Source organism: Paraburkholderia sp. UCT31 (genome assembly GCF_014397655.1).
Taxonomy (GTDB): domain Bacteria; phylum Pseudomonadota; class Gammaproteobacteria; order Burkholderiales; family Burkholderiaceae; genus Paraburkholderia; species Paraburkholderia tuberum.
Genome location: NZ_VZQP01000014.1, coordinates 57,254 through 164,926 on the forward strand (window position 1 = coordinate 57,254; position 107,673 = coordinate 164,926).

A 107,673-nucleotide genomic window follows, 5' to 3' on the forward strand; every position below is an offset into this window, starting at 1 on the left:
GTGATGCCGATCGCGCGCAAGTGGAACGGCGATATGTTCGAGTGCCTCGACGAAGAGGAAAGGGCCGCGTTCGGCGCGGCGCTCGACAAGGTGATCCGTGCCATGAACGCGCGGGAGTGATAGCGCGCGGCGAACCGGCCGTGTTTGAAAAGCGCCGTTTCACGGCATTGTGCGGCGCGTGTCAAAATTGAGCCTCGGTCAACGCGCCTTCACCCTCTTTTTCATCCAGGGACGTTTCAGTGGACATCAACAAACAGGTCGCGGCACTCACCGCGTCGGAACTCCAGACCGCCGGCGCGAGCCAGGCGACCGCGATCGCGGTCAGCGTCGTGCTGCGGCATCTTCGTTCGCCGGAACTGGCGAAACTGCTGTCGTCGGCATTTGAAAATCATCAGGCGGTGATGCTGCAAACGCCGTGGCCGGACCAGATGCTGCAGGCGTTCGAGTCGACGCGCCGTTTCCTCGAAGGCGCCGTGCAAGCGGAATTGCCGGGCTCGCAGGAAGCGCCGGGAACGCCGGGTGCCTGAGTCGCGCGGTCGCGATGAAAGGCAGCGGAGCAACACTGAGGCCTTTCAGAAGACCGCGCAAAAAAGAAAAAACCCCGTCGGTCCAAAGACTTGACGGGGTTTTTCTCGACTACCAATAAGTGGTGCGAGGGAGGGGACTCGAACCCCTACACCCTTGCGGGCGTCAGGACCTAAACCTGGTGCGTCTACCAATTTCGCCACCCTCGCAGCCGGGTACGCCGCAATGCGTCGCGCCCGATTGTCCTGTGCACTCCCAAGCGCGCTGAACACGTGCCCGAAAGCGTAAGCGCGAGATTCTAACCGATTGATTCGCGCTTGTCTGCACCCGGCGGTATCTGCGCGCGCGACGCCGATGCTACAATTTTCGGCTCGTCGAGACGGGCGCCGCGACGGACGTCGGCGCCCTTCTCGCCAGTCCTTCCCCACACTTTCATCCCGTGAATTTCGACGACTATTGCCAGCAGAAAGCGGCGCCCCCAGGATCGAGCACCTACTATGCGCTTCGCCAGGCGCACGCCGCCAGTCAGCCGCTGTTGACGGCGCTCTTCGCATTGCGTCGCGAGTTCGAGGAAACGGTCAAGGAGACGAGCGATCCGGCGGTCGGCCGCACGAAGCTCGCGTGGTGGCAGAAAGAAATTGCCGCGCTGGCCGCGGGCTCGCCGTCGCATCCGGTGTCCAAGGCACTCGCGGCCTATCTGCCCGACGCGCAGGCCGAATATCGGGCTCTGCAGGAACTGCTCGCGGGCTTCGAGATGGATCTCGACCAGGCACGCTATCTCGACTATCCGAACCTGCGCCGCTATGTGCATGGTGTCGGCGGCAATTTTGCGTCGCTGGTGTCGCGCGCGGCTGCAACCGGATCGGCCGACGATGCCGCGCATGCGTCGGCGTGGGCCGCTCCGCTCGGCGAGGCGCTGATGCTCGCGCAGTTCGTCGCCGAAACCGGCAACGATGCCCGGCACGGCCGCATCTACGTTCCGATCGACGAGATGCAACGCTACAACGTCACCGCCGCCGATCTGATCAACCGCAAATACACCGACGCTTTCACCGAGCTGATGCGGTTCGAAACGAATCGCGCGCGGGACGCGGTGCAGACCGCGCTCGCCGCGGTGCCCGCCAGCGCGCGGCGCGCGCAGCGCACGCTGCTCGCGCTCGCGGCGCTCGCGTTGGCGTTGCTCGATGAAATCGAGCGCGACGGTTATCACGTGCTGCATCAACGCATCGCGTTGACGCCGATCCGCAAGCTATGGATCGCGTGGCGCGCGAAGTAGCCTGACAGCCGGGCGCGTCGATTCGCGCCCAGCGCCCAGCGCTCACGCCCGCAGCAACGGCAGCGGCTCGAACCGCTGCTGCAGAGTCGCAGGCGCGTCCAACCCCCACCAGGGCCCGAGCACCGTCGCATAAAGCTGGCGAAAATCCACGCCGACCGGCAGGTTGCCATTCCCCTCGAGCCGCGCAAGCATCGGCGGCACGCCAAACAAACCGCCCTGCACGCGACCGCCCGTGACGAAGTCCGGCGCCACCGTGGGGTGATCGGTGCCGTTGCTCTGGTTCTCGCGCGGACGGCGCCCGAATTCCGCGTACGTCATCACGAGCGTATCGTTCCACCGGCCCTATTCAGCGTGTCCCAAGCGGCCAGCACCTGCATTGCCGGTTTGATCGAACTGCCGAACGCGCCGCCCGGAAACGCGGTCTTCAACTGAGGCTGCCCTTGCGTCGCACGCAGACGACCGGCCGGTTTCACGATGTCGTTTTCGACGTCGAGAATAGGCGCGAGCGCGGGACTGCGCTCGTGCAAGGACACTGGCGTCGCGAGTCGAGAGGCCCTGACGAACTGCGCGGGATTGACCAGCGCGATCGCGCGCGCGCCGTTTGCGAGCGGCCCCATTTCGGCGCTGCCGATCACGACGCCGTCGGCCGCGAAACCGATGGGCACCGGCCTCATCGCGAACGCGCGCGTGAGCCAGCCGTCGCGCAGATATTGGTCGGAGCGTGACGCGGTATCCCAGATCTCGATCGAACGGAAATGCGACCGGTTCGGCTGCGCATAGCTGACGCCCTGCACGATCGCGAGCTGCCGGCTGCGCCAGAGCGGCCTCAGCGGCTCCAACGCGGGATGCAGCGCGGTGCGCTCGTCGAGCTGGATCATCTGTTCGCGTTTGATGCCGATGTTTTTGCGCAGCACGAGGTACGCAGGATCGGCGAACGGGATCACGGTGTTCAAACCGTCGTTGCCGCCTTTCAGCGTCGAACTGTTGATCCCGGACGCGCCGCCCGGCCATCCTTTGACGTTCGGCGGATAGAACAGGTTCTCGCCGAGCGCGCGTATCTGCGCGGTGAACGGCGCCGTGTCGTCGTAGCCGACAGCGAATGCGCGCAGCGCGCCGATCACGAACTCGACCGGCGACTTCACCAGCACCCCGCGATTGCCATCGCTCCAGAACGCATCGCTGAGAAAAGAGCGCGCGTAGCGTCACCTCGATGTCATAACCGCTCGCGCGAAACTGCATGGCGATCGGCTCGACGCGTGCCGGGTCCGGCGTGTCGGAGATGTGACGCTGATCCGGCGTCCATGCGTTGTGCTCGGCGCGCGTTGGGATCGGCTCGAATACAGTCGGGAGGTCGCGATATCGCTTCGCGGCGCGCGCTCGTGAGTGCAACGGGATTTTTCACGCGGCAATGCGCGCGCTGGGATTAACGCTTGTACAACTCGCGCACGGCGTCTTCGATGTGCTGCCGCAACAGCCGACGCTCTTCGGGCGTCATATGCCCGTCGCGGCGACGTTGATCGAGATCGGGGGGAACCGCGGTGCGCAGCATCGCGTCAGAGGCAGGGCGATCGATGCTCGGGTTGTGGCGGCTGGTTCTGCCATTACCCGAGCGGGGCGCATGCTCGCTCGCCGCTCTATCCGCGGACGGCTGCGCATGAGCGAGCGTCGGGCCCAGTGTGCCTGCCAGCGTACCGGCAACCGCCAGTACAATCACGCTCAGGCGCACGTTTGGCCAAACCCCTCCCTTCATGTTGTTCCCTTCGTGGCGCGGCAACCGGCTACCTCAGATGCGTATACAAACCCCGGTAACAGCCGGGTGCGAGAGTTTTGTCGAGTGAAGTATCCACCGAACAGCCGCATTCAGTAAAGCAGTCTAAACGCGCATACTTTACGTCGCGCCACACCGCGGGTAAATTTTGTAACCGACTGTAACCCCGGAAATGGTGTAACCGCGCACCACTTTCTAATCGCGCTAAGATGCCGACCATGGAAACCAAAAACCCTTCGAAAATCCTCGTCGTCGACGACGATCCACGCCTGCGCGATCTTCTGCGCCGCTACCTCGGTGAACAAGGCTTCAACGTCTACGTCGCCGAAAATGCGCCGTCAATGAACAAGCTCTGGGTGCGCGAGCGCTTCGATCTGCTGGTGCTCGATCTGATGCTGCCCGGTGAGGACGGCCTGTCGATCTGCCGGCGACTGCGCGGCAGCAACGACCGCACGCCGATCATCATGCTGACGGCCAAGGGTGAGGATGTCGATCGCATCGTCGGCCTCGAGATGGGTGCCGACGACTATCTGCCCAAGCCGTTCAATCCGCGCGAACTGGTCGCGCGCATTCACGCGGTCCTGCGTCGCCAGTCGCCGTCCGAATTGCCGGGTGCTCCGTCCGAGACCACCGAGGTCTTCGAGTTCGGCGAGTTCGCGCTGAATCTCGCCACCCGCACGCTGACCAAGGCCGGCCAGGAAATTCCGCTCACCACCGGTGAGTTCTCGGTGCTGAAGGTATTCGCGCGTCATCCGCGTCAGCCGCTGTCGCGCGAAAAGCTGATGGAACTCGCACGCGGGCGCGAATACGAGGTCTTCGACCGCAGCCTCGACGTGCAGATCTCGCGTCTGCGCAAGCTGATCGAGCCGGATCCGGGCAGCCCGCGCTTCATTCAGACCGTGTGGGGCCTCGGCTACGTCTTCATCCCCGACGGTGCAGCCTGAGTTTGTGCTCCGTTTTCGTTTCTGTGTCACATAAGAAGGGCCCATGCGGATCGACCGGCGCCTCCTGACGCTCGCGTTCGGCGGCCTTTTCTGGCGGACCTTTCTGCTGATCGCGCTGTTGATCGCAGTCAGTCTCGCCGCGTGGTTCCAGAGCTTTCGCGTGATCGAGCGTGAGCCGCGCGCGCAGCGCGTGGCTCTGCAACTCGTCGCGATCGTCAAGCTCACGCGCACCGCACTCCTCTATTCCGATCCCGACCTGCGGCGCGCGCTGCTGCAGGATCTGGAGAGCAACGAAGGGGTGCGCGTGTACCCGCGCGAAGCCACCGACAAATACAAACTCCAGCCCGACGAATCGTTGAATCGCCTGATCGAGCACGACATCCGCGGCCGTCTCGGCGACGACACCATAATCGCGCAGAGCGTCAACGATATCAACGGCGTATGGATCAGCTTCAAGATCGACGACGACGATTACTGGGTCGCGCTCGACCGGGATCAGCTCGACAACGCCACCGGCCTGCAATGGGCCGGCTGGGGCGTGTTCGCGCTCGCGCTGTCGCTGTTCGGCGCGGCATTCATCACGAGTCTGGTGAACCGGCCGTTCGCGCGTCTGGCGATGGCCGCGCGCCGGGTCGGCTCGGGGCAATCGCCCGAGCCGCTGCCCGAGCGCGGCATGGGTGTGGCCGCCGAAACCAATCGAAGCTTCAACCAGATGGTGCGCGACCTCGAACAGCTCGAGGCGGACCGCGCGCTGATGCTCGCGGGCATCTCGCACGATCTGCGCACGCCGCTCGCACGGCTGCGGCTCGAGACCGAAATGAGCCCGTCCGATCAGGCCACCAAGGACGCGATGGTCGACGACATCGAGCAAATGGACATGATCATCGGCCGCTTCCTCGACTACGCGCGTCCCGTTCAGCGTGTGCCGGAACCGGTGGACCTCTCGGTGATCGCGAGCGAACTCGCCGCACGCATGCAAAGCGAGGACAGCATGCGGCTGATCACGCGGCTCGCTCCGTCGGCGGTGATCGAGGCCGATGAAACCGACATGCGTCGCGTGGTCGGCAATCTGCTCGAGAACGCGCGCAAATATGGCCTCAGCGACGGCGACGGTGTGCCGCACGTAATTCTCGAAACGCGCGTGTCGCACTCGCGCGTCGAACTCTCGGTGGTCGACGAAGGCCCCGGCATTCCCGAAGACCAGCTCGCGCTCGTCACGCGGCCGTTCTATCGTGTGAATTCGGCGCGCACCCAGGCCAACGGCACGGGCCTCGGCATGGCGATCGTGCAGCGGCTCGTCGCCCGTTATCGCGGCGCGCTGCGGCTGCGCAACCGCTCGCCCGGACCAGGGCTTGAAGTGACGATCGAGTTTCCGCTCGCGAGAAGCGCGTGAGCCGACGACGCGCGGCACCGCGCGCCGTCGCCATTCGAAACACGCCGCTTGTTGCGACTTCCGAAGGAGCCTTTGCATGAAAACCGTTGGCGATAAACTCGAAGCGTTCACCGTCATTGCCGCCAAGCCGGGCTTCAACCATCACGAAGAACACGGCGTCTCGGCGTTCGAATACATCACCGATCAGTCGTTTCGAGGCAAATGGAAAATCATTTACTTCTATCCGAAGGATTTTTCGTTGGTCTGCCCGACGGAAATCGTCGAATTCAGCAAGCTCGTCAAGGAGTTCGAGGACCGCGAGGCCGTGCTGCTCGGCGGCAGCGTCGACAATGAATACGTGAAGCTCGCGTGGCGCCGCGAGTACAAGGAGCTCGACCGGCTCAACCACTACTCGTTCGGCGACGTGAAAGGCGAACTGATCGACCAGCTCGGCGTGCGCGACAAGGAAGCGGGCGTCGCGCTGCGCGCGACCTTTATCGTCGATCCGGACAACACGATCCAGCACGTGTCGGTCAACAATCTGTACGTGGGCCGTAATCCCGAAGAAGTGCTGCGCATCCTCGACGGCCTGCAAACGGACGAGCTGTGTCCGAGCAATCGGGCGATTGGCGGCGCGACGCTGTAAGCGGCACCGCCCGTCACCCAAACAAAAATCCCGTTCAGCTCCTGACCAGCAACACCGCGGCCTGCGCCTCGATGCCCTCGCCGCGGCCGAGATAACCGAGCTTCTCGTTCGTCTTCGCCTTGACGTTCACGCGCTCGATCGGCAGACCGAGGTCCGCCGCGATATTGGCGCGCATCCCTTCGATATGCGGTGCGAGCTTCGGCGCCTGCGCGATCACGCTGCTGTCGACGTTGCCGATCGCAAAGCCGGCCGCCTTCACGCGCGCCACGCATTCGCGCAGCAGCACGCGGCTGTCGGCGCCGGCGAACTTCGCGTCGGTATCGGAGAAGTGGCGGCCGATATCGCCCAACGCGGCCGCGCCGAACAGCGCGTCGGTGATCGCGTGCAGCAGCACATCCGCGTCCGAGTGACCGAGCAACCCGCGCTCGTACGGAATCGTTACGCCGCCGATGATCAACGCGCGTCCCGGCACCAGCGCATGCACGTCGTAGCCCTGCCCAATTCTGAAATCCATGTGCGTCACGTCCTCAAGTGCTGAAGCTTTTAAAGCTTCGTTAAAGCCTTTCTAAATCTTTCCAATGTGCCCAGGCGCGGTTTCACGAACCGGCGGGGCGGCTCAGAATCGCCTCGGCCAGATCGAAATCTTCCGGATACGTGACCTTGAAGTTACGCAGGCTGCCTTGCACGAGCTTCGGCGCGTGGCCCGACCATTCGATCGCACTCGCCTCGTCGGTCAGATCGTGGCCGTCGGCCTGGGCGCGCAGGATCGCCTCGCGCAGCATGCCGATGCGGAACATCTGCGGCGTCTGCGCCTGCCACAAGCCGTCACGCGCTTCGGTATGGGCGATGCGGCCATCGGCCGACGCGCGGTCGATACGCTTCAAGGTATCGGCGACCGGCAACGCCATGATGCCGCCGACCGCATCGTCCTTGAGCGAACCGATCAGCGTGCGGATCAGCGCCGGCGTGATGCCCGGCCGGGCCGCGTCGTGCACGAGCACCCAGTCGGCGTCGTGGGCGCCGAACTCGGCGAGCGCGTGCAGACCGTTGAGCACCGACGCCTGGCGCGACGCGCCGCCCACGCGGCGCACCGCGAAGCGCAGATTGCCGAAGCGGCGGGCGTCGAAGTGCTGGTCGTCGGGCGCGATGACGACGAGCGTCTGCGTGAATTCGCTGCACGCGTCGAACGCGGCGAGCGAGTAATGCAGCATGTCGCGGCCGGCGACAGTGCGGTATTGCTTGGGCATCGCGGCACCGGAACGGCTGCCGGAGCCTGCGCACGGGATCAGGGCAAAGAGACGGGAAGTCACGAGTGCGGATGCCGCCAAATCAAAGTAAAGGACGGATTTTATAATAGGTCCTTCGCATCCACGCCCGTACACGCGTAAACTTGGCCGTCGCGTGAGCCCCGAGCCGCCCCTTTTTCTCCTCTATGCCAGACATCGCCGCATCCTCGCAGTCCTCCCCGCCCGTCGCGCTCGTCAAGGCCGGCCAGCGTTTCGCCTTCGACGGCACGCGCGGTTCGTCCGACGCGCTGCTGATCGCCCGCTACCATCTCGCGTATCGCGAGAAGATGCCGCTGCTTGCGGTGGTCTGCGAAAGCGCGGTCGACGCGCAGCGGCTGTCGCAGGAAATCGGCTTCTTCGCGCCGGACGCGCGCGTGCGCCTCCTGCCCGACTGGGAGACGCTGCCTTACGACACGTTTTCGCCGCACCAGGATCTCGTCTCCGAGCGTCTCGCAACGCTGCACGATCTCGGCGAAGGCCGCTGCGACATCCTGCTCGTGCCGGCCACGACGGCCTTGTACCGGATGCCGCCTGCATCGTTTCTGGCCGCCTACACATTCTCGTTCTCGCAAGGCGAGCGGCTCGACGAAGCGAAGCTGAAGGCGCAGCTGACGCTCGCCGGCTACGAGCACGTGAGCCAGGTGGTGCGTCCCGGCGAATATTGCGTGCGCGGCTCGCTGCTCGATCTGTTCCCGATGGGCTCGCCGCTGCCCTACCGGATCGACCTGTTCGACGACCAGGTCGACTCGATCCGCGCGTTCGACCCCGACACGCAGCGCAGCCTCTATCCGGTCAAGGACGTGCGCCTGCTGCCGGGCCGCGAATTCCCGTTCGACGAGGCCGCGCGCACGGCATTCCGCAGCCGCTGGCGCGAGACTTTCGAGGGCGATCCGAGCCGCGCGTCGATCTATAAAGACATCGGCAACGGCGTGCCGTCGGCGGGTATCGAATACTATCTGCCGCTGTTCTTCGAGGAGACGGCCACCCTCTTCCATTACCTGCCCGACGGTTCGCAACTCGCGTTCGTCGGCGATCTGGACGCGGCGATCCGGCGCTTCACCAACGACACGAAGCAGCGCTTCAATTTCCTGTCGCACGACCGCGACCGGCCGATTCTCGAACCGCAGAAGCTGTTCCTGTCGGACGAGGATTTCTTCACGTTCGCGAAACCGTTCGCACGGCTCGTGCTGCCCACCAACGGCGACGGCGCCTGGTCGATCGCGCTGCCGAACCTCGCGATCGATCGTCACGCCGACGATCCCGTCTCGGCGCTGCGCGCGTATCTGAGCACGACGCCGAACCGGGTGCTGTTCGCCGCCGAATCGGCGGGCCGCCGCGAGACGCTGCTGCAACTGCTCGCCGACAACCAGCTGAAGCCCGCCTCGGCCGACAGCTTCGCCGACTGGCTCAAGAGCGACGCGCGTTTCTCGCTCGGCGTCGCGCCGCTCGCGAACGGCTTCGCGCTGCCGGGCGACGGCATCGCGATCATCACCGAAACCGAGCTGTACGGGCCGCTCGCGCGCCGCTCGGGACGCCGCCGCCAGGAACAGGCGAGCAACGTCGATTCGATGGTGCGCGATCTGTCCGAGCTGAAGCTCGGCGACCCGGTCGTGCATTCGCAGCACGGTATCGGCCGCTACATGGGTCTCGTGACGATGGATCTCGGCGAAGGCGAAACCGAGTTCCTGCACCTCGAATACGCGGGCGACAGCAAGCTCTACGTGCCGGTCGCGCAATTGCACGTGATCTCGCGCTATAGCGGCGCCGATCCGGACAGCGCGCCGCTGCATTCGCTCGGCTCGGGCCAGTGGGAAAAGGCCAAGCGCAAGGCCGCGCAGCAGATCCGCGACACCGCCGCCGAGCTGCTCAACCTGTACGCCCGCCGTGCCGCCCGCGAGGGCCACGCGTTCGCGCTCGAACCGAAGGACTACGTGAAGTTCGCCGAGAGCTTCGGTTTCGAGGAAACGCCGGACCAGGCCGCCGCGATCGCGGCCGTGATCGGCGACATGACGAGCGGCAAGCCGATGGACCGGCTCGTATGCGGCGACGTCGGCTTCGGCAAGACCGAGGTCGCATTGCGCGCGGCGTTCATCGCGGTGATGGGCGGCAAGCAGGTCGCGCTGCTGTCGCCGACCACGCTGCTCGCCGAGCAGCACACGCAAACCTTCAGCGACCGCTTCTCCGACTGGCCGGTGCGCATCGCCGAGCTGTCGCGCTTCAAGTCGACCAAGGAAGTCAACGCGGCGATCCGGCAGATCAACGAAGGCGCGGTCGACATCGTGATCGGCACGCACAAGCTGCTATCGTCCGATGTGCAGTTCAAGCGGCTCGGACTCGTGATCATCGACGAGGAGCATCGCTTCGGCGTGCGTCAGAAGGAGGCGCTGAAAGCGCTGCGCGCGGAAGTCGACGTGCTGACGCTGACCGCGACACCGATCCCCCGTACGCTCGGCATGGCGCTCGAAGGCCTGCGCGATTTTTCGGTGATCGCAACGGCGCCGCAAAAGCGCCTCGCGATCAAGACCTTCGTGCGGCGCGAGGAAGACAGCGTGATTCGCGAAGCAATGCTGCGCGAGTTGAAGCGCGGCGGCCAGGTCTACTTCCTGCACAACGAAGTCGAGACGATCCAGAATCGCCGGCAGATGCTCGAAGAGCTGGTGCCCGAAGCGCGCATCGCGGTCGCGCATGGACAGATGCACGAGCGGGAACTGGAGCGGGTGATGCGCGACTTCGTCGCGCAACGCGCGAACGTGCTGCTGTGCACGACGATCATCGAAACCGGCATCGACGTGCCGAGCGCGAACACGATCCTGATCCACCGCTCCGACAAGTTCGGCCTCGCGCAATTGCATCAGCTGCGTGGCCGCGTCGGCCGCTCGCATCACCAGGCGTACTCGTATCTGCTCGTGCACGATCCGCAGGGGCTCACCAAGCAGGCGCAACGGCGGCTCGAAGCGATCCAGCAGATGGAGGAACTCGGCTCGGGCTTCTATCTCGCGATGCACGACCTCGAAATTCGCGGCACCGGCGAGGTGCTCGGTGACAAGCAGTCGGGCGAGATTCACGAGATCGGCTTCCAGCTTTATACCGACATGCTCAACGACGCAGTGAGGGCGCTCAGGAACGGCAAGGAGCCAGACCTCACCGCGCCGCTCGCCGCGACCACCGAGATCAACCTGCATTCGCCAGCGATCCTGCCGTCGGACTATTGCGGCGACGTGCAGGAACGTCTGTCGCTGTACAAGCGCCTCGCGAACTGCGAACACAACGATTCGATCGACGGCATCCAGGAAGAGCTGATCGACCGCTTCGGCAAGCTGCCGCCGCAGGCGCATGCGCTGGTGGAGACGCATCGACTGCGGCTCGCCGCGAAGCCGCTCGGCATTTCGAAGATCGATGCCGGTGAAGCGGTGATCGGCCTGCAGTTCATCCCCAATCCGCCCGTCGACGCGATGCGGATCATCGAGATGGTGCAGAAGCACAAGCACATCAAGCTCGCGGGTCAGGACAAGCTGCGTATCGAAACGCGCAGCCCGGATCTCGCGGTGCGCGTCGCGACCGTCAAGGAGACCCTGCGCGCGCTCGGTTCGCCGAGCCGCGGCACGGCGGCGGCGCCGGCTCGCTGAGCGCGGCACGCTGCGCGCACAGGCTCGTGAAAACTGCAGAAAACGGGGGGACGTCCCCCGTTTTTTGCATCGATGCTGCGCTGCGCCAACGCGAGCCCGGCTTTTTGGGACATCCTTACGAAACTGCAATTTGGGATATGATCGATAGACACAAAACGCTGGAGTCATGTCATGTCTCACGTCGCTGAAACAGCGCAATCGTTGCAGTCGTCCGCCTCCTCCGCGTCCCCCGCTTCTCCGATATCTCTGCCCTGGGTCACCCGTCTCGTGTCGATGGACACGGTGAGCCGCAATCCAAACCTCGGCCTGATCGAAACCGTGCGCGACGAGCTGCGCGCGGTCGGTATCGACGCGACGCTGACGCACGGTAAGGGCGGCAAATGGGCGAACCTGTTCGCGACCATTCCCGCGCACGACGGCGAAACGAACGGCGGCGTCGTGCTGTCGGGCCACACCGACGTCGTGCCGGTGGACGGCCAGCAATGGGACAGCGATCCGTTCAAGCCGGAGATTCGCGGTGACAAGCTCTATGGCCGCGGCACCTGCGACATGAAGGGCTTCATCGGCGCGGCGCTCGCGCTCGTGCCGGACATGCTGCGCACGAAGCTCGCGAAGCCGATCCACCTCGCGCTGTCGTTCGACGAGGAAGTGGGCTGCGTGGGCGCGCCGCTTCTGATCGCCGATCTGATGAAGCGCGGCGTAAAGCCGGACGGCTGCATCGTCGGTGAACCGACCAGCATGCGCCCGATCATCGCGCACAAGGGCATCAACGCGTATCAGTGCTGCGTACGCGGCCAGGCCGCGCATTCGTCGCTGACGCCGAAGGGCTTGAACGCGATCGAGTACGCGGCTCGCCTGATCTGCTACATCCGCGACATGGCCGACCAGTTCCGCGCGCAAGGCCCCTTCGACGAACTGTACGACGTGCCGTTCAGCACCGCGCAGACCAGCACGATCACGGGCGGCAACGCAATCAACACGGTGCCGGCCGAATGCCAGTTCCAGTTCGAGTTCCGCAATCTGCCGACGCTCGATCCCGAGCAGATCTTCGCGCGCATCGACAGCTACGCGCGCGAAACGCTGCTGCCGAAAATGCTGCGCGAGCACCCGTCGGCCGCGATCGAGATCACGAAGATCGCCGCGGCGCCCGGACTCGATTCGTCCGAACAGGCCGCGATCACGCAGCTCGTCCGCGCGCTGACGGCCGACCAGGACAAGCGCAAGGTCGCATACGGCACCGAGGCCGGCCTGTTTTCGAACGCGGGGATTCCGAGCATCGTCTGCGGCCCCGGCGACATCCAGCAGGCGCATAAGGCGAACGAATTCGTCGAGCTCGCGCAGCTCGTCGCGTGCGAGCGCTTCTTGCGCAAGTTCATCCACAGCATGTCGGTCGAGGCCGCTTAGCCCGTTTCGTTGCAGCGGCGCGCAGCCGCAGTGAACCTGCGCGCCGAGCCACGGGCCTCAGCGACATCGACGACTCCGGAGCGACCGCCATGTCCAGCGCCATGCCGCAGCACACGGATCACACGATCGACGGTGAGCCGATCCCCACGCTCGACGACATCGCCGCGCAGCACTTCGCATTGACGCCCTGGGTCGCGCGCACGCCGGTGTTCGACCGGCTCGACTTCTCGTCGCTGCGCGGCACCGTCGTCAATTTCAAGTTCGAGCTGCTGCAGGCGGGCGGCAGCTTCAAGGCACGCGGCGCCTTCACGAACCTGCTCGCGCTCGACGACGCGCAGAAGAGCGCGGGGGTCACCTGCGTGTCGGGCGGCAATCACGCGGTGGCGATCGCCTATGCGGCGATGCGGCTCGGCGTCAGCGCCAAGGTCGTGCTGTTCAGCGCGGCGAATCCGGCCCGCGTCGCGTTGTGCCGCGAGTACGGCGCCGACATCGTCTATGCGGAAGATCTCGCCGAAGCGTTCGAACTGGTGCGCCGCGTCGAGGCCGAGGAAGGCCGCTATTTCGTGCATCCGTTCAACGGCTATCGCACGGTGCTCGGCTCGGCGACGCTCGGCTACGAATGGGCCACGCAAACGCCCGACCTCGAAGCGGTGATCGTGCCGATCGGCGGCGGCGGACTCGCGGCCGGGGTCTCCACCGCGCTGCGGCTCGCGAATCCGAACGTGCACGTGTACGGCGTCGAACCCGAAGGCTCGGACGTGATGAGCAAGAGTTTTGCCGCCAACCATACGGTCAGAATGGGCCACATGCACAGCATCGCCGATTCGCTGATGTCGCCGCATACCGAGCAATACAGCTACGAGCTGTGCCGCCGCCATGTCGATCGGATCGTCACCGTGTCCGACGACCAGTTGCGCGAGGCGATGCTGATTCTGTTCAATCAGCTGAAGCTCGCGGTCGAGCCGGCTTGCGCGGCCGCCACGGCCGGATTGCTCGGACCGCTGCGCGAACAGTTGCAGGGCAAACGCGTGGGCGTGCTGCTGTGCGGCGCCAATATCGACCCGGTCAGTTTTGCCGCGCATCTGGAGCGCGCGCGCCATAGCGAGTCACAGTTTCCTCAATAGCGACGCGCAGCAAATGCGCTTGTTGCCTTGCGGCTAAAGCACTAGCCTATCCGCTTCAGGTTGGTATGATTCGGCTATTCACATCAGGGAGGTGTATGTATGAGCATGATCCAGGAATTTAAAGAATTTGCCCTCAAAGGCAACGTGATGGATCTGGCGGTCGGTGTGATTATCGGCGGCGCGTTTTCCACCATTGTCAATTCCGTGGTTAAAGACCTGATCATGCCGGTTGTCGGGGTCGCTACCGGCGGCCTCGATTTCTCCAACCTGTTCGTTCGCCTGGGCCATATTCCGGCCACTTACAAAGGCAACCCCGAATCATATAAAGACCTGCAGACGGGTGGCGTGGCGGTGTTCGGTTACGGTTCGTTCATTACCGCGACGATCAACTTCATCATTCTCGCGTTCATCATCTTTCTGATGGTCAAGTTCATCAACAAACTGCGCAAGGAGCCGCAAGCCGCGCCGGCGGAGCCGCCGCCGCCGCCGGAAGACGTGCTGCTGCTGCGCGAGATCCGCGATTCGCTGAACAACCAGCAGCGTTAATCGTCGAATCAAGCTCGGGTTGGACGGCCTGAGCCAGTGAAATCAAAAGGCCTGTTGCGATCGGCGTCGCAACAGGCCTTTGTGTTTTCACGCTGCCTTCAGCGCGCTGCGCTTTATCGAACCTTACTCATCCTTTCGCCGCTTCAATTGCGCGGCATTTTCGATCATCGCTTCGAGCTGGCCGAAATTGACAGGCTTCGTCAAATGCGATGTAAAGCCCGCGCTCAGACAGCGGCGCACGTCCTCGTCGGTGCCGAAGCCGGTCAGCGCGACGGCTGGCACGTCGGAATGTTCGCGAAACGCCTTGACGAAATCGAGACCGGTGCCATCGGGCAATCCGACATCGCTGACAACCAGATCGAACCTGCGCAACTGCGTCGCGGCAAGCGCATCGTCGACGCGCCCGACCACCATCACCTGATGACCCAGGCCGCGCATCAATTGGGCCATCACGTCGGCGGTGTCGGCATGGTCCTCGATCAGCAGCACGGACAGCGAACTCGCCGGCTGCACGTTGCTCGGCACGATGACCGGCGGCGCGGGGGCCGGCGCGGCGGCGATCGGCAGCGTGATCGTGAAGGTCGCGCCGCAATGCGGACCAGGACTCTGCGCGGTCACAGTGCCGCCGTGCACGTCCGTCAAAGCCTTCGTGATCGCGAGACCGAGACCCAGGCCGCCGAACTGCCGCGTCATGCTTTGGTCGCCCTGCTCGAACGCATTGAACAGCTTGCCGATCTGCTCCGGCTCGATGCCGATGCCGGTGTCTTCGACCGAGATCTGCACCTGCATGCGTTCGTCGCGTGTGCGCACATAGATATGGCCGCCGTCCGGCGTGAACTTCGCGGCATTGCGAATCAGGTTCCACAGCATCTGTTGCAGCCGCGCGCGATCGGCGAGCACGTAGTGATGCGTCGCGTGCTTCTCGACATGCACGTCCTGCTGCTTGACCTGGATTTCGCTGCGAAAGAGTTCGAGCACGCTGTCGATCACCTCGTGTACGTCGACGGTCTCCAGCGACAGCCGCAGCTTGCCGTTCGCGACGCGCGTCAGATCGAGCAGATCGTCGATCAGCCGCGCCTCCAGTTCGACGTTGCGGCGGATCATGCGCACGCTCGCACGCGCCTGCTCCGGCAGTTCCGGGATCATCTCGAGCACGCTCGCGCCCGCGAGCACCGGCGTGAGCGGTGTGCGCAATTCGTGCGACAGCATCGCGAGAAAACGGTCCTTCGCGCGATTCGCCTGTTCGGCCGCCTGGCGCGCGGCCTGCTCGGACTCGAGCAGTCGCTCGCGCTCCTCGATCGCCTCGCGCTGCGAGTGGATGTCGGTGCAGCTACCGAACCATTTGCTGACGTTGCCATCGGCATCGCGCATCGCGACCACGCGCACGTCGAACCAGCGGTACTCGCCGTCGTGGCGGCGAATCCGCAGCTCGTGCCGATAGTCGCCGCTGCGGCTCGCGACGGCCTTCAGCCAGCTTTGCCGGATCTGCTCGCGATCGTCGGGATGCACGGCGTCGAGCCACGCGAGACCCTGCGAGCCATGTTCGGGCAAGCCGGTGTAGTCGTACCACTGCTTCGACAGGAAGTCGCAATCGCCGGCCGCGTCGCAGGTCAGCACGAGATGCGGCAACGTCTCCGACAGCGTGCGGTAATGCAGCTCGCGATCGCGCAGCAGTAGCGCTTCGTCGGACGCGCGTTGCAGCCGCACCTGCGACAACACGCGCTCCACGGCCTCTGGCAGATAGTCGAGATAGTCGCCGGACTTCGGCACCACGTCGGACACGCCCGCGCGCAGCGCTTCGATCACGCGCGACTCGTCGGTGAAGCCGGTCACGAGGATCGCCGGAATGCGCACGCCCTCCGCGCGCAGACGCCGGAAGAAATCGAGCCCGGTCTCCGGTCCGCTCAGCTGATAATCGAGCACGAGCAGATCGGGGGCGCGGCTCGCGAGCCGCTCGCGGGCCGCCTCGACGCCGGCGCAAATCGTCACCCGGCAGCCGGCGCGTTCGAGCGACTTGCGCGCGAGCCGCAAGATGCCCTCGTCGTCATCGACGACGAGCACATAGGCGGCGTGCGGCGTGGACACTTCTTCGATCATGCAGGTGCTCTCCAGCTCGATACGGTGCTCATCTTGTCATGAACGGCTTTCGGACAGCTTCAGGGCGGCGCGAGCCGCTGCCCCGGCGGCAGTTTGACCACTTGCAGGAAAAAGCCGAGCCGACGCACGGCCTCGATGAACGCATCGTATTCGACCGGCTTGCAGAGATAGACGTTGCAACCGAGTTCGTAGCAGCGCGCGATTTCGCGCGGATCGTCGGTCGTGGTCAGCACGATCACGGGCACGGCGGCGGTCTCGGGGGCTTCCTTCAGACGCCGCAACACCTCGAAGCCGTCGACGCGCGGCATCTTCAGATCGAGCAGCACGACGAAATTCGCCAGATTCTCGCGCGGCGGATAGGGATGGCCGTCGGCGTCGGTCAACGGCTCAACGGCCGCGGGGCCGAAGAAGTAATCGAGCGCCTGCTGGCCGTCGCGAAAGCGCACGAAACCGTTCGAAATGCCGGCGCGGCGCAGATTCCGCTCGACGAGCGTCGCGTGGCCGTCGTCGTCTTCGATCAGAACGATGCTGACCGCTTGCGCGTGATTCATAGGCTCTCCGTGCCAACGATTCGTCATCCATGCCGCCGGGAGAATGGCAGCGGCAGTGCCCGCGCCGGCGTGCGCCGCGCTCAGAGGCGCGCCGGCTGCTCGGGCAGCACCACGAAAAAGGTCGATCCGGCGCCTTCGGCCGATTCGACCCAGACGCGCCCGCCGTGCCGCTCGACCGCGCGCCGCACCACCGCGAGGCCGATCCCCTCGCCGCTTGCAACGTCCCCGTGCAGACGCTGGAACGCGCGAAACACCTTCGACAGATACACGGCCGGAATGCCGAGCCCATTATCGCGGACGTAATAGGTGCGCATACGGACCGCGCGCGGCTCGCTTTCGTCGACGGGTTCGGGCGCGAGCGCGCCGACCTCGATGCGCCCGCGGCGCGCCGGATCGAGGAAAGTCAGCGCATTGCCGATCAGGTTGCCGAAGATCTGCTCGACCGCCGCCGGATCGCCCCATGCGGGCGGCAGCTCGCGCACCGTGACGCTCGCGGCGCGCTGGCCGATCGTGCCTTGCAGCCCATCGACGACTCGCGCCACCGCGCGCTCGACGCTGACCCGCTGCCACTGATATTCGAGCCGTCCCGCGCGCGAGATGCGCAACAGCGCGTCGATGATCGCCGCCGCGCGCGCGACCGCGGTGCGCAAATAGTGCAACGACTCGCGCACGTCGCCATCGAGGATCTGCGTCATGCGCCGTGCTTCGTTCTCCGGCAGACGAGCCTGTCCGACGAGCACGTCGAGTTCGTCGCACGACACGTGCAGTTCTTTCGAAAACCCCTGCAGATTGACGAGCGGCGAGCGCAGATCGTGCGACACGCTGTAGATGAACATCTCGTTGTCCTGCGTTTCCTGGCGCAATTCCTCATTGACGGCCGCCAGTTCGCGCGCGCGTGCTTCGAGCTCCGTCTTCAGCGCCTCCTGCCCGGCTTCCGCCTCGCGCAGACGCGCATCGGTCTGATGCAGCACCGTGTCGAGCGCGGCGATTTCGTCGCTGCCCGACAACGGCGCCGCGAGCGGCCGGCCGCTGCCGAGCCGCTCGGCGTTATCGGTCAGCACTTCGAGGCGTTGGCCGATGCCGCGCGCGAACACGAAGGCGGTGACCGCCCAGATCAACATCGAGCCGAACACCGCGGCGATCAGTGCGCGCTGCTGAAGCACGCGCCGCTCGCGGAGCGCGCTCGAGCGCTCGACGTCGAGCGCCGACGCCGCCGCGCCGAACTGGGCCAACTCGTCGCGGAACACCGCGATCTGCTCCGGCAACTCGCCGGTTTCGAGCGCGATATAGGGGCGTAGACTGCGCCCCTCGTGCAACGCCTGCGAGATCGCGACACTCTGTTCGCGATACGCGTCGATCGCGCGCCGCATGCTGCGCACGCGCTCGGCCTGGGCCGGCGTTTCGGCGACGAGCGCATCGAGCTTCGCGAGCCGGTCATTCAGGTCGACCCACACCGCATGGCGGTCGATCAGCGAGGCGCTGCCCGTCACCATCGCCGTGCGCACGCGCGCGGCCTGACGCAGCAGCGGATCGACGATGGCCGACGACTCGTAGAGGATCTGCTTGCTGTTGTCGACCCATCGCGCGGCCTGCGCGGTCCGCTCCTGGGTATCGAAGACGACCCCGAGCAGCGCGAGTTCGACCACGCTCGGTATCGCGATCAGCAGCAGACCTTTGGTGAATAGTTTCATGGTCCCGTCAGGGCATTCAGGCTGTGGTTCAGGCTGTCACTCGAACGGCGGGGCTCGCGCGCGCACCCGTCGCGCCCTGCAAGGCGGGCGCCGCGCGGCTGGACGGGCCATTATCGACGTGAATCAGTGATATTTCAACGACGCGCCAGCAAGCGCTCGACCACACAAAGATGACTTTTTTATTGGGATGGGATGTTTTTTCCGCGCCGCCTGCGTCTATGATGGAGACAAGGTGTGCTGGGATGCGAATGCGCGCGGCGAGGCGGTTCGGCATGATTCGTGCGGGAGGCGGTGGGGCGATGCGGTAGCGTCGAATCATCGTGAATCCGGCCTTGTCGTATGCTATAAAACATCGACGTGCGGCGCGCGAAAGCCGGGAGTGGTCGCATGAGGACGCAGCGATTCTTGCAATTCTTTTTCAGGCGAATTTTTATGTCCTTCCCGAAAAAGCGTAGACGCGCGAAGGTGGACGGCGACGAGTCGTTCCTCGCGGTTCTGCGGCATTTCAAGCCGTTCGGTCAACTCGACACCAAGATTGCGCGGGCTCGCGCGCAGGACGAACCGGTGCTCTATGCACACGTGCTGCCCGGACTCGACGTGCTTCTATGCAGTGTGCGCGGCGCACAGCCGCCCTACCCCGCACCAGCCGAATTGCGGCGGCGCTGCCTCGAATCCATTACCAACGCGCTGGAGCAGCCGCTCGATGGTCTCGAGAACGGCGGCTACTGGTACGAGGCCGACGGCTTCGGCTTCCTCGTGTTCGCGAGCCGTGCGCGCGGCAAGATTCTGATGGAGTTCGGCGCGACACGAATCGGTACCCGGCGCGGCGTGCGTCGCCAGGATGCGTCGGGCGATGCAACACCACGTTCGCTCAGATAGGCCAATCGGGCACCCTGAAGTTCAGGGCTGCTGACAGGTCGTTCTCTTCGCTTCATCGAAACCCTGGCTCGACGGCAACCGCGCGCAGCTCTTCACGCGGCATCATGCCGTTGATTCGGCGATCGCATCATCGACGCGCTCGCCGCGCCTCAGCTGCCCTTGTATTCGGCCGCGCTCGCCGGCGACGACGTCGCTGGCTTACGATCCACCGCGGCTGGCGACGACGCGCCGCCCGAGGACTTGTTGACGGGCGCGCCCTCGAGCGATATCGGCGCCTTCGGCTGTTGCTTGACGCCCGGCGGCGGCGCCTTCGGCATCTGCCGCACTTGCGCGAGCAATTGCGCGCACGGCAGCGGCTTGTTGTTGCTCGGCGCAAGCAGCGGGATCAGCGCCGCGAACGGATTGATCAGCCCGAGCCCGACCGCCGCGCCGCCGCGCAACGCGAGCGCGGCCGCATTGACGCCGACGTGCGGATCCTTGAAGGTGCCCTTCACGTACAGCGGCGAGCGCAGCGAAAAGACCCGGAAGCCCTTCGTATGCGGATGCACGCCCAGGTCCATCGTCTCGTCGCGCAGATTCACGTGACCGTCGATGTTGATTACCGCGTCGCCGGTGTCGAGCGCGAACACGCGCGCTTCGAGCACGCCGTCGGTCGCGACGAAATCGGCGGCCGCGCAATTGATCTTCACGTTGCTAGTGCCGAACAGCTTTTCATAGACGACGTTCGCGACGTTGAGCCCGGCCGCCTCCATCAGCAGACGACTCACGGTGCCGTCGGTCACGAGCGCCTTCAACTCGCCGTTCGAAGTCGCCGCGAGCGCCGCCGGCGAATTACCGGTCGCGGACAGCGACGCATCGCCGTTGATCTCGCCGAGCGCGTTCTGCATCGTCTTGAAGCTCGGGAACAATTGCTTCAACTTGACGTGCCGCGCCGACATCGCGAAGCGGCCCTTCAGCGGCGCCGCGCTGCCATCGAGATGAATGTCCGACGCGAGCGAGCCGCCCGCGACGCCGAACTTCAGCGGCACGAGCGACAGCACGCCGTCGGTCATCACGACGTGCGTGTACAGATCGGTGATCGGCAGGTTCGCGTTCTTGATGATGCGCCGGCCGGTGAACTTGACGTCGGCGTCGATCGCCTTCCAGCGCTCGGTGCGGAACTCCTCGACCGGCAGTGCGCGGTTGCCCGGCTGCGCGGCCGCGTCGCCTCGCCTCGCCTTGCTCGCGTTCGAATCGGCGCCGATCACCGGCGCGAGATCCGAGAACTGCAACAGATGCGACTCGAGTTCGCCCTGCAGCAGCGGACGTGGCTCGCGCGCGGTATAGGTCAACGAACCGTTCAGATCGCTGCCGCCGACCCGGCCTGTAAAGTTTTCATACGTGAACACGTTGCCGCTCGATTTGAACTGACCGATCAGACGACCCTCGGTCGCGTACGGCGGGGTCTCGGGCAAGGTCACGCCGGTCAGCGAATACAGGCGCGCCATGCTGTTGCCCTGCAGCCAGAGACGCAGATCGAGCGCCCCGAGATGCGCCGGATCGGTGAGCGTGCCGACGAAGGCGATATGCAGATCGCCGGCCTTGACATCGGCCTGCACCGGGAACGGCCGGTTCGCGTCTTGCAGCGCGAGCACGCCGCCGAGCTTGCCGTTGCCCGACACCGGCGTGCGGTTGTAGGTGCCCTTGACGGTCCAGCCGATCGCATAAAGCGGCGTCGCGCGCCTGGCGCCAGGTGCGCTGCCGCTCGCCCCCGAGACAGCCGCGGCCGGGCTGGCGCTCCCGCTGGTGGTTTCGGCCGGGGCGGCGGCGCCGCTCGTCGCGAGCGCGCCGGAAACCGCGGCCACGCCCGACGTTGCGGACGCGCCCGATGCGCCCGACGCCTGCGCCGCCGCTTCATAAGCCGCCGCTGCGGAAGCCGCCTTCACCTCCGAGGCCGCCTGTGCCTCGGCCTGCGCGGCGAGTTGGCGCGCGCCCGCCCGGCCGACGGCCTGAGCCGACGCGCTGCGCGAGGCCGCTTCCTGCTGCTTCAGCGCGTCGCCGATCGGGATCGGCTGCCCGAGCGTATCGACGACCATCTGCACCTCGACCTTCTTCTGCTGATCCGACAGCGCGATGTTGCCCTTCGCGAACGCGATATCGTGCAGATCGAGCTTCCACTCTGTGGGTCCGCTCGACGACGGCAGCTTGAAGGTCCAGTTATTGCGCCCGTCGACAAGACGTTCCAGATCGACCGACGGATTCACGAGGTTGATCGCCGGAATCACGATGTCGTGCGCGAGCAGCGGCAGCACCTCGACCTCGAAGTCGATTTCGTCGAGCGTCGCGAACTGCGGCTGTTTGGTCCAGTCGGGATTGCCGATCGCGATGTTGGCCGCCGAAAAGCGCGGCCAGGGCACCCAGCCGCGCCAGCCGGTCTCGCCGACCGCATGACGCCAGCCCACCTTCAGGTCGCCGTTGATCGCAAACGGCCGGCCGATCGCCTGGCTGACCTTGTCGTCGATGTAAGGCCGCGCGCGGTTCCAGTCGAAGCTCAGGATGAAGATGACGAGCGCGACAATCAGGATCACGAGCGCCGCCAGCAGCCATGCAAAGATTTTTCCGACCCGTCGTCCGGTGCCGCTCGACCCTGCCATTGAAAAGCTCCGCGTATTGTTCTACGTTGTGCACCGTGCAGCAGTTATCGTACCTGGCGCGCGAGCATGAATCGCCGCGTCGGTCGTGCGCTGTTGCGCCTCGTCGTTTTATCATGGCGCACGCTTTGCCGACAGCCCCACCGGCGCACCCTCCCCACGACGTTCCAACCATGACCGATGTTCCCTTCGTCCTCGCCGACGGCATCGTGCGGCGCGATGCGCAACGCGGCCAGACGCTGTTGCAGCCGACCACCTTCGCCCTGCGCGCCGGCGAGCGCGTCGCGATTACCGGACCGTCCGGCTCCGGCAAGAGCGTGTTTCTGCGCGCGCTCGCGCTGCTCGATCCGGTCGATGCGGGGCGCATCCTGTGGCATGGCGCGCCGCTCGAGCGTGCGCGGATTCCGCGCTACCGGCGCGCAATCGCGTATATCCGGCAGCGGCCCGCGCTGATCGACGGCAGCGTCGAAGACAATCTGCGCTATCCGTTTGAGCTGCGGGCATATCGCGACGCGCGCTTCGATCGCACGCGCGCGGCCAGGCTCGCGATGCAGGCCGGCCGCGGCGAGGACTTTCTCGGCAAGCGCGCAAGCGAATTATCGGGTGGCGAAGCGCAGATCGCCGCGCTGATCCGCGTGCTGCAACTCGCGCCCGAAGTGCTGTTGCTCGACGAGCCGACCGCATCGCTCGACCCGGCGTCGTCGCGCGCGATCGAAGCGCTCGTGCAGGCGTGGTTCGATGCCGCGCCGGGCGCTCACGCATCGATGTGGGTGTCGCACGATGTCGAGCAGGCGGCACGCATGAGCGAACGGCATCTGACGATGCGCGCCGGCGTACTGGCCGAACACACTTCCGTGCGGCGCGATGCGGACCAACGCGCTCCCGCGGACCAGCGTCGGGAGCCCCGCCAATGAGCCTGCAGAATCTGAGCTTATGGGACGTCGCGATCGCGACGCTGCTGATCGTCGTGAATGGCGCGGTGTCGGTCGCGCTGAAGCTCGATCTCGAGCGCAAGCTCGCATGGGCGGCGGTGCGCACCGTGGTCCAGTTGCTCGCGATCGGCTATGTGCTCGGCTGGGTGTTCAGTTTCGCTCGCTGGTACGTGGTGCTGCCGCTGATGATCGTGATGACGCTGATCGCCGGTTTCGCCGGCGCGCAGCGCGGCAGCCATACCTATGCCGGACAACGCGCCGACAGCGTGCTGTCGATCTGGGTCAGCTCGTGGCTCATGGCCGCGGTGGGACTGTTCGTCGTGATCCGCATCCATCCGTGGTACGCGCCGCAATATGCGATTCCGATTCTCGGCATGATCCTCGGCAACACGCTGACCGGTGTATCGCTCGGCATCGAGCGGATGACCGAGGAGCTGACCGCGCGGCGCGACCGCGTCGACATGGCGCTCGCGCTCGGCGCGACACGCTGGGAGGCCGCCCAGGCGCCGGCGCGCCAGGCGGTGCGCGCGGGCATGATGCCGACGTTGAACCAGATGGCGGTGGTCGGCGTCGTCAGTTTGCCAGGCATGATGACCGGTCAGGTGCTGGCCGGGCAGTCGCCATTGCAGGCGGTGCGCTATCAGATCGTCATCATGTTTCTGATCGCGGCGGCGGCGGCGCTGGGGACCGTGGGCGCGGTGCTGCTCACGTACAGGCGGCTCTTTTCGGCCGAGCATCAGTTCTTGCCGGCGCGGCTCGGCGAGCGTGAGGCACGCAAAGGATGACGCACAAGGATGACGCGCTAGCGCGTGCTACGGTCGCGCACGCGGCCATCACGCCGCACGCTCGAACCTTCAACGCTTCGCGGTGACGGCGATCTCCGTGCCGTCGGTCAGCGTCAGCGTTTTCGTCGTGCCGTTGACCGGCATCGTGAAACGCACGATCTGACTCACGCGCATATCGTTCGGACACTTCAGCGTCTTGCCGCCGCTCGTCACGGTTTTCACGCCATGCGGCGTCTGCGCCTGGAAGCTCAGCTGGACGGCCGCGGTGCCGTCGCTTGCCACCACCGGCGCGAAGCGGATCTGCGTCTGGCGGATCATCGCGCCATTCTCGTCGACCGGCAGCGACGCATAGTCCGGGCATGCGTCCGTCGCGGCCACCGGACCGCCGGGCGGCACGGTCTTCCACGTGAAGTCGTCCGATTCGCCCGAGCGGATCGTGCGGGTCTCCTGGGAATTGCCGAACTGTTTCGACGTGACGCGAACGGTGTAGCGGATCGGACCGTCGAGCGGGGCCTTGTTGGTCACCGTGATCGGCGTGGCTGCGCGAGCAGCCGGCACGAGCGCGCAGGCGAGAGAAGCGACAACGGAAACGGCGGAGAGTTTGAAGCTGAAGCTCATACTGTCACCTCCTTGTTGTGCCGCTGCGCGCTCGCGTCGACGCGACTGCCTGTGCGCTGTTCACGCACTGCCGAGGGCCGGCCGGTTCATACCGGCTGGCCTCGCCGCAAAACACGCAACCGTTTTGGCATGCTGCGTCGTCAGTCTAACGCCAAGCGCGCTGCCGCGCGTGTCGTGTCGGCCCGGGTGTTAACCCGCTTGCGGCGACGCGCTTTCTGCGCGTCGATTTCATCTCAGAAGCCGGTCAGCACCAGCTTGCCGATCGCGCGTCCTGCTTCGAGCAACCCATGCGCGCGACGCAGATTCTCCGCGTTGATGCGGCCGAGGTCCTGGCCGAGCGTCGTGCGCAACGTGCCGGCATCGACGAGCCGCGCGACCTCGGTCAGCAGCTTGTGCTGCTCGGTCATGTCGGTCGTGCCGAACATCGAGCGGGTGAACATGAACTCCCAGTGAAACGCGGCGCTCTTCGCCTTCAGCAATTCGACGGGCACGGCGGCGCTGTTCTCGACGATCGTGCAGACGCCGCCTTGCGGCTTGATCAGTTGCGCGGCGGCCGGGAAATTACGGTCGGTGTCGTTGAAGATCAGCACGTAGTCGACCTGCTCGATGCCGATCTCCTTCATCTGCGCGGGCACATCGCCGAAATGATCGACGACGTGATCCGCGCCGAGCTCCCGTGCCCATTTCGCCGATTCGGGCCGCGACGCGGTCGCGATCACCTGCAGCTTGCCGAGCTGCTTCGCGAGCTGGATGCCGATCGAGCCGACCCCGCCCGCGCCGCCGAAAATCAGCACCGTCCGGCCTGCGTCGGCGCCCTGCGGCGATACGCCGAGGCGATCGAACAATGCTTCCCACGCAGTGATCGCGGTCAGTGGCAGCGCGGCCGCGTGCGTGAAATCGAGCGACGCCGGCTTGTGCCCGACGATCCGTTCGTCCACCAGATGAAACTCGCTGTTGGCCCCCGGCCGCGTAATGCTGCCCGCATAGAACACCGGATCGCCGACCTTGAACAGCGTGACCTCGGGCCCGGCCGCGACGACGGTGCCTGCCGCATCCCAGCCGAGCACGCGCGGCGTCTTCTCGAGCGTGTCTTTCGGCGCGCGCACCTTGGTGTCGACCGGGTTCACGGAAATGGCTTCGACCTTGACCAGCAGATCGCGGCCGGTCGCTTCGGGTTGCGCGATCTCGACGTCGACGAGCGCTTCGGCGTGATCGATGGGCAGATAACGGTAGAGTCCGACGGCTTTCATGGCTGCTCCTTGTGGGTTCGGTTGATGTGCACGCATGACTCGTATCGTAGGATGGTTCTTATTCTGATAAAACAGCCATAATCACTGAATCATTTTTTGGTTTTTCAGAATAATGGACGATTCAAGCCCGGCCGGCCGGTCCGTGCCCAGCGAACGCGAACGGCTCGATCTGCTCGACGTCGCGTTGTTCGTGCGTGCCGCGCTGCTCGCCAACGTGTCGGCGGCCGGGCGCGAGTTCGGTTTGTCGGCGGCGGTCGCGAGCGCGCGGATCGCACAACTCGAAAAGATCCTCGGCGCGCGTTTGTTGCATCGGACCACGCGCCGCATCAGCCTCACCCAGGACGGTGAAGTGTTCATGACGCGCGCCGAGGCGCTGCTCGACGCGGCTGCCGCCGCGCGCGCATCGGTCGGCCGCGCGCAGGCCGAGCCGCAGGGACGGCTGCGCGTGTCGATGCCGTCGTCGTTCGGGCGTCAGCATGTGTCGCCGGTGATCAGCGAGTTTCTGCGCCGCTATCCGGGGGTCAGCGTCGATCTGCGCCTGACCGATCAGGTGGTCGATCTGGTCGACGCGGGAATCGATGTCGCGATTCGCGTCGGCGTGCTGAAGGATTCGTCGCTGGTCGCGCGGCGGCTCGCGGTCAACCGCCGCGTGCTGTGCGCGGCCCCCGCCTATCTGGCCGCGCGCGGCACGCCGCATCATCCGTCGGATCTCGCGCGGCACGAGTGCATCATCCTGTCGGCGCAGCGCGACTGGCGCTTCGTGACGCCCGCCGGTCCCCTCGACGTGCGCGTGAGCGGCCGCCTCGTCACCGACAACGGCGAGGTGATTCGCGACGCGCTGCTCGCGGGCTTCGGCATCGCGCTGAAATCGACATGGGACGTGGCGCCCTATCTGCGCAGCGGCAAACTCGTCAGCGTGCTCGACAGCTATCCTCTCGCGGACGACGTCGCGATCTGGGCCGTGTACCCAAGCCGCGCGTTCCTGCCGCCGAAGACGCTCGCCTTCATCGACTTCGTCGCCGCGCATTTTGGCGATCCGCCGTACTGGGATCGCGAGCCGGTTGGCCTGGCGGGCGCGTAGGCGGCGCGATGCCCGCTACGCCGCGTCAGCGCTTGCCGCCCTTTGCGCCGCCCTGCTTGCGATCCGAGTTCACATCGGCATGCGCGTCGTTCTGCGTGCGTTGCTGATACTCGCCGCCGCCGCGGCGGTCGGTATCCTGCTGCCCATGCTCGATGTCGTCATGCGCCTGCTTGCCGACATGGCGCGGCTCGTCCTCGTGCTGCGACTCGGGATGCTGGTCGGCTTCATGCGGCAGCGGCGCCGCGGCTTCCTGCAGCGACTTCGGATCCTTGTTCGCGTGCGGGTCGGCTTGCGGGTCGCCATCGGTCGATTGCGGCAGGGTCTTCATTGCATTGCTCCTTCGCGAAGCGCGTTCGCGCGCCAAGTACGCACGGCGAATTCGCGGGTTGGATTCAGCCACCCGGACGAGCGCTCATCACGCGACGCCCAGACGCTTTTTCATCGCCGCGGTGATGCGCTGACGCGTCTTTGCGTAGTCGGCCCACGGGTCGTTTCTGAGGCCGTCCACACGCTCGCGGACATTGCGGATGCCCCATTGATCGCCGCTCGTCGTGCTCTCCAGTTCGTCCCACGCGAGCGGCACCGACACCCCGAGCCCCGGCCGCGCGCGCGCCGAGAATGCGGCCACCGTGCTCGAGCCACGGTTGTTGCGCAGATAGTCGATGAAAATCTTTTTCTTGCGATTCTGCGCGCCCATCTTGGCGCTGAAGTACTGCGGCAGCGTCGTCGCCATGTGCTGCGCGACCGCCTGCGAGAAATCCTTCACTTCGTCCCAGCCGGCCTGCTTCGCGAGCGGCACGACCACGTGCAAGCCCTTGCCGCCGCTCGTCTTGCAGAACGACTTCAGGCCCAGTTCGTCGAGCAGCGAGCGGGTCAGTTGCGCGGCCTCGACCATGCGTTCCCAGCCGAGCGACGGGTCCGGGTCGAGATCGAACACCATGCGATCGGGCTTTTCGATATTCGACGCGACCGCATTCCACGTATGAAACTCGACGGTGCCCATCTGCGCGGCGCCGACCAGCGCGGCAAGCGTGTCGATCGTGATCAGCGGAGGATGGCCCGGATCGAGTCCCTCGTGCTGCGTGACGTGCGGAATCGACAGCTTCTGGCTGTGCTTCTGGAAGAACAGCTCACCGCCGATATCCTCGGGCGCGCGCACCAGCGCGACGGGCCGCTCGCGCAGATGCGGCAGCATCCATTCGGCGATTGATTCGTAGTACTGCACCAGTTCGAGTTTGCTTGCGCCGCTGCTCTTGTCGATCACACGATCGGGATGCGAGATGCGCACGCCGGCGATTTCGCTCTGTGCACGCGAGCGTGTTGCCGTGGTTCGGGCGGGCGCGCTTTCCTTGGCGGCGGGCCTGGCGGCACTGGCGGTCTTGCTGGTTGCGCGCTTTTTCGGCGCGCCTGTTTGCGGCGTATCGGCGGTGGCGGTTTCGGTTTGCTGTTGCACGTCGACTCCTTGTCGGGCGGTTTCCCTGACGATCTGGCGCGCCGGCTTGTCGTCGCGCAGGCTGACGAACGACGCCTGGCGCACGATGCCGTCGCTCGTCCATTCGGCGAAGTTGCATTCGGCAACGAGCACCGGCTCGACCCAATGCACGGGCGTGCGGCTGCGCTCGCGCGGTGTGCTCGCGAACGGCATGCGCTTGCTCGCGTGCGCGTCGAGCGCCTGTTTGACCGAGCGCAGCAGCGCGGCGTCGAAGCCGGTGCCGACGCGGCCCGCGTACTGCAGCCGGCCATCGGCGTCGTAGACGCCGAGCAGCAGCGCGCCGAACGCCGCGCGGCTGCCGCCCGGCTCCGAATAGCCGCCGATCACGAACTCCTGGCGGCGCCGGCACTTCAGCTTGATCCACGACGGCGAGCGGCCCGACACATAGCTGCTGTCGCGCCGCTTGCCGATGATGCCTTCGAGCGCCATGTCGCACGCGCTCTTGAGCAACTCGTCGGCGCTGAACGCGAAGTCGTTCGAAAAGCGCAGCACGCGATCGTCGACGCCTTCGAGCAGCGCCCGCAAAATCGCGCGGCGCTGTTCGAGCGGCACGTCGCGCAGGTCGTAGCCGTTCAGAAACGGCAGATCGAACAGATAGATCACGATGTCCTGCGGGCGATGCGCATCGAACGCGTTTTGCAGCAACTGGAAGTTCGGCACGTCGCGTTCATCGAGTACGACCGCTTCGCCGTCGAGCCACGCGCTTTGCACATCGAGTGCCGCGAGCGCCTCGATCTGCTTGCTGAACTTTGCGGTCCAATCGTTGCCGTTGCGCGTGAAAACGCTGACGGCACCGCCCTTCGCTTTCGAGGCGTGGTCGATGCGCGCGAGCACGCGGTAGCCGTCGAACTTGATTTCGTAGAGCCAGTCATTGCCTGGCGGCGCGCTGTCGACGAGCGTCGCCAGCTCCGGCTTCAGGCTCGCGGGCAAGGCCGCTGCGACCGCGCCTTCGATCGATGGCGATGCGGCGAGTTCGCGTAGCGACTGCGCGCTGCGCGTCGCGACGATGTCGGGGCGTTTGGGATCGGCTGCGCGGCGCGAGGATGCGGATTTCGCCGGCTTGCCCGCGCTCGTGGCCTTGCCGTCGCGCGAGGTTTTCGTCTGCGCTTTCGATTGCTTCGTTTTCCTGCCTTTCGAAGCTCTGTCGGCCAGCACGCTGCCCGGCAGCTTCTTCAGCACGTCGTAGTCGCTTTCGTCGCGCGCTTCCTCGTCGCGCTCCTTGATCAGCAGCCATTGCTCCTTGTCGCCGCTGCCGCGCATGTGGCTCCGTACGAGCGTCCAGCCGCCATGCAGCTTCTCGCCGTGCAAATGAAACTTGAGCTTGCCGGCCGCGTACGACCGCGCGGCTTCGGCCGCGCCGCCCGCCGGCTCCCACGTGCCGCGATCCCACACGATCACGGTACCCGCGCCGTAGTTGCCGGGCGGAATCTCGCCCTCGAAGGTACCGTATTCGACCGGATGGTCCTCGACGTGCACCGCGAGCCGCTTGACCGACGGGTCGAGGCTCGGCCCCTTCGGAACCGCCCACGACAGCAGCGCGCCGTTCAGTTCGAGCCGGAAGTCGTAGTGCAGACGCCGCGCGTCGTGCTCCTGGATCACGTAGGAGAGCGTATCGGGCGCGGCACGCGTCGCGCGCTTGCCGGTCTTGCTCGCGGCGCGCTCGCGGGTCGTCGCGCCGGCCGGCTCCGGCGTGTCCTCGAAGCGGCGCTTGCGATGATAGTGGTCGAGCCGGTCGTTCATGGCGATGACTCCGGTGCGTTTGGTGCCATAGACGGCTCGGCCGCGCGCTCAGGCCGCCGCGCGCCGTTTGCGGGACGTTGCGGTGGTTTTCGACGTCGCGCGCCCGCTGCCGCCGCTACCGCTGCGACTGCGCGCCGTGCTTGCCGGGCGCGGCTTTTTGCGCGCGGGCGCTGCCGCCTCTTCATCGGACTCGGCCTCGCTATCGCTCTGATCCTCGTCCTCGTCGGCGGCGCGCTTGCGGCCTGTGGCGGCCTGCTTGCCCTTGCCGCGGCCAAGACTGCGGCGCAGCAGATCGGACAGGTCGAGAATGTCGGCGGACTTGCGCGACTCGTGCGGCGTTTCGACCTCGACGACCTCCTCGGTCTTGCCCGCCTGGATCTTGCGCTCGACGAGCGCCATGATGTCGTCGCGAAACGTATCGTGATACTGCATCGGGTCCCACGGCTCGCTCATGTCGTCGATCAGCTTTTTCGCCATGTCGAGTTCTTTCGCCGACACGCCGGCGGCCTTCATGCCTTCGGGCGGCACGTTGAATTCGTCGAAATTGCGCACCTCGTCGGCCCAGCGCAGTGTGTTCAGCGCGAGCATCGGACCGAGCGGAATCAGCGCCGCCAGATGCTGCTTGTTGTGCAGCACGACACTCGCGACGCCGATTTTGCCCGACGCCGTCATCGCCTCGCGCAATAGCGCATAGACCTTTTCACCCTTGCGGTCGGGCGTCAGGAAATACGGCGTATCGAGATAGAGAAACGAGATGTCGGGGGCGTCGACGAACGCGAGGATGTCGACCGTCTGCGTCGACTCGGGGTTCGCCGAGCGGATTTCGTCGTCCGACAGCACGACGTAGTGATCCTTCTCGTACTCGAAGCCGCGCACGATGTTGTCGCGGGTCACGTCCTTGCCGGTCCGCTTGTTGATCTGCTTGTAGCCGATCGGATCGATCGTGCGCTTGTCGAGCAGATTGAAGCCGACCTTCTCCGACTGCGTCGCCGGATAAAGCTGCACCGGTACGTGGACGAGCCCGAAACTGATTGCGCCCTTCCAGATCATGTGTGCCATCGCGCGCTCCCCTGTCCCATGGCCCTGAGATATCAGGCGAAGCAGCAAGCGTGCCCGCGTTTCGGCGCGCTCGACACTGCTGCCGCGCGTAAAGCAGGAGCGGTTCGGCCCGGCGGCGTGCTGTCATGGGGTTGTAAGTCTTGCGACGAGGCGGCAAAACCTACGGTTTTCCTGGTGCGCGCGGTCTACGCGGCGCCCGCATCAAGGCTCGAGCAGGACCGGTACCGACGCAAACCCGCGAAACCGCACGCGACCGCCCCGCGTCGGCTCACCATCGACGCGATACGCCGGGAAGCGCTGCACGAAGCGCCCGATCGCAATCCGCGCTTCCAGCCGCGCCAGCGACAGACCCGCGCACTGATGAATCCCGAACCCGAACGCGAGATGCCGGTTCGGGTCGCGGCGGATATCGAAGCGGTCCGGCTCGGCAAACTGCTCGGGATCGCGATTGGCCGCGCCGATGCACAGCGTGACCGGTGTGCCGCGCGCGAGCGCGACGCCGCCGATCTCGGTATCGACGGTGGCCATGCGATTGCCGAGCTGGTTCGAACTCTCGAAGCGCAAGCACTCCTCGACCGCGGTGCCGATCAACTCCCGCTCGCGCAGCAGCGCGGCACGCTCGTCAGGCCACTCGCTCAGCGTGACGAGCCCGTTGCCGATCAGGTTGGTGGTCGTTTCGTGCCCGGCGTTCAGGATGAAAATGCAGTTCTGCAGCAGTTCGGCTTCAGATAGCTGCTCGTCCGGCCCCTCTCCCTGGATCAGCCGCGTCAGCACGTCGTGCTGCGGATCGCCCGGCTCGCGGCGGCGTCGTGCGACGAGGCCGCGCAGATAGTCGACGAATTCGCTGACCGCGCGATTGCCGCGCTCGAACTGCGCGTCGGTCAGCGACGGCTCGAGCGCGCCCAGTATCGCGAGCGACCAGTCGCGCAGCGGCGCGCGTTCATCGTGCGGCACGTCGAGCAGATTGCCGATGACCTCGACCGGAATCGCCGCCGCGAATTCGCCGATCAGATCGATACACCCGCGCTGCGCGGCCGCATCGAGCAGGCCGTCGACGAGCCGGATCAGGGCGGGCTCCATCGCCGCGATCGCGCGCGCGGTCAGCGCGCCGGCGATCAGCTTGCGCACCCGCGTATGGCGCGGTGGATCGTTGAACACGAGACTCGTGGTGTGATGCGCGTAGAGGAGAGAGTCGCCGTATTTCGGGCGGAACTCGACGGTCTTGTCGGAGCTGAAGGTCTTGGGGTCGCGGTAGACCGCCTGCACGTCGCGAAAGCGCGTCAGGAACAGCGAGCCGTCGGGCATGCGCCGGATTGGCTCATAGCTGCGCAGTGCGTGATAGACCGGATAGGGATCGGCGTAGAACGCCGGGCTCAGATGACGCAGATCGAAGTCGCGGGCAAGGGAGGATGCCTCGCCGGCGGTTGCCGGGGTCATGCGTTGTCTCCGTGGGGCGTCTTGTTGCGCCCGTGTGGGGTGGTGGGTTCGTGTGACCGTATTCGTTCGGCCTGTTCCGTTACGGCGATGCGCCGATCGCCGGCTTCAGCCAACGCGACGACTGCATCACATGATTCGATGCGCCAGTATGAACCGCACGTTGCCGGAGCGCACGGCAAGCCCGGCATAGCCGCCTGCGACGGGCCAACGCACAGAACCGATACAATAGCGGGATTTTCCGCGCGCCACGCGCCTCTTTCTTCCCGCGTCACCGGTCGTCCATGAACCTCGTCATTCAAAGCGTCGCCCCCCTTTCCGCCGACCACCACAAAACGCTCGTCGCGCTCGCACGCGGCTCGCACGCCGCCGTGATCGACGAGCACGCGATTCGCATCGCCGACGCGAACCTCGCGCAACGCGCCGACGTCGAAGCGTATTGCTATGCGCATCGACTCGACTACGCGTTTGTCGAAACCGGCCGCCAGTTGAGCGACTTCGGCCTCGTCGCGATGGACATGGATTCGACGCTGATCACGATCGAGTGCATCGACGAAATCGCCGATTTCTGCGGGCTCAAAGCCGAAGTCGCGGCGATCACCGAGGCTGCGATGCGCGGTGAGATCAAGGACTTCAACGAGAGCCTGATTCGTCGGGTCGCGCTGCTGAAAGGGCTCGACGCCAGCGCGCTCGAGCGCGTGTACGAGGAGCGGCTGCGGTTGTCGCCGGGCGCCGAACGCATGCTGGCCGGCGCGAAACAGGCGGGCCTGAAAACGCTGCTCGTGTCGGGCGGCTTCACGTTCTTCACCGCGAAGCTGAAGACGCGCCTTGGGCTCGATTTCACGCGCGCGAACACGCTTGAAATCATCGACGGCAAGCTGACCGGCAATGTGATGGGCGAGATCGTCAATGCCGACGTGAAAGCGCGCTCGTTGCGCGAAACCTGCGCGACGCTCGGCATCGAACCGTCGCGTGCAATTGCGATGGGCGACGGCTCGAACGACCTGAAAATGATGGCCGAAGCGGGACTCTCCGTTGCATTCCGGGCGAAGCCGGTGGTGCGGGAAGCAGCCAGCGTGTCGTTCAATTTCGTTGGACTGGACGGTTTGCTGCGGTTGGTTTGAGGCTGGCGCTCGAGGGATTCGTTATCGCTCGCGTCGGCACAACGACCGACGCGCTAGCGAGCCGCGCGAACCGTTGCGTTATCTGTTGAAAATGGCCGGCAGGAACAGCGCGAACATGCCGATGGAAATCAGGATGCTGAAGATCAACACGCCCTTCATGATGCGATCGTGATTTTTGCCTATTTCCAATGACAGGATAAATTGTTTCATAAGCTCCTCCACAAGACAGAACAAGTATAAGAGCTGCACTATCCAATAAAACTAATTGAGGTAAATGTGCAGGGCCGCGGATAGAAGCGCCGCCAGGCAGGTCATGAAAATTGACGTGCCTATCGCCCCACGTGATAGCGCGCCAACCACGGACTCGGTCTGCCGGTGATCGATAACAGTGCCGAAGCCGTCCCGCCGCACCTTGAGTAAGCACGCCATCACGGCTATGGAACAGGCGAACGCCAACCCGCAGAACCCAACGATCCCCAACGCAAGCATCGACGTCTCCCCGCTGCCCTGCTCCAAGGCCATCACCGCCTCATAAATCGCGGCGGCGCAAAGTCCGATCGCACACCAGAACAGTTGCCCGTCCTCGACCGACGCCGCAATCATCGTCCTGGCAACGCGCCAGCCATACGCGGGCGCGACGAGCGCGAGCGTAAAGATCGGCCCGGCAATCGGCACCGCAAGGTTCAGCAACAGCCAGAAGAAAAGATTCATCCAAGCCCCTCCCCCGAGCGCCGCAACGTTATCCGGCAGGCACACGATCGTAGCGTCGCGAAGCGGCATCGAACATTCGGCCGAACGGTCGGGTCTGCCTGATACTCAGGGCAACAAAAAAGCCCGCCGGGAACACATCCCGGCGGGCTTCTCGAACAACGTGTCGAACAGGGCTAACGCGCGTTAAGCCAGTTTGGCCAGGCTCTGCTCGATATCCGCACGCAGGTCCGCCTCGTCTTCCAGACCGATATAGAAGCGCACCAACGTGCCGCGACGCGGCCACTGCGCCGCAGTGCGCATCGACGCGATGTCGTACGGCATCGCGAGGCTGTGCGCGCCGCCCCAGCTCCAGCCGAGCGAAAACAGTTCGAGCGACTCGCAAAACGTGTCGATCCGCGCCGCGCTGTACCGTTCGTCGAACACCACCGAGAACAGTCCGCCCGCGCCGCTGAAATCGCGCTTGTACACTTCGTGCCCCGGACAGTCACCGAGCGCCGGATGCAACACCGCGACGATTTCCGGCCGGCTCTTCAACCACGTCGCGAGCGACAGCGCCACGCGATCGTGCTGCGCGAAACGCAACTGCATGCTCGGCAGGCTGCGCAGGATCAGCGAGCAGTCGTCCGAGGACACGCCGATGCCCATGCGCATGCGCGCCGCCTTCAGCTTCACATGCACGTCGCGGTCGACCGTGATCGTCGCGCCCATCAGCACGTCGCCGCCGCCCGACTGGTATTTGGTCAGCGCCTGCACCGAGATGTCGACGCCGTGGTCGAACGGCCGGAACGCGAGGCCCGCGGACCACGTATTGTCGATCGCGGTGACGACCTTGCGCGCGCGCGCCGCCGCCGTGATGGCCGGTACGTCGGGCACTTCCATCGTCACCGAGCCGGGCGCCTCGATCCAGATCAGGCGCGTGTTCGGCTGGATCAGACTGGCGATGCCCGCGCCGATCAGCGGATCGTAGTAGCGCGCCGTGATACCGAAATCGCGCGCGAGCCAGTCGCCGTGGTCGCGGTTCGGCGAGTACACGTTATCGGGAATCAGCACGTCGTCGCCGGCCTTCACGAGGCCGAAGTAGACGTTCGAGATCGACGACAGCCCCGACGGCTGCAGCAGCGCATGATTGCCGCCCTCGATCGCGGCGAGGCGCTGAGCGAGCGCGATCTGCGTCGGCGTCGCATGCAGGCCGTAGCGCCATTGCGCGTCGTTTTTCCAGTCGAGCGCGCGCATCGCGGCGAGGTCGGGAAACACCACCGTCGACGCGCGCGTGACGGGCGTCGAGAACGATTCGAAGCCCGGCGTGATCTGGTCCTCGGCACGCACGATGCGGGTCTGCAGGCCATGTTTGAATGTGGATTCAGTCATGTGAAGCTCGGTGAAAAACATCGTGAAGCGAGCCTGAAGCAACGGCCGCGCTGCGCGATTCCGGATGCCCGGCGCGCGCGCGCATCAGTAGCCCGTTTGCAGGTTGCTGACGCCGCCCACTGGGTGCCCGCCGGTAGCGGGTGCCGGCGCGGGAACCGCCGCTGCGCCGTTGGCCGCGGCCGGTTGCGGTGAGGGGGCTGCAGGCCTCGTCGCCGCACCGCCGGCCGAACCGGCTGCCGCCAGCGGCTTCAGGTTGAATTCCTGAGGGTTCGAATCGTCGACGTTCATGCGGTCGCCTTCGAGCGAGCCGTCCGCCGCGAACTTGCCGACCCAGTTGCCGGTGATATGCGTGCCGTCGTTCGATTCCTCGACTTCGAGCGTATCGCCGTCGCGATCGCCGGCGATCAGAATCACCTCGCCGCTATCGGTGTACTGATACTCGCCGTGCACGCCAGATGGATCGTCGGTCTTGGGCCCGAGCCGCAGCACGATCGGCCGCGCGCCGAGCGTGCCCACGTAGCGCGGAAACTTCGCGAACTCGGGGCTCGGTTTCAGCGGCAGCTGGATCGGCGGCGGCGCGGCCAGTGCCTTGACCGCATCGCTTTCCGCCCACGCCTGCGACGGCATCCACAGCACCGTGCCCGTGCACAACAGCGCGGCGGCACTCACCACCACGCCGGCGCGCCGGCGCAACGTGCGGGTTGCCGAACCCTTCGTCACTTTCGCTTCCTGCATCCCGTCGATCCTTGTTGCTGGTTCCTGCTTGCTACCTATGTCGCGCCGGCCTGCCGTGCGCGCTCACAGACGCTCGAAAACCGCCGCGATCCCCTGCCCGCCGCCGATGCACATTGTGACGAGCGCATAGCGCCCGCCGATGCGCTGCAGCTCGTACAGCGCCTTCACGGTGATCAGCGCGCCGGTCGCGCCGATCGGATGGCCGAGCGAAATGCCCGAGCCGTTCGGATTGACCTTGGCCGGATCGAAGCCGAGCTCCTTGCTGACCGCGCAGGCCTGCGCGGCGAATGCCTCGTTGGCCTCGATCACGTCGAGATCGGCGACCGTGAGACCCGCCCGCTCGAGCGCCTTGCGGCTCGCCGGCACCGGCCCGATGCCCATATACGCCGGATCGACGCCCGCATGCGCGTACGACACGAGCCGCGCCAACGGTTTCACGCCGCGCCGCTCGGCGACGCTACGCTCCATCAGTACGACGGCCGCGGCCGCGTCATTGATGCCCGACGCGTTGCCCGCCGTCACCGTGCCGTTTTCCTTCGCGAACACCGGCTTCAACTTCGCGAAGTCGTCCGCCGTTGCGTTCAGCCTCGCGTGCTCGTCCGTGTCGAACACGACGTCGCCCTTCTTCGACGCAATCGTGATCGGCAGAATCTGTTCCTTGAAGTAGCCGCTCGTGATCGCGTGGGCCGCGCGACGATGCGACTCGAGCGCGAGCGCGTCCTGCGCGTCGCGCGAGATCTCGTACTTGCGCGCGACGTTCTCGGCGGTCACGCCCATGTGGATCGACTGGAAAGGATCGTTGAGCGCGCCGACCATCATGTCGACCAGACGCGCGTCGCCCATGCGCTGTCCGAAGCGCGCGGCCGGCATCGAGTAAGGCGCGCGGCTCATGTTTTCAGCGCCGCCGCCGATCGCGATATCGGCATCGCCGAGCAGCACGCTCTGCGCGGCCGAAACGATGGCCTGCAAGCCCGAGCCGCACAGCCGGTTCACGGTCAGCGCGGGCGTATGCTGCGCGACCCCGCCGTTGATCGCCGCGACGCGCGCGAGATACATGTCTTTCGGCTCGGTGTGCACGACGTTGCCGAACACGACGTGTCCGACTTCGTCGCCCGACACGCTCGCGCGCTCGAGCGCTTCGCGCACCACGCGCGCGCCGAGATCGGTCGGCGCGAAATCCTTCAGGCTGCCGCCGAACGTGCCGATTGCCGTGCGCACACCACTTACCACCACTACGTCCCGTTGCATCGCTTGTCCCTCCTGTTGTCTCTCCAGTCTGCCTGGATGATTGCACCAGCGCGGGCCATGCTGCGCCGCGCGCGGCTTACGTAAAACCTAGTTCGCCAGCCGCCGCTCGACGGTCTCGCGCGACGGAATCGGCGCGACCGCGCCATAACCTTGCGTGGACAGCGCGGCGGCAACGTTCGCGTAGCGCGCGGCGGCAAATGGATCGTCGCCCGCGACGATGCGCGCGATGAAGGCGCCGCCGAAACAGTCGCCGGCGCCGGTTGCATCGACCGCGTCGACGACATGGCCCGGCACGACGCGCCGCTCGTTCGGCGTCGCGATATACGAGCCGTCCTTGCCGAGCTTCAGCGCGACCACGCCCGGCCCATGCGACAGCAGAAAATCGACGATCTCGTCACGGCCGGTCAGCCCCGTCAGTTCGGTCACATCGTCCCAGCTCGGCAGGCAGATGTCAGTCTGGCGGATCGCCTCGAGCATCACCGCGCGCGCCCGCGCCAGCGGCCACAGCTTAAGACGCAGATTGGTGTCGAAGCTCACGCGCGCGCCATTCGCGCGCGCATGCGCGATCGCTTCGAGCGCGGCGTCGCAGGCGCTGACGCTGATCGCGAGACTGATGCCGGACAGATGGACGACCTTCGCCGCCGCGAGCGCATCGCGCGGCAGATCGGCGGGTGCATAGCGGCTCGCCGCCGAGCCCGCGCGCAGATAGTCGAACGCGTGGCCGTTGGGGCCGTGAGACACGAAATAGACGCCGGTCGACGCTTGCGCATCGATGCGCACGAACGACGTGTCGACCTGCTCGCGCTGCCACAGATCGACCAGCAGGCGTCCGAAATGATCGGCGCCGACCGCCGACACGAAGCCGGTCCTCGCACCCTGGCGCGCGGCCGCGATGCAGAAGTTCGAGGTGTCGCCGCCGAAGCCTTGCAGGTAGTTCGGTTGATCCTTCGCCGACTGGTTGAATTCGATCATCGCCTCGCCGAGCGCGAGGATGTCCGGTGTGTGAGCTTCAGGCTGTGCGGCCGCGCTGTGCGTCATCGCCTAGACCTCGCCCCACAAATCGTGGCCGTCCGCGCCGGTGATCTTCACCGATACGAAATCGCCGACCTTGTAGCGCTTCGACGCCTTGGCGGACGGCGCGATATAGACGACGCCGTCGATCTCCGGCGCATCCGCCGCGGTGCGGCCGATGCCGCCGTCCGCGTTGATTTCGTCGACGAGCACCTTCAGCGTCTTGCCGACCTTCCTCGCGATGCGCTTGGCCGACACCTGTTCGGCCACTTCCATGAAGCGCGCGCGACGTTCCTCACGCACTTCATCGGGCAGCGCGCCGTCGAGTTCATTCGCGCTCGCGCCTTCGACCGGCGAATACGCGAAACAGCCGACGCGATCGAGTTCCGCCTCGCGGATGAAATCGAGCAGCGTCTCGAACTGCTCTTCGGTCTCGCCCGGAAAACCGGCGATGAACGTGCTGCGGATCGTCAGATCGGGGCAGATCTCGCGCCAGGCCTTGACGCGCTCCATCACCTTCCCGGCGTTGGCCGGGCGCTTCATGCGCTTCAGCACTTCCGGATGCGCGTGCTGGAACGGCACGTCGAGATACGGCAGCACGTGGCCCTTGTACGGACCCTCGGCCATCATCGGAATCACTTCGTCGACGCTCGGATACGGATACACGTAATGCAGGCGCACCCACGCACCATACTGCGCGGCGAGTTCGCCGAGCGCGGCGACCAGATCCGTCATGCGCGTCTTGATCGGCTTGCCGTTCCAGAAACCGGTGCGGTATTTGACGTCGACGCCATATGCGCTCGTGTCCTGCGAGATCACGAGCAGTTCCTTCACGCCGGACTTGAACAGGTTCTCCGCTTCGAGCATCACTTCCGCGACCGGGCGCGACACCAGATCGCCGCGCATCGACGGGATGATGCAGAACGTGCAGCGGTGATTGCAGCCTTCGGAAATCTTCAGGTACGCGTAGTGGCGCGGCGTGAGCTTGACGCCCGCGGCGGGCACCAGATCGACGAACGGATCGTGCGGCTTCGGCAGATGGCTGTGCACCGCCTGCATCACCTCGCCGAGCGCGTGCGGGCCGGTCACCGCGAGCACCTTCGGATGCACTTCCTCGATCAGCCCCGAGCCGCTCGCACTCTTCTTCGCACCGAGGCAACCGGTGACGATCACCTTGCCGTTTTCGTTGAGCGCTTCGCCGATCGCGTCGAGGCTTTCCTGCACGGCTTCGTCGATGAAGCCGCAGGTGTTGACGACCACGAGGTCCGCGCCGTCATAGGTGCCGGAGATTTCGTAGCCTTCGGCGCGCAACTGGGTGATGATCTGCTCGGAATCGACGAGGGCCTTGGGGCAGCCGAGAGAGACGAAGCCGACTTTCGGCGTGGCGCCCGGCACGGCCGGAGCGTTCGAGGGGGTGGAAGACATGGGGAACCGCTTGAAGACGTTAAACCCTGAATTGTAGCGGTTCGCCACCGCCACCGCTCGTAAGTCTTTGAATTCTAGTCTTCAAACGGGGATGGGTTCGGCAGGATCGGGTTGATTCAGCTCGCCATTTTCGTCGCTGGAAACGTGCTGACGCGTCGGCGCCGACGCGGCTCCGGCCGCCAGCGCCTGGCCGATTACCGTAAGAATTTCGTCAGAGTCCTGCACTCGCCGGATCGCCGCATGCAGTTCGGCGGCTTGCGGCCAGGTCCGCTGCAGGTAGCTGAGCCACTTCTTGACGCGGCCGTGCTCATGGGTCAGCGTGCCATGCGCCCGCAGCTTGTTCATGTAGCCGACGATCGAACCCAGCACCTGCTGCCATTCGTCGGCAGATGGACACGGGTCGAGGAGCCCGCGGATTCGCTGCGCGAGGAACGGATCCGACACGGCGCCGCGCCCGATCATCACGTCCGCGCAGCCGCTGACCGAGCGGCAACGCTGCCAGTCCGCCACCGTCCAGACTTCGCCGTTCGCGATGACGGGCACATCGACGGCGTCGTCGATGCGCGCGATCCACTCCCAGTGCGCAGGCGGCCGATAGCGGTCGTCGCGCGTGCGCGCATGCACGACGAGCGAGGCCGCGCCGCCGTCCGCGAGCGCCTGCGCGCATTCGATCGCCCGCGACGTGTCGGACACGCCGAGGCGCATTTTTGCCGTCACCGCGATATCGGCAGGCACCGCGGCGCGCACGGCCGAGACGATCTGGTTCAGCAACTTCGGGTTCGCGAGCAGCATCGCGCCGCCGCCGTGCTGATTGACGACTTTGGCGGGACAGCCGAAGTTCAGGTCGATACCGTAGGGCGACAGCATGGCCGCGTACGCGGCATTGCGTGCCATCCACTCGGGATCGCTGCCGAGCAGCTGGATCACCATCGGCGTGCCACTGGCGGTCACGCTCGCGTGCAGGATTTCGGGCGCCTCGCGCTCGTAGACGCGGGTTGGCAGCAGCGAGCCTGTGATGCGGATGAACTCGGATACGCAGCCGTCGAAAGCGCCCGCGCTCGTCAGCACGTCGCGCAGCACATAGTCAGCGAGCCCTTCCATCGGGGCGAGAAACAGCCGGCTCATGAGCGGTGTGGGTGAACGGCGAGTCAGAGCAGAATGATCCGCGCGGCCTTCGCAACGGAAGACGCTGACGCGATCGGGGAGACGGTTTGAAACATAGGACGGGTCCAGCGGAAGAAACGGTAACGGCGCAAGCAGCGGTGTGCCGGCAGTGGACGCAACGGACATCGAGCCGCGGCCGGAATCCGGTTCCGACGGAACAGCGTCCCCCCGCGCGGGCCGCCATTGTAGCGCGTCGGCGGCTGCACTCCCGCGAGCTCGCCGCCATTCACTCCTTCACTTCTTCTCCGTCTCCGGATTGGCCTGCGGCGTGGCCGGCGCATTGCTCGCATTGCTCGCGTTGACCGCGCCGCCCGGCGTAAACGGGAACGTGGCGAACATGGTCTTCGCCTGATTCTGCATCTGCTCCTGCATCTGCACGAACATGTTCTTCGATTGCTCGATGTAGCTGGTCATCATGCCCTGCATCATCGGCGCCTGCATGTTCATGAACTGCGACCAGACTTCGGGGTTCATCGCCTTGCCTTCATAGAGATTCTTCGACTGGTCGGCAAGCTTCGCCTGAATGTCGATGAAGGCCTGGATGTTCTTTTCCAGATACGTGCCCATCATGCCTTGCATCGCATGACCGTAGAACCGGATGATCTGCGACAGCATCGACGACGAGAACATCGGCAGGCCGCCGCTCTCTTCTTCGAGAATGATCTGCAGCAGGATCGAGCGCGTCAGGTCCTCGTTGCTTTTGGCATCGATCACCTTGAAATCTTCCTGATCGAGCACGAGTTGCTTCACATCAGTCAGCGTGATGTAGGTACTCGTCTCGGTGTCGTAGAGCCGACGATTCGGATATTTCTTGATCAGTCGTTCGGCCGTTTTCTTTGTAGTAGTAGTCATGTAACGCCTTTAAGCTCGAGTTAAGCAAACGCGGAAACGGCGTCCGGGTTGTGCAACGGGATCCATTGCGCAGCCGGGACGCCGGCGAAACCATCTGAGCCGAAGCGCGCCGCCTTCCGGTCCGGCGCGCCGATGGCTCAGCCCATATGCAAGCCGCCGTTCAGCGAAAAATCGGCGCCCGTGGCGAAGCCCGATTCTTCCGACGCAAGCCACGCGACGATCGAGCCGATTTCGCCCGGCTGACCGAGGCGGCGCACCGGAATCGTCGCGACGATCTTTTCCAGCACGTCCGGGCGAATCGCCTTGACCATGTCGGTGCCGATGTAGCCCGGCGACACGGTGTTGACCGTCACGCCCTTGGTCGCGACTTCCTGCGCGAGCGACATCGTAAAGCCGTGAATGCCGGCCTTCGCGGTCGAATAATTGGTCTGGCCGAACTGGCCCTTCTGGCCGTTCACCGACGAAATGTTGATCACCCGGCCAAAGCCCCGCTCGACCATGCCGTCGATCACCTGCTTGGTGACGTTGAACAGGCTGGTCAGATTGGTGTCGATCACCGCCGTCCAGTCTTCGTGCGTCATCTTGCGGAACACGACGTCGCGCGTGATGCCGGCATTGTTGACCAGCACGTCGATCTCGCCGACTTCGGCCTTGACCTTGTCGAATGCGTCCTTGGTCGATTGCCAGTCACCGACGTTACCCTCGGAGGCGACGAAGTCGTAGCCGAGTACCTTCTGCTCGTCGAGCCACTTCGCACGGCGCGGCGAATTCGGGCCGCAGCCGGCGATCACCCTGAAGCCTTCCTTGTGCAGACGCTGGCAGATGCTGGTGCCGATGCCGCCCATGCCGCCCGTTACGTACGCAATTCGCTGTGTCATAAACCACACTCCGTTATCGTTGTCGAGGCGCCTGCCGGCGGCCTCGTGCCTCGCCTGATGCTGGTTCGCGTTGCCGCCGGGCGACCGTCTGGCAACGCGCACTGCCGACACGAGTCACCTGTTGCAACGCGCCGCACCGCCAGTTGACGTGCGGCGCAGCCAGATGCCTGTGCCGGCGAAGACCGCGCGCTACCGGTCGCGAGTGCGCGCGGCGTACCCAGCGTACTTTAAACGCGCTCGACCGCGAGCGCGACACCCATGCCGCCGCCGATACACAGCGACGCCAGACCCTTCTTCGCATCGCGCTTCTGCATTTCGTGCAGCAGCGTGACGAGAATCCGGCAACCGGACGCGCCGATCGGGTGGCCGATCGCGATCGCGCCGCCGTTCACGTTGATCTTCGACGTGTCCCAGCCCATCTGCTTGTGCACGGCGAGCGCCTGCGCGGCAAACGCTTCGTTGATTTCCATCAGGTCGAGGTCGGCCGGCGTCCAGCCCGCGCGCTCGAGGCAACGGCGCGAAGACGGTACCGGGCCCATGCCCATCACCTTCGGATCGACACCCGCGTTCGCGTATGCCTTGATGCGCGCGAGCGGTGTGAGGCCGAGCGCTTCCGCTTTTTTCAGCGACATCACGAGCACCGCGGCTGCGCCGTCGTTCAGACCCGATGCGTTGGCCGCCGTGACCGTGCCTTCCTTCGAGAACGCCGGCTTCAGGCTCGCGAGTGATTCGGCCGTCACGCCATGACGCACGAATTCGTCGGTGGTGAAGCGCAGCGGCTCGCCCTTGCGTTGCGGAATCTCGACCGGCACGATTTCGTCGTTGAAGCGCCCCGACTTCTGCGCGGCTTCCGCCTTGTTCTGCGACAGCGCCGCGAACGCGTCCTGCTGTTCGCGCGTGATGCCGTGCTCCTGCGCGACGTTCTCGGCCGTCACGCCCATGTGGTACTGGTTGTAGACGTCCCACAGGCCGTCGACGATCATCGAGTCGATCAGCTTCGCATCGCCCATGCGGAAACCGTCGCGCGAACCCGGCAGCACGTGCGGCGCGGCGCTCATGTTTTCCTGGCCGCCTGCCACGACGATGTCCGCGTCACCGGCGATGATCGCGTTGGCCGCGAGCATCACGGCCTTCAGACCTGAGCCGCAGACCTTGTTGATCGTCATGCCCGGCACGGCCGCCGGCAAACCCGCCTTGATCAGCGCCTGACGCGCGGGGTTCTGACCGGAGCCCGCCGTCAGCACCTGGCCCAGAATAACTTCGCTCACCTGTTCCGGCTTCACGCCTGCCCGTTCGAGCACGGCGCGCACCGCGACCGCGCCGAGTTCAGGTGCGGCAATCTTCGCCAGCGACCCACCAAACTTGCCCACTGCAGTACGAGCGGCCGATACGATCACAACATCAGTCATTTCCATATCCTCCGGGCATCCCGGCCAACTGCGCCACAGCCCGTTACGTTAAAAATTGCGTTGCAACTTGCGTTGCTCTCACGCCTTCATCAACCAGACGCTCATTCACCTGCCAAACACCTATGCACCGGCCGACTGCGCACTATGCCGACGTCGACAGCAATGCCGTCCGCGCGCGTCGAGCCTGTGCGTGAACCTACTCCCGTTGCCGCACGTAGCGGCCCGGCGCCGGCTCGATGACCGGGAATTCGTCGGAGCCCAAATTGGCGCGCGGCTTCACTTTCTTGCCGCCGTACTGATCGAGCCAGTCGGTCCATTCCGGCCACCAGCTGCCGGGCACTTCGGTCGCCGCGTCGAACCATTCGTCCGCGCGTTCGGGCAGCGTGTTCGCGTCGGTATCGAGCTTCCAGAAGCTGCGCTTCTTCTTCGCGGGCGGATTGATCACGCCGGCGATATGGCCCGACGCGCCGAGCACGAACTTTAGCGGCCCGGTGAGCAGCGGCGCCGACGCATATGCGGTTTGCCACGGCACGATATGATCTTCGCGCGAACCGTAGATGAAGGTCGGCACGTCGATCTTCGACAGATCGATCGGCTCGCCGCAGGTGGTCAGCGCACCGGGCTCGCGCAGCTTGTTCTCGAGATACGTGTTGCGCAGATACCAGACGTACATCGGCCCAGGCAGACTGGTCGAGTCGCTGTTCCAGTACAGCAGGTCGAACGGTACCGGCGTGCGGCCCTTCAGGTAACTGTCGACGACGTAGTTCCACACGAGGTCGTTCGGGCGCAGGAACGAGAACGTGTTCGCGAACTCGACGCCGCGCATCAGTCCCGGCGGCGCGCCGTTCTTGCCGCCGATGCTCTGCTCGCGCATCTGCACGTGCGCCTCGTCGACGAACACGTCGAGCACGCCCGTGTCGGAGAAGTCGAGCATCGCGGTGAGCAGCGTCATCGACGCGGCCGGATGTTCGCCGCGCGCCGCAGCCACCGCGAGCGCGGTGGCGAGCATCGTCCCGCCGACGCAAAAGCCGAGCGTATTGATCTGCTCGCGGCCGCTGATCTTGCGCACGGTGTCGATCGAGGTGAGCACACCCTCGCCGATGTAGTCGTCCCACGTCTTGTGCGCGATGGACTGATCCGCGTTGCGCCACGAAATCAGGAACACCTGATGGCCCGAATCAAGCCCGTGCGCGACGAGCGAGTTTTCGGGCTGCAGGTCGAGAATGTAGTACTTGTTGATGCACGGCGGCACGATCAGGAGCGGCCGCTCGCGCACGGTCGCCGTGCGCGGCTTGTACTGGATCAGCTGCAGCAGATCGTTCTCGAACACGACCGAGCCTTCGGTGTTCGCGAGGTTCTCGCCGACCGCGAAACGCGATTCGTCGGTTTGGGAAATCTTGCCGCGCTGCATGTCGGTGAGCAGGTTCATCACGCCCTGGCGCAAGCTCTCGCCTTTACTGTCGAGCAGCGTTTTCTGCGCTTCGGGATTCAGCGCGAAGAAGTTGCTCGGCGAGGCCGCCGCGGTCCACTGCTGGACCGCGAAGCGAATGCGCTCGCGGGTTTTCGGCTGGGTGTCGAGCGCGTCGACCATCTGCTGCAGATAGCGCGCGTTCAGCAGATACCACGCGGCGGTGAACGCGTAGGCGGGCGCCGCGCTCCAGGCGTCCGCGCTAAAGCGCCGGTCCTTGAGCTCGGGCGCCTTGATCGCCGACGTGGTGGCCTGCTGGATCAGCTCCATCGCCTCGCGCGAATAGTCGGTCTGCAGCTTCTGCAAACGCTCGGGCGGAATCGCGGCGGTGGGAATGCTCAGCCCCGGCAACGACGGCAACGCACCGGCGGCCAGCTTGCTGAAGTCGGGCATGCCCGGAAACGCCGGTATTTGCGGGAAGCCCGCCGTTATCTGTGCGAGGTCCGGCATCTGCGGGATTGAGGGCATCTGAAATGCCGTGCTATTGGGCTGCGCGCCGAACGAACGCCAGGCGTTCATCCAGGCGTCGAGAAATTGCTGCATGCCTGCGGCTGACGATACACCGCTCGTACCGGCCTGCTGCGTCTGCTCCGTCGAGGAGTCGGTGCTGGGGGAAGCTGAGGAATGAGATGCTGCCATACCTGCTTTTGACCGGTAAGTCCTTGCGGACGGGTTGAGAGGCAGGTCCGTGCGCACGTGGCGATTGCTCGCGACTTCGTCACGCCCTGTCCCATGAACGACGAGGAGCTTAGAAGGAACATTCTTGCTCCCCATCACAAGGCATGTCAATGCTTGCTCCCGATTTTGCCGCAGTGCGATAGTTTTTTAATTATCGTTTTCCCTGTATGGCAAATCGCGCTTTAACGAATCAAATGACGCCTGCCGCGGGTAAATCCGAAAAACTCCTAGGGCGCATGGCACTTAAGCATATTTATTCGTTCGGTCGCCCACACAGCCGGCGGGCGATTCGCGCTATCGGCGGGCCTTCCGGCGGCGCAACAAAAAATGCGTGTGAAGGCCGGGGAACGGGCCGTCAGCGAGGGGTCGGCAGTGGGATTCGCGAATAACGACCCGGTGCGCATTCACGCGAAATAAAACCACGGCTCGATTTTAAAAGTATGACAAGATGCGCCCGCGCGCCACCCCGAATTAATCGGCAATTGATTGCGCCTGTTCGTCGATCCAGATCAACGCGGCCATGCGACCGGTCTCGCGATCACGGCGATACGAATAAAAACGCTCGCGCAACGTGACCGTGCACAGATCGCCGCCGCTGATGCGCTTAAGGCCGAGCCGCTGCAGGCGCAGGCGCGCCAGCGCCGGCAGATCGGCGAGATATTTGCCGGCATTCGCGGGATGCGCGACGAACGCCTGCGCGGTCGCGTCGCGTTGTGCATCGTCGGCACCGGTCATGAAGGCGTCACGCACGTCTGCGCCGACTTCGAATGCGCTGGGCCCGATCGACGGCCCGAGGTACGCATGCAGCTCGCTCGCCCGCACACCCGCCAGCGCCGCGACCCGCGCGGCGGTCTGCTCGACGATGCCCGCCGCGAGTCCGCGCCACCCGGCATGCGCGGCGCCGACCGCGCGCCCCGCTTCGTCGCACAACAGCACCGGCATGCAATCGGCGACCATGACGACGCACGCGATGCCCGCGCCATCGGTGACGCTCGCGTCGGCGCGCGCCGGCGCACCATGCTCGCGCGCGTGCGCGATCGCATCCTCGGCGCGGACGATGCCGGCGCCATGGATCTGTTCGAGCCACGCGGCCTCGCGAACACCGGCAAGCGCGACGAGCCGTGCGCGATTGCTCGCGACCGCGGCGGGATCGTCGCCGGTCTTCATGCCCAGATTCAGCCCGCCGGGCTGGTCGGCGCCGTCGCGCCAGCGGCCGAACGGCGCGTCGCTGAGGCCGCCGTCGCGGGTGGTCACGAGCGCGCGCACGCGCGGCGACACGTTCCATGCGGGTTGCACGACATCGGCAAAACCCAGCTCCGGGAGATAGGTGCTCATGCGTGATCGTCCTCGTCGTGGTCGCTGTCTTCATCGTACGCGCCGTCGTCGACCGATGCATCGTAGTCCTCATCCTCGCCATACGCATCGTCGAACTCGCCCGCGTCGTCGCGACCCAGACCGAGCGCGGCCGACAACGCCTCGATGTCGGCCGGCACCTCGGCGCGCCATTGCATCGAGCGGCCGGTCTTCGGATGAATCAGGCCGAGCCGCCACGCGTGCAGCGCCTGGCGCGCGAAGCCGTCTGGCAGCGGCGTGACCGAGCGCTTGCCGCGCGCGCGTCCGTACACGGGATCGCCGAGCAACGGATGACCGATGTGCGCGCAATGCACGCGAATCTGATGCGTGCGCCCCGTCTCCAGATCGCAGTGAATCGCCGTGACCGGCTGACGCTGCCAGATCGCCGAGGCCACGCGCCGGAAATGCGTGCGCGCCGGCTTGCCGGCCGCGCCCGTCACCACGGCCATGCGCGTGCGCTCGCGCGGATCGCGGCCGATCGGCGCGTCGATCGTGCCTTCTTCGGGCAGGTTGCCCCACACGAGCGCGAGGTAGCGGCGCTTGACCGTGCGCGCCTGCAACTGGCGCACGAGGTCGGTCTGCGCCTCGAGCGTGCGCGCGACCACCATCAGCCCCGAGGTCTCCTTGTCGAGCCGATGCACGATGCCCGCGCGCGGCAGACCCGCCGCGGACTCGCCATAGCGGTAGAGCAGCCCGTTCAGCACGGTGCCGCTCCAGTTGCCAGCCGCCGGATGCACGACCATGCCGGCCGGCTTGTTGATGACGACGAGCGTGTCGTCCTCGTAGACGATGTCGAGCGGCACGGGCTCGGGCGTGAAGGCGAGCTGCTCGGGCAGCAGATCGGGCACGAGCTCGATCGTCGCGCCAAGCGGCACCGGCTGGCGGATCTTCGCCGCCTTGCCGTCGACGCGCACCCGCTGTGCCTCGATCCAGCTTTGCAGACGGCTGCGCGAGAACTCCGGGAATACTTTGGCGAGCACCTTGTCGAGGCGCTCGCCGGCCAGTTCGTCGGGTACCACGACACTGCGCGGCGCTTCGTCGGCCGCGCGCACGGGCACGGGTGCCGCCGCGGCCGCAGAGCCTTGCGGGATGCTTGCGGCGAGCGCGTCGCTGGAGAAATCGTCGTCGAGGGAATCGACGCCCAACGCGTCGGCCGGGTCGGCGCTTACGCTATAATCTTCGTTGCTATTCCCGGCGCCTGCGGCGCCTGGAGTATTTGAGCGGGTCATTGAATCTGGGTCACCTGGACGTAAAGCTAGACTGGAAAATGCGAGCCTTGAACACCATCACTGAAGCGGCGATCAATTTGGCGGCCGTCAAGAAGGCGGCCCGGAAAGTGGCCGGATACATTGCGTGCGCCGCGGCCGTCGTCGCTGTTGCGGCTTGCCACGGCCTGCCGGAGAAGACCGACGAAACGGCAGCGTGGAACAACAACAAATTATATACGGAGGCGAACGACGCCCTGACCGGTGGTGACTGGGGCAAGTGCGCGAAGTATTTCGAACTGCTCGAGGGTCGCGACCCGTTCGGCCACTTCGCCCAGCAGGCGCAGATCAACGTCGCGTACTGCAACTGGAAAGACAACGAAAACGCCGCCGCCGACCAGGCCATCGACCGCTTCATCCAGCTGCACCCGGATCATCCGGACATCGGCTACGCGTATTACCTGAAGGGCATGATCCACTTCAACGACGACCTCGGTCTGTTCGGCCGCTTCTCGGGCCAGGATATGAGCGAGCGCGATCCGAAGTCGCTGCGCGAGTCGTATGACGCGTTCAAGGTCGTGGTGGACCGCTTCCCGAACAGCAAGTACGCGCCGGACGCCGCCCAGCGCATGCGCTACATCGTGAATGCGCTTGCATCGCACGAAGTCCACGCCGCGGACTACTACTATCGCCGCGGCGCCTATGTCGCCGCCATCAACCGTGCGCAGCTCGCATTGCGCGAGTACAAGAACGCGCCGGCCATCGAAGACGCGCTGCACATCATGATCCTGTCGTACGAGAAGCTGAACAACCAGCAACTCGCCGACGACACTCGTCGCGTGCTGGCCGGCACCTTCCCCGACAGCCCGTACGTGACCGGCCACGCACGGCCCGGCACGGCGAAGTCGTGGTGGCAGTTCTGAGCCCTCACGCGCCGACGGCACACTGACCTTCGTCTGAAAACGAAAACGCCACGACCTCGGTCGTGGCGTTTTCGTTTATGCGCGCCGCGAGACTCAATCGCGCTCGAACAGCGCAATCGATTCCACGTGCGACGTATGCGGGAACATATTGACGACGCCCGCGCCCACCAGCCGATAGCCGGCCTCATGCACGAGCAGCCCGGCATCGCGCGCGAGCGTGGCCGGCGCGCACGACACATAGACGATGCGCGTCGGCAGCGGCCCGTTGCCGCTCTGCGCGATCTCCGCGAGCGCCTTCGCGATCGCGAGCGCGCCTTCGCGCGGCGGATCGACGAGGAACTTGTCGAAGTGGCCGAGCGCGCGCAAGTCGTTGGCGGTGACTTCGAACAGGTTGCGGCACGCGAACGACGTATGCCCGGCGACGCCATTCAGCTCCGCATTCGCGAGCGCGCGCTGGGTCAGCACTTCGCTACCCTCGATGCCGACCACTTCCCGCGAGATTCGCGCGAGCGGCAGCGTGAAGTTGCCGATCCCGCAGAACAGGTCGAGCACGCGGTCGGTGCGTGCCGGCGCCAGCAGGCGCAGCGCGCGGCTCACCAGCACGCGGTTGATCGCGTGATTGACCTGGGTGAAATCAGTTGGCTTGAATGGCATACGGATGCCGTATTCGGGCAGCGTGTAGTCGAGCTGCACGTCGAGAGGATAAAGCGGCGTGACCGTGTCGGGACCGCCCGGCTGGATCCAGAACTGCACCTTGTGCTCGTCCGCGAACTCGCGCAGCACCTGCTCGTCCCCGGCCGTCAGCGGTTCGAGGTTGCGCACGACGAGCGCCGTGACCGACGAGCCGACCGCGAGCTCGAGCTGCGGCATGCGGTCGTAGATAGACAGCTTGCGGACCATGAAACGCAGCGGCATCAGCATCGCCGACACATGCGGCGGCAGCACCTCGCAGGTCTTCATGTCGGCGATATAGCTGCTCTTCTTCTCGTGAAAGCCGATGCGCATGCCGCCGCGCTCCGGCAGGTAGCGCACCGCGAGCCGCGCGCGATAGCGATAACCCCAGGACGGCCCGTGAATCGGCCGGAACACCGTTTCGGGGCGCAGCTTCGCCAGATGCTGCAGGCTGTCCTCGAGCACGCGCTGCTTGACCGCCACCTGCGCGCGCATGTCGAGATGCTGCATCGAGCAGCCGCCGCAGATGTTGAAGTACGTGCATTTCGGCGTCGTGCGGATCACGCTTTCGCGGAACACCTGAACGACTTCGGCCTGCTCGAATTTCGGCTTGCTGCGATGCGTCGAATAACTGACGAGTTCACCCGGCAGCGCGCCTTCGACGAACACGACCTTGCCCGGCGTGCCGTCTTCGCTCGTGGTGCGGCCCACGCCGCGCGCTTCCATATCGAGCGAAACGATTTCGATGAGCGGTTCGTTGCCGGTAATGACGGGCGCCGGCGCCGGGGCGTGCGCCCTGGCATGCTTCGATGAGCGCCGCGGCGAGCGACGTGGGGGGGCAGTTCGGGACACCTGCGGACTTCCTGACAAACTAAGGGGGGAAAGGCGAGATTGTAGACGAAGCGCCGGGCTTGCCTGCGATGCGGTGCGCACCACACGCGGACCACACGCGGAGCGAGTGCGGATCGCGGCCCGGATTGCGGCTCCCCGGCGGAGGCTCTGCTCGCGCGCGCTTACTGCACGAACGCCGCCAGATACTCGGCCCACTGCGGCGCGCTTTCCAGCGCGAGCGCGTTCTTCACGAGGTTGATCTCGTCAGCATACTCCGACGGCGAAAAGCCGCCGCGCATCAGTTGGAAGCGGCAATACAGCAGGTACGTATTGACGACGTCGGTCTCGCAGTAATTGCGGATTTCCTCGATACGCCCTTGCTGGAACGCCTGCCACACCTGACTGCCGTCCATGCCCATCTTGCCCGGAAAGCCGCACATCTTCGCGAGCGCGTCGAGCGGCGCGTTCGCGCGCGCCTGGTACATCGCGAGCACGTCCATCAGATCGGTGTGTCGCGCGTGGTAGCGGCTGATGTAGTTGTTCCACTTGAAGTCGCGGTCGTCCTCGCCGAGATCCCAGAACCGGTAGGCGGGGATGCCGTTGACGAGCGCGCGGTAGTTGAGCACCGGCAGATCGAAACCGCCGCCGTTCCACGACACGAGTTGCGGCGTGTACTTTTCGATCACGCGATAGAACGACTGCACGAGCGTCGCCTCGCCGTCCTCGGGCGTACCGAGCGAGCGCACGCGAAAACCGTTGTTGTCACGGAACACGCAGGAAATCGCCGCGACCCGCTGGAGGTGATGCGGCAGAAAATCGCTGCCAGTTTTTTCGCGGCGTGCGGCGAACGCGTGCTCGGCGACGTCGGCGTCGCTCATCGACGCGGGCAAATCTTCAAGCCGGCGGATGCCGGCGACATCGGGAATCGTCTCGATGTCGAAAACAAGAATCGGTGTCATCAGGTCAGAGAACGGCGTCTTTGCGGACACCGTTTGAGGCAAAGAAGCGCTTCAGTCGCACCAGCGCTTCCTGTTGGATCTGGCGCACACGCTCGCGCGTGAGGCCCATTTCGTCGGCCAGCTCCTCGAGCGTGGCGGGCTCGATGTGATTCAGACCGAAGCGCCGCTCGATCACATGGCGGTGCTTGTCCGACAAACGCGCGAGCCATGCGCGTGTCAGTGTTTCGAGCTCGCGATGCTGCACTTCGGCGTCTGGCGACTGGCTCTGGTCGTCCGACAGCAGATCGAGCAGGCTGCTCGCCGGATCGAGATCGAGCGGCGCATCGAGCGAGGCGGTGTGCTCGTTCAGCGCGAGGATGTCGGTGACTTCGTCGGTGGTCTTGCCGGTCAGATAAGCGATGTCGTCGATGCTCGCGTCGCGGCGCTCGGCCGCCTCCCCCGAATTCATCGAGTTCTTTTCCAGATGGCGCTTCGCGCGCAACACCTGGTTGAGCTCACGAATCACATGGACGGGCAATCGCACCGTACGCGCCTGGTTCATGATCGCGCGCTCGATGCTCTGGCGGATCCACCACGTCGCGTAGGTCGAGAAACGGAAGCCGCGCGTCGGATCGAATTTTTCGATTGCGTGCATGAGGCCGAGGTTGCCCTCCTCGATCAGATCGAGCAGCGGCACGCCGCGATTCAGATAACCCTTGGCAATGCTGACGACCAGCCGCAGATTGCGCTCGATCATCACCTGCCGCGCTTCGAACTCGCCGGCCTTGGCAAGGCGCGAATATTTCTGCTCTTCCTCGACGGTGAGCAACGGCTTCACGCTGATGCGATTCAGATAATGCTGGATCGTGTCGGCCGTGAGCTCGGCCTGCAGCAGTGCGCGGAAATCGTCGGCGTCGGGCGGCGCCTCGCCGGTGGTTTCGCGCGCGTCAGCGCTCTCGCTGTCGTCGAGGCCGCTCTGGCGTTCGTCGAGATCGCGCTCCTCCGCGACCTCTTCTTCCACTTCCGAAGCGCCGCTTTCGTCCACTGCGGCAGACGTGACTTCGCTGATCGTCTCAGACTCGGCTTGGGGCGGGCGGCGCTTCGATTTCGGCATGGTCGTATCGCTTATTGCGGCGGCAAATACTTCAGTGGGTCGACTGGTTTACCCTGTCGGCGAACTTCGAAATGCAACATCACACGGTCGGAATCGCTATTGCCCATCTCTGCGATCTTCTGCCCCTTCGTAACCGCGTCCCCCTCTTTTACCATCAAAGCGCGGTTGTGTGCATACGCAGTGAGATAAGTTGCATCATGCTTGATGATAATGAGATTGCCGTAACCACGCAGCCCATTTCCGGCATAGACGACGCGACCATCGGCTGACGCTTTAACCGGCTCGCCCGCGGAGCCGCCGATATTGACGCCCTTGTTGGTCGAGTCGTTGAACGTGTTGAGCAGCGGACCGCGCACCGGCCATGCAAATGCTACGTTGCCTGCCGCGGCGCTGCCGATGTCGGCGCTCGCCGCAGAGGGATTGGCCGGAGGCGCAGCTACCGCACCATTCGCGGGCGTACCGTTCGTCGCGCCGCCGTAGAGCGGCGGCATCGCGGCGCCGACCACGGCCGGCGCGTTGTTGTTCAGCGGTGCGCTTTGCACCGCGCCCGTGCTGCCGATCGGCGCGGTCGACACGCCCGGCGTCATGGCCGCGGTATTCGCGCCCGGCGGCACGACGCGCAGCAGCTGGTCGACTTCGATCTGATTCGGGTTGGTCAGGTTGTTCCACGTCGAGATGTCGCGGTAATTCTGGCCGTTTTCGAGCGCAATGCGGTACAGCGTATCGCCCGGCTTCACGCGATAGTAGCCGGGCGGCGGCGGGCCGAGCGGCACCGCGGGTTGCGCCGCGCCCTGCGCGGTGGCGAGCGTGCCGCCGCCGGAGCGGTCGACGACGGGCGCCTGGTCGAGCCGGGATGCACAGGCCGTCATCAACAGGGACAAGGCGAGCACGCACACGCTGCGCTGGGTTACGGTCAGGGGGGTATTCGGGGTGGTTCTCTGCATCGCGCGCAACATACTCATCGGTGTCAAATCACTCCGGATTTTAAGGGTACAAAGAAAACGCGATCAAGCCGCGACTCGCGCCATTGCGCGGGGCCGAGGCGCTCGATCAGCGTCAGCACCTGGCTCTGTCCTTCCTGCGAGCCGACCGGCGCAACCAGACGTCCGCCGATCGCGAGCTGCTCGAGCAACGCCTGCGGCACGTCGAGCCCGGCCGCCGCGATCACGATCGCGTCGAACGGGGCCGCCGACGGCAAACCGAGCCGCCCGTCGCCGTAATGCAGCCGGATATTCGGAATGCGCAGCGGACGCAGATTCGTCTTCGCGCGCTCGGACAGCGGCTTGATGCGTTCGATCGAATAAACCTCGCGTGCGACCTGGCTCAGCACCGCCGCCTGATAGCCGCAACCGGTGCCGATTTCGAGCACCGTGTTCAGCGCGCGCCCGGCCGCCGCGAGTTCGATCATTCGCGCAACCACCGACGGCTTCGAGATAGTCTGGTGATGACCGATCGGCAGCGCGGCATCTTCGTACGCCTGGGCCGCAAGACCCGGATCGACGAACATGTGGCGCGGCACCGCCGCCATCGCGTTCAGCACACGCTGATCGCTGACGCCATTGGCTCGCACGCGTTCGACCATGCGTTCGCGAACCCGTTCCGAGGTCAGCGCCAAGGCGTTGTTCATCGCGCCGCTCATTGCACCGGCCAACGCGGCGTTCGGCGCGGGTTTCGCGCTTTGCTGCAGTTGCGACTGGAGTGGCGATGGCGTCGCGCGTGCGCTGTGGCCAGACGCATGCGTCGAGTTTTTGCCTGGCTTGACCGACGACTTTGGTGCTTGCTTGACAGGCTGCCCCGCCAATGCACCAGCCAACGAGTTCGCCGTTGTCTTTGCGACTGGCGCGGCCTGCGGCTTTGGCGGCATTGCACCGGTCGCCGCCGTTGACGTACCGAACGAAGCGCTTTGCGTCTTCGCCTGGGGAATCACCTGGGGTCGCGTCGCCGGCGTAGATTGCGCAGCAGCTGAGGTCCTCGCTTGCGCCCGTGCGGCCGCGCCGCCCTGCGTCGGTTTCGCCGACTGCTGCCGTGCGTTCAACGCCGCGCTCGCCGCGAGCGCCGCCGCGCGCATCTCACCCGGACGTCCCTCGGGCCGGCGCGGTTCGCGCACCAGGTCCTCGAGACCTAACGGAAAGCGCTTCGCGCGCTCGCCGGTCATGAACTGCCGCTCCCGGCGCGCAGCCAGTCGCGCGCCGCAGGCAGCATTTGCGTGTAGGTCAGATCGAGCTGCAGCGGCGTGATCGACACGGCGCCGTTGGCCACCGCATGGAAGTCCGTGCCTTCGCTCGCGTCGCGCGCATGGCCCGAGGCGCCGATCCAATAGATCGGTTCGCCGCGCGGATTGGTCTGGCGGATCACCGGCTGCGACGGATGACGTTTGCCGAGTCGCGTGATCTGCCAGCCGCGCAGTTCGTCATACGGCAGGTTAGGAATATTGACGTTCAGCAGCGGATGTCCCGGCAACGGCCGCGCGAGATAATGCGCGACGATTTCGGCGGCAACGCGGGCCGCGTCTTCGAGATGCGCCCAGTCCTTGTCGACGAGCGAGAACGCGATGGCCGGCACCCCGAACATGATGCCTTCGGTGGCGGCTGCGACGGTGCCGGAATACAGCGTGTCGTCGCCCATGTTCTGGCCGTTGTTGATACCCGACACGACGAGGTCCGGTGTATGGTCGAGCATGCCGGTCAGTGCGATGTGCACCGAGTCGGTCGGCGTGCCGTTCACGTAGTAGAAACCGTTCGCCGAACGCAGAACCGACAGCGGCCGCCACAGCGTCAGGGAATTCGACGCGGCGCTGCAGTTCTGTTCGGGAGCCATCACGGTGACGTTGGCGATCGGCTTCAGCGCTTCGTAAAGCGCGGCGAGGCCCGGCGCCAGATAACCGTCGTCGTTGCTGAGTAGGATTCGCATGCGCCGATTGTAACCGAGGAAAGATGGCACGCGAACGACATGGGCGGCGTGTCCGCGTGGCGTGCACAAGCGTCGTGCGAGCCAGTATTTTCCAGGTGCGCGGATGCTTGTATCGAACGCAAAGATGCTGCTTCGCACTGAACGCGCGGCCGTGCGCGCTCGTCGATGAATCGGCATCCTGTGCGTACTTCGCGCTGTGCAATGCAATACGGCTTGCGCGAGAAGCGCGCGCGACGCATCAAAAGCGCGCTGCACGTTGTAACCCGCAGCGCAATAAATCGCACGGTCGTGCGCTTTACTTTACACTCGAAAACAGTGCAAACCCTGAACGATACGGAGACACGATGCGCGCGATTCGCTGCAAGCAGTACGGGCCGCCCGAGAGCCTGGTCGTCGACAACCTGGCGCATCTCGAAGCGCCGCCTGGCCACGTCGTGATCGACGTGAAGGCCGCGGCCGTCAATTTTCCCGACGTGCTGATCATCGAGAACAAATACCAGTTCAAGCCGCCGCTGCCGTTCACGCCCGGTTCGGAAGCCGCGGGCATCGTGCGCGCGGTGGGCGAAGGCGTCACGCAGTTCAAGCCTGGTTCGCGCGTGGCCGCGTTCACCGGCTCCGGCGGTTTTGCCGAGCAGGCGCTTGCGCCCGCCGCGGCCTGCGTGCCGCTCGACGATGACGTGTCGTTCGAACTCGCGGCCGCGTTCACGCTCGCGTATGGCACCTCGCATCACGCGGTGGTCGATCGCGGCGCGCTGCAGCCGGGCGAGACGATGCTCGTGCTCGGCGCGGCCGGCGGCGTCGGGCTGGCGGCGGTCGAAATCGGCAAGGCGCTCGGCGCGCGCGTGATCGCGGCGGCATCGAGCGACGAAAAGCTCGCGACCTGCGTGAAGCACGGCGCGGACGCGACGATCAACTACAACACCGAGGATCTGCGCGAGCGCATCAAGGCGCTCACCGATGGCAAAGGTCCGGACGTGATCTACGACCCGGTCGGCGGCGTGTATGCGGAGCCGGCGTTTCGCAGCATCGGCTGGAGGGGGCGTTATCTGGTGGTCGGCTTTGCGAATGGCGAGATTCCAAGGCTGCCGCTGAACCTGATGTTGCTCAAGGGCGCAAGCGTGGTCGGCGTGTTCTGGGGCGACTTCGCAAAGCGTGAGCCGCAGCGCAATCGCGCGGCATTCGAGCAGATGACCGGCTGGATTCGTGAAGGCAAGCTCAAGCCCTACGTGTCGGCCCGCTACTCGCTCGACGACACCGGCCGCGCGCTGCGCGACATGGCCGAGCGCCGCGTGATCGGCAAGGTGGTCATCACGCCGTAGCACAACCAATAAAGCAGCATCAAAAACGGCGCGGCGGCCGACTGCGATTTCGGCCGCCGCGCCGCTTGCGATCCACGTTCACAACTTCTCGGTATCCCCGGTGCGCGGCTGCCACTTCATCAAACGCCGCTCCGCGGTCCCGACGATCGCATCGAGAATCAGCGCGAACGCGGTCAACACCAGAATCCCCGCGAACACCGTGTTGATATCGAAGGTGCCCTCGGCCTGCAGGATCAGATAGCCGACGCCGCGCGCCGAGCCCAGATACTCGCCCACCACCGAGCCGACGAACGCAAGCCCCACCGACGTATGCAGGCTCGAAAACACCCAGCTCATCGCGCTCGGCAGATAGACGAAACGCAGCAGCTGTTTGCGGTTCGCGCCGAGCATGCGTGCGTTCGCGAGCACGACCGGGCTCACTTCCTTCACGCCCTGGTAGACGTTGAAGAACACGATGAAGAACACCAGCGTGACGCCGAGTGCGACCTTCGACCAGATGCCGAGGCCGAACCACACGCCGAAGATCGGCGCGAGAATCACGCGCGGCATCGAGTTCGCGGCCTTCACGTACGGATCGAACAGCGCGCTCGCGGTCGGCGCGAGCGCGAGCCACAGGCCGACGCCGAGCCCGATCGCGGTGCCAAAGACGAACGCGAGCACGGTCTCGACGAGCGTGATCCACAGATGCAGATAGATCTCGCCGCCCGTGAACCATTCCCAGATCCGCTGCAGTACTTTCTGCGGCTCGCCAAAGAAAAACGCCGCCTTGTTCGGATCGTCGAAATAGAACGGCGGTATCAGCGTCGGGCTCGTCAGCACGTACCACAGCACGAAGCACAGCACGAGCAGCAGCCACTGCCAGATCACCAGATTCGCCCGGCTCGGGCGCAACGTCTTCCACATGACTTGGTTTGCCTTGGACGATTATTGAACACGTCTTCTTTTCGATGCGCAGGCGGGGATGCGCGGCACATTTAAACAGCGGTCAGTTGCTGCTGATAACCCTTGAGCACCTCGTCGCGCAGCACACCCCAGAGCTGCGCATGCAACTCGACGAAGCGCGGATGCGAACGGATTTCGGCGACATCGCGCGGCCGCGGCAGATCGATCCGGAACTCGCCGATCGGATGCGTCGCAGGCCCGGCCGACAGTACCACCACGCGGTCCGACATCGCGATCGCTTCGTCGAGATCGTGCGTAATGAACAGCACGGCCTTGCGCTTCGCGGCCCAGAGATCGAGCAGCTCGTTTTCCATCAGCTGCCGCGTTTGAATATCCAGCGCGGAAAACGGCTCGTCCATGAGGATGATGTCGGGGTCGAGGATCAGCGTCTGCGCCATCGCGACGCGCTTGCGCATGCCGCCCGACAGCTGATGCGGATAGCGGTCGCCGAAGCCGCCGAGACCGACACGCTTCAACCACTCTTCGGCCTTCGCGCGCGCTTCCGAGGCCGGCACGCGGTGAAACGACAGGCCGGCCATCACGTTGTCGAGCGCCGAGCGCCACGGCATCAGCGCATCTGCCTGGAACATATAGCCCGCTCGGCGATTCAGGCCGCTGAGCTTTTCGCCGAACACGCTGACGCCGCCCGTCGACGGCTGGAGCAGCCCCGCGCCGATGTTCAGCAGCGTGGACTTGCCGCAGCCGGTCGGCCCGACGACCGACACGAACTCGCCGGGCTCGATACGCAGCGTCGTGTCCTTAACTGCTGTGTAGCGCTGTGCGCGGTTGTCACGCGCGGCGAACGTGCAGGTGATGTTTTCGAGCGCCAGGGCAGCAACGGTCATCGTACGGCTCGCTTCGGGAATCGGGTTAGCGGGGAGTTGTCGCGGCGACGCTGGGGCGACGGCTGTGGACACGGCGAATCGCCCTGTCCGCGTCCCATTCGATGCGCCTGTGCGCGCGCCGCGTCGTTTAGGCCTTGACGGTCGCGAGCGCCTTCTTCACGAAGTCGTTGGTCCACGTCTTCGACAGATCGATCTGCGCGTTCTGGATCACCGGATCGAACGCTTTCAGCGTCTTCAGCGACGTCGCGGGACCGTCGGCGGGCATCAGGCCGTCGGGCGACATCGCTTCGCGCACGTGCTGCCACGCGTCGAGATAGAGCGCGCGGTCGCCGAGCAGATAGCTCTCCGGCACCGTGTTGATCAGTTCGCTGCCGCTCGCGTTCTGCAGCCACTTGAGCGCGCGCACCATCGCATTGGTCAGCGCCTGCGTGGTGTTCGGGTTCTTCGTGATGAACGACTGCGATGCGTACAGGCAGCCCGCCGGCATGTCGCCGCCGAACACGATGTGCGTATCGGTGAGCGTGCGGGTATCCGACACGACGCGCACGTCGCCGGCGCGCTCGAGGCGCGTGACGACCGGATCGAGATTGGCGATCGCGTCGATCTGCCCGGACTGCAGCGCGGCGATCGCGCCGGCACCGGCGCCCACGCCGATGAACGCGACGTCCTTCGGACTGAGCCCTGCTTTCGCGAGGACGAAGCTCGCCATGATCGCCGTCGACGAACCCGGCGCGGTCACGCCAATCTTCTTGCCCTTCAGATCGGCGATCGACTTGTAGTTCGGCATCGTCTTCTTCGACACCGCGAGCACGATCTGCGGCGCGCGGCCCTGCAGCACGAATTCGCGGAACATCTGCTTTTGCGCCTGCAACAGCAGCGTGTGTTCGAACGCGCCGGAGACCACGTCGGCGCTTCCGCCGACTGCCGCCTTCAACGCCTGCGAGCCGCCCGCGAAGTCGGAAATCTCGACTTCGAGCCCTTCGTCCCTGAAGTAGTTGCGGCGCTCGGCGATCGTCAGCGGCAGGTAGTAGAACAGGTTCTTGCCGCCGACCGCGATGGCGACCTTGGTGGTCTCGGGCTTGCCCTGCGCGAAAGCGAACGGCGTGGCCGCGAGCGAGGCGCCCGCGAGCGCCGCACCGCCGGCGAGGAAGGTTCTGCGTTGCATGGTCCGTTGTCTCCAGATTTTTTGTCGTCCGGCTTTTTGACCGCCCGTGTGCGCGTTGCGCAAGCGCTTGGCCACGGTGTGGGGCTGCCGGTCGCAAGGCGCGAATCGTGCGTCAGCGCCGCGCTTTACGCGCCTTTCTCCATGCGTTGCGCTGTGCGCATCAGACGATCTGTTGCGCCCGCAACCGCGCGATGCCGTCAGCATCATAACCTAGCGATTGCAGGACTTCATCGGTATGTTCACCCAGTTCTGGCCCCAGCCAGCGCGTCTCACCGGGCGTCGCCGACAGCTTCGGCGTAACCGTGGGCAGCGTGATTTCCTTGCCGTCCTGCCACTTGAACCGCTGGATCATCTGCCGCGCGATGAACTGCGGATCGGTGAACATATCGGCGACGCTGTAGATGCGGCCCACCGGCACGTCGGCCGCGTTCAGCACCGCGAGCGCTTCGTCGATCGTGCGCGTGGACAGCCACGCGCCGATCGCGGCGTCGATTTCCTGCGTGCGCAGCACGCGGCCATCGTTATGCGCGAGCGCCGGATCGTTGGCGAGATCGTCGCGTTCGATCGCGATCATCAGGCGCCTGAAGATCGGATCGCTATTGCCGCCGATCACGATGCTGCCGTCGCGGCACGGATACGTATTCGACGGCACGATGCCCGGCAGCGACGCGCCGGTACGCTCGCGCACCATGCCGTAGACGCCGTATTCGGGCACCACGCTTTCCATCATGTTGAAGACGGCCTCGTACAGCGCGACGTCGACGACCTGCCCCTTGCCGCCATTCATCTGCTTGTGATGCAGCGCCATCAGCGCGCCGATCACACCGTGCAGCGCGGCGATCGAATCGCCGATCGAAATGCCGATGCGCGGCGGCGGCAGATCCGGATAGCCGGTGATATGGCGCAGACCGCCCATCGACTCGGCGATCGCGCCGAAGCCGGGCCGGTCGCGATACGGGCCCGTCTGGCCGTAGCCCGACAGACGCACCATCACGAGGCCGGGGTTCTCGGCGGACAGCACGTCGTAGCCGAGCCCGAGCTTTTCGAGCAGACCGGGCCGGAAATTCTCGACGACGATATCGGCCTCTTTCGCGAGGCGCCGCACGATCTCCTTGCCCTCTTCGGCTTTCAGGTTGATCGTGACGGACTTCTTGTTGCGCGCCTGCACGGCCCACCACAGCGACGTACCGCCGACTTCCGGGTACAGCTTGCGCCATTTGCGCAGCGGGTCGCCGCCTTTGGGGTCTTCGATCTTGACGACGTCGGCGCCGAATTCGCCGAGAAAACGCGCGGCGAACGGCCCGGCGATCAGCGTGCCGAGTTCCAGCACCTTGACGCCGGCGAGCGGACCGCAAGCGTCATGCGGTGCGGCGCTCGCGCCTGATTCGGGGGTGGCGCTCATGAGTCTCCCTGGTTCTGCATCGTTGTGTACCCGGTCTGTCTGGTTTGCAACGACTTGCGACGATGCGTGCCTGGACGGATATGGCGGCGGCCAACGAAAGCCGCGTGGCTACATCGAACGACGGTCGAGCATCGCGCGCGCGATCGTGCCCGCGTCGACATACTCGAGCTCGCCGCCCACCGGCACGCCGCGCGCGAGACGCGTCACGGCAAGGCCGCGCGCCTTCAGCGTCTGTCCGAGGTAATGCGCGGTAGCCTCGCCCTCGTTGGTGAAATTGGTGGCCAGCACGACTTCCTTGACGACGCCATCCGACGCGCGCTTCACGAGCCGGTCGAAATGGATTTCCTTCGGGCCGATGCCGTCGAGCGGACTCAACCGCCCCATCAGCACGAAATAGAGGCCGCGATAGGTCATCGTCTGTTCGAGCATGATCTGGTCGGCCGGCGTTTCGACGACGCACAGCAGCGACGGATCGCGCTCCTCATCGAGGCAGACCTCGCAGATCTGCGCTTCGGTAAATGTGTTGCACTTTTCGCAGTGACGCAGATGCTCGGTCGCGAACAACAGCGAGCGCCCGAGCTTTTCGGCGCCTTCGCGATCGTGCTGCATCAGGTGATACGCCATGCGCTGCGCGGACTTCGGCCCGACACCGGGCAGCGCGCGCAGCGCTTCGACGAGCGCCGACAGGGCGGAAGGTTGTTTCATGCGGATCGGCGTCGACGTGGGAGGTGCTCGGGTGGGCGAATTGGGATGCGGGGGTGTTGCTCGAACCGGGCCGCGTTTTCACGCCGCGACGACGCTTTCACGCACGGCTGCAGGTTCGATGTTTCCAGCCTGCACGCGGCGCGCGGCGGCGAGCGTCTGCGTTCGCACCGCGGCAATCAATCGCCGCGGCGCTCACCCGCTTCAGCCCTCTCTCAATCAGAACAGGTTCAGAACGGCAGCTTGAAACCCGGCGGCAGCGGCAGGCCGGCGGTCATGCCGCCCATCTTTTCCTGCGCGGTCGCCTCGGCCTTGCGCACGGCGTCGTTGAACGCGGCGGCGACGAGATCTTCCAGCATGTCCTTGTCGTCGGCGAGCAGGCTCGGGTCGATCGACACGCGGCGCACGTCGTTCTTGCAGGTCATCGTCACCTTGACGAGACCGGCACCCGACTGCCCCTCGACTTCGATCTGCGCGAGTTGCTCCTGCATCTTCTTCATGTTTTCCTGCATCTGCTGGGCTTGCTTCATCAGCCCGGCGAGTTGGCCTTTCATCATGGACGTGCTCCTTCTAGATAGCGTGGAATCTGGCATTCCGGCGCCGCGCCGCGACGACGCCGCGAACGATGGATCAGTGGGCCGGCGACGCGCCGTTCGGGGCGGCGTCCGGGGTAATCGGGCGGATCGAGCCCGGCACGATGCTCGCGCCGAACTCGCGGATCAGCGACTGCACAAACGGATCGGCGCTGATCTCGCGCTCGGCTTCCTGCTGGCGCTGCGCGCGCAGCTTCGCGTCGTGCGCGGCGGCGGTACGGCGCGCCGGGCCGACTTCGACCTGCACGTCGACGTTCTGGCCGAGCCGCTCGACGAGCGCTGCCTTCAGTTTAGCGACCTGCGACGCTTCTGCGTATTGCGGCACCGGCACGTTGAGCTTCAGCGTGCTGCCGTCGAGCGCCATCAGTTCGCTGTTGAACGCAAGCTGATACGAGATGCCCTTCAGCGGCAGGTCGACGGCGAGCGCCGGCCAGTCGCCGGTGAAACCTAGCGGATCGAGCGGCACGGCAGGCGGCAGCGGGCGCGTATCGGCGACCGGCGCCGGCGCGGCCGCGCCGTCCATGCGGACGTCGTCGGGGCCGCGGTCGAACACCGGCACGAAGTTGTCGTCTGGCGGAATGAAGTACGCGTCGTCCGCGGCCGACAACGGCAGGTAGTCGTCGGGCGGTACGTCGTCCCATGGTGGGATCGACGGGCTGTTCTGCTCCGCATTGCTGCTCGCGCCGCTGTTTGCGTCGCGAGCGGGCGCAGCCTGCGCGGCGGTGTCCTGCGACACGCGGCGTGACGCACCGGGCGTCGGCACCGGCACGACCACACGCGGCGCGGCGGGTTTCGGTGCGGCCGGCTTCGGTGCGGCCGGCTTCGGTGTGGCGGGTGCGGCCGGCTTCGCGGACACGTCCGTGTTAGCGCGGCCACGGTCGGACGATACTTTCATGCCGGCGTTGCGCAGCACGTCGAGCGCGGCGCTGGCGCCGCCCGCGCGGCGCGGCACGGAGTCGGCTGCGGCCGCCGGTGCCGCCATTGAAGCGGGCGCCGCCAATTCCGGCCGCGCTTTCGGTTCCGGTGACGTGGCCTCTTCCGCGCGACCAGGCGCGGCAGTTGCACGCGCGCTCGGTGCGGACGAAGGTGCGATGTCGGAAACTTCGTTCGAGACCGGCGCGCTGGAGTTGGCGATCGTGGCGACGGCATTCGCGGGCGCGTCTTCCCACGGCGCCAGCGGGGGTGCCGTAATGGCAGGCGCTTCTGTCACGCGGGCGACTTCGGCGTTGGGCGATTGCGGTGCTGCTTCAGATTGCGCGGAGTCGGCTGCGGGCTTCGCGATCGGCTTTGCAGTCGGCGCGGTCGATTTCATCGCGTCGCCCTGCTCCTCGCCGGCAACGCCTACCTGAGGTCCACGAACGGGCGCAGCAGTTGCCATGGCCGTCGCGGACGACGGTGACAGCGCGCGCAGCGCGGCAACCGTCGGTGCACCCGAGCGCTGCGCACCGGCGCCGGCTCCGCCCGCACCGCTCTGCGTGCCAGCGGCTCCCGCCGCTCCGCCACCGCCGCCTGTCGGCGCCGGCTCGAACGCTAGCATGCGCAGCAGCGTCATCGTGAAGCCCGCGTATTCGTCGGGTGCGAGGCCCAGTTCGCTTCGGCCGATCGTCGCGATCTGATAGAACAGTTGCACCTGCTCGGCGCTCAACGCGTCGGCGAAACGGCGCAAGTCGGCCGCCTCCGGCCATTCGTCGAGCACCGACGAAGGCGCGAACTGCGCCCACGCGATCCGATGCAGCAGGCTCGCCAGGTCTTGCAGCGCCGTCGAGAACGACAGGCTGCGCAAGGCCATCTCGTCGGCGACCGCCAGCACCGCCGCGCCGTCGCCCTGCGCGAGCGCGTCGAGCAGGCGGATCAGATAGCTTTGGTCGAGCGCGCCGAGCATGCCGCGCACCGCGTCTTCACTGACCTGGTTCGCCGAATAGGCGATCGCCTGATCGGTCAGCGATAGCGCGTCGCGCATCGAACCGTCGGCCGCGCGCGCGAGCAGGCGCAACGCCTGCGCCTCGTGAGGCACGTTCTCTTCGCCGAGAATGCGTTCGAGATGCGACACGATATGGCCGGCCGGCATCTGCTTCAGATTGAACTGCAGACAGCGCGACAGCACGGTGACCGGAATCTTCTGCGGATCGGTGGTCGCGAGGATGAACTTGACGTGCGGCGGCGGCTCTTCGAGCGTCTTCAGCATCGCGTTGAACGCGTGGTTCGTCAGCATGTGCACTTCGTCGATCATGTAGACCTTGAAGCGCGCATCGACGGGCGCGTACACCGCGCGCTCGAGCAGCGCGGCCATTTCATCGACGCCACGATTACTCGCCGCGTCCATTTCGACGTAATCGACAAAGCGCCCTTCGTCGATCTCGCGACATGCACGGCATACGCCGCACGGCGTCGACGTCACGCCGGTCTCACAATTGAGCGCCTTCGCGAAGATGCGCGACAGCGTGGTCTTGCCGACGCCGCGCGTACCTGTAAACAAATAGGCATGGTGCAGACGGCCGCCGTCGAGCGCATGGGTGAGCGCGCGCACCACGTGCTCCTGTCCGACGAGCGAAGCGAAATCCTTCGGCCGCCATTTGCGTGCGAGAACTTGATAGGTCATCCGGAAATTGTATCAGTAACAATGGCGCGCAAAACCGATTCGGGAAGACGCGTGAAATGCGCGAAACGGCCACGACGACGCTCCATCCGAAGACGGCGAACGATCAATACAAAAGCTCGGAATGACTGAGGAGAAACTGCGCAGAAGCCGTGAAAACGGCCGCGGAGAAAAAAGCAAGGAAAGGTGACGAGCCCGACCCTCGGCACTGGTGGAAAACGGCTGTGGCTGCTTCGTTCCCGACCTGACCAGATTGACCATCCCTCCATGCGAGGAGGCCCGTCACGAAGGATTCTATCATTGCCGCGCGCATTGTGCGACTGTTGACACGAGCAAAACGCGAACGACGCTCCGCTTCGAACGGCTTCGCGCGGTTTGCGGCCGCTTTCTGCACGCCGCCAGACACCCTCCCGGCCACCGCGGCGACGCGCGCCACGCGCGGCACTTGAGTTCGCCGCGCGCGACACCATTTAGATTGCAACGCGGTCGCCGTGAGCCGCAGAAACCGGCCGACGCTGCGGCGGCGGCCTGTTAGCCCCACTGCGTTGATGAGTACTATCGCCATCGGCAACGCATAGCGAATTAAGCTACACTGCCAGTTGAAAGACCCGCATACGCGACTCTTTCCGCGCATTCCGTGAAAATCCGGCGTTTTTTCAGACGGTTCCTCTGATTTTCACAGGCATGCGCGGCGAGGCTCTGGATGCGGCAAAGCGAACGGAAGTATCCCCAGTTTTTGACGTATCGTGGCGAGCAATTCAGGCGGGCCTCGAACCGAGAGAGGTATTCATAAATGAGCGAACAAATCAAGCATATTAGCGACGCATCGTTCGAACAGGACGTCGTGAAATCCGATAAACCCGTGCTGCTCGATTTCTGGGCCGAATGGTGCGGTCCGTGCAAGATGATCGCGCCGATCCTCGACGAAGTCGCGAAGGATTACGCCGATCGCCTGCAAGTCGCGAAGATCAATGTCGACGAGCATCAGTCCACGCCGGTCAAGTTTGGCGTGCGCGGCATCCCCACATTGATCCTGTTCAAGAACGGCGCCGTTGCCGCTCAGAAGGTCGGAGCTCTGTCGAAGTCGCAACTCACCGCGTTCCTCGACGGCAACCTGTAAAGCAAGCAGTACGCCGCGGCGCTCGCGGGTCCATCGCGCGCCGCAGGCAGTTGGAGAATCGGGCGCATCGGGTGAGCAAACCGCCGCGCCCGCCGGTCAAGCGTGTTGTCAGCCGGCAACACGCTTTGCAACAAAGATGCCACGCTGCCGCACTGGCTTAAATTGGCGTGTGCTATGCTAGAATCCACAAAACGTCGAAAAGACGTGTAAGTCTTTGAGCGGTTCCGCTCACCCTCCTCCCAGATTTCATTTCGTCGCACCTTCTCCTGCGGGTTCTCCGTATGCATTTATCCGAGCTTAAGACTCTACACGTGTCCCAATTGATCGAGATGGCCAATGGCCTCGAGATCGAAAGCGCGAACCGCCTGCGCAAGCAGGAATTGATGTTCGCCATTCTAAAAAAACGAGCCAGAGCGGGCGACACGATCTTCGGCGACGGCACCCTCGAAGTGCTGCCGGACGGTTTCGGCTTCCTGCGTTCGCCGGAAACCTCCTACCTCGCCAGCACGGATGACATCTACATCAGCCCGTCGCAAATCCGCCGCTTCAACCTGCATACGGGCGACACGATCGAAGGCGAAGTGCGCACGCCGAAAGACGGCGAACGCTATTTCGCGCTGGTGAAGGTGGACAAGGTCAACGGCCAGCCGCCGGAGGCCTCGAAGCACAAGATCATGTTCGAAAACCTGACGCCGCTGCACCCGAACAAGGTGCTGCTGCTCGAACGTGAAATGCGTGGCGAAGAGAACGTGACCGGCCGCATCATCGACATGATCGCGCCGATCGGCAAGGGCCAACGCGGCCTGCTCGTCGCGTCGCCGAAGTCGGGCAAGACCGTGATGCTTCAGCACATCGCGCACGCGATCAAGCAGAACCATCCCGACGTCGTGCTGTTCGTGCTGCTGATCGACGAGCGTCCGGAGGAAGTGACGGAAATGCAGCGTTCGGTGGCCGGCGAAGTGATCGCCTCAACGTTCGACGAACCCGCCGCGCGTCACGTGCAGGTCGCCGAAATGGTGATCGAGAAGGCCAAGCGCCTCGTCGAAATGAAGAACGACGTCGTGATTCTGCTCGACTCGATCACGCGTCTCGCGCGCGCTTACAACACGGTGGTCCCGGCCTCGGGCAAGGTGCTGACGGGCGGTGTCGACGCGAACGCGCTGCAGCGCCCGAAGCGGTTCTTCGGCGCGGCGCGCAACATCGAGGAAGGCGGATCGCTGACCATCATCGGCACGGCGCTGATCGAAACCGGCAGCCGCATGGACGATGTGATCTACGAAGAGTTCAAGGGCACCGGCAACATGGAAGTGCACCTCGAGCGCCGTCTCGCCGAGAAGCGCGTCTACCCGTCAATCAACCTGAACAAGTCGGGCACGCGCCGCGAAGAGCTGCTGATCAAGCCCGAAGCGCTGCAGAAGATCTGGGTACTGCGCAAGTTCATTCACGACATGGACGAAGTCGAGTCGATGGAATTCCTGCTCGACAAGATCCGCCAGACGAAGAGCAATTCCGAGTTCTTCGACATGATGCGTCGTGGCGGCGGCAGCTAACGCGCGACGTTCGTGCTGGCCGTATTAGTCGGCAACTGCAACGCATGAAAAACCGCTCGCAACCTGCGAGCGGTTTTTTTTCGTCCGTCGTCCGCAGAGACAATGCGCCGCCTCAACATCAGCGTGAACGTACACGCGGTTTCTCGGAGGGGCCTCGGCTACCCCGTCGAGAACACCGGGCGGCTCGTCGGCGCCACGTCGCTGATTTCGGCGAGCGCGCTGTTCGTCTATCTGCGTTTTGCGAAGCTGCTGCCGCGCAAGCAGTGGATCATCGTGCCGGGCTTCGGGGTGGCCGCGTTCGCCGCCGGGTGGACGACACGCATGTCACCGGACGTCGGCGAGGTGGCGCTCGCCCTGCCGCTGCTGCTGCGCGGCCTGCTGTTGCTGTTCATCGTGCCGCCGGTCGCGAATCTGACGTGCCGCATCTTCTTGATCGAGGAGGGGTTCACGCACGGCTACCGGCTGAAAAACATCGTCCGGCAGCTGACCATCTCCTTCGCGACCACCTCGGTGATCATCGTCGAGCAGCACCGGCTCGCGCTGCATCAAAGTCGCCTCGCGGAGTCCGTGAATCCGTACAATCCGGTCTACCAGAACACGCTCGCGACGTTGGCGCGCGGCTCCGCCGCCGGTCATGCGGCGAGCGAAGCGCACGCGCTCGCGATCGCGTCGATCAGCCGGTCGATTGGGCAGCAGGCCAGTTTGCTCGCGTCGCTCGACGGTTTCTATTTTCTGATCGGCGTCGCGATATGCGGCGGCCCGTTCGCCGCGTAGCAAAAACAGATCGACTGAAGGTGGGCTCCAAGCATGCTGTCGAAACTCACGAACTGGCTGGGCGCACGGCGTCGCGAGCGCGCGCTGCGCGACTACGCGATCGACGATTCCTTGTGGCAGGCGACACTCGCCGGCCTACCCTTTCTCACGCATCTGGAAGCGCCCGATCTCGCGCGGCTGCGCGAGATGACGAGTCTCTTCCTCGCGCAGAAGGAGTTCTCGACCGCGCACGAGCTCGAGCTGACCGATGCGATGACGGTCGGCATCGCCGCGCAGGCGTGCCTGCCGGTGCTGAACCTGAGCCTCGATCTGTATCGCGGCTGGGTCGGCGTGATCGTCTATCCGGGCGAGTTCGTGATCCGCAAGACCATTGAGGACGAAGATGGCGTCGTGCACGAGATCGAACACGACGCCAGCGGCGAGGCGTGGGAAGGCGGCCCGGTGGTGCTGTCGTGGGAAGACGCGCAGATGACCGATGGCAGCGACGCATACAACGTCGTGATCCACGAGTTCGCGCACAAGATCGACATGCTCAACGGCGAAGCGGATGGCCACCCGCCGCTGATGCGCCGCTGGCACGCGCCGCTCGATGCGCAGGCATGGGCCGATGTGTTCGACCATGCATACGATCACTTCTGTGCGAAAGTCGACGCGGTGCCCGAGCGACGCTGGACGCGTTTCGAACGCGAGTCGCTGATCGATCCGTATGCGGCGGACCATCCGTCGGAATTTTTTGCCGTATGCAGCGAGGCGCTGTTCGTGCGGCCCCAAGCGTTCGAGGCGGAGTATCCGGAACTGTACCGACTGCTCGCGCGCTACTACCGGCAAGATCCAGCGCGCGTCGGTTTGACGTTCACGCCCCTTTGAGACGCCGCGAATGTGGGTGCCGCTTGCGCCGCAAGAGAATCCGCTGGCAGAAAAATCGCCAAGCGACTGATTTTCTGGCATAATCGCGGTTTTTCGACCGTAGGCAAGTGGCTCGCGCCTGAAGGCAGTCCCATTCGAGGCTGCACGCGGGTTGGCTACCGCCAGATTAAAGGAAAGACCATGAAAGAAGGCATTCACCCGAATTACCGCGAAGTCCTGTTCGTCGACATGTCGAACGACTTCAGGTTCGTGACGCGCTCGACCATCCAGACGCGCGAAACCGCGGAATTCAACGGCAAGACCTATCCGCTCGCGAAGATCGAAGTGTCGTCGGAATCGCATCCGTTCTACACCGGCCAGCAAAAGATCATGGACACGGCCGGCCGCGTCGAGAAGTTCAACAAGAAGTTCGGCGCACGTGCTTCGGGCAAGGCAGTAAAGTAATACCGCAACGGTGCCGGCTACCGGCCGGCAACGGAGCAAACAGAAAGGGCAGCGCGAGCTGCCCTTTTTTGTCGCCTGCGCTTGTGCGCCCGCTGGGTCGCACGCCGCGCTTTCGCGACACTGTGTTACAGCTTGTCCATTGACGTTGCCGGGCGTTACCGGCCGTGACGTGCATCGCACGGCACGACTACAATGCCGGATGCTCGAAACGGGCCCTCGCGCCCTGACCTGCCGGGCCGCTCCGGCTGCATCGTTTATCCAGACTCCACACACCGCATGAGACCTGTCGTTCGCCTCACCGCCTCTGCGACCAGTGCGTTGCCGCGCTGGCTGCTGCTGGCCATCTGTATCGTCTACGCCTCGTTCGGCCTGTTCGGCCGCGATCCGTGGAAGAACGAGGACGCAGCCGGCTTTGGTGTGATGTGGACGATGGCGAACGGCGGCGCGCACGATTGGCTGCTGCCGAATCTCGTCGGCAAATATCTGACCGAGGACGGCCCGCTCGGCTACTGGCTCGGCGCGAGTGCGATCCGCATCCTCGCACCGTGGGTCGACGCGAGCAACGCGTCGCGCGTGTTCACGGGCCTGATGTTCTGCGCGGGCTGTGCGTTCGTCTGGTACGCCGCGTATCTGCTCGGCCGGCGCGCCGAAGTGCAGCCATTCAAATATGCGTTCGGCGGCGAGCCGGAACCGCGCGACTATGGCCGCACGCTCGCCGATGGCGCACTGCTGATCCTGCTCGCGTGCTTCGGCCTCGCCGAGCGCGGTCACGAGACCACGCCGCAGCTCGCGCAGTTCGTCTGCATCGCGATGCTCGTGTACGGCCTCGTGCGCATGATCGACAAGCCGATTCAGGGCGCGCTGATCTGGGGTCTCGCGATCGGCCTCGTCACACTCGCGAGCAGCCCGGTGCTGGTCGGCGCGCTGCTGCTCGGCACGCTCGCGATGACGCTGATCGTACGCGAAACGCGATCGCGCTGGCTGCTGCTCGCGGGTCTGCCCGTGGCGCTCGTGCTCGCGGTGTCGTGGCCGATCATCGCGCTCACCGCGTTCCCGGACGACGCTGTCTGGTATCTGAACCAGTGGCTGCACGTGAGCCTGAGTTCGTTCGCGGGCCCGCCCGGCTCGGTCGCCGCGTATGCGCTGAAAAACCTGCCGCTTTTCACGTGGCCCGCCTGGCCACTCGCGCTGTGGTCGTGGTTCAGCTGGCAGGGACTGCGGCGCGCGCCGCACGTGGCGATTCCGCTGTCGGTGATCGGGCCGCTGTTCGTGCTCGTCGTGCTGCAAAGCCATCAGTCGAACCGACTCTACATGCTGCTGCTGCCGCCGCTCGCGGTGCTCGCCACTTTCGCGCTGCCGACGCTCAAGCGCGGCGCGATCAACGCGATCGACTGGTTCGCGCTGCTGAGCTTCACGATCCTCGGCAGCTTCGTATGGCTCGTGTATGTGGCAGGCCTGACCGGCTTTCCGCATCCGCTCGCGCGCAATCTGGCGCGACTCGCGCCCGGCTTCGTGCCGCAGTTCAAGATTCTGTCGTTCGTGTGCGCGGTCGCGGTGACCGTGTGCTGGTTCCTGCTGGTGCGCTGGCGCCTCGCGCGTCATCCGAAGGTGCTGTGGCGCAGCGTCGTGCTGTCGAGCGCCGGCACCACGCTGATGTGGGTGTTGCTGATGACGCTGTGGCTGCCGGTCGTCAACTACAGCCGGACCTATCGCGACGTCGCGCAGCAGATCGCCGCCCACTTGCCCGATGACTACACGTGCATCGCGCCGGTGCGCCTAGGCAATGCGCAGATCGCGACATTCGCGTATTTCGGCGACATGCATTTCTCGTTCAACCAGGACTGCGACGTAATCCTGCGTCAGGACTCGCAGGACTACGGCAACCCGAGCGCGATGCCCGACTACATCTGGAAGCTCGTGTGGGAAGGCCGCCGCGCGGCGGACCGCGACGAGCGCTTCCGCCTGTACGTGCGCATCGACCGTCCCAAGCCGCCGCCCGGCAAGCGCCGCAACTGGCACAAGAAGCGCGACTGACGATGTTCGCCGACGTACGGAAGATCGCCGCGCTCGCGTGGCCCGTATTGATCGGCCAGTTGGCCATCATCGCGTTCGGCGTGATCGACACGGCGATGGTCGGGCGCTACTCGGCCGTCGATCTGGCCGCGCTCGGCCTCGGCTCGTCGATCTACGTCTCGGTCTATATCGGCCTGACCGGCATCCTGACCGCGCTGCAGCCGATCACCGCGCAACTGTACGGCGCGCGTCGCTACGGCGAGATCGGCGAAGAGGTCCGCCAGTCATGGTGGCTTGCCGCCGCGCTGACCGTGATCGGCTTTCTGATCCTGTTCTTCCCCGGAGCGCTGCTGGCGTTGTCGCGGGTGCCCGACGCGCTGCACGAGCGCACGCTCGCGTACCTGCGGATTCTCGCGTTCGGGCTGCCCGCCGGCCTCGCCTTCCGGGTCTACGGCTCCGTTGCCAATGCGCTCGCCAAACCGCGGCTCGTGATGTTCCTGCAGATCGCCGCGCTGCTGCTGAAAATTCCGCTCAATACCTGGTTCATTTTCGGCGGCCTCGGCGTGCCCGCGCTGGGCGGTCCGGGCTGCGCGCTCGCGAGCACGCTGCTCAACTGGGCACTCGCGGCGCTCGGCATGCTGCTGCTCGCGCGCGTCGACGATTTCAAGGCACTCGGCATCTTCACGCACTTCTGCTGGCCGGTCTGGAAGCGCCAGGCCGCGCAACTGCGGCTCGGTATTCCAATGGGGCTGTCGTATCTGATCGAGGTCACGTCGTACACCTTCATGGCGCTTTTCATCGCGCGTTTCGGCACGACGACGCTCGCCGGGCACCAGATCGCCGGCAACGTCGGCGCGGTGCTCTATATGACGCCACTGTCGATCGGCATCGCGTCGTCGACGCTGGTCGCGCAGGCGCTCGGCGCGCATCGGCCGCAGGCGGCGCGCACGCTGTCGCGTCACGGCATCGCGATGGCGGTTGCGATCGCGTGCTGCTATGGCGCGCTCGTGCTCGTGCTGCGGCCGTATATCGTCGACGGCTATACGACGAACGCGCAGGTGGCGGCGAAGGCGTTGCCGCTGGTGCTGATCGTCGCCTGCTACCACCTGTTCGACGCGTTGCAGATCTCGACCGCGTTCGTGCTGCGCGCCTACAAGGTCGCGGTCGTGCCGACCATCATCTATGCGGTGGCGCTGTGGGGAGTCGGGCTCGGCGGCGGCTATGCTCTCGGCTTCGATACGACCGGCCTCACGCCGCCCTGGCTGACCGGCGCGCGCGGCTTCTGGGTCGCGAATACCGCAAGTCTCGCGATTGCCGGGCTCGGCTTGCTCGTGTACTGGCGATTCGTGAGCCAGCGCTATTTGCGCGAGGCTGCGGCGGCGCTGGTTGATTCGGCTGTTTGAGGGGATGGAGGGTTGGGAAGGCCACGAATAGCACCGACCGGACCGTCAGTTGCGCCCAAGCCGGAGTGAGAGACGACCTGTTCTGCATCCGCCTTTCCGTTCCCCACGCAGCTCAGCCCGCTCACGCCGCGTATGCGGCCTGCCCCTCCCGATCCTTGGCCTCGAAAATTTCCCGCGCCGCGAACAGCGCATTGAGCGCGGCCGGAAAGCCCGCATAAAGCGCCATCTGCATGAACACCTCGACGATCTGCTCGCGCGTGCAGCCGACGTTCAGCGCCGCCTCGATATGGACCTTCAGCTGCGGCTGCGCGCAGCCGAGGGTCGCGAGCGATGCGATCGTCGCAATCTCACGCGTGCGCAGATCGAGCTGCGGCCGGCTGTAGATGTCGCCGAAGCCGAATTCAATCAACAGGCGTCCGAATTCCGGCGCGACGGGCGCGAGCGCGGCGATTACCTGCTCGCCCGCCGAACCGTCGATTTCCCTGAGCTTGTCCCAGCCCCGCGCGTAGCGGTCGTTGTGTGCGTAGTCCATTGCGAGTCCTTATCGGGGTGTGAGGGCGACGAGGCTTCGTCGTCCTGTCGTGCCGGGTCGGGCTCAAGCGCGCCGCTCGTGGCCGCCTCGTAGTACGCGATCTTGTCGTCGATCGCGCCGAGGTTGCTCTGCAGATCGGCGATCCGCGCGAGCAGCGCGGTGCGATGCGCAACCAGCAGGTCGCGGCGTGCGCGCATCGTCGGATGGCCTTGCGCGCGCAGCGCGGCGATCTGCTGCATGCCGGAGATCGACATGCCCGTTGCCTTCAGACGCATCACGAAGCACAACCAGTCGAGATCGGCGGGCGAGTACAGCCGATGCCCCGTCTGCGTGCGTCCGACCGGCCGGATCAGGCCGGCCTGTTCGTAATAGCGCAGCGTGTGCGTGGACACGCCGATCGTTTCGGCGACCTGACCGATGGTGAGCGCGGTTGAGTGTTTCGACATGACGGACTCAGGTTAGGACTTCGAGTGCACTCTAAGTCAAGCGTCGGACGCTGTCATTCCTTTGTGTTGCTCATTCTTTATCGCAGACGAGTTATCGCGATCGATATCGACCGATAAATTCACCGGCACTGCATGCCGCTAAAAGCTTTAAATATTGTGTGGCGGATTTACTTGTCATCAATCGATCGGTATAAATCGTCCGCTATCTCAAATCGGGCCTGCGATTTGTCCTATGCTTAAACGCAGCGCCCGCTGACAGGATAGGTCGTCCGTTCCCGGCTAACTTTTTGCCCTCAATGGAGTGCTTGCCATGCTGAAGAAGCTTTTCATGCTTTGCGTCGCTGTGGCTTTGTCGCTGTCGGCCGGATTTGCCGCGGCCGTGGAAGTGAATACCGCCGATCAGGCCGCGCTCGAATCGGTCAAGGGCATCGGCCCCGTGCATGCGAAAGCGATTCTCGACGAACGCGCCAAAAACGGCCCGTTCAAGAACGCCGACGATCTCGCCGCGCGTGTGAAGGGCATCGGCCAGAAATCGGTCGAGAACCTCGAAGCGGCCGGACTGACGATCAACGGCTCGTCGGCACCGCCGACCGGCGCGAAGACGTCCACCAAGTCGGCCACGAAGACCACACCGGCGGCTCCCGCGGCAACCACCGCCGCCGCGCCCGCTGCCACGACGGCAGCGCCGGCCGCGGCTGCCCCCGCCTCGGCCGCGAAGCCGTCGAAGTCGAAGAAGAAGGACAAGGCCGCAGGATCCGAAGCGGCAGCCGCTTCGGCTCCGGCCGTCGCGGCTAGCGCACCGGCCGACGCGTCCGGCACCAAGGCTTCGAAGAAGAAAGCGAAGAAGAGCAAGGCGGCATCCGCCGCGGCTGCGTCCGGCGCATGATGCCGGCGGGGCTGCCGCCCTGCGTTTCACCGCGACACGCAACCGCGCGTCGACGTCACCCGCCCGGCCGTCATACGCGCCGGCATTGAAGAGAGACCGTCATGAGCCTACTCGACACCATCGGTTCCCTGCTTGGCAAATCGCCAGAAGGCGGCGGCCAGCCAGCGCTGATCGCCGCCGCGCTCGAATTCGTCAACAACCAGCCTGGTGGCCTGAACGGCCTGATCCAGCGCTTCCAGGAAAAGGGCCTCGGCGACGTCGTGTCGTCGTGGGTCGGCAATGGCGAAAACCAGCCGATCGCACCCGACACGCTGCATAACGTGCTGGGCTCGGAAGCCGTGACCGGTCTCGCCGCCAAGGCCGGCGTCCAGCCGGATCAGGTGACGGGTCTGCTGTCGCAGATCCTGCCGCACGTCGTCAACGCGGCCACGCCGGAAGGCGAAGTGCCGGCCGATGGCAAGCTGAACGCGACCACGGTGCTCGGCGCGCTCGGCGGCCTGTCGGCGCTGCTCGGCAACAAGGGCAACGCTTAAGCACGCTGTGCTCCATGCGCTGGCGGCTTGCAGAGACCTTCGCTCCACGGTGATGCCACCGGTTTGAAATCGGCGGGCAAAAGAAAACCGGCAACGAAGTCACCTTCGTTGCCGGTTTCTTAACGTTGGCGGGAACGACTCGCCTGCCGTCGTCCCTTCGCATCATCAAGCCATCGCCTTCAGTGCACGACGCGCTCGAACAGCAGCTTGCCGTCGTGCACTTCGACCGGAATTACATCCTTCGGACCGAACTTGCCGGCCAGAATCAGCTTCGCGATCGGGTTCTCGATCTCCTGCTGGATCGCGCGCTTCAGCGGCCGCGCACCGAACAGCGGGTCGTAGCCGACCTTGCCGATGTGCTCGAGCGCCGCGTCCGACACCACCAGCTGCATGTCGAGCTTCGCGAGCCGCTCGTGCAGACGCTGCAACTGGATCCGCGCGATCGACTGGATGTTCGAGCGATCGAGCGCGTGGAACACGACGACGTCGTCGATCCGGTTCAGGAACTCGGGCCGGAAGTGCAGCTTCACCTCTTCCCACACGGCGTCCTTCACGGCTTCCTGCGGCTCGCCGACCATCGCCTGGATGACCTGCGAACCGAGGTTCGAGGTCATCACGATCACCGTGTTCTTGAAGTCGACGGTGCGGCCCTGGCCATCGGTCATGCGGCCGTCGTCGAGCACCTGCAGCAGCACGTTGAACACGTCCGGATGCGCCTTCTCGATTTCGTCGAGTAGGATCACGCTATACGGCTTGCGGCGCACGGCCTCGGTCAGATAACCGCCCTCCTCGTAGCCGACGTAACCCGGCGGCGCGCCGATCAGACGCGCGACGCTGTGCTTCTCCATGAACTCGCTCATGTCGATACGGATGAGATGCTCTTCCGAATCGAACAGGAACGCCGCCAACGCCTTGCACAGCTCGGTCTTGCCGACGCCGGTCGGCCCGAGGAACAGGAACGAGCCATACGGACGGTTCGGGTCCGACAGACCCGCGCGCGAGCGGCGAATCGCATCGGCGACCGCGCTGATCGCCTCGTCCTGGCCGACCACGCGCTCATGCAGCTTCGACTCGATCTGCAGCAGCTTTTCGCGCTCGCCCTGCATCATGCGCGACACCGGAATGCCGGTGGCCCGCGACACGACCTCGGCGATTTCTTCCGCGCCGACCTGCGTGCGCAACAGACGCGGACGCTTCGGACTGTTCTGCTCCTCGGCCTCGGCGCGCGTGACTTCCTTCAGCTGCGCCTCGAGACCCGGCAGCTTGCCGTACTGCAACTCGGCCACCTTCTCGAGCTTGCCCTCACGCTGCAGACGCACGATTTCCGCACGCGTCTTCTCGATCTCTTCCTTCAGCTGCGCGCTGCCTTGCACCGCCGCTTTTTCCGCGGTCCAGATTTCATCGAGGTCCGAATATTCGCGGTTGAGCCGCTCGATTTCCTCTTCGATCAGCTGCAGACGCTTCTGCGACGCTTCGTCCTTCTCTTTCTTCACCGCTTCGCGTTCGATCTTCAGCTGGATCAGACGACGGTCGAGCCGATCCATCTCCTCCGGCTTCGAGTCGATTTCCATCTTGATCTTCGACGCGGCTTCGTCGACCAGATCGATCGCCTTGTCGGGCAGGAAGCGGTCCGTGATGTAACGATGCGACAGCTCGGCGGCCGCGACGATCGCCGGGTCGGTGATGTCGACGCCGTGGTGCAGCTCATAGCGCTCCTGCAGACCGCGCAGGATCGCGATGGTCGCCTCGACCGACGGCTCGTCCACCAGCACCTTCTGAAAACGGCGCTCGAGCGCGGCATCCTTTTCGATGTACTTGCGGTATTCGTCGAGCGTGGTCGCGCCGACGCAATGCAGCTCGCCGCGCGAGAGCGCCGGCTTCAGCATGTTGCCCGCGTCCATCGCGCCTTCGGCCTTGCCGGCGCCGACCATCGTGTGAATCTCGTCGATGAAGACGATGGTTTGCCCTTCGTCCTTCGCGATGTCGTTGAGCACCGCCTTCAGGCGCTCCTCGAACTCCCCGCGATACTTGGCGCCCGCGAGCAGCGCGGCCATGTCGAGCGACAGCACGCGCTTGTTCTTCAGCGTTTCCGGCACTTCGCCGTTGACGATGCGCTGCGCGAGCCCCTCGACGATCGCGGTCTTGCCGACGCCCGGCTCGCCGATCAGCACCGGGTTGTTCTTGGTGCGGCGCTGCAGGATCTGAATGGAACGGCGGATTTCGTCGTCGCGGCCGATCACGGGGTCGAGCTTGCCTGCGCGGGCGCGCTCGGTCAGGTCGATCGTGTATTTCTTCAGCGCTTCGCGCTGGCTTTCGGCGTCCTGGCTATGCACCTGCGAGCCGCCGCGCACCGCGGCGATCGCGGTTTCGAGCGCCTTGCGCGACAACCCATGCTCGCGCGCGAGACGGCCGGCCTCGCCTTTGTCGTCGGCGACCGCGAGCAGGAACATTTCGCTCGCGACGAACGTGTCGTTGAGCTTCTGCGCTTCCTTGTCGGCCTGGTTCAACAGACCGGTCAGTTCGCGGCCGATCTGCACGTTGCCATCGGTGCCTTGCACTTGGGGCAGCCGCGTGACCGCGTCGTTCAGTGCGGTTTGTAGAGGTTGTACATGCACGCCGGCGCGCGACAGCAGCGAGCGAGCGGAGCCGTCCTGCTGCGCGACGAGTGCCGCGAGCACGTGGACGGGTTCGATGTACTGATTGTCGTGGCCAACCGCCAGACTCTGGGCGTCCGCGAGCGCTTCCTGGAATTTAGTGGTGAGTTTGTCGATTCTCATCAAGAGACCTCCAATTTCGATTACCACCAAAATGAGGCGTTTTATTAGGGTTTCAAGCGCTTTTTTGGCCTCGGTCGCAACTATTTGACATTTGAGCGCAAGAACTGCCGCGATCCTTCCCCAGTGGCGCGGCCGGGCGGGTTTGCGCACCCGGGAGCCGGCCGGATGTTCTAGTTCTTGTGGCCCAGCGTCGCCGGACTGCCGCCGCGCGTGCTATCCGATACCACCGTAATCGGCGCCGGCACCATCTGAATCGTGGAGCCTAACCCGAGCAACGCCGCGAGCGGACTTTTCGGTTGCGCGACTTCGCCGATCGTAAAACGATCGAGCTCGGCGAGAAAAGCGAGGTTCGCCGCCTGCAACGCGCCACGCAGCCGGCACTGCGTCGTGATGACGCAAGGCCGCTGTTGGCCCTGCCGGTCCGGCAGACAGCCGACCAGCGCAAAGTCGCTTTCCGTGACCCGCACCACGTCGCCGACGGTCAGCGACAGCGATTGCGCGCCGAGCCGCAAGCCGCCGTTGCGGCCGCGCACGGTTTCGACCCAGCCGAGCTCGCCCAGCTGCTGCACGACCTTCATCAGATGGTTCTTCGAGATGCCGTAGGCTTGCGAAATGTCCTGAATCGTCGATAATCCGTCGCCCCGCACCGCGAGGTACAACAGCACGCGCAGCGCGTAATCCGTATAGTCGGTAAGTCTCATAGGTCCCGGTATAGCTTGAAAGGCTGCGAGCAAGTGCCTTGAACGTCCCGATAACCGCGTCGACGCAAGAGTTGCCGGGAACGAGCGCTACGCCCTAACATGACTGGCGGGCATGACTGGCCGGCGGGCGACGTTCCGCGAATCGCGTTGCAAAACTGTTTCGGATAGCAATAGTAGCTTTTTCCGCATCAACCGTTTGTTAGAAAAACGGGGGGGCAAAGTTCAGTTCAGCCGTCATCGGCAACCGCAATTTTCTGGAATCCGCATGAATCCGTCTTTCCCCGCCGCGCCGCCGGTCGAACGCGCGGCCGAACCCACCAACGCCAATATCGGCGACCTCGTCTATGGCTTTTACGATCGCGTGCGTGCCGACCCGCTGCTCGGTCTGGTCTTCGACGCGAAGCTCGCGGGCCGGTGGGACGACCATCTGCCGAAGATGTGCACATTCTGGAGCAGCCTCGTGCTCGGCGCGAAGCAGTATCGCGGCAACGTGCAGCAGGCGCATCAGCCGCTCGAAGGCATCGAGCCGCAGCATTTCAGCCGCTGGCTGTATCTGTTCCTCGATACGGTCGAATCGCGCTATCAGCCGGCCGCGGCGGTCCGTTTCATGGAGCCGGCGCTGCGGATCGCGCAGAGTCTGCAACTGAGCCGTTTCGGCTGGGATTACAAGATCCCGCCGGAGCAGCAGGCGCTGCTCGAGCGGGTGGCGCCGAAGCGTCGGCCGCGAGATGGCGACGTTGAAGACGATGGCGAGCATCCGTCGCGGCCGGCTGGGGAGCCGTTCCCGGTGCCGATCATCGGACGCTCGCGGGACGAGTGAACGTCGGCCGGCGCCGACGCCCCTCACACAAAGACGCCGCGTGCGCCGTCGCAACTCCGCGGCCCGCGACTCGTTTACTCCGGAGTCCGATTTCCCGAATCGATTCCCCAGCGCGCGAGCGCGGCATCGTCGGTCACGCGCGCGTCGACCCAGCGCTCGCCCGCGTCGGTTTTCTCCTTCTTCCAGAATGGCGCTTCGGTCTTCAGATAGTCCATCACGAATTCACACGACGCAAACGCGTCGCCGCGATGCGCGGCCGTCGTCGCAACGAGCACGATCTGATCGAGCGGATACAGCTTGCCGACGCGATGCACGATCAGCACCTCGATGCCCGGCCAGCGTTCGCGCGCACGCTCGACGATCGCCTCGAGCGACTTCTCCGTCATGCCCGGATAATGCTCGAGCTCCATCGTCTCGACCGCGCTGCCCTCGTTGAGATCGCGCACGGTGCCGACGAAGCACGCGAGCGCGCCGATCCTCGGATTGCGCGCGCGCAGCGCGGCCACCTCGGCGCTGAGGTCGAAGTCTTCGGTCTGGACGCGAACGGGCATGGACGGCTCCTGAGGGCTTTTGTCGCTGGCGTGAACGTGATGTGCGAGAGCGCGGTTCAGCCGCCGGTGACGGGCGGAAAGAACGCGACCTCGCAGCCCTCGGTGATGCGAGCGCTCGCGCCGGTCATCACGTGGTTGCAGGCCATGCGCAGCGCGCGGCCTTCGGCGAGCGTCTCGGCCCAGATGCCGCCACGCACGCGCAGCCACGCGCGCACATCGCCGACGGTCGCGATGCCGTCGGGCACCTCGACGCTTTCGGCGGACGTATTGAGCGCTTCACGCACGCTCGCAAAGTATCGGAGTTCAATCTTCATCGGGATACCGCCGGTCTACGCCGCGCATGCCGCGGACGACCGGCCTCAGTTCAACAGTTCGGAAAACGGAATGAAGCGCACGGTTTCGCCGGCGCTGATCGCATGGTTCGGCGGATTGTCGATCAGACCGTCGCCCCACACGGTCGACGTCAACACGGCCGAACTCTGATTGGCAAACAGATCGAGCCCTCCCGCCACGTTGACGCGCGCGCGCAGGAACTCGTTGCGGCGATCGACCTTGCCCTGCGTGAAGTCCGCGCGCAGCGACAGCGCGCGCGGCGCGACCGCCTGCACGCCGGCCAGCCGCAGTACGAACGGACGCACGAACAGCAGGAACGTCACGAAGCTCGACACCGGATTGCCGGGCAGGCCGATGAAAAACGTTTCGGCCGGCTCGCCCCCATTTGCACCACCCGCACCACCCGCACCACGCCGCACCGCGCCGAACGCGAGCGGCTTGCCCGGCTTCATGGCGATCTGCCACATCGACAGACGCCCTTCGGCCTCCACCGCCGGCTTCACGTGATCCTCCTCGCCGACCGACACGCCGCCGCAGGTGAGAATCAGATCGTGCGCCTCGGCGGCTTCGCGCAGCGTCGCGCGGGTCGCGTCGAGTTGATCGGCGACGATGCCATAGTCGGTCACGTCGCAGCCGAGCTTCTCGAGCAGGCCGCGCAGCGTGAAGCGATTCGAGTTGTAGATCGCGCCGGGCTTCAGCGGCTCGCCGGGCATCGTCAGTTCGTCGCCGGTGAAGAATACGGCGACTTTCACGCGGCGGCGCACCTCGAGCCGCGCGCATCCGACCGACGCGGCAAGTCCCAACGCCTGCGGCGTGAGCCGCGTGCCGGCCGGCAGGATCACCGAGCCCGCGCGAATATCGGCGCCCTGTGCGGTGATCCACTCGCCCGCCTGCGGACGATGCACGATCGTCACCTCGTCGCCAGCCGCCTCGGTCTGCTCCTGCATCACGACCGCGTCCGCGCCGGCGGGCACCGTCGCGCCGGTGAAGATGCGTGCCGCGCTGTTGGGCGCGAGCGGCGTCGGCGCATGGCCGGCCGGAATGCGTTGCGAGACCGTCAGGCGGCTGCCGTGCGCGAGATCGGCGATGCGGACCGCGTAGCCGTCCATCGCGCTCGTGTTCATCGGCGGCACGTCGAGCGGCGACGTGACGTCGGTGGCGAGCACGCGATTCAGCGCGTCGAGCGTCGGCAGCGTTTCGATACCGTCGAGCGCGCGCGCGGCGTCGAGCAGGATCGCCAGCGCATCGGCAGTGGCGAGCATCGGGGCGCGGGGCGTGGGTGTGGACATCTGGAGGGTGGAAGCCGCAGGTTAAAAGAACATTGTAGCGGCCGATGCCGTTAGCCTGGGCGGCCGGGCGTTATGGGGAGCTTTTGGTGTTTTTCGATGCGTGGCCGCGGAGGGTGCGGCCAGCGTTTTCTCGTAGTGCGGGCGTGAGCGTCGATCAACGTGAAGCGACGCGGCATCCCGCGTGAGCCGTAAAACGGCTCACGCGGCCCGCTCGCCCTTATTCGCCGGTATTCGCGACGATGAAGTCCTTCACCCGCTGCGCATCCGCGGGCACGACCTCGAAGCGCTGCGGCAGCGACTCGAGCCCCGAGAACGCCGCCGGCCGCTCCGGCTCGCGCAGCAGCGCCTCGCGGATCGTCTCGCCGAACTTGATCGGCTGCGCGGTCTCGAGCACGATCATCGGAATGCCGGGCTGCAGATGCTCGCGCGCGACCTTCACGCCGTCGGCCGTGTGCGTGTCGATCATCGTGTCGTAACGCTGGAACACGTCGCGGATCGTGTCGACGCGGGTGTCGTGGCTGCTGCTGCCCGACACGAAACCGAACTCCCTTACGCGCGCGAAGTCGCCACTTGCCGCGAGATCGAAACCGCCCTTCTCCTCGACGTCGCGGAACAATTGCAGCACGCGCGCCGGATCGCGGCCGAGCAGGTCGTACACGAAGCGCTCGAAGTTCGATGCCTTCGAGATGTCCATGCTCGGGCTGCTCGTGTGATACGTCTCGGCCGCCTTGCGTACGCGGTAAATACCAGTGCGGAAGAACTCGTCGAGCACGTCGTTCTCGTTGGTCGCGACGACGAGCTTCTCGATCGGCAGACCCATCATGCGCGCGATATGACCCGCGCACACGTTGCCGAAGTTGCCCGACGGCACCGTGAACGACACGCGCTCGGCGTTCGACTTCGTCGCGGCAAAGTAGCCCTTGAAGTAATAGACGACCTGCGCGACGACCCGCGCCCAGTTGATCGAATTGACCGTGCCGATCTTGTACTTCGCCTTGAACGCGTGATCGTTCGACACCGCCTTCACGATGTCCTGCGCGTCGTCGAACACGCCTTGCACCGCGAGGTTGAAGATGTTCGGGTCTTGCAGGCTGTACATCTGCGCGGTCTGGAACGCGCTCATCTTTTTGTGCGGCGACAGCATGAACACGCGGATGCCCTTCTTGCCGCGCATCGCGTATTCAGCGGCGCTGCCGGTGTCGCCCGACGTCGCGCCGAGAATGTTCAGCGTTTCGCCATGCTTCGCGAGCGCGTACTCGAACAGGTTGCCGATCAGCTGCATTGCCATGTCCTTGAACGCGAGCGTCGGACCGTTCGACAGTTCGAGCAGCGACAGCGGCGCGCCGTCTTCGACGCCGAGCGTCTTCAGCGGCGTGATCTGCGCGGCGCTTTCGTCGTCGCGCACGTTGCAGTAGGTCGCCGCCGTGTAGGTCTTGCGCGTCAGTGCGCGCAGGTCGTCGGCGGGAATGTCGTCGCAGAACTTCGACAGGATCTCGAAGGCGAGATCCGCGTACGGCAGCGTGCGCCAGCGCGTGAGTTCGTCCGCGGTGACCCGCGGATAGTCGGCCGGCAGATACAGGCCGCCGTCTTTCGCGAGACCGCCGAGCAGGATCTCGGAGAAGGTATGGCGCTCGCCGGCTCCGGCGCCGCGCGTGGAGAGGTAGTTCATAGTTCGGCCTAGTTCAGCGCTTCCATGCGCAGCTTCGTGACTTGCGAGACGACGGTCTCGAGCGCCTCGATCGACCTGATCGCGGCGTTGACCTGCTTTTCGACCGTCTCGTGCGTGATCAGCAGAATGTCGGTTTCGCCCTTGCCGTTCGCGTCGACGAGCTCCGATTCCTTTTGCAGCAGCGCGTCGATCGAAATGCCGGTGTCCGCCAGAATGCGCGTGATGTCGGCGAGCACGCCGGTCACGTCGGCGACGCGCAAACGCAGGTAGTAGCCGCTCGTGACTTCTTCGATCGGCAGGATCGGGGTGTTCGACAGGCTGTCCGGCTGGAATGCCAGATGCGGCACGCGGTGCTCGGGGTCGGCCGTATGCAGACGCGTCACGTCGACGAGATCGGCGACCACGGCGGAAGCCGTCGGCTCGGCGCCCGCGCCCTTGCCGTAGTACAGCGTCGTGCCGACCGCGTCGCCATGCACGACGACCGCGTTCATCGCGCCTTCCACATTCGCGAGCAGGCGCTTTTCCGGAATCAACGTGGGGTGCACGCGCAGCTCGATGCCCTTGTCGGTGCGTCGCGTGATGCCGAGCAGCTTGATGCGGTAGCCGAGCTCCTCGGCGTATCTGATGTCGATCGCGGCGAGCTTGCTGATGCCTTCGACGTACGCGCGGTCGAACTGCACCGGCACGCCGAACGCGATCGCGCTCATGATCGTCGCCTTGTGCGCCGCGTCGACGCCCTCGATGTCGAAGGTCGGGTCGGCTTCCGCGTAGCCGAGCTCCTGCGCGGCCTTCAGCGCGGTCGCGAAATCGAGCCCACGGTCACGCATCTCCGACAGGATGTAGTTCGTCGTGCCGTTGATGATGCCCGCGATGTACTGGATGCGGTTCGCCGTCAGCCCTTCGCGCAGTGCCTTGATGATCGGAATGCCACCCGCCACCGCCGACTCGAACGCTACCATCACGCCGTTCGCGCGCGCCGCCTCGAAAATCTCCGTGCCATGCACCGCGAGCAGCGCCTTGTTGGCGGTGACCACGTGCTTGCCGTTGTTGATCGCGCGCAGCACGAGGTCGCGCGCGATACCGGTGCCGCCGATCATTTCCGCGACGATCGCGATCGAAGGATCGTCGACGACCGCGTTGAAGTCATCGGTCAGCGCCACGCTGCCGGCTTCGCCGCCGAGCGCCGCGGTCGCCTTGGCCGGGTTGCGCACGGCAATGCGCGCAATCTCGATGCCGCGACCCGCGCGACGTTTGATTTCTTCCTGATTGCGGCGCAGTACCGTGAAGGTCCCGCTGCCTACCGTGCCGAAGCCCAGCAGTCCAACTTTGATCGGTTCCATGCAGCGTGTGTTTCTAGTAGAGGTTTGAAAAGGGTGTCGGGGGTGGCACGAGCGGCGCGCCTCATTTGACACATCAGGCGCCACATCGTACGCGAGGCCGGCTCAGGCTGTGTGACGTTTGCGGTAGCCGTCGAGGAAGCGCGCGATCCGGTTGATCGAATCCGCGAGGTCGTCGACGTTCGGCAGGAACACGACACGGAAGTGATCCGGCGTCTTCCAGTTGAAGCCAGTGCCCTGCACGAGCAGCACGCGCTCTTCGAGCAGCAGGTCGAGGATGAACTGCTGGTCGTTCTGGATCGGATACACCTTCGGGTCGAGGCGCGGGAACATGTACAGCGCCGCCTCGGGCTTCACGCAGCTCACGCCGGGGATCGCCGTCAGCATGTCGTAGGCGAGCTCGCGCTGCTTGTACAGGCGCCCGCCCGGCACGATCAGGTCGTTGATGCTCTGATAGCCGCCGAGCGCGGTCTGGATCGCGTACTGGCCGGGCACGTTCGGACACAGCCGCATCGACGCGAGAATGCCGAGCCCTTCCAGATAGTCTTTCGCGAGCCGGCGGTTCTCGCCGGTCAGGCCCGAAATGGCCATCCAGCCGGCGCGATAGCCGCACGAGCGGTAGCTCTTCGACAGGCTGTTGAACGTGACGGTCAGCACGTCTTCGGACAGCGACGCCAGCGACGTGTGCGTCTTGCCGTCGTAGACGATCTTGTCGTACACCTCGTCGGCGAAGATCACGAGGCCGTGCTGGCGCGCGATCTCGATCAGGCCGAGCAGCAGTTCGTCCGAGTACAGCGCGCCGGTCGGGTTGTTCGGGTTGATCACGACCAGCGCGCGCGTGTTCGGCGTGATTTTCGCGCGGATGTCATCGAGGTCGGGCATCCAGCTATTCGACTCGTCGCAGATGTAGTGCACCGGCGTGCCGCCCGCGAGGCTCACGCCGGCGGTCCACAGCGGGTAATCGGGCGCGGGCAGCAGCACTTCGTCGCCGTCGTTGACGAGGCCCTGGAGCGCCATCACGATCAGCTCGGACGCGCCGTTGCCGATGTAGACGTCGTCCAGTTCGACGCCGTGCACGCCCTTTTGCTGCGTGTAGTGCATGATCGCCTTGCGCGCGGCGAACACGCCCTTCGAGTCGGAGTAGCCCGACGAACTGGGCAGGTTCAGGATCATGTCCTGAATGATCTCGTCCGGCGCCTCGAAGCCGAACGGTGCCAGATTGCCGATGTTCAGCTTGATGATGCGGTGACCCTCTTCTTCGAGCCGCTTCGCATGTTCGAGGACGGGCCCGCGAATGTCGTAGCAGACATTCAACAACTTGTTGGATTTGAGAATTGGTTTCACGGCGGGCACTTCATCCTGGTTGATGGCTGGGGCAAACCTTGGGCAAACGGGGCCTGGCTGACGACGCCGGGCCGCTCGGATTCACCGCTACGGGGAATTCGGACGCGGCGCCGGCGACGGCGGCCAGTCGCGAAATGGGGTCGAACTGTCGAGCGGCCGCGGCTTTCCGGGTTCCGGCGTGGAAAAAAACGCAGCGAAAGCGGGCGATGCCAACCCAGGTAGCCGGTGGGCCACGCCGATGCGCACAGCGCGGCTTGTGGCGGCACTTGAGCGAGGGGCGCCGCAAGGCGGCTAAAAAGTTATAATTTAGCGGATTTTGGCCGACTTCCGCAATGCACCACCCGCATCGGCAAGCCTTTTCGGCCTTCTCGTGTGTCACACGCGTCGAACCGCGCGGCCTGTGCGACGTGCAGCCAGGCCGGCAACACGCATGACGTCTCACGACGACTTCGGAAAACCAATTTGAAATTACATCAGGATTCCAGCGGCGCGCTCAATACCGTTACCGGCTACGGCGCCGACTACGTCGAAATCAATCTGGTGCGTCACCCGGGCAGTATTCTCGTGCTGCCGGACGCGCCGGTCATTCCCTGGCCCGTCTCGTCGTTCGAGCAGTTGAGCGCCGAGCATTTCGCGATGCTGGTCGACGCCGCGCCCGAAGTGGTCGTGTTCGGCAGCGGCGAGCGGCTGCGCTTTCCGCACCCGCGCCTGACCGCCGCGCTGACCGCGAAACGCATCGGCGTAGAAACGATGGACTTCAAGGCCGCCTGCCGCACCTACAACATTCTGATGGCCGAGGGCCGCAAGGTCGCGGCCGCGTTGCTGATCGAGGCCTGAGCGTGCCCGGCGCCGGCGCACCCGGCCGGCCCGGTTCTGGCCCCCCGCGGCGCGCCCGTGCGCGCGCCGTCGATAACAAGAAGGGTTGATATTTCATGAACGATACGCCGTCGAGGCTACCGCTCAATCGCACCGCGATCCTGTTGCTGGTGCTGGTTCTCGCCGTGATCTGGTTCGTGCCGCTCGGCTGGCGCCATCTGCTGCCGAGCGACGAAGGCCGCTACGCCGAAATGGCGCGCGAAATGTTCCTGACCGGCGACTGGATCACGCCGCGCTACAACGCCTACAAGTACTTCGAGAAGCCGCCGCTGCAAACCTGGGCGAACGCGCTGACGTTCGCGTGGTTCGGCATCGGCGAATGGCAGGCGCGCCTCTACACCGCGCTGACGGGCTTCGCCGGCGTGCTGCTGATCGGCTTTACCGGCGCCCGCGTGTTCAACGCGGCGACCGGCGTGTTCGCGGCACTCGTGCTCGCCTGCTCGCCGTACTGGAACCTGATGGGCCACTTCAATACGCTCGACATGGGCCTGTCGCTCTGGATGGCGCTCACGCTGTGCGCGCTGCTGCTCGCCCAGCGCCCGAACCTGCGGCCCCCATGCGTGCGCGGCTGGATGTGGGTGTGCTGGGCGTCGATGGCGCTGGCGGTGCTCTCCAAGGGCCTGGTCGGGCTGATCCTGCCGGGCGCGGTGCTGGTGCTCTACACGCTGATCGCGCGCGATTGGGCGCTGTGGAAGCGTCTGCATCTGGTGAGCGGGCTGATGGTTTTTTTCGCGATCGTGACGCCGTGGTTCGTCCTCGTGCAGCAGCGCAATCCGGAATTCCTGAACTTCTTCTTCGTCGTTCAGCAGTTCAAGCGCTATCTGACGCCCGAGCAGAATCGCCCCGGCGCGTTCTACTACTTCGTGCCAGTACTGCTGGTGGGCTTCCTGCCGTGGCTGTCGGTAACCGTGCAAAGCGTGCGCCACGCGTGGCGCCAGCCGCGTCAGCCGAACGGCTTCGCGCCGGTCACGCTGATGCTCACGTGGATCGTCTTCATTTTCCTGTTCTTCAGCGCGTCGCACTCGAAGCTGCTGTCCTACACGCTGCCGATCGCGCCGCCGATCGCGATGCTGATCGGCATGTATCTGCCGCTCGTCACGCGCGAGCAGCTGCGCCGGCATCTGGCGGGCTACGCGCTGTTTTTCGTGGTCGCCGCGTTTGCGGCGCTGTTCCTGCCGCGCTTCGGCACCGCGCGCAATCCGGCCGAGCTGTATGCCGAATACCGCGTGTGGGTGCTCGCCGCGCTAGCCGTCGCGTTCGTGCTCACGCTGTTCGCGCTGTGGCTGAACCGCCGCGGCCAGGGCGGCCAGGGCGCCAACGCGCGAGTCGGTCTCGGCAGCCTCGCCGCGTTCGGCGCGGGCTGGCTGCTGCTCGGCACCATCGCGGGCACCGGCCACGACGTGTTCGGGCGCCTGAGTTCCGGCGCGCCGCTCGCGCCCGCGATCAAGGCCGAGCTCGCGAAGCTGCCGCCCGACACGCCGTTCTACTCGGTCGGCGTGCTCGACCACACGCTGCCGTTCTACATCGGCCACACGATGATCATGGTCGCGCACCCGGACGAGCTCGCATTCGGCGTGTCCGTCGAGCCGCAAAAATGGGTGCCGACGGTCGACGCGTGGATCGAGCGCTGGAAGGCCGATCGCTACGCGCTCGCGCTGATCCCGCCGCCGACCTACGACCGCCTCGTCAAGCAAGGCGTGCCGATGCAGGTGATCGCGCGCGATCCGCGCCGCGTGGTGGTGATGAAGCCGCTCGCCGACGCGGCTGCCGCCGCCGCCCCGGCCGCAGCGGCAGCAGCAGCGCCCGCTACCCCCGCTACCCCCGCTAACGCCGCCTCGGCAGTCGTGGAAGTGAGGCCCGCGGCATCGGCCACGCCGGCCCCCGTCTCCACGCCCGCGGCAAAGCCCTAACCCTTTCGAGAACCAGACCGTTCGATGAACCCGATTTCCCTGTTCTGCATCCTGGCCGGCGTCACGCTGAATGCCGGCGCGCAGCTGCTGCTCAAGGCCGGCACGAATGCCGTTGGACACTTCGAATTCACCCGTGCGAACATCCTGCCCATCGGCTTCAAGCTGGCAACCCAGCCGCCGATCATCGGCGGACTCGCCTGCTACGTGATCAGCGTGGCGGTGTGGATCATCGGGCTCTCGCGCGTGGACGTGTCGATCGCCTATCCGATGCTGTCACTGGGCTACGTCGTCAACGCGATCGCCGCGTGGTACCTGTTCGGCGAAGTGATGTCGGTGCAGAAGCTGGTCGGCATCGGCATCATTCTCGTCGGCGTGGTCGTGCTCGCGCGCAGCTAGGCGCGGCGCCCCGCGTAGGAACCGGCGCGGCACACGCGCCGCCTAAGCGTGACGTAAGGTAGGCCGCGGTAAGCTGTGCGGTTGCGTTTTTTAAGCCGCGGCCTTGGGTTTGCGGGTAGTTTGTGGTTTACTTCGCGCCCGTCGGGCGGCGCCCCTTTCAATCGAGCGATGCATTCATGAGCCAGTCACAAGTCCCGTTTTTGCCGTTTGTCAAACCCGAGATCGACGAGGAAACGATCCAGGGCGTCGCCGACGTGCTGCGTTCCGGCTGGATCACCACCGGCCCGCAGAACCAGAAGTTCGAGGCCGCGCTGTCCGAGTTCTGCGGCGGCCGCCCGGTGCGCACCTTCAATTCCGGTACCGCGACGCTCGAAATCGGCCTGCGCATCGCCGGCGTCGGCCCCGGCGACGAAGTGATCACGACGCCGGCCACCTGGGTGTCGACCTGCAACGTGATCCTCGAAACCGGCGCGACGCCAGTGTTCGCCGACATCGACCCGATCACGCGCAACATCGATCTCGACCTGCTCGAAAAAGCGATCACGCCGCGCACCAAGGCGTTGCTGCCGGTGTTCCTGTCGGGCCTGCCGGTCGACATGGACCGTCTGTACGGGATCGCCCGCGCGCACGAGCTGCGCGTGATCGAAGACGCCGCGCAGGCATTCGGCTCCACCTGGAACGGCGAGCGCATCGGCAAGCTCGGCGACATCGTGTCGTTCAGCTTCCACGCGAACAAGAACCTGACCTCGGTCGAAGGCGGCGCGCTGGTGCTGAACAACGAGGAAGAAGCGGTGCTCGCGCAGAAGTACCGGCTGCAGGGCATCACGCGCACCGGCTTCGACGGCATGGACTGCGACGTGCTCGGCGGCAAGTACAACCTGACCGACGTCGCCGCGCGTGTCGGCCTCGGCCAGCTGCCGCATCTCGAGCGCTTCATCGCGCAGCGCAAGAAGCTCGTGCGCGCGTACTTCGCGCAACTCGAAGGCGGCGCGGCCGTTCGGCTCGGCGTCGGCCTGCCGCCCGCGGACTTCGAAAACAGCAACTGGCACATGTTCCAGATCACGCTGCCGCTCGAAAAGCTGTCGATCGACCGCGCCGGCTTCATGGGCGAGCTGAAGGAGCGCGGCATCGGCTCGGGCGTGCACTACCCGGCGCTGCACCTGTTTTCCCTGTACCGCGCGCGCGGCTTCAAGGAAGGCATGTTCCCGCACGCGGAGCGCTTCGGCGCCACCACCGTCACGCTGCCACTCTTCACGCTGATGAACGAAGGCGACGTCGAGCGCGTGTGCCGCGCGGTCAACGAAATTTGCGAACACTACGGAAAATAAGCGGACATGACTTATTCGGAACATCGCGCCGTCGCACCGGAAGTGTCGATCATCATTCCGGTGTACAACGAGGAAGCCGGACTGGCCGCGCTGTTCGCGCGCCTCTATCCGGCGCTCGACGCGCTCGGCACCGGTTATGAAGCGATCTTCATCAACGACGGCAGCCGCGACAAATCCGCGGCGCTGCTCGCCGGGCAGTTCCGCGCGCGCCCCGACACCACGCGCGTGATCCTGCTGAACGGCAACTACGGCCAGCACATGGCGATTCTCGCTGGCTTCGAGCAGTCGCGCGGCGACATCGTGATCACGCTCGACGCCGACCTGCAGAATCCGCCCGAGGAAATCGGCAAGCTCGTCGCGAAGATGCGCGAAGGTTTCGACTACGTCGGCACGATCCGTCGGCAGCGCCAGGACAGCCTGTGGCGCCGCAAGGCGTCGCGCGCGATGAATCATCTGCGCGAGCGCATCACGCGCATCAAGATGACCGACCAGGGCTGCATGCTGCGCGCCTACAGCCGCCATATCGTCGATACGATCAACCGCTGCGGCGAAATCAACACGTTCATCCCGGCGCTCGCGTACACGTTCGCGCAGAATCCGGTGGAAATCGAGGTCGCGCACGAGGAACGCTTCGCCGGCGAGTCGAAGTACTCGCTGTACTCGCTGATCCGTCTGAATTTCGACCTCGTCACCGGCTTCTCGGTGGTGCCGCTGCAATGGCTGTCGTTCATCGGCGTGATCCTGTCGCTAGGGTCTGCGGCGCTGTTCGTCCTGCTGCTGATTCGCCGTTTCATCATCGGCGCGGAAGTGCAAGGTGTGTTCACGCTGTTCGCCATCACGTTCTTCCTGCTCGGCGTGATCATCTTCGCGCTCGGCCTGCTCGGTGAATACATCGGCCGGATCTATCAGCAGGTGCGTGCGCGGCCGCGTTATCTGGTGCAGACCATTCTCGAGCAACGCGACGGCGGGGCCGTCGCCGAAGCGCCGCGTCAGACCGTCGTGCAAGGCGTGCAGCCGGTGCCGGTCGCCGACCAGGGACACCATCCATGAAGCCGCGCGCCGTCGTATTCGCGTATCACAACGTCGGCGTGCGCTGCCTGCAGGTGCTGCTCGCGCGCGGCGTCGAGGTCGCGCTCGTCGTGACCCACGAAGACAACCCGAGCGAGAACATCTGGTTCGGCAGCGTCGCATCGGTGGCAGCCGGGCACGGCATTGCCGTCGTCACGCCGGCCGATCCGAAGAGCCCCGAACTGCGCGCCGCGGTGAGCGCCGCGCGGCCGGACTTCATCTTCTCGTTCTACTACCGCCACATGTTGCCGCTCGACCTGCTCGCGATCGCCGCACGGGGCGCTTACAACATGCACGGCTCGCTGTTGCCGAAGTATCGTGGCCGCGTGCCGACCAACTGGGCGGTGCTCAACGGCGAAAGCGAAACCGGCGCAACGCTGCACGAAATGGCCGCGAAGCCCGACGCCGGCGCGATCCTTGCGCAAACACCGGTGCCGATCCTGCCCGACGACACCGCCGCGCAGGTCTTCGACAAGGTCACGGTCGCCGCCGAGCAAACGCTGTGGCGCGTGCTGCCGGCGCTGCTCGCGGGCGAGGCGCCGCATCTGCCGAACGATCTCGCGCATGGCAGCTACTACGGCGGGCGCAAACCGGAAGACGGCCGCATCGACTGGAATCAGTCCGCGCAACAGGTCTACAACCTGATCCGCGCGGTCGCGCCGCCGTATCCGGGCGCGTTCACCGAGCTGAACGGGCGCCGTTTCATCGTCGCGCGCGCGCGTCTGGCCGCGCCCGGCGCGCTCCGCTCGGATTTGCCCCCGGGCCTGCACGTAAGCGATAATGCCGTTTTCGCGATCTGCGGCGACGGCCGCGCGATCAACATCCACGAATTGCGGCACCAGCACGACGGCGGCGAGTCTGCCGTCAGTCCGGCGGAATTCGCCCAGCTCATCCAATCTCATTCATGAAAAAAGTCCTGATTCTGGGTGTGAATGGCTTCATCGGCCATCACCTGTCCAAACGCATTCTCGAAACCACCGACTGGGAAGTGTTCGGGATGGACATGCAGACCGAACGTCTCGGCGACCTCGTCAATCATGAGCGGATGCACTTCTTCGAAGGCGACATCACGATCAACAAGGAATGGGTCGAATATCACGTCAAGAAGTGCGATGTGATTCTGCCGCTCGTCGCGATCGCCACGCCCGCAACGTATGTGAAGCAGCCGCTGCGCGTGTTCGAACTCGACTTCGAGGCGAACCTGCCGATCGTGCGTTCAGCCGTCAAGTACGGCAAGCATCTGGTGTTTCCGTCGACCTCCGAGGTCTACGGCATGTGCACGGACGAGCAGTTCGATCCGGAAGAATCGCAGCTGTCGTACGGCCCGATCAACAAGCCGCGCTGGATCTACGCGTGCTCGAAGCAGTTGATGGACCGCGTGATCTGGGGCTACGGCATGGAAGGCCTGAACTTCACGCTGTTCCGCCCGTTCAACTGGATCGGCCCGGGCCTCGACTCGATCTACACGCCGAAGGAAGGTAGCTCCCGCGTGGTCACGCAGTTCCTCGGCCACATCGTGCGCGGCGAGAACATCAGCCTCGTCGATGGCGGCGCGCAGAAGCGCGCGTTCACGGACATCGACGACGGCATCAGCGCGCTGATGAAGATCATCGAGAACAAGAACGGCGTCGCCACCGGCAAGATCTACAACATCGGCAACCCGATCAACAACTTCTCGGTGCGTGAGCTCGCGCACAAGATGCTGGCACTCGCGGCCGAATTCCCCGAATACGCGGACTCGGCCAGGAAGGTGCAACTGGTCGAAACGTCGTCGGGCGCGTACTACGGCAACGGCTATCAGGACGTGCAGAACCGCGTGCCGAAGATCGACAATACGAAGCAGGAACTCAGCTGGGCACCCACGTCGACTTTCGACGAAGCGCTGCGCAAGATTTTCGAAGCGTATCGCGGCCACGTCGCGGAAGCCCGCGCACTCGTCGAACAGCAATAAGGGCGCGTCCTTGGCTCGCATCGTCCTGAAGATCGACGTCGACACGCTGCGCGGCACCCGCGAAGGCGTGCCGAATCTCGCGCGCATCTTCGACCGCTTCAAGGCGCGCGCCACCTTCCTGTTCAGCCTCGGGCCCGACCACACCGGTTGGGCGATGCGCCGCGTGCTGCGGCCGGGCTTTCTGAAGAAGGTGTCGCGCACGTCGGTGCTCGAGCATTACGGCGTCAGGCAGTTGATGTACGGCGTGCTGCTGCCCGGTCCGGACATCGGCGCAAAGGCCGCGGCCGAGATGCGCGCGATCCACGAAGCCGGCTTCGAGTGCGGCATCCATACGTGGGATCACGTGTACTGGCAGGACAACGTGCGCGCCAAAGATCGCGCGTGGACCGTCGCGCAGATGCAGCGGAGCCACGCGCGGTTCATCGAGATATTCGGCGCGCCGCCCGTCACGCACGGCGCCGCGGGCTGGCAGATGAACGGCCACGCGTTCGAGCAGATCGACGCGTGGGGCATGCGCTACGCTTCCGACGGTCGCGGCCACTCGCCATATCTGCCGGTGGTCGACGGCAGGACGCTGAAGCACGTGCAGATGCCGACCACGCTCCCGACGCTCGACGAAGTGCTCGGTGTCGATGGTGTCGATACGCACAACGTCGCCGTGTGGATGCTGAAACAAACTGAAAAAAATCCGCACGACCAGGTGTTCACGCTGCACGCGGAACTCGAAGGACAGAAACTCGCGCCGGTTTTCGAACAGTTGCTCGAAGGCTGGCGCGCCCAGGGCCACACGTTCGCGACGATGGGCGATTACTACGCCACGCTAGACCGCGACACGCTGCCATCGTACCCTGTCGCGTGGGGCGAGATTCCGGGACGCTCCGGCGAACTGATCGTCCAGCCCTGAAGGCCCGCGACGCGGGAGTCGTTAGAAGGCGCGCCGCTTGTTGCCCGCCCGTTGCCCGCCTGTTGCCCGCTTCCTTGCCGGGTCTGACGATCGGACAACCGCGCGCCGACCGTATTCCCGAACAACAACAACCTCGACGACAGTCCGGCCGACGCCGCGGCACCTAGCGACGCCAGCCCCAATAACCGGAGAACCTCGTGTCCATCGCAGTCGACCAACCCATCCCCGACTTCACCGCCGCCGCGACGGGCGGCGAAATTACGCTGTCAAAGCTGCGGGGCAAGAAGGTGGTGCTGTATTTCTATCCGAAGGACAACACGCCGGGCTGCACGACCGAAGGGTTGCAGTTCCGCGATCTGTATCCGAAGTTCAAGAAAGCCGGCGCGGAAGTGATCGGCGTGTCGCGCGACAGCCTGCGTTCGCATGACAACTTCAAGGCTAAGCTCGAACTACCCTTCCCGCTGATTTCCGACCCGGAAGAAACGCTGTGCGCCCTCTTCGCCGTCATCAAAATGAAGAAAATGTATGGCAAAGAGGTACGGGGCATCGAGCGCTCCACGTTCCTCATCGACGCCGATGGCGTGCTGCGCCGGGAGTGGCGCGGCGTTAAAGTGCCGGGCCACGTCGACGACATTCTGGAGGCTGTACAAGCGCTTTGATGCGCGTTATATTGGCCCGCAATGAGTGCCTGTCCACCCCACATTGTTCTCCGCTGCGCCAGCCCTGACGGCCGCCTGACCGGATCCACCGGTGCCGTGCGGAGCGTGAGGCGCAACGTGAGCATCATCGTCGAGCCGCTTGCCCCGAATGCCGGGGCGGCGGCTTTTTTAATTGCGCGCGACCGTTCGTTCATTGGTTCACGCGCTTCCGTCAAGGAGCCTATCGAAAACCAGGCGAACCGGCATCTCTAGACCGAATGCGCGCCTCCTTGCGCAAACTCGATGTCCCATGAGGGCATCGTCAGAATGCGACGGGCGGCGCACGATATGTGACCCGATCATTCCGAGGGAAACCATGCCTTTGCCTACTCCCCCCAACAAGCTCGGCAATCTTTTGTCGCCTGACGAATACAAGGCCAAAGCCGTCACGCCCGCGCGCTCCACCGCGAAAAAACAGGCGCGTGAAGGGGAATCCGCAGAGTCGGCCGATTACGGCCGCGTCAATGTCGCCACACCGATGGCGCACGCTGCCAACGCCGCCACTACGTTGTGGCCCGTGCCCGCCGTCGAGTCGCCGCCCGCCGCGCAACCCGCGCCCGCGCGCGGCCGCAAGACCAGGCAGACCGCCGCGCTGTTGCAGCCGGTTCCGTCCGCGCGAGCGCAGCTCGAAGCCGACGCGGCCGAAACGCAGCCGGTCGTCGCACGCGCGCCTGCCGCGAAGCAGCGCACGGACGAAACAGCCGCCGCGCCCGCCGCAGCGAGCCCTGCCGCCACGCGCAAGAAACGTGGCACGGGCGCCACGCCAGCCGAGGTGCAGAAGCTTTTCGTGCTCGACACCAACGTGCTGATGCACGATCCGAGCTGCCTGTTCCGCTTCGAGGAGCACGACGTCTATCTGCCGATGATGACGTTGGAAGAGCTCGACAACCACAAGAAGGGAATGTCGGAAGTCGCGCGTAACGCGCGTCAGGTGAGCCGCACGCTCGACGCGCTCGTCGCGAACGCGGGCGACATGGCCGACGGCATTTCGCTCGCGCGTCTGGGCAGCCGCGAGGCGTCCGGGCGGCTGTACTTCCAGACCCGGCTGACCGCGATCGAGCCGGTCGAAGGTCTGCCCGAAGGCAAGGCCGACAACCAGATCCTCGGCGTCGTGCGCGCGCTGCAGCGCGATCGCGCGGATCGCCAGGTCGTGCTGGTGTCGAAAGACATCAACATGCGGATCAAGGCGCATGCGCTCGGTCTGCCCGCCGAAGACTACTTCAACGACCAGGTGCTCGAGGACAGCGACCTGCTGTACACGGGCATCCGCGCGCTGCCGCAAGACTTCTGGACCAGGCACGCGAAGGGCATGGAAAGCTGGCAGGACACGAAAACCGGCACCACGTACTACCGCGTGACGGGTCCGCTGTGCGCATCGATGCTGGTCAACGAGTTCGTTTATCTGGAGCCGCAGAACGGCGAGCCCGCGTTTCATGCGCTGGTGCGCGAACTGAACGGCAAGACCGCGCTGCTGCAAACGCTGCGTGACTATGGCCACCACAAGAACAACGTGTGGGGCATCACGGCGCGCAATCGCGAGCAGAACTTCGCGCTGAACCTGCTGATGAATCCGGACATCGACTTCGTCACGCTGCTCGGCCAGGCCGGCACCGGCAAGACGCTGGTCGCACTCGCGGCGGGTCTCGCGCAGGTGCTCGACGACAAGCGCTACAACGAGATCATCGTGACGCGCGCGACGGTCCCGGTCGGCGAAGACATCGGCTTTCTGCCGGGCACCGAAGAGGAAAAGATGCAGCCGTGGATGGGTGCGTTCGACGACAACCTCGAAGTGCTGCAGAAAACCGACGACGCCGCCGGCGAATGGGGCCGCGCCGCGACCCAGGAGCTGATCCGCTCGCGCCTGAAGATCAAGAGCATGAACTTCATGCGCGGCCGCACGTTCGTCGACAAGTATCTGATCATCGACGAGGCGCAGAACCTGACGCCGAAGCAGATGAAGACGCTCGTCACGCGCGCGGGTCCGGGCACGAAGATCATCTGCCTTGGCAACATCGCGCAGATCGATACACCTTACCTGACCGAGGGCAGTTCGGGCCTGACCTATGTGGTCGATCGCTTCAAGGGCTGGGCGCACAGCGGACACGTAACGCTCGCGCGCGGCGAGCGCTCGCGCCTCGCTGACTACGCGTCGGAGATTCTCTAGACGTTCGCCGGTTTTTTCCGGCGTTTGATCGCAGGCCGCGTCCGGTTCGTTCCGGACGCGGCTTTTTTTGTTGCGTCGGCGTTCCACGCCGGCAACACTTAGCGCACAAACTTCAAGTAATTTATCAACAATTCTTGCCGCAGCCTTGTTGGGCGGCTACCATCCCGACATCGTCAGTGAGTAAATGGGCGCTTACCGCCCGTGCCGTCTTCATGCGCCGACTCGCCTTATCGCTGCTGCCCGTCCTGCTGCTCGCCGCCTGTGCCGGCGCGCCGCAGAAGACGTCGCGCGGGTCAGGCGGCAGCGTCGTCGCGAACGGCGCCTATCGCGCGCCGCCGCCCGGCTTTCCCCACTTCGTCGATCACAGCATCGGCCGCGAGGAAATCTCCATCCAGGCGATGAGTCTCGTCGGCGTGCCCTACCGGTGGGGCGGCAATACGCCCGACAGCGGCTTCGATTGCAGCGGGCTCGTGCGGTACGTCGTGCTGCGCGCGGCGTCGGTGAACCTGCCGCGCACGACGGCCGAGATGAGCGGGCGCGGCGAGTCGATCGAACCGGACGAAATCGCGCCGGGCGATCTGATCTTTTTCAACACGACCGGGCGCGCGCATTCGCACGTCGGCATCTACGTGGGCAAGCTGCGCTTCGTCAACGCGCCATCGACGGGCGGCACCGTGCGGCTCGACTATCTGACCAATCCCTACTGGGCGAAGCGCTTCGACGGCATCCGCCGGATGGCGGGACCGGCGGCAACGCCGGCGCCGTTCGATACGCCGAGCTATCAGGCTGCGGCGCCGCAAACCGAGCGAGGTGCTGCGGTCGCGGCGACGGGCACGGCAACAACCGTGGCAGTTCCGGCAGCGTCGACCTACGCGGGCCCGACGGCGCTGTCCAGCCCGGCGTCGATGGCAACGGCCCGGCCGGTCGCGAGCGCGACGCCGGCGACCCGTGCAGGCGGCGGCACGCCCGTCGTGCAAGCCGATCAATTCGAGCCGCCGCCGTCGGGCCTCGGCGCCGCGCAGCTGCAGGCACGCTCAGCGGGCGCCGTGGCAGCGACGATGCTCCCCGCAGCTCAGGCGAGCACGTTTGAAAGCGGCGCTCGTTCGCCCGCTCAACCGATGCAGTCCGCGACGACCGACCGCACCCTTGCCCAACCTTCACCCGACCCGATCGACGCCGCCGCCGATGCATTCGAACCGCCGCCACCCGCCTCCATCGCGGAACGCCAGGCGCGGCAGATGCAGCAGACCGAAGGCACAGGATCCGTGCAGCTCATGCGTGCGTCGACGGCTTCCCACGGCGTGCCCGCACCCACGCAAAGCAGCGACGACCCGATCGCCCGTTTCGCGAACGGCAACTTCTGACGCCGTGATCTGCTATCGTCATCGATATTCTTTCGACGGCGGGTAACGACCATGGAACTCGGGCTCAGAAATAAGGTGGTGCTCATCACCGGCGGCAGCAAAGGCATCGGTTTCGCGTGCGCGCGCGCCTTCGCACAGGAAGGCGCGAAGGTCGCGATCGTGTCGCGCGACCCCGCCAACCTTGCGCGCGCCTACGAACAGCTGAAACAGGAAGGATTCCACGTGCACCGCACGCGCGCCGACCTGCACGAAGCGCACAGCGCCGCCGATATCGTCGAGGAAGTCAGCACCGCCGTGGGCCCGATCGACGTGCTGATCAACAGTGCCGGCGCCGCGCGCCGGTACGACCCCGAGACGCTCGATGCCGACGCATTCCGCGCGACGATGGAAGCGAAGTATTTCCCGTATATCTATCCGCAGCAGGAAGTGCTGCGCCGTATGGCCGAGCGCGCGAAAGCCAACGGCGGTGCCGAGCCGGGCACGATCGTCAATATCATCGGCATGGGCGGCAAGGTCGCGAGCGACATCCATATCGCAGGCGGCGCGGCCAACGCGGCGCTGATGCTCGCGACCGTCGGCCTCGCGCACTACTACGCGCGCTATGGCATCCGCATCAACGCGATCAATCCGGGCTCGACGCTGACCGAGCGCGTCGAGGAAGCGGTCCGGCTGGAAGCGGCGCAGCAAGGCATCGGCAATGACGAAGCGCTGGCGCGCGGCCAGGCCCGGATGCCGCTCGGGCGCTATGCAAAGCCGGAGGAAATCGCCGACGTGGCGCTGTTCCTCGCGAGCCGCCGCGCGAGCTATGTGACGGGCGCGATCATTCCGATGGATGGTGCGAATGCGCCGCTGATCTGAACGCGTCGTGCCACGCGCTTTTTAGTCGAACTGCGTAGGGACACCGGTGCGATGCCAAGGGCGGCATGTAGCCGAAGCCCGCGCGCGTGCTGTTCAGCCAGACTCAGCCGAACCCGGCAGCGCAGGCCTGCATCGCATGGTGATTACAGGAAGTGGTGGCCCAGCCACCAGGCCCCGCCGGACAGCACCGCGGAAGCCGGGATCGTCAGCATCCAGGCCCAGACGATGTTGCCGGCGACACCCCAGCGCACCGCGCTCAGCTTCTGCGTCGCGCCGACTCCGACGATCGCGCCGGTGATCGTATGCGTGGTAGAGACGGGAATGCCGAGCGCCGAGGCGGTAAAGAGCGTGATCGCTCCGCCCGCCTCCGCGCAGAAGCCGCCGACCGGCTTCAACTTCGTGATTTTCTGGCCCATCGTGCGCACGATGCGCCAGCCACCGAACAGCGTACCGAGACCCATCGACAGATAGCAGCCGCCGATCACCCACAGCGGCGGCGCGTCCGCCTTCATCGACGCGAAGCCGGTGGCGATCAGTAGCATCCAGATGATGCCGATGGTTTTCTGCGCGTCGTTGCCACCGTGACCCAGGCTGTACAGGCCAGCGGAGAACAATTGCAGACGCCTGAAGCGACGGTCGACCTTGCTAGGCGGCGTGCGGAAGTACAGCCACGACACCAGCAGCATGAAAAACGAGCCGAGCACGAAGCCGAGCAGCGGTGAAATGAAGATGAACGCGACGGTCTTCATCAGGCCATCCCAGTTCAGCGATCCCCAGCCCGACTTCGCGAGCGCCGCACCCACGAGGCCGCCGATCAGCGCGTGCGACGAACTGGACGGAATGCCGTAGACCCAGGTGATCACGTTCCACGCGATCGCGCCGACCAACGCGCCGAAGATCACGTAGTGGTCGACGATGTCCGGGTCGATCGTGCCCTTGCCGACGGTCGTGGCCACCTTCAGGTGAAACACGAAATACGCGATGACGTTGAACGCCGCCGCGAACGCCACCGCCTGCTGTGGCTTCAGCACGCCGGTCGACACGACCGTGGCGATCGAATTCGCCGCGTCGTGAAAACCGTTCATGAAGTCGAACACCAAAGCAATGGCAACCAGGCCGGTGACGACCCAGATAGCGAGTTGTATCGATTGCATTATGCGTTTTCCAGCACGATGCCTTCGATGATGTTGGCCACATCCTCACACTTGTCCGTGATCGTTTCGAGCAGCTCGTAGATCGCCTTGAGCTTGATCAGGACCTTGACGTCGTCTTCCTCGCGGAACAGCTTCGACATCGCCGCGCGCAGCACGCGGTCGGCTTCCGATTCGAGCCGGTCGATGTCCTCGCAGGCCTTCAGGATCTGGCTCGCCTGCTTCATGTCCGACAGCAGGCTGACCGCGAACTGCACGCGCTCGCAGGTCGCCGTGCAGATATGCGCAAGCTGGCTCGCCTCCGACGTGACCGCTTGCACGTCGTACAGCGAGATCGCGGTGGCGACGTCCTCCATCAGGTCGAGGATGTCGTCCATCGTCGTGATCAGCTTGTGGATCTCGTCGCGGTCGAGCGGCGTGATGAAGGTCTTGTGCAGCAGGTCGATGGCTTCGTGCGTGAGCTTGTCGGCCGCTTTCTCGGCCTTTTGTACGTTCTGCTTGTGGGTTTCGGCGTCCTGCAGATTGTCGATCAGGAGCTCGAGTTCGCGGCTGGCCGAGATGATGCACGTTGCGTGCGAATTGAAGATTTCAAAGAACTTGCCCTCGGTGGGCATGAATCGACCGAACATTGGGATCCTGGAAATGGGTCACGTTATGGCTGACATAAAACCGCCATATTGTACCGTTCCGCCCATCATTGCCGCACTCGCGACAGCGCCGTTACAACAGCCCACGGCGCTTTGCGTCACTCGCCGCCGTAGAAGTTCTGCGCGCCCGCAAAGTTATCGAACTTCGTGTATTGGCCGTGAAAAGTGAGCCGGACGGGACCGATCGGACCGTTCCGCTGCTTGCCGATGATGATCTCCGCAGTGCCCTTGTCGGGGCTGTCCGGGTTGTACACTTCGTCGCGGTAGATGAACAGGATCACGTCGGCGTCCTGTTCGATAGCGCCCGATTCGCGCAGGTCCGACATAATTGGCCGCTTGTTGGGCCGCTGCTCGAGACCGCGGTTCAGCTGCGACAACGCGATCACCGGCACGTCGAGCTCCTTCGCGAGGCTCTTCAGCGAACGCGAGATTTCCGAGATTTCGGTCGCGCGGTTTTCGCCCGACGACGAGCCGCTCATCAGTTGCAGATAGTCGATGATGATCAGCCCGAGCTTGCCGCACTGGCGCGATAGCCGGCGCGCGCGCGAGCGCAGTTCCATCGGGTTCAGACCGCCGGTTTCGTCGATGAAGATCTGTGCCTCGCTCATTTTCTGCACCGCATGCGTGAGCTTCGGCCAATCCTCGTCGGTCAGACGCCCGGTTCGCATGCGATGCTGATCGAGCCGGCCGACCGAGCCCAGCATACGCATCGTGAGCTGCGTGCCCGGCATTTCCATCGAGAACACCGCGACGGGTAGTCCGTACTCGACCGCGACGTATTCGCCGATGTTCATCGAAAACGCCGTCTTACCCATCGACGGACGGCCCGCGACGATGATCAGCTCGCCGCCGTGCATGCCCGAGGTCATACGATCCAGATCGACGAAGCCGGTCGGCGTGCCGGTCACGTCGCTCGGATTGGCGGTGTGATAGAGCGTGTCGATCCGCTCGACCACCTGGGTCAGCAGCGGCCCGATCTCGAGAAAGCCCTGGGTGCCGCGCGCGCCGTCTTCGGCGATCGAGAATACCTTCGATTCCGCTTCGTCCAGCAATTGCCGGACTTCCTTGCCTTGCGGGTTGAACGCGTCGGCGGAGATTTCATCGGCGACCGACACGAGCCGGCGCAGCACCGCGCGGTCGCGCACGATTTCCGCATAGCGGCGGATGTTGGCCGCGCTCGGCGTGTTCTGCGCGAGCGCGTTCAGGTAAGCGAGGCCGCCGACATCTTCCGCCTTGCCCGAAGTGCCGAGCGCTTCGTAGACGGTGACCACGTCGGCCGGCCGCGTGGCCGCAATCAGCTTGCCGATGTGCTCGAAGATGATGCGGTGGTCGTAGCGGTAGAAGTCGCTTTGCGCGAGGAAGTCGGCGATGCGGTCCCAGGCCGCGTTATCGAGCAGCAGGCCGCCCAGCACCGATTGCTCGGCTTCGATCGAATGCGGCGGGACTTTCAGCGACTCGAGTTGGGGATCTTTGGACGGTGCGTTCATGGGGAGGAATTATCGGGCAATCCGGCGACGGCTGCGAGCGGAAAAAACGCAAATACGGGGATATGCGAGAGATAGTCGGGCACAAAAAAAAAGCAGGGGCCGGTTTCCCGGCCCCTGCTCTTCACCAGCAATACGCTGGCTGATCCTGCCTGATGCTTGATGCGGTCGGCTTAGACGTGCTCGCCGATCACGGCCACCGTCACATCGACGAGAACGTCGGTGTGCAGCGAAACCTGAACCGGGTGCTCGCCAACCATCTTCAGCGGGCCTTCCGGCAGACGCACTTGCGCCTTTTCCACTGCGAAGCCTTGCTTGCCGAGCGCTTCGGCGATGTCGGCGTTCGTCACCGAGCCGAACAGACGGCCGTCGACGCCAGCCTTCTGATTGACCTGAACGGTCTGGCCTGCCAGCTTTTCGCCTTGAGCCTGAGCGGCTGCCAGCTTTTCAGCGGCGTGCTTTTCGAGTTCTGCGCGGCGCACTTCGAATTCAGCGAGGGCTTCCTTCGTTGCACGGCGAGCTTTCTTGTTCGGGATCAGGAAGTTACGTGCGTAACCGTCCTTGACCTTCACGATGTCGCCGAGGTTACCCAGATTGACGACTTTTTCCAGAAGAATGATTTGCATTCGGATGCTCCTTATCGCGTCGTCGGGTTAGGCCTTGTGCTGGTCGGTGTACGGCACCAGCGCGAGGAAACGTGCGCGCTTGATAGCCGTATCCAGCTGGCGTTGATAATGCGCCTTGGTACCCGTGAGACGTGCCGGCGTGATCTTGCCGTTCTCGCCGATGAAGTCCTTCAGCGTTTCGATGTCTTTGTAGTCGATGTACTCGACGCCAGCAGCCGTGAAACGGCAGAACTTCTTGCGCTTGAAGAGCGGGTTCTGTTGCTGACGACGCTTGTCGAATTTCTTACCAGTCGGGCGGGGCATGATTAGTCCTTTCCAATGTCCTGCAATGCTGTGATGTGAAATACCAGAGTTCGCGCGTTACGGTGCTTTTTAGCCAGAAAACCTGTGAAGAGCGTTTCGACGCCCATCTGACAGTTTTCGAGCTTACCGCTCGCTTCGCCCGCGGCGACCGCCTGCATGGTCAGTTCGACCTGACGGGCAATGCCCGCCTCGACGACTTCCGTGCGGTGGTGCAACGTGCAGCTTGCAATCGGAACGCCGGCGGGGGTGTACCGCACCGGTTCGCGTTCGACGACGCTCGCCGTAAGTTGCAGCCGGTTCATGTACCTGTTTATGTCTTCGTGTACGTGAGCGAAGCGACGCTGCGTGTCTGGCAGCTTAAATAACGAGTCTTAAGCCTGCGCTTCGGTCGGCTGAGCTGCTGCCGACTTCTTGGCTTCTTCGCGCTGCACTTCCTTCATCATCGGCGACGGGCCGGTTTCGGCCTTCTTCATCTTGACGATGAGGTGACGCAGAACGGCGTCGTTGAACTTGAACGCGTGTTCCAGCTCGTCGAGCGTGGTCTGGTCGCACTCGATGTTCATGCAGACGTAGTGAGCCTTCGCGAGTTTCTCGATCATGTAGGCCAGTTGGCGACGGCCCCAGTCTTCGACGCGGTGGATCTGACCACCGTGCGACGTGATCGTGCCCTTGTAACGCTCGATCATGGCGGGCACCTGCTCGCTTTGATCGGGATGCACGATAAAGACGATTTCGTAATGACGCATTACACACTCCTTGTGCTGACTTTTGGATAGAAGCCGCCCGGGCGTCGGAACCGGTGCGGCAAGTGAGAAGCCGAAGAGTGTAACCCGAATGGGGACGGGTTGCAAGGAATTCCACCGATTCGGCGGCGGAATCGGATGTGTTTTCAAGAGCTTAGGGTGGTGGGTCGCGGAAGTCGGGCCGTCCTTGCCCCTCAACCCGCTTCCGTGCGCTGGCTGCCGCTCTGCAAACGCGCTCTGAGCGCCGCTTCGAGTCCCTTGAGCGCATCGGGTGCGGCGTCCGAGATCGCCCACCAGGTCATGCCCGCCGCGTCCCAGTGCGCGATCGAATAGCCGTCGTGGGCGAGCGATGCCGGCGCCGCGCCGTCAATGCCACGCGTCGTGGACTGCGGAAACACATACACGTCGATCACGTGCTTGCCGTAGCGGTACACGAGCACCGCGACCCGCTGGTGCGCGAGGTAGTCGAGCCGGCCCCCCTCCAGCGCGAAGCCGGCCGCCGCGAGGTCCTCGACCGGCGGCGAATAGTCGAGCCGACCGTTGAACCATGGCTTGACCGTGTGACGGTCGGTCGAAATTACGTCGATGTCGCGGCCGGAAACTTGCGCGCGCACATGGCTTTCGATGAGTTCGTCGGTGAATGGCGTGAATTCGGCGGGACGGCGCAGCGTCAGCGTCAGGACAGCGGTGGCCGCACACAGCGCGATCACGAGCACCGCGAGACCGCCGCGCGCGACCGCGCGGTTGGCGCCGCCGGCGGCATGCGGTCCGTTGAAGCCGATTAGCCGGCCGCGTGAATCGCCCGAGCGACCCGGACCGCTGAAGCCACTGAGCCACCGGTCGAGCCACGCGGGCCGCCGCGCCCAGCGACGCTGACGCTGAGGTTCGTACGTCGCCATGTCGGTCATCCCGGCGCTAGCGCTGCCGGCAGACTCCTCCTCTGCATCTGCAGGCGCCGCCGTCGTGGCCAACCCCGCAGTTCCTCCCTCGACCGCGCCGGGCAAGCCCGCCACGATCCGCGCCCGCAACGACTGCGGCGCCCGATGATACGGCGCCGCGCGCAGCGCGCCGCTCAGCGCGCGCAGGTTGTCGCTCGCGCGCCGGCAGTCGTCGCAGCTCTCGATATGCTGCTGGACCCGGCGCGCATCGGGCGCCGGCAGTTCGTGATCGGCATTCGCCTCGAGGAGCGGCCGAGCTTCGTTACAGTCCATCCGGCGTCTCCTGAGCGGGGTCGGCGACAGCGCCGGGAATGTTGAGGGGCCGGCCGTCGGCAAACGCCCGGAGTTGCGTCACTGTTGCGGTGGCGGGCACGACCGCCGATGATGCCGCGCGGCCGTCGCCGGAACTTCGCGGTGACCGGTCGGACGGCGCGCAGGGCGTGGACGACACCGAGGGCGCGACTGCCGCCGACTGCACGACTCGCCCGGACTGCGCCCCCTGCTCCAGCGGCGCTTCCGTCGACCCGCGCCGGTCACC

At 65.2% G+C, this 107,673-nt stretch carries 98 protein-coding genes, 1 tRNA gene, 1 other RNA gene and 3 pseudogenes (1 of these 103 running past the window's edge); 40 read left to right on the forward strand and 63 right to left on the reverse strand.

Annotation, left to right across the window (positions count from 1 at the left end; all coding sequences use genetic code 11):
• A protein-coding gene (locus F6X40_RS14210; protein ID WP_184063596.1) for a MarR family winged helix-turn-helix transcriptional regulator crosses the window boundary here: on the forward strand, nt 1-120 show its final stretch. It extends 330 nt beyond the left edge of the window; the window shows 120 of its 450 coding nt (coding positions 331-450); the start codon falls outside the window, past its left edge; the stop codon is at nt 118-120.
• A 119-nt stretch (nt 121-239) separates the two neighbouring features.
• The gene (locus tag F6X40_RS14215) at nt 240-527 is read left to right on the forward strand and encodes a hypothetical protein (protein WP_187628278.1); all 288 of its coding nucleotides are present in this window, start codon (nt 240-242) and stop codon (nt 525-527) included.
• A 120-nt stretch (nt 528-647) separates the two neighbouring features.
• Here F6X40_RS14215 and F6X40_RS14220 read toward each other — a convergent pair.
• Nucleotides 648-734, reverse strand: a tRNA-Leu gene (locus tag F6X40_RS14220).
• 230 nt (nt 735-964) lie between these two features.
• Between F6X40_RS14220 and F6X40_RS14225 the strand changes: the two genes are divergently transcribed.
• Complete coding sequence (locus F6X40_RS14225; protein ID WP_187628279.1) at nt 965-1,801, forward strand: squalene/phytoene synthase family protein; 837 nt, start codon at nt 965-967, stop codon at nt 1,799-1,801.
• Nucleotides 1,802-1,843: 42 nt separating this feature from the next.
• Here F6X40_RS14225 and F6X40_RS14230 read toward each other — a convergent pair.
• Together F6X40_RS14230 and F6X40_RS14240 are read right to left on the reverse strand one after the other, a co-directional pair.
• Nucleotides 1,844-2,943 (reverse strand): annotated as a pseudogene (locus F6X40_RS14230) (DUF1800 family protein).
• A 281-nt stretch (nt 2,944-3,224) separates the two neighbouring features.
• Nucleotides 3,225-3,551 carry a hypothetical protein gene (locus F6X40_RS14240; RefSeq protein WP_184063601.1) on the reverse strand — a complete coding sequence of 109 codons (327 nt, stop codon included), beginning with the start codon at nt 3,549-3,551 and terminating at the stop codon, nt 3,225-3,227.
• Nucleotides 3,552-3,778: 227 nt separating this feature from the next.
• Between F6X40_RS14240 and ompR the strand changes: the two genes are divergently transcribed.
• The 3 genes from ompR to F6X40_RS14255 all read left to right on the forward strand — a co-directional run bounded on the left by ompR (nt 3,779) and on the right by F6X40_RS14255 (nt 6,531).
• The gene (gene ompR / locus F6X40_RS14245) at nt 3,779-4,513 is read left to right on the forward strand and encodes a two-component system response regulator OmpR (RefSeq protein WP_006048917.1); all 735 of its coding nucleotides are present in this window, start codon (nt 3,779-3,781) and stop codon (nt 4,511-4,513) included.
• Between the two features lie 43 nt (nt 4,514-4,556).
• Entirely contained in the window at nt 4,557-5,906 is a 1,350-nt protein-coding gene (locus tag F6X40_RS14250; protein WP_184033441.1) for an ATP-binding protein, read from the forward strand.
• A 76-nt stretch (nt 5,907-5,982) separates the two neighbouring features.
• The gene (locus F6X40_RS14255; protein ID WP_187628280.1) at nt 5,983-6,531 is read left to right on the forward strand and encodes a peroxiredoxin; all 549 of its coding nucleotides are present in this window, start codon (nt 5,983-5,985) and stop codon (nt 6,529-6,531) included.
• Nucleotides 6,532-6,565: 34 nt separating this feature from the next.
• Here F6X40_RS14255 and ispF read toward each other — a convergent pair whose 3' ends face one another.
• Both ispF and ispD read right to left on the reverse strand, forming a co-directional pair.
• Nucleotides 6,566-7,045, reverse strand: coding sequence for a 2-C-methyl-D-erythritol 2,4-cyclodiphosphate synthase (ispF, locus tag F6X40_RS14260; protein ID WP_018432029.1), 480 nt, complete (start codon nt 7,043-7,045; stop codon nt 6,566-6,568).
• A gap of 82 nt (nt 7,046-7,127) precedes the next feature.
• Entirely contained in the window at nt 7,128-7,841 is a 714-nt protein-coding gene (gene ispD / locus F6X40_RS14265; RefSeq protein WP_184063609.1) for a 2-C-methyl-D-erythritol 4-phosphate cytidylyltransferase, read from the reverse strand.
• A 122-nt stretch (nt 7,842-7,963) separates the two neighbouring features.
• Between ispD and mfd the strand changes: the two genes are divergently transcribed.
• The 4 genes from mfd (at nt 7,964) to mscL (ending at nt 14,517) form a co-directional block, all read left to right on the forward strand.
• Nucleotides 7,964-11,443 (forward strand): transcription-repair coupling factor, encoded by a 3,480-nt coding sequence (mfd, locus tag F6X40_RS14270; protein ID WP_184063612.1) that lies wholly within the window; start codon nt 7,964-7,966, stop codon nt 11,441-11,443.
• Between the two features lie 171 nt (nt 11,444-11,614).
• Nucleotides 11,615-12,847 (forward strand): acetylornithine deacetylase, encoded by a 1,233-nt coding sequence (gene argE, locus F6X40_RS14275; RefSeq protein ID WP_187628281.1) that lies wholly within the window; start codon nt 11,615-11,617, stop codon nt 12,845-12,847.
• An 89-nt stretch (nt 12,848-12,936) separates the two neighbouring features.
• Entirely contained in the window at nt 12,937-13,971 is a 1,035-nt protein-coding gene (locus tag F6X40_RS14280) for a threonine/serine dehydratase (RefSeq protein ID WP_184063618.1), read from the forward strand.
• A gap of 99 nt (nt 13,972-14,070) precedes the next feature.
• Nucleotides 14,071-14,517 (forward strand): large conductance mechanosensitive channel protein MscL, encoded by a 447-nt coding sequence (gene mscL / locus F6X40_RS14285; RefSeq protein ID WP_090804694.1) that lies wholly within the window; start codon nt 14,071-14,073, stop codon nt 14,515-14,517.
• A 123-nt stretch (nt 14,518-14,640) separates the two neighbouring features.
• Here mscL and F6X40_RS14290 read toward each other — a convergent pair whose 3' ends face one another.
• From F6X40_RS14290 to F6X40_RS14305, 4 genes are all read right to left on the reverse strand, one after another.
• Nucleotides 14,641-16,614: a response regulator gene (locus tag F6X40_RS14290; protein ID WP_187628282.1), complete on the reverse strand. Its 1,974-nt coding sequence runs from the start codon at nt 16,612-16,614 to the stop codon at nt 14,641-14,643.
• Between the two features lie 59 nt (nt 16,615-16,673).
• Entirely contained in the window at nt 16,674-17,165 is a 492-nt protein-coding gene (locus F6X40_RS14295; protein ID WP_187628283.1) for a response regulator, read from the reverse strand.
• An 80-nt stretch (nt 17,166-17,245) separates the two neighbouring features.
• Complete coding sequence (locus F6X40_RS14300; protein ID WP_187628284.1) at nt 17,246-18,856, reverse strand: sensor histidine kinase; 1,611 nt, start codon at nt 18,854-18,856, stop codon at nt 17,246-17,248.
• Nucleotides 18,857-18,884: 28 nt separating this feature from the next.
• On the reverse strand, nt 18,885-19,175 hold the full coding sequence (locus tag F6X40_RS14305) for a hypothetical protein (RefSeq protein ID WP_187628285.1): 291 nt from the start codon (nt 19,173-19,175) through the stop codon (nt 18,885-18,887).
• Nucleotides 19,176-19,243: 68 nt separating this feature from the next.
• On the opposite strand from F6X40_RS14305, the gene F6X40_RS14310 reads away from it, so the two are divergent.
• Entirely contained in the window at nt 19,244-19,735 is a 492-nt protein-coding gene (locus tag F6X40_RS14310) for a hypothetical protein (protein WP_184063633.1), read from the forward strand.
• 149 nt (nt 19,736-19,884) lie between these two features.
• Here F6X40_RS14310 and F6X40_RS14315 read toward each other — a convergent pair whose 3' ends face one another.
• Entirely contained in the window at nt 19,885-22,368 is a 2,484-nt protein-coding gene (locus F6X40_RS14315) for an AsmA family protein (protein ID WP_187628286.1), read from the reverse strand.
• A 170-nt stretch (nt 22,369-22,538) separates the two neighbouring features.
• Between F6X40_RS14315 and F6X40_RS14320 the strand changes: the two genes are divergently transcribed.
• Both F6X40_RS14320 and F6X40_RS14325 read left to right on the forward strand, forming a co-directional pair.
• Nucleotides 22,539-23,279 (forward strand): ATP-binding cassette domain-containing protein, encoded by a 741-nt coding sequence (locus F6X40_RS14320; protein WP_184033411.1) that lies wholly within the window; start codon nt 22,539-22,541, stop codon nt 23,277-23,279.
• Nucleotides 23,276-24,082, forward strand: a complete 807-nt coding sequence (locus F6X40_RS14325) for an ABC transporter permease (protein ID WP_187628287.1) — start codon at nt 23,276-23,278, stop codon at nt 24,080-24,082. Before F6X40_RS14320 ends, F6X40_RS14325 begins: the two co-directional genes overlap by 4 nt.
• Before the next feature lie 69 nt (nt 24,083-24,151).
• Here the strand turns inward: F6X40_RS14325 and F6X40_RS14330 are convergent, their stop codons facing one another.
• Nucleotides 24,152-24,700 carry a DUF6013 family protein gene (locus tag F6X40_RS14330; RefSeq protein WP_187628288.1) on the reverse strand — a complete coding sequence of 183 codons (549 nt, stop codon included), beginning with the start codon at nt 24,698-24,700 and terminating at the stop codon, nt 24,152-24,154.
• 233 nt (nt 24,701-24,933) lie between these two features.
• Nucleotides 24,934-25,950: a zinc-binding alcohol dehydrogenase family protein gene (locus tag F6X40_RS14335; protein ID WP_187628289.1), complete on the reverse strand. Its 1,017-nt coding sequence runs from the start codon at nt 25,948-25,950 to the stop codon at nt 24,934-24,936.
• A 112-nt stretch (nt 25,951-26,062) separates the two neighbouring features.
• On the opposite strand from F6X40_RS14335, the gene F6X40_RS14340 reads away from it, so the two are divergent.
• Nucleotides 26,063-27,031 (forward strand): LysR family transcriptional regulator, encoded by a 969-nt coding sequence (locus tag F6X40_RS14340; protein ID WP_187628290.1) that lies wholly within the window; start codon nt 26,063-26,065, stop codon nt 27,029-27,031.
• Nucleotides 27,032-27,056: 25 nt separating this feature from the next.
• On the opposite strand, the gene F6X40_RS14345 is transcribed toward F6X40_RS14340, so the two are convergent.
• The 4 genes from F6X40_RS14345 to F6X40_RS14360 form a co-directional block, all read right to left on the reverse strand.
• Nucleotides 27,057-27,359, reverse strand: a complete 303-nt coding sequence (locus F6X40_RS14345; RefSeq protein WP_018418104.1) for a hypothetical protein — start codon at nt 27,357-27,359, stop codon at nt 27,057-27,059.
• An 87-nt stretch (nt 27,360-27,446) separates the two neighbouring features.
• Nucleotides 27,447-30,263, reverse strand: a complete 2,817-nt coding sequence (gene ligD / locus F6X40_RS14350; protein WP_187628291.1) for a DNA ligase D — start codon at nt 30,261-30,263, stop codon at nt 27,447-27,449.
• A gap of 48 nt (nt 30,264-30,311) precedes the next feature.
• Entirely contained in the window at nt 30,312-31,322 is a 1,011-nt protein-coding gene (locus tag F6X40_RS14355; RefSeq protein WP_187628292.1) for a Ku protein, read from the reverse strand.
• Between the two features lie 201 nt (nt 31,323-31,523).
• Entirely contained in the window at nt 31,524-32,759 is a 1,236-nt protein-coding gene (locus F6X40_RS14360; RefSeq protein ID WP_187628293.1) for a cytochrome P450, read from the reverse strand.
• A gap of 281 nt (nt 32,760-33,040) precedes the next feature.
• On the opposite strand from F6X40_RS14360, the gene serB reads away from it, so the two are divergent.
• Complete coding sequence (gene serB / locus F6X40_RS14365) at nt 33,041-33,880, forward strand: phosphoserine phosphatase SerB (protein ID WP_187628294.1); 840 nt, start codon at nt 33,041-33,043, stop codon at nt 33,878-33,880.
• 78 nt (nt 33,881-33,958) lie between these two features.
• On the opposite strand, the gene F6X40_RS42275 is transcribed toward serB, so the two are convergent.
• The 14 genes from F6X40_RS42275 to F6X40_RS14430 form a co-directional block, all read right to left on the reverse strand.
• Nucleotides 33,959-34,090, reverse strand: coding sequence for a hypothetical protein (locus F6X40_RS42275; protein ID WP_260321381.1), 132 nt, complete (start codon nt 34,088-34,090; stop codon nt 33,959-33,961).
• 51 nt (nt 34,091-34,141) lie between these two features.
• Nucleotides 34,142-34,591 (reverse strand): hypothetical protein, encoded by a 450-nt coding sequence (locus F6X40_RS42280; RefSeq protein WP_260330563.1) that lies wholly within the window; start codon nt 34,589-34,591, stop codon nt 34,142-34,144.
• Between the two features lie 183 nt (nt 34,592-34,774).
• On the reverse strand, nt 34,775-35,959 hold the full coding sequence (locus tag F6X40_RS14375; RefSeq protein ID WP_187628295.1) for a cystathionine beta-lyase: 1,185 nt from the start codon (nt 35,957-35,959) through the stop codon (nt 34,775-34,777).
• A gap of 84 nt (nt 35,960-36,043) precedes the next feature.
• On the reverse strand, nt 36,044-36,694 hold the full coding sequence (locus F6X40_RS14380) for a hypothetical protein (RefSeq protein WP_187628296.1): 651 nt from the start codon (nt 36,692-36,694) through the stop codon (nt 36,044-36,046).
• A 63-nt stretch (nt 36,695-36,757) separates the two neighbouring features.
• Nucleotides 36,758-37,942 (reverse strand): beta-ketothiolase BktB, encoded by a 1,185-nt coding sequence (bktB, locus tag F6X40_RS14385; protein WP_187628297.1) that lies wholly within the window; start codon nt 37,940-37,942, stop codon nt 36,758-36,760.
• An 87-nt stretch (nt 37,943-38,029) separates the two neighbouring features.
• Nucleotides 38,030-38,980, reverse strand: a complete 951-nt coding sequence (locus F6X40_RS14390) for a sugar kinase (protein ID WP_187628298.1) — start codon at nt 38,978-38,980, stop codon at nt 38,030-38,032.
• Between the two features lie 3 nt (nt 38,981-38,983).
• Nucleotides 38,984-40,378: a 30S ribosomal protein S12 methylthiotransferase RimO gene (gene rimO, locus F6X40_RS14395; protein ID WP_184043864.1), complete on the reverse strand. Its 1,395-nt coding sequence runs from the start codon at nt 40,376-40,378 to the stop codon at nt 38,984-38,986.
• A gap of 81 nt (nt 40,379-40,459) precedes the next feature.
• Complete coding sequence (locus F6X40_RS14400; protein WP_187628299.1) at nt 40,460-41,503, reverse strand: tRNA dihydrouridine synthase; 1,044 nt, start codon at nt 41,501-41,503, stop codon at nt 40,460-40,462.
• 273 nt (nt 41,504-41,776) lie between these two features.
• Nucleotides 41,777-42,394: a polyhydroxyalkanoate synthesis repressor PhaR gene (gene phaR / locus F6X40_RS14405; protein WP_184028813.1), complete on the reverse strand. Its 618-nt coding sequence runs from the start codon at nt 42,392-42,394 to the stop codon at nt 41,777-41,779.
• 137 nt (nt 42,395-42,531) lie between these two features.
• Nucleotides 42,532-43,272 (reverse strand): 3-ketoacyl-ACP reductase, encoded by a 741-nt coding sequence (locus tag F6X40_RS14410; RefSeq protein ID WP_184003457.1) that lies wholly within the window; start codon nt 43,270-43,272, stop codon nt 42,532-42,534.
• Nucleotides 43,273-43,499: 227 nt separating this feature from the next.
• Nucleotides 43,500-44,681: an acetyl-CoA C-acetyltransferase gene (locus tag F6X40_RS14415; RefSeq protein WP_184063680.1), complete on the reverse strand. Its 1,182-nt coding sequence runs from the start codon at nt 44,679-44,681 to the stop codon at nt 43,500-43,502.
• Between the two features lie 196 nt (nt 44,682-44,877).
• Nucleotides 44,878-46,692 carry a class I poly(R)-hydroxyalkanoic acid synthase gene (phaC, locus tag F6X40_RS14420; RefSeq protein ID WP_187628325.1) on the reverse strand — a complete coding sequence of 605 codons (1,815 nt, stop codon included), beginning with the start codon at nt 46,690-46,692 and terminating at the stop codon, nt 44,878-44,880.
• A 606-nt stretch (nt 46,693-47,298) separates the two neighbouring features.
• Nucleotides 47,299-48,162 carry a peptidoglycan editing factor PgeF gene (gene pgeF, locus F6X40_RS14425; RefSeq protein WP_187628300.1) on the reverse strand — a complete coding sequence of 288 codons (864 nt, stop codon included), beginning with the start codon at nt 48,160-48,162 and terminating at the stop codon, nt 47,299-47,301.
• On the reverse strand, nt 48,159-49,409 hold the full coding sequence (locus tag F6X40_RS14430) for an RluA family pseudouridine synthase (protein ID WP_184063686.1): 1,251 nt from the start codon (nt 49,407-49,409) through the stop codon (nt 48,159-48,161). The genes pgeF and F6X40_RS14430 overlap by 4 nt, the downstream gene beginning before the upstream one ends.
• A 38-nt stretch (nt 49,410-49,447) precedes the next feature.
• Here F6X40_RS14430 and F6X40_RS14435 point away from each other — a divergent pair, with 38 nt between their 5' ends.
• Entirely contained in the window at nt 49,448-50,308 is an 861-nt protein-coding gene (locus tag F6X40_RS14435; protein ID WP_187628301.1) for an outer membrane protein assembly factor BamD, read from the forward strand.
• Between the two features lie 93 nt (nt 50,309-50,401).
• On the opposite strand, the gene rlmD is transcribed toward F6X40_RS14435, so the two are convergent.
• From rlmD to surE, 6 genes are all read right to left on the reverse strand, one after another.
• A complete protein-coding gene (rlmD, locus tag F6X40_RS14440; RefSeq protein ID WP_187628302.1) occupies nt 50,402-51,832 on the reverse strand; it encodes a 23S rRNA (uracil(1939)-C(5))-methyltransferase RlmD in 1,431 nt (476 codons plus the stop codon).
• Between the two features lie 161 nt (nt 51,833-51,993).
• Nucleotides 51,994-52,770: a 3'-5' exonuclease gene (locus F6X40_RS14445; protein ID WP_184028919.1), complete on the reverse strand. Its 777-nt coding sequence runs from the start codon at nt 52,768-52,770 to the stop codon at nt 51,994-51,996.
• A 4-nt stretch (nt 52,771-52,774) separates the two neighbouring features.
• Complete coding sequence (gene rpoS / locus F6X40_RS14450) at nt 52,775-53,863, reverse strand: RNA polymerase sigma factor RpoS (protein ID WP_018418126.1); 1,089 nt, start codon at nt 53,861-53,863, stop codon at nt 52,775-52,777.
• Nucleotides 53,864-53,874: 11 nt separating this feature from the next.
• Nucleotides 53,875-54,825, reverse strand: a complete 951-nt coding sequence (locus tag F6X40_RS14455; RefSeq protein WP_184028933.1) for a peptidoglycan DD-metalloendopeptidase family protein — start codon at nt 54,823-54,825, stop codon at nt 53,875-53,877.
• A gap of 5 nt (nt 54,826-54,830) precedes the next feature.
• Complete coding sequence (locus F6X40_RS14460; RefSeq protein ID WP_184063692.1) at nt 54,831-56,018, reverse strand: protein-L-isoaspartate(D-aspartate) O-methyltransferase; 1,188 nt, start codon at nt 56,016-56,018, stop codon at nt 54,831-54,833.
• Nucleotides 56,015-56,773, reverse strand: coding sequence for a 5'/3'-nucleotidase SurE (gene surE / locus F6X40_RS14465; RefSeq protein WP_187628303.1), 759 nt, complete (start codon nt 56,771-56,773; stop codon nt 56,015-56,017). Before surE ends, F6X40_RS14460 begins: the two co-directional genes overlap by 4 nt.
• 344 nt (nt 56,774-57,117) lie before the next feature.
• On the opposite strand from surE, the gene F6X40_RS14470 reads away from it, so the two are divergent.
• Nucleotides 57,118-58,092, forward strand: coding sequence for an NADPH:quinone oxidoreductase family protein (locus F6X40_RS14470; RefSeq protein WP_187628304.1), 975 nt, complete (start codon nt 57,118-57,120; stop codon nt 58,090-58,092).
• A 78-nt stretch (nt 58,093-58,170) separates the two neighbouring features.
• Here F6X40_RS14470 and F6X40_RS14475 read toward each other — a convergent pair whose 3' ends face one another.
• The 8 genes from F6X40_RS14475 to ffs all read right to left on the reverse strand — a co-directional run bounded on the left by F6X40_RS14475 (nt 58,171) and on the right by ffs (nt 66,621).
• The gene (locus F6X40_RS14475) at nt 58,171-58,995 is read right to left on the reverse strand and encodes an ABC transporter permease (RefSeq protein WP_187628305.1); all 825 of its coding nucleotides are present in this window, start codon (nt 58,993-58,995) and stop codon (nt 58,171-58,173) included.
• Nucleotides 58,996-59,066: 71 nt separating this feature from the next.
• Nucleotides 59,067-59,879 (reverse strand): ABC transporter ATP-binding protein, encoded by an 813-nt coding sequence (locus tag F6X40_RS14480; protein WP_184003433.1) that lies wholly within the window; start codon nt 59,877-59,879, stop codon nt 59,067-59,069.
• Between the two features lie 127 nt (nt 59,880-60,006).
• Entirely contained in the window at nt 60,007-61,044 is a 1,038-nt protein-coding gene (locus F6X40_RS14485; protein ID WP_187618782.1) for an ABC transporter substrate-binding protein, read from the reverse strand.
• A gap of 160 nt (nt 61,045-61,204) precedes the next feature.
• The gene (locus F6X40_RS14490; RefSeq protein ID WP_090804628.1) at nt 61,205-62,446 is read right to left on the reverse strand and encodes a CaiB/BaiF CoA transferase family protein; all 1,242 of its coding nucleotides are present in this window, start codon (nt 62,444-62,446) and stop codon (nt 61,205-61,207) included.
• A 108-nt stretch (nt 62,447-62,554) separates the two neighbouring features.
• Complete coding sequence (gene recR / locus F6X40_RS14495) at nt 62,555-63,151, reverse strand: recombination mediator RecR (protein WP_018418135.1); 597 nt, start codon at nt 63,149-63,151, stop codon at nt 62,555-62,557.
• Between the two features lie 227 nt (nt 63,152-63,378).
• Nucleotides 63,379-63,705, reverse strand: coding sequence for a YbaB/EbfC family nucleoid-associated protein (locus tag F6X40_RS14500; RefSeq protein ID WP_008923976.1), 327 nt, complete (start codon nt 63,703-63,705; stop codon nt 63,379-63,381).
• Between the two features lie 73 nt (nt 63,706-63,778).
• The gene (locus tag F6X40_RS14505) at nt 63,779-66,340 is read right to left on the reverse strand and encodes a DNA polymerase III subunit gamma/tau (protein ID WP_187628306.1); all 2,562 of its coding nucleotides are present in this window, start codon (nt 66,338-66,340) and stop codon (nt 63,779-63,781) included.
• Between the two features lie 182 nt (nt 66,341-66,522).
• An RNA gene (gene ffs / locus F6X40_RS14510) (signal recognition particle sRNA small type) lies at nt 66,523-66,621 on the reverse strand.
• A gap of 509 nt (nt 66,622-67,130) precedes the next feature.
• Between ffs and trxA the strand changes: the two genes are divergently transcribed.
• From trxA to F6X40_RS14545, 7 genes and pseudogenes are all read left to right on the forward strand, one after another.
• Nucleotides 67,131-67,457 carry a thioredoxin TrxA gene (trxA, locus tag F6X40_RS14515; protein WP_013089343.1) on the forward strand — a complete coding sequence of 109 codons (327 nt, stop codon included), beginning with the start codon at nt 67,131-67,133 and terminating at the stop codon, nt 67,455-67,457.
• 281 nt (nt 67,458-67,738) lie between these two features.
• On the forward strand, nt 67,739-69,007 hold the full coding sequence (rho, locus tag F6X40_RS14520; RefSeq protein ID WP_184028958.1) for a transcription termination factor Rho: 1,269 nt from the start codon (nt 67,739-67,741) through the stop codon (nt 69,005-69,007).
• A gap of 150 nt (nt 69,008-69,157) precedes the next feature.
• Nucleotides 69,158-69,781: pseudogene (locus F6X40_RS14525) on the forward strand (MFS transporter); the annotation flags it as partial.
• A 33-nt stretch (nt 69,782-69,814) separates the two neighbouring features.
• Nucleotides 69,815-70,648 (forward strand): zinc-dependent peptidase, encoded by an 834-nt coding sequence (locus F6X40_RS14530; protein WP_187628307.1) that lies wholly within the window; start codon nt 69,815-69,817, stop codon nt 70,646-70,648.
• 180 nt (nt 70,649-70,828) lie between these two features.
• Nucleotides 70,829-71,092: a type B 50S ribosomal protein L31 gene (locus tag F6X40_RS14535; protein WP_090804621.1), complete on the forward strand. Its 264-nt coding sequence runs from the start codon at nt 70,829-70,831 to the stop codon at nt 71,090-71,092.
• A gap of 276 nt (nt 71,093-71,368) precedes the next feature.
• Entirely contained in the window at nt 71,369-73,126 is a 1,758-nt protein-coding gene (locus tag F6X40_RS14540) for an ArnT family glycosyltransferase (protein WP_184063708.1), read from the forward strand.
• A 2-nt stretch (nt 73,127-73,128) separates the two neighbouring features.
• Nucleotides 73,129-74,508, forward strand: a complete 1,380-nt coding sequence (locus F6X40_RS14545; RefSeq protein WP_184063711.1) for an MATE family efflux transporter — start codon at nt 73,129-73,131, stop codon at nt 74,506-74,508.
• 121 nt (nt 74,509-74,629) lie between these two features.
• On the opposite strand, the gene F6X40_RS14550 is transcribed toward F6X40_RS14545, so the two are convergent.
• Both F6X40_RS14550 and F6X40_RS14555 read right to left on the reverse strand, forming a co-directional pair.
• Nucleotides 74,630-75,040: a carboxymuconolactone decarboxylase family protein gene (locus tag F6X40_RS14550; RefSeq protein ID WP_090804613.1), complete on the reverse strand. Its 411-nt coding sequence runs from the start codon at nt 75,038-75,040 to the stop codon at nt 74,630-74,632.
• On the reverse strand, nt 74,959-75,486 hold the full coding sequence (locus tag F6X40_RS14555) for a MerR family transcriptional regulator (RefSeq protein ID WP_184063717.1): 528 nt from the start codon (nt 75,484-75,486) through the stop codon (nt 74,959-74,961). Before F6X40_RS14555 ends, F6X40_RS14550 begins: the two co-directional genes overlap by 82 nt.
• A 310-nt stretch (nt 75,487-75,796) precedes the next feature.
• Between F6X40_RS14555 and F6X40_RS14560 the strand changes: the two genes are divergently transcribed.
• On the forward strand, nt 75,797-76,372 hold the full coding sequence (locus tag F6X40_RS14560; RefSeq protein WP_184063720.1) for a ComEA family DNA-binding protein: 576 nt from the start codon (nt 75,797-75,799) through the stop codon (nt 76,370-76,372).
• 101 nt (nt 76,373-76,473) lie between these two features.
• Entirely contained in the window at nt 76,474-76,905 is a 432-nt protein-coding gene (locus F6X40_RS14565) for a YidB family protein (protein ID WP_187628308.1), read from the forward strand.
• 179 nt (nt 76,906-77,084) lie between these two features.
• On the opposite strand, the gene clpB is transcribed toward F6X40_RS14565, so the two are convergent.
• Nucleotides 77,085-79,682: an ATP-dependent chaperone ClpB gene (gene clpB, locus F6X40_RS14570; RefSeq protein ID WP_187628309.1), complete on the reverse strand. Its 2,598-nt coding sequence runs from the start codon at nt 79,680-79,682 to the stop codon at nt 77,085-77,087.
• Between the two features lie 170 nt (nt 79,683-79,852).
• Nucleotides 79,853-80,383 carry an Rrf2 family transcriptional regulator gene (locus F6X40_RS14575; RefSeq protein WP_187628310.1) on the reverse strand — a complete coding sequence of 177 codons (531 nt, stop codon included), beginning with the start codon at nt 80,381-80,383 and terminating at the stop codon, nt 79,853-79,855.
• A gap of 265 nt (nt 80,384-80,648) precedes the next feature.
• Between F6X40_RS14575 and F6X40_RS14580 the strand changes: the two genes are divergently transcribed.
• Entirely contained in the window at nt 80,649-81,203 is a 555-nt protein-coding gene (locus tag F6X40_RS14580; RefSeq protein ID WP_187628311.1) for a group III truncated hemoglobin, read from the forward strand.
• A gap of 74 nt (nt 81,204-81,277) precedes the next feature.
• On the opposite strand, the gene F6X40_RS14585 is transcribed toward F6X40_RS14580, so the two are convergent.
• From F6X40_RS14585 to F6X40_RS14610, 6 genes are all read right to left on the reverse strand, one after another.
• Nucleotides 81,278-81,754 carry a molybdenum cofactor biosynthesis protein MoaE gene (locus F6X40_RS14585; RefSeq protein WP_090804601.1) on the reverse strand — a complete coding sequence of 159 codons (477 nt, stop codon included), beginning with the start codon at nt 81,752-81,754 and terminating at the stop codon, nt 81,278-81,280.
• Nucleotides 81,755-81,810: 56 nt separating this feature from the next.
• Nucleotides 81,811-82,068: a molybdopterin converting factor subunit 1 gene (gene moaD / locus F6X40_RS14590; RefSeq protein WP_184063732.1), complete on the reverse strand. Its 258-nt coding sequence runs from the start codon at nt 82,066-82,068 to the stop codon at nt 81,811-81,813.
• 45 nt (nt 82,069-82,113) lie between these two features.
• Complete coding sequence (gene glp, locus F6X40_RS14595; RefSeq protein WP_187628312.1) at nt 82,114-83,349, reverse strand: gephyrin-like molybdotransferase Glp; 1,236 nt, start codon at nt 83,347-83,349, stop codon at nt 82,114-82,116.
• Nucleotides 83,350-83,593: 244 nt separating this feature from the next.
• The gene (gene thrC / locus F6X40_RS14600; protein ID WP_184063738.1) at nt 83,594-85,045 is read right to left on the reverse strand and encodes a threonine synthase; all 1,452 of its coding nucleotides are present in this window, start codon (nt 85,043-85,045) and stop codon (nt 83,594-83,596) included.
• 8 nt (nt 85,046-85,053) lie between these two features.
• A complete protein-coding gene (locus F6X40_RS14605) occupies nt 85,054-86,385 on the reverse strand; it encodes a homoserine dehydrogenase (protein WP_184029020.1) in 1,332 nt (443 codons plus the stop codon).
• 102 nt (nt 86,386-86,487) lie between these two features.
• Nucleotides 86,488-87,735: a pyridoxal phosphate-dependent aminotransferase gene (locus F6X40_RS14610; RefSeq protein ID WP_316251809.1), complete on the reverse strand. Its 1,248-nt coding sequence runs from the start codon at nt 87,733-87,735 to the stop codon at nt 86,488-86,490.
• A 453-nt stretch (nt 87,736-88,188) separates the two neighbouring features.
• Between F6X40_RS14610 and F6X40_RS14615 the strand changes: the two genes are divergently transcribed.
• The 13 genes from F6X40_RS14615 to F6X40_RS14670 all read left to right on the forward strand — a co-directional run bounded on the left by F6X40_RS14615 (nt 88,189) and on the right by F6X40_RS14670 (nt 101,243).
• Nucleotides 88,189-88,563, forward strand: a complete 375-nt coding sequence (locus tag F6X40_RS14615) for an Mth938-like domain-containing protein (RefSeq protein ID WP_187628314.1) — start codon at nt 88,189-88,191, stop codon at nt 88,561-88,563.
• Between the two features lie 95 nt (nt 88,564-88,658).
• A complete protein-coding gene (locus tag F6X40_RS14620) occupies nt 88,659-90,512 on the forward strand; it encodes an ArnT family glycosyltransferase (protein ID WP_187628315.1) in 1,854 nt (617 codons plus the stop codon).
• A gap of 24 nt (nt 90,513-90,536) precedes the next feature.
• A complete protein-coding gene (locus F6X40_RS14625) occupies nt 90,537-90,908 on the forward strand; it encodes an SMR family transporter (RefSeq protein ID WP_013089326.1) in 372 nt (123 codons plus the stop codon).
• Between the two features lie 176 nt (nt 90,909-91,084).
• Complete coding sequence (locus F6X40_RS14630; protein ID WP_187628316.1) at nt 91,085-92,236, forward strand: DegT/DnrJ/EryC1/StrS family aminotransferase; 1,152 nt, start codon at nt 91,085-91,087, stop codon at nt 92,234-92,236.
• A 6-nt stretch (nt 92,237-92,242) separates the two neighbouring features.
• Entirely contained in the window at nt 92,243-93,286 is a 1,044-nt protein-coding gene (locus F6X40_RS14635; RefSeq protein ID WP_184063750.1) for a glycosyltransferase, read from the forward strand.
• Entirely contained in the window at nt 93,283-94,212 is a 930-nt protein-coding gene (locus F6X40_RS14640) for a formyltransferase (RefSeq protein ID WP_184063753.1), read from the forward strand. The genes F6X40_RS14635 and F6X40_RS14640 overlap by 4 nt, the downstream gene beginning before the upstream one ends.
• A complete protein-coding gene (locus tag F6X40_RS14645; protein ID WP_187628317.1) occupies nt 94,209-95,255 on the forward strand; it encodes a bifunctional UDP-4-keto-pentose/UDP-xylose synthase in 1,047 nt (348 codons plus the stop codon). The genes F6X40_RS14640 and F6X40_RS14645 overlap by 4 nt, the downstream gene beginning before the upstream one ends.
• 10 nt (nt 95,256-95,265) lie before the next feature.
• Nucleotides 95,266-96,159, forward strand: coding sequence for a polysaccharide deacetylase family protein (locus tag F6X40_RS14650; protein WP_187628318.1), 894 nt, complete (start codon nt 95,266-95,268; stop codon nt 96,157-96,159).
• 197 nt (nt 96,160-96,356) lie between these two features.
• Nucleotides 96,357-96,818: a peroxiredoxin gene (locus F6X40_RS14655; protein ID WP_184063758.1), complete on the forward strand. Its 462-nt coding sequence runs from the start codon at nt 96,357-96,359 to the stop codon at nt 96,816-96,818.
• 117 nt (nt 96,819-96,935) lie between these two features.
• The gene (locus tag F6X40_RS42285; RefSeq protein ID WP_260321379.1) at nt 96,936-97,070 is read left to right on the forward strand and encodes a hypothetical protein; all 135 of its coding nucleotides are present in this window, start codon (nt 96,936-96,938) and stop codon (nt 97,068-97,070) included.
• 103 nt (nt 97,071-97,173) lie between these two features.
• Nucleotides 97,174-99,021: a PhoH family protein gene (locus F6X40_RS14660; RefSeq protein WP_187628319.1), complete on the forward strand. Its 1,848-nt coding sequence runs from the start codon at nt 97,174-97,176 to the stop codon at nt 99,019-99,021.
• A gap of 212 nt (nt 99,022-99,233) precedes the next feature.
• The gene (locus F6X40_RS14665; protein ID WP_187628320.1) at nt 99,234-100,385 is read left to right on the forward strand and encodes an NlpC/P60 family protein; all 1,152 of its coding nucleotides are present in this window, start codon (nt 99,234-99,236) and stop codon (nt 100,383-100,385) included.
• Nucleotides 100,386-100,436: 51 nt separating this feature from the next.
• Complete coding sequence (locus tag F6X40_RS14670; RefSeq protein WP_090804571.1) at nt 100,437-101,243, forward strand: SDR family oxidoreductase; 807 nt, start codon at nt 100,437-100,439, stop codon at nt 101,241-101,243.
• 143 nt (nt 101,244-101,386) lie between these two features.
• Here the strand turns inward: F6X40_RS14670 and F6X40_RS14675 are convergent, their stop codons facing one another.
• The 9 genes and pseudogenes from F6X40_RS14675 to F6X40_RS41850 all read right to left on the reverse strand — a co-directional run.
• A complete protein-coding gene (locus tag F6X40_RS14675) occupies nt 101,387-102,397 on the reverse strand; it encodes an inorganic phosphate transporter (RefSeq protein ID WP_187628321.1) in 1,011 nt (336 codons plus the stop codon).
• Complete coding sequence (locus tag F6X40_RS14680; RefSeq protein WP_018418171.1) at nt 102,397-103,023, reverse strand: DUF47 domain-containing protein; 627 nt, start codon at nt 103,021-103,023, stop codon at nt 102,397-102,399. Before F6X40_RS14680 ends, F6X40_RS14675 begins: the two co-directional genes overlap by 1 nt.
• 116 nt (nt 103,024-103,139) lie before the next feature.
• On the reverse strand, nt 103,140-104,528 hold the full coding sequence (locus F6X40_RS14685; RefSeq protein ID WP_187628322.1) for a replicative DNA helicase: 1,389 nt from the start codon (nt 104,526-104,528) through the stop codon (nt 103,140-103,142).
• A gap of 170 nt (nt 104,529-104,698) precedes the next feature.
• Nucleotides 104,699-105,151: a 50S ribosomal protein L9 gene (gene rplI, locus F6X40_RS14690; protein WP_187618805.1), complete on the reverse strand. Its 453-nt coding sequence runs from the start codon at nt 105,149-105,151 to the stop codon at nt 104,699-104,701.
• Between the two features lie 27 nt (nt 105,152-105,178).
• Complete coding sequence (rpsR, locus tag F6X40_RS14695; protein WP_013588504.1) at nt 105,179-105,454, reverse strand: 30S ribosomal protein S18; 276 nt, start codon at nt 105,452-105,454, stop codon at nt 105,179-105,181.
• 2 nt (nt 105,455-105,456) lie between these two features.
• Complete coding sequence (gene priB, locus F6X40_RS14700; protein ID WP_008922420.1) at nt 105,457-105,756, reverse strand: primosomal replication protein N; 300 nt, start codon at nt 105,754-105,756, stop codon at nt 105,457-105,459.
• 69 nt (nt 105,757-105,825) lie between these two features.
• Complete coding sequence (rpsF, locus tag F6X40_RS14705) at nt 105,826-106,200, reverse strand: 30S ribosomal protein S6 (protein ID WP_090804556.1); 375 nt, start codon at nt 106,198-106,200, stop codon at nt 105,826-105,828.
• 191 nt (nt 106,201-106,391) lie between these two features.
• Nucleotides 106,392-107,408: an anti-sigma factor family protein gene (locus tag F6X40_RS14710; RefSeq protein ID WP_187628323.1), complete on the reverse strand. Its 1,017-nt coding sequence runs from the start codon at nt 107,406-107,408 to the stop codon at nt 106,392-106,394.
• Nucleotides 107,398-107,673, reverse strand: a pseudogene (locus F6X40_RS41850) (RNA polymerase subunit sigma); the annotation flags it as partial. The pseudogene F6X40_RS41850 and the gene F6X40_RS14710, both read right to left, overlap by 11 nt.

What these genes read in the sequence shown, in the direction of transcription:
- F6X40_RS14240 (WP_184063601.1), bottom strand. Translation starts at nt 3,551, where the DNA reads ATGAAGGGAGGGGTTTGGCCAAACGTGCGCCTGAGCGTGATTGTACTG.
- ompR (WP_006048917.1), top strand. Translation starts at nt 3,779, where the DNA reads ATGCCGACCATGGAAACCAAAAACCCTTCGAAAATCCTCGTCGTCGAC.
- F6X40_RS14250 (WP_184033441.1), top strand. Translation starts at nt 4,557, where the DNA reads ATGCGGATCGACCGGCGCCTCCTGACGCTCGCGTTCGGCGGCCTTTTC.
- F6X40_RS14255 (WP_187628280.1), top strand. Translation starts at nt 5,983, where the DNA reads ATGAAAACCGTTGGCGATAAACTCGAAGCGTTCACCGTCATTGCCGCC.
- ispF (WP_018432029.1), bottom strand. Translation starts at nt 7,045, where the DNA reads ATGGATTTCAGAATTGGGCAGGGCTACGACGTGCATGCGCTGGTGCCG.
- mfd (WP_184063612.1), top strand. Translation starts at nt 7,964, where the DNA reads ATGCCAGACATCGCCGCATCCTCGCAGTCCTCCCCGCCCGTCGCGCTC.
- argE (WP_187628281.1), top strand. Translation starts at nt 11,615, where the DNA reads ATGTCTCACGTCGCTGAAACAGCGCAATCGTTGCAGTCGTCCGCCTCC.
- F6X40_RS14280 (WP_184063618.1), top strand. Translation starts at nt 12,937, where the DNA reads ATGTCCAGCGCCATGCCGCAGCACACGGATCACACGATCGACGGTGAG.
- mscL (WP_090804694.1), top strand. Translation starts at nt 14,071, where the DNA reads ATGAGCATGATCCAGGAATTTAAAGAATTTGCCCTCAAAGGCAACGTG.
- F6X40_RS14290 (WP_187628282.1), bottom strand. Translation starts at nt 16,614, where the DNA reads ATGATCGAAGAAGTGTCCACGCCGCACGCCGCCTATGTGCTCGTCGTC.
- F6X40_RS14295 (WP_187628283.1), bottom strand. Translation starts at nt 17,165, where the DNA reads ATGAATCACGCGCAAGCGGTCAGCATCGTTCTGATCGAAGACGACGAC.
- F6X40_RS14300 (WP_187628284.1), bottom strand. Translation starts at nt 18,856, where the DNA reads ATGAAACTATTCACCAAAGGTCTGCTGCTGATCGCGATACCGAGCGTG.
- F6X40_RS14305 (WP_187628285.1), bottom strand. Translation starts at nt 19,175, where the DNA reads ATGATTCGACGCTACCGCATCGCCCCACCGCCTCCCGCACGAATCATG.
- F6X40_RS14310 (WP_184063633.1), top strand. Translation starts at nt 19,244, where the DNA reads ATGAGGACGCAGCGATTCTTGCAATTCTTTTTCAGGCGAATTTTTATG.
- F6X40_RS14315 (WP_187628286.1), bottom strand. Translation starts at nt 22,368, where the DNA reads ATGGCAGGGTCGAGCGGCACCGGACGACGGGTCGGAAAAATCTTTGCA.
- F6X40_RS14320 (WP_184033411.1), top strand. Translation starts at nt 22,539, where the DNA reads ATGACCGATGTTCCCTTCGTCCTCGCCGACGGCATCGTGCGGCGCGAT.
- F6X40_RS14325 (WP_187628287.1), top strand. Translation starts at nt 23,276, where the DNA reads ATGAGCCTGCAGAATCTGAGCTTATGGGACGTCGCGATCGCGACGCTG.
- F6X40_RS14330 (WP_187628288.1), bottom strand. Translation starts at nt 24,700, where the DNA reads ATGAGCTTCAGCTTCAAACTCTCCGCCGTTTCCGTTGTCGCTTCTCTC.
- F6X40_RS14335 (WP_187628289.1), bottom strand. Translation starts at nt 25,950, where the DNA reads ATGAAAGCCGTCGGACTCTACCGTTATCTGCCCATCGATCACGCCGAA.
- F6X40_RS14340 (WP_187628290.1), top strand. Translation starts at nt 26,063, where the DNA reads ATGGACGATTCAAGCCCGGCCGGCCGGTCCGTGCCCAGCGAACGCGAA.
- F6X40_RS14345 (WP_018418104.1), bottom strand. Translation starts at nt 27,359, where the DNA reads ATGAAGACCCTGCCGCAATCGACCGATGGCGACCCGCAAGCCGACCCG.
- ligD (WP_187628291.1), bottom strand. Translation starts at nt 30,263, where the DNA reads ATGAACGACCGGCTCGACCACTATCATCGCAAGCGCCGCTTCGAGGAC.
- F6X40_RS14355 (WP_187628292.1), bottom strand. Translation starts at nt 31,322, where the DNA reads ATGGCACACATGATCTGGAAGGGCGCAATCAGTTTCGGGCTCGTCCAC.
- F6X40_RS14360 (WP_187628293.1), bottom strand. Translation starts at nt 32,759, where the DNA reads ATGACCCCGGCAACCGCCGGCGAGGCATCCTCCCTTGCCCGCGACTTC.
- serB (WP_187628294.1), top strand. Translation starts at nt 33,041, where the DNA reads ATGAACCTCGTCATTCAAAGCGTCGCCCCCCTTTCCGCCGACCACCAC.
- F6X40_RS42275 (WP_260321381.1), bottom strand. Translation starts at nt 34,090, where the DNA reads ATGAAACAATTTATCCTGTCATTGGAAATAGGCAAAAATCACGATCGC.
- F6X40_RS42280 (WP_260330563.1), bottom strand. Translation starts at nt 34,591, where the DNA reads ATGAATCTTTTCTTCTGGCTGTTGCTGAACCTTGCGGTGCCGATTGCC.
- F6X40_RS14375 (WP_187628295.1), bottom strand. Translation starts at nt 35,959, where the DNA reads ATGACTGAATCCACATTCAAACATGGCCTGCAGACCCGCATCGTGCGT.
- F6X40_RS14380 (WP_187628296.1), bottom strand. Translation starts at nt 36,694, where the DNA reads ATGCAGGAAGCGAAAGTGACGAAGGGTTCGGCAACCCGCACGTTGCGC.
- bktB (WP_187628297.1), bottom strand. Translation starts at nt 37,942, where the DNA reads ATGCAACGGGACGTAGTGGTGGTAAGTGGTGTGCGCACGGCAATCGGC.
- F6X40_RS14390 (WP_187628298.1), bottom strand. Translation starts at nt 38,980, where the DNA reads ATGACGCACAGCGCGGCCGCACAGCCTGAAGCTCACACACCGGACATC.
- rimO (WP_184043864.1), bottom strand. Translation starts at nt 40,378, where the DNA reads ATGTCTTCCACCCCCTCGAACGCTCCGGCCGTGCCGGGCGCCACGCCG.
- F6X40_RS14400 (WP_187628299.1), bottom strand. Translation starts at nt 41,503, where the DNA reads ATGAGCCGGCTGTTTCTCGCCCCGATGGAAGGGCTCGCTGACTATGTG.
- phaR (WP_184028813.1), bottom strand. Translation starts at nt 42,394, where the DNA reads ATGACTACTACTACAAAGAAAACGGCCGAACGACTGATCAAGAAATAT.
- F6X40_RS14410 (WP_184003457.1), bottom strand. Translation starts at nt 43,272, where the DNA reads ATGACACAGCGAATTGCGTACGTAACGGGCGGCATGGGCGGCATCGGC.
- F6X40_RS14415 (WP_184063680.1), bottom strand. Translation starts at nt 44,681, where the DNA reads ATGACTGATGTTGTGATCGTATCGGCCGCTCGTACTGCAGTGGGCAAG.
- phaC (WP_187628325.1), bottom strand. Translation starts at nt 46,692, where the DNA reads ATGCAGCAATTTCTCGACGCCTGGATGAACGCCTGGCGTTCGTTCGGC.
- pgeF (WP_187628300.1), bottom strand. Translation starts at nt 48,162, where the DNA reads ATGAGCACCTATCTCCCGGAGCTGGGTTTTGCCGATGTCGTGCAACCC.
- F6X40_RS14430 (WP_184063686.1), bottom strand. Translation starts at nt 49,409, where the DNA reads ATGACCCGCTCAAATACTCCAGGCGCCGCAGGCGCCGGGAATAGCAAC.
- F6X40_RS14435 (WP_187628301.1), top strand. Translation starts at nt 49,448, where the DNA reads ATGCGAGCCTTGAACACCATCACTGAAGCGGCGATCAATTTGGCGGCC.
- F6X40_RS14445 (WP_184028919.1), bottom strand. Translation starts at nt 52,770, where the DNA reads ATGACACCGATTCTTGTTTTCGACATCGAGACGATTCCCGATGTCGCC.
- rpoS (WP_018418126.1), bottom strand. Translation starts at nt 53,863, where the DNA reads ATGCCGAAATCGAAGCGCCGCCCGCCCCAAGCCGAGTCTGAGACGATC.
- F6X40_RS14455 (WP_184028933.1), bottom strand. Translation starts at nt 54,825, where the DNA reads ATGAGTATGTTGCGCGCGATGCAGAGAACCACCCCGAATACCCCCCTG.
- F6X40_RS14460 (WP_184063692.1), bottom strand. Translation starts at nt 56,018, where the DNA reads ATGACCGGCGAGCGCGCGAAGCGCTTTCCGTTAGGTCTCGAGGACCTG.
- surE (WP_187628303.1), bottom strand. Translation starts at nt 56,773, where the DNA reads ATGCGAATCCTACTCAGCAACGACGACGGTTATCTGGCGCCGGGCCTC.
- F6X40_RS14470 (WP_187628304.1), top strand. Translation starts at nt 57,118, where the DNA reads ATGCGCGCGATTCGCTGCAAGCAGTACGGGCCGCCCGAGAGCCTGGTC.
- F6X40_RS14475 (WP_187628305.1), bottom strand. Translation starts at nt 58,995, where the DNA reads ATGTGGAAGACGTTGCGCCCGAGCCGGGCGAATCTGGTGATCTGGCAG.
- F6X40_RS14480 (WP_184003433.1), bottom strand. Translation starts at nt 59,879, where the DNA reads ATGACCGTTGCTGCCCTGGCGCTCGAAAACATCACCTGCACGTTCGCC.
- F6X40_RS14485 (WP_187618782.1), bottom strand. Translation starts at nt 61,044, where the DNA reads ATGCAACGCAGAACCTTCCTCGCCGGCGGTGCGGCGCTCGCGGGCGCC.
- F6X40_RS14490 (WP_090804628.1), bottom strand. Translation starts at nt 62,446, where the DNA reads ATGAGCGCCACCCCCGAATCAGGCGCGAGCGCCGCACCGCATGACGCT.
- recR (WP_018418135.1), bottom strand. Translation starts at nt 63,151, where the DNA reads ATGAAACAACCTTCCGCCCTGTCGGCGCTCGTCGAAGCGCTGCGCGCG.
- F6X40_RS14500 (WP_008923976.1), bottom strand. Translation starts at nt 63,705, where the DNA reads ATGATGAAAGGCCAACTCGCCGGGCTGATGAAGCAAGCCCAGCAGATG.
- F6X40_RS14505 (WP_187628306.1), bottom strand. Translation starts at nt 66,340, where the DNA reads ATGACCTATCAAGTTCTCGCACGCAAATGGCGGCCGAAGGATTTCGCT.
- trxA (WP_013089343.1), top strand. Translation starts at nt 67,131, where the DNA reads ATGAGCGAACAAATCAAGCATATTAGCGACGCATCGTTCGAACAGGAC.
- rho (WP_184028958.1), top strand. Translation starts at nt 67,739, where the DNA reads ATGCATTTATCCGAGCTTAAGACTCTACACGTGTCCCAATTGATCGAG.
- F6X40_RS14530 (WP_187628307.1), top strand. Translation starts at nt 69,815, where the DNA reads ATGCTGTCGAAACTCACGAACTGGCTGGGCGCACGGCGTCGCGAGCGC.
- F6X40_RS14535 (WP_090804621.1), top strand. Translation starts at nt 70,829, where the DNA reads ATGAAAGAAGGCATTCACCCGAATTACCGCGAAGTCCTGTTCGTCGAC.
- F6X40_RS14540 (WP_184063708.1), top strand. Translation starts at nt 71,369, where the DNA reads ATGAGACCTGTCGTTCGCCTCACCGCCTCTGCGACCAGTGCGTTGCCG.
- F6X40_RS14545 (WP_184063711.1), top strand. Translation starts at nt 73,129, where the DNA reads ATGTTCGCCGACGTACGGAAGATCGCCGCGCTCGCGTGGCCCGTATTG.
- F6X40_RS14550 (WP_090804613.1), bottom strand. Translation starts at nt 75,040, where the DNA reads ATGGACTACGCACACAACGACCGCTACGCGCGGGGCTGGGACAAGCTC.
- F6X40_RS14555 (WP_184063717.1), bottom strand. Translation starts at nt 75,486, where the DNA reads ATGTCGAAACACTCAACCGCGCTCACCATCGGTCAGGTCGCCGAAACG.
- F6X40_RS14560 (WP_184063720.1), top strand. Translation starts at nt 75,797, where the DNA reads ATGCTGAAGAAGCTTTTCATGCTTTGCGTCGCTGTGGCTTTGTCGCTG.
- F6X40_RS14565 (WP_187628308.1), top strand. Translation starts at nt 76,474, where the DNA reads ATGAGCCTACTCGACACCATCGGTTCCCTGCTTGGCAAATCGCCAGAA.
- clpB (WP_187628309.1), bottom strand. Translation starts at nt 79,682, where the DNA reads ATGAGAATCGACAAACTCACCACTAAATTCCAGGAAGCGCTCGCGGAC.
- F6X40_RS14575 (WP_187628310.1), bottom strand. Translation starts at nt 80,383, where the DNA reads ATGAGACTTACCGACTATACGGATTACGCGCTGCGCGTGCTGTTGTAC.
- F6X40_RS14580 (WP_187628311.1), top strand. Translation starts at nt 80,649, where the DNA reads ATGAATCCGTCTTTCCCCGCCGCGCCGCCGGTCGAACGCGCGGCCGAA.
- F6X40_RS14585 (WP_090804601.1), bottom strand. Translation starts at nt 81,754, where the DNA reads ATGCCCGTTCGCGTCCAGACCGAAGACTTCGACCTCAGCGCCGAGGTG.
- moaD (WP_184063732.1), bottom strand. Translation starts at nt 82,068, where the DNA reads ATGAAGATTGAACTCCGATACTTTGCGAGCGTGCGTGAAGCGCTCAAT.
- glp (WP_187628312.1), bottom strand. Translation starts at nt 83,349, where the DNA reads ATGCTCGCCACTGCCGATGCGCTGGCGATCCTGCTCGACGCCGCGCGC.
- thrC (WP_184063738.1), bottom strand. Translation starts at nt 85,045, where the DNA reads ATGAACTACCTCTCCACGCGCGGCGCCGGAGCCGGCGAGCGCCATACC.
- F6X40_RS14605 (WP_184029020.1), bottom strand. Translation starts at nt 86,385, where the DNA reads ATGGAACCGATCAAAGTTGGACTGCTGGGCTTCGGCACGGTAGGCAGC.
- F6X40_RS14620 (WP_187628315.1), top strand. Translation starts at nt 88,659, where the DNA reads ATGAACGATACGCCGTCGAGGCTACCGCTCAATCGCACCGCGATCCTG.
- F6X40_RS14625 (WP_013089326.1), top strand. Translation starts at nt 90,537, where the DNA reads ATGAACCCGATTTCCCTGTTCTGCATCCTGGCCGGCGTCACGCTGAAT.
- F6X40_RS14630 (WP_187628316.1), top strand. Translation starts at nt 91,085, where the DNA reads ATGAGCCAGTCACAAGTCCCGTTTTTGCCGTTTGTCAAACCCGAGATC.
- F6X40_RS14635 (WP_184063750.1), top strand. Translation starts at nt 92,243, where the DNA reads ATGACTTATTCGGAACATCGCGCCGTCGCACCGGAAGTGTCGATCATC.
- F6X40_RS14640 (WP_184063753.1), top strand. Translation starts at nt 93,283, where the DNA reads ATGAAGCCGCGCGCCGTCGTATTCGCGTATCACAACGTCGGCGTGCGC.
- F6X40_RS14645 (WP_187628317.1), top strand. Translation starts at nt 94,209, where the DNA reads ATGAAAAAAGTCCTGATTCTGGGTGTGAATGGCTTCATCGGCCATCAC.
- F6X40_RS14660 (WP_187628319.1), top strand. Translation starts at nt 97,174, where the DNA reads ATGCCTTTGCCTACTCCCCCCAACAAGCTCGGCAATCTTTTGTCGCCT.
- F6X40_RS14665 (WP_187628320.1), top strand. Translation starts at nt 99,234, where the DNA reads ATGCGCCGACTCGCCTTATCGCTGCTGCCCGTCCTGCTGCTCGCCGCC.
- F6X40_RS14670 (WP_090804571.1), top strand. Translation starts at nt 100,437, where the DNA reads ATGGAACTCGGGCTCAGAAATAAGGTGGTGCTCATCACCGGCGGCAGC.
- F6X40_RS14675 (WP_187628321.1), bottom strand. Translation starts at nt 102,397, where the DNA reads ATGCAATCGATACAACTCGCTATCTGGGTCGTCACCGGCCTGGTTGCC.
- F6X40_RS14680 (WP_018418171.1), bottom strand. Translation starts at nt 103,023, where the DNA reads ATGTTCGGTCGATTCATGCCCACCGAGGGCAAGTTCTTTGAAATCTTC.
- F6X40_RS14685 (WP_187628322.1), bottom strand. Translation starts at nt 104,528, where the DNA reads ATGAACGCACCGTCCAAAGATCCCCAACTCGAGTCGCTGAAAGTCCCG.
- rplI (WP_187618805.1), bottom strand. Translation starts at nt 105,151, where the DNA reads ATGCAAATCATTCTTCTGGAAAAAGTCGTCAATCTGGGTAACCTCGGC.
- rpsR (WP_013588504.1), bottom strand. Translation starts at nt 105,454, where the DNA reads ATGCCCCGCCCGACTGGTAAGAAATTCGACAAGCGTCGTCAGCAACAG.
- priB (WP_008922420.1), bottom strand. Translation starts at nt 105,756, where the DNA reads ATGAACCGGCTGCAACTTACGGCGAGCGTCGTCGAACGCGAACCGGTG.
- rpsF (WP_090804556.1), bottom strand. Translation starts at nt 106,200, where the DNA reads ATGCGTCATTACGAAATCGTCTTTATCGTGCATCCCGATCAAAGCGAG.
- F6X40_RS14710 (WP_187628323.1), bottom strand. Translation starts at nt 107,408, where the DNA reads ATGGACTGTAACGAAGCTCGGCCGCTCCTCGAGGCGAATGCCGATCAC.